The 80977-nt window shown below is 69.9% G+C and carries 75 protein-coding genes, 1 pseudogene and 1 riboswitch; of the genes and pseudogenes, 34 read left to right on the top strand and 42 right to left on the bottom strand.

Annotated features, from left to right (window positions below; translation table 11 throughout):
- The 3 genes from QSG27_RS03085 to glnK all read right to left on the bottom strand — a co-directional run.
- Nucleotides 1-739 (bottom strand): DNA translocase FtsK 4TM domain-containing protein (locus QSG27_RS03085; protein WP_306703680.1); only part of this gene is annotated, 739 nt, incomplete at its 3' end.
- Nucleotides 740-820: 81 nt separating this feature from the next.
- Nucleotides 821-2053, bottom strand: a complete 1233-nt coding sequence (locus QSG27_RS03080) for an aminotransferase class I/II-fold pyridoxal phosphate-dependent enzyme (RefSeq protein ID WP_306703679.1) — start codon at nucleotides 2051-2053, stop codon at nucleotides 821-823.
- Between the two features lie 324 nt (nucleotides 2054-2377).
- Complete coding sequence (gene glnK / locus QSG27_RS03075; RefSeq protein WP_035670687.1) at nucleotides 2378-2716, bottom strand: P-II family nitrogen regulator; 339 nt, start codon at nucleotides 2714-2716, stop codon at nucleotides 2378-2380.
- Nucleotides 2717-3034: 318 nt separating this feature from the next.
- Here glnK and QSG27_RS03070 point away from each other — a divergent pair, with 318 nt between their 5' ends.
- The gene (locus QSG27_RS03070; RefSeq protein WP_306703678.1) at nucleotides 3035-4285 is read left to right on the top strand and encodes a UbiH/UbiF/VisC/COQ6 family ubiquinone biosynthesis hydroxylase; all 1251 of its coding nucleotides are present in this window, start codon (nucleotides 3035-3037) and stop codon (nucleotides 4283-4285) included.
- 35 nt (nucleotides 4286-4320) lie between these two features.
- Here the strand turns inward: QSG27_RS03070 and thpR are convergent, their stop codons facing one another.
- From thpR to QSG27_RS03050, 4 genes are read right to left on the bottom strand one after another with little or no spacing between them, the layout of a single operon-like run.
- Complete coding sequence (thpR, locus tag QSG27_RS03065) at nucleotides 4321-4857, bottom strand: RNA 2',3'-cyclic phosphodiesterase (protein ID WP_306703677.1); 537 nt, start codon at nucleotides 4855-4857, stop codon at nucleotides 4321-4323.
- A 15-nt stretch (nucleotides 4858-4872) separates the two neighbouring features.
- The gene (locus QSG27_RS03060; protein WP_306703676.1) at nucleotides 4873-5916 is read right to left on the bottom strand and encodes an NADP(H)-dependent aldo-keto reductase; all 1044 of its coding nucleotides are present in this window, start codon (nucleotides 5914-5916) and stop codon (nucleotides 4873-4875) included.
- Nucleotides 5917-5928: 12 nt separating this feature from the next.
- On the bottom strand, nucleotides 5929-7104 hold the full coding sequence (locus tag QSG27_RS03055; protein ID WP_306703675.1) for an FIST signal transduction protein: 1176 nt from the start codon (nucleotides 7102-7104) through the stop codon (nucleotides 5929-5931).
- 6 nt (nucleotides 7105-7110) lie between these two features.
- A complete protein-coding gene (locus QSG27_RS03050; RefSeq protein ID WP_306703674.1) occupies nucleotides 7111-7824 on the bottom strand; it encodes an arylesterase in 714 nt (237 codons plus the stop codon).
- 4 nt (nucleotides 7825-7828) lie between these two features.
- On the opposite strand from QSG27_RS03050, the gene QSG27_RS03045 reads away from it, so the two are divergent.
- A complete protein-coding gene (locus QSG27_RS03045) occupies nucleotides 7829-8563 on the top strand; it encodes an ABC transporter ATP-binding protein (protein WP_306703673.1) in 735 nt (244 codons plus the stop codon).
- A gap of 65 nt (nucleotides 8564-8628) precedes the next feature.
- A complete protein-coding gene (locus QSG27_RS03040; RefSeq protein ID WP_306703672.1) occupies nucleotides 8629-11154 on the top strand; it encodes an ABC transporter permease in 2526 nt (841 codons plus the stop codon).
- A gap of 41 nt (nucleotides 11155-11195) precedes the next feature.
- On the opposite strand, the gene QSG27_RS03035 is transcribed toward QSG27_RS03040, so the two are convergent.
- The 3 genes from QSG27_RS03035 to dnaK form a co-directional block, all read right to left on the bottom strand.
- Nucleotides 11196-12323: a GGDEF domain-containing protein gene (locus QSG27_RS03035; RefSeq protein ID WP_306703671.1), complete on the bottom strand. Its 1128-nt coding sequence runs from the start codon at nucleotides 12321-12323 to the stop codon at nucleotides 11196-11198.
- A 293-nt stretch (nucleotides 12324-12616) separates the two neighbouring features.
- Nucleotides 12617-13762, bottom strand: a complete 1146-nt coding sequence (dnaJ, locus tag QSG27_RS03030) for a molecular chaperone DnaJ (protein ID WP_306703670.1) — start codon at nucleotides 13760-13762, stop codon at nucleotides 12617-12619.
- Nucleotides 13763-13923: 161 nt separating this feature from the next.
- On the bottom strand, nucleotides 13924-15993 hold the full coding sequence (dnaK, locus tag QSG27_RS03025; RefSeq protein WP_306703669.1) for a molecular chaperone DnaK: 2070 nt from the start codon (nucleotides 15991-15993) through the stop codon (nucleotides 13924-13926).
- A gap of 400 nt (nucleotides 15994-16393) precedes the next feature.
- Between dnaK and QSG27_RS03020 the strand changes: the two genes are divergently transcribed.
- Nucleotides 16394-16597 (top strand): hypothetical protein, encoded by a 204-nt coding sequence (locus tag QSG27_RS03020; protein ID WP_035670647.1) that lies wholly within the window; start codon nucleotides 16394-16396, stop codon nucleotides 16595-16597.
- Nucleotides 16598-16705: 108 nt separating this feature from the next.
- Here QSG27_RS03020 and QSG27_RS03015 read toward each other — a convergent pair whose 3' ends face one another.
- A complete protein-coding gene (locus tag QSG27_RS03015) occupies nucleotides 16706-17224 on the bottom strand; it encodes a hypothetical protein (protein ID WP_306703668.1) in 519 nt (172 codons plus the stop codon).
- 94 nt (nucleotides 17225-17318) lie between these two features.
- Between QSG27_RS03015 and QSG27_RS03010 the strand changes: the two genes are divergently transcribed.
- Nucleotides 17319-18200 (top strand): DUF1848 domain-containing protein, encoded by an 882-nt coding sequence (locus QSG27_RS03010; RefSeq protein ID WP_306703667.1) that lies wholly within the window; start codon nucleotides 17319-17321, stop codon nucleotides 18198-18200.
- A gap of 167 nt (nucleotides 18201-18367) precedes the next feature.
- Here the strand turns inward: QSG27_RS03010 and QSG27_RS03005 are convergent, their stop codons facing one another.
- From QSG27_RS03005 to hrcA, 3 genes are all read right to left on the bottom strand, one after another.
- Nucleotides 18368-18733, bottom strand: a complete 366-nt coding sequence (locus QSG27_RS03005) for a response regulator (protein WP_306703666.1) — start codon at nucleotides 18731-18733, stop codon at nucleotides 18368-18370.
- Nucleotides 18734-18990: 257 nt separating this feature from the next.
- Complete coding sequence (grpE, locus tag QSG27_RS03000; protein ID WP_407653173.1) at nucleotides 18991-19674, bottom strand: nucleotide exchange factor GrpE; 684 nt, start codon at nucleotides 19672-19674, stop codon at nucleotides 18991-18993.
- A gap of 7 nt (nucleotides 19675-19681) precedes the next feature.
- A complete protein-coding gene (gene hrcA, locus QSG27_RS02995; protein ID WP_145623246.1) occupies nucleotides 19682-20722 on the bottom strand; it encodes a heat-inducible transcriptional repressor HrcA in 1041 nt (346 codons plus the stop codon).
- Between the two features lie 175 nt (nucleotides 20723-20897).
- Here hrcA and rph point away from each other — a divergent pair, with 175 nt between their 5' ends.
- From rph to QSG27_RS02975, 4 genes are all read left to right on the top strand, one after another.
- Complete coding sequence (gene rph / locus QSG27_RS02990; RefSeq protein ID WP_306703664.1) at nucleotides 20898-21617, top strand: ribonuclease PH; 720 nt, start codon at nucleotides 20898-20900, stop codon at nucleotides 21615-21617.
- A 111-nt stretch (nucleotides 21618-21728) separates the two neighbouring features.
- Nucleotides 21729-22331, top strand: coding sequence for an RdgB/HAM1 family non-canonical purine NTP pyrophosphatase (gene rdgB / locus QSG27_RS02985; RefSeq protein WP_306703663.1), 603 nt, complete (start codon nucleotides 21729-21731; stop codon nucleotides 22329-22331).
- Complete coding sequence (gene hemW / locus QSG27_RS02980; RefSeq protein ID WP_306703662.1) at nucleotides 22328-23500, top strand: radical SAM family heme chaperone HemW; 1173 nt, start codon at nucleotides 22328-22330, stop codon at nucleotides 23498-23500. The genes rdgB and hemW overlap by 4 nt, the downstream gene beginning before the upstream one ends.
- A 49-nt stretch (nucleotides 23501-23549) precedes the next feature.
- Complete coding sequence (locus QSG27_RS02975) at nucleotides 23550-24056, top strand: dihydrofolate reductase (RefSeq protein WP_306703661.1); 507 nt, start codon at nucleotides 23550-23552, stop codon at nucleotides 24054-24056.
- Between the two features lie 30 nt (nucleotides 24057-24086).
- Here the strand turns inward: QSG27_RS02975 and gshB are convergent, their stop codons facing one another.
- The 4 genes from gshB to rsmI are packed head-to-tail and all read right to left on the bottom strand — an operon-like array spanning nucleotide 24087 to nucleotide 27263.
- Entirely contained in the window at nucleotides 24087-25043 is a 957-nt protein-coding gene (gene gshB, locus QSG27_RS02970; protein ID WP_306703660.1) for a glutathione synthase, read from the bottom strand.
- A gap of 46 nt (nucleotides 25044-25089) precedes the next feature.
- Nucleotides 25090-25923 carry a SirB1 family protein gene (locus QSG27_RS02965; protein WP_306703659.1) on the bottom strand — a complete coding sequence of 278 codons (834 nt, stop codon included), beginning with the start codon at nucleotides 25921-25923 and terminating at the stop codon, nucleotides 25090-25092.
- Between the two features lie 33 nt (nucleotides 25924-25956).
- On the bottom strand, nucleotides 25957-26325 hold the full coding sequence (locus QSG27_RS02960; RefSeq protein WP_306703658.1) for a YraN family protein: 369 nt from the start codon (nucleotides 26323-26325) through the stop codon (nucleotides 25957-25959).
- The gene (gene rsmI / locus QSG27_RS02955; protein WP_407653172.1) at nucleotides 26322-27263 is read right to left on the bottom strand and encodes a 16S rRNA (cytidine(1402)-2'-O)-methyltransferase; all 942 of its coding nucleotides are present in this window, start codon (nucleotides 27261-27263) and stop codon (nucleotides 26322-26324) included. The genes QSG27_RS02960 and rsmI overlap by 4 nt, the downstream gene beginning before the upstream one ends.
- 158 nt (nucleotides 27264-27421) lie before the next feature.
- On the opposite strand from rsmI, the gene QSG27_RS02950 reads away from it, so the two are divergent.
- Nucleotides 27422-28447 (top strand): penicillin-binding protein activator, encoded by a 1026-nt coding sequence (locus QSG27_RS02950; protein WP_306703656.1) that lies wholly within the window; start codon nucleotides 27422-27424, stop codon nucleotides 28445-28447.
- 115 nt (nucleotides 28448-28562) lie between these two features.
- On the opposite strand, the gene QSG27_RS02945 is transcribed toward QSG27_RS02950, so the two are convergent.
- Nucleotides 28563-29078 carry a phasin family protein gene (locus QSG27_RS02945; protein ID WP_306703655.1) on the bottom strand — a complete coding sequence of 172 codons (516 nt, stop codon included), beginning with the start codon at nucleotides 29076-29078 and terminating at the stop codon, nucleotides 28563-28565.
- Between the two features lie 75 nt (nucleotides 29079-29153).
- On the bottom strand, nucleotides 29154-30362 hold the full coding sequence (gene metZ, locus QSG27_RS02940; protein WP_306703654.1) for an O-succinylhomoserine sulfhydrylase: 1209 nt from the start codon (nucleotides 30360-30362) through the stop codon (nucleotides 29154-29156).
- A 77-nt stretch (nucleotides 30363-30439) separates the two neighbouring features.
- A riboswitch (SAM riboswitch) is annotated at nucleotides 30440-30519 on the bottom strand.
- Nucleotides 30520-30677: 158 nt separating this feature from the next.
- Here metZ and QSG27_RS02935 point away from each other — a divergent pair.
- Nucleotides 30678-31169: an STAS domain-containing protein gene (locus tag QSG27_RS02935; protein WP_306703653.1), complete on the top strand. Its 492-nt coding sequence runs from the start codon at nucleotides 30678-30680 to the stop codon at nucleotides 31167-31169.
- A gap of 75 nt (nucleotides 31170-31244) precedes the next feature.
- Nucleotides 31245-31427, top strand: a complete 183-nt coding sequence (locus QSG27_RS02930; RefSeq protein WP_306703652.1) for a hypothetical protein — start codon at nucleotides 31245-31247, stop codon at nucleotides 31425-31427.
- A gap of 369 nt (nucleotides 31428-31796) precedes the next feature.
- Here QSG27_RS02930 and mutS read toward each other — a convergent pair whose 3' ends face one another.
- On the bottom strand, nucleotides 31797-34433 hold the full coding sequence (mutS, locus tag QSG27_RS02925; protein WP_306703682.1) for a DNA mismatch repair protein MutS: 2637 nt from the start codon (nucleotides 34431-34433) through the stop codon (nucleotides 31797-31799).
- A 211-nt stretch (nucleotides 34434-34644) separates the two neighbouring features.
- Between mutS and QSG27_RS02920 the strand changes: the two genes are divergently transcribed.
- Complete coding sequence (locus QSG27_RS02920) at nucleotides 34645-35193, top strand: vWA domain-containing protein (protein ID WP_306703651.1); 549 nt, start codon at nucleotides 34645-34647, stop codon at nucleotides 35191-35193.
- A 16-nt stretch (nucleotides 35194-35209) separates the two neighbouring features.
- Here QSG27_RS02920 and QSG27_RS02915 read toward each other — a convergent pair whose 3' ends face one another.
- Nucleotides 35210-35530 (bottom strand): hypothetical protein, encoded by a 321-nt coding sequence (locus QSG27_RS02915; protein WP_306703650.1) that lies wholly within the window; start codon nucleotides 35528-35530, stop codon nucleotides 35210-35212.
- A gap of 224 nt (nucleotides 35531-35754) precedes the next feature.
- Here QSG27_RS02915 and QSG27_RS02910 point away from each other — a divergent pair, with 224 nt between their 5' ends.
- A complete protein-coding gene (locus QSG27_RS02910) occupies nucleotides 35755-38556 on the top strand; it encodes a [protein-PII] uridylyltransferase (protein ID WP_306703681.1) in 2802 nt (933 codons plus the stop codon).
- A 30-nt stretch (nucleotides 38557-38586) separates the two neighbouring features.
- Here QSG27_RS02910 and QSG27_RS02905 read toward each other — a convergent pair whose 3' ends face one another.
- A complete protein-coding gene (locus QSG27_RS02905; protein WP_306703649.1) occupies nucleotides 38587-39165 on the bottom strand; it encodes a phosphatase PAP2 family protein in 579 nt (192 codons plus the stop codon).
- A gap of 526 nt (nucleotides 39166-39691) precedes the next feature.
- On the opposite strand from QSG27_RS02905, the gene QSG27_RS02900 reads away from it, so the two are divergent.
- Nucleotides 39692-40624 carry a replication protein RepA gene (locus QSG27_RS02900; RefSeq protein ID WP_306703648.1) on the top strand — a complete coding sequence of 311 codons (933 nt, stop codon included), beginning with the start codon at nucleotides 39692-39694 and terminating at the stop codon, nucleotides 40622-40624.
- A 117-nt stretch (nucleotides 40625-40741) separates the two neighbouring features.
- On the opposite strand, the gene QSG27_RS02895 is transcribed toward QSG27_RS02900, so the two are convergent.
- The 3 genes from QSG27_RS02895 to QSG27_RS02885 form a co-directional block, all read right to left on the bottom strand.
- Entirely contained in the window at nucleotides 40742-41143 is a 402-nt protein-coding gene (locus QSG27_RS02895; RefSeq protein WP_306703647.1) for a hypothetical protein, read from the bottom strand.
- Nucleotides 41144-41379: 236 nt separating this feature from the next.
- Nucleotides 41380-42492: an ABC transporter substrate-binding protein gene (locus tag QSG27_RS02890; RefSeq protein ID WP_306703646.1), complete on the bottom strand. Its 1113-nt coding sequence runs from the start codon at nucleotides 42490-42492 to the stop codon at nucleotides 41380-41382.
- 181 nt (nucleotides 42493-42673) lie between these two features.
- Nucleotides 42674-45214, bottom strand: a complete 2541-nt coding sequence (locus QSG27_RS02885) for an ATP-binding protein (RefSeq protein WP_306703645.1) — start codon at nucleotides 45212-45214, stop codon at nucleotides 42674-42676.
- Nucleotides 45215-45396: 182 nt separating this feature from the next.
- Here QSG27_RS02885 and murJ point away from each other — a divergent pair, with 182 nt between their 5' ends.
- The 3 genes from murJ to QSG27_RS02870 all read left to right on the top strand — a co-directional run bounded on the left by murJ (nucleotide 45397) and on the right by QSG27_RS02870 (nucleotide 48685).
- A complete protein-coding gene (gene murJ / locus QSG27_RS02880; protein ID WP_306703644.1) occupies nucleotides 45397-46971 on the top strand; it encodes a murein biosynthesis integral membrane protein MurJ in 1575 nt (524 codons plus the stop codon).
- Between the two features lie 61 nt (nucleotides 46972-47032).
- Complete coding sequence (gene trpS, locus QSG27_RS02875; protein ID WP_306703643.1) at nucleotides 47033-48031, top strand: tryptophan--tRNA ligase; 999 nt, start codon at nucleotides 47033-47035, stop codon at nucleotides 48029-48031.
- Nucleotides 48032-48067: 36 nt separating this feature from the next.
- A complete protein-coding gene (locus QSG27_RS02870; protein WP_306703642.1) occupies nucleotides 48068-48685 on the top strand; it encodes a pyroglutamyl-peptidase I family protein in 618 nt (205 codons plus the stop codon).
- A gap of 4 nt (nucleotides 48686-48689) precedes the next feature.
- On the opposite strand, the gene QSG27_RS02865 is transcribed toward QSG27_RS02870, so the two are convergent.
- The 4 genes from QSG27_RS02865 to QSG27_RS02850 all read right to left on the bottom strand — a co-directional run bounded on the left by QSG27_RS02865 (nucleotide 48690) and on the right by QSG27_RS02850 (nucleotide 51051).
- The gene (locus QSG27_RS02865; RefSeq protein ID WP_306703641.1) at nucleotides 48690-49451 is read right to left on the bottom strand and encodes a YkgJ family cysteine cluster protein; all 762 of its coding nucleotides are present in this window, start codon (nucleotides 49449-49451) and stop codon (nucleotides 48690-48692) included.
- A gap of 22 nt (nucleotides 49452-49473) precedes the next feature.
- On the bottom strand, nucleotides 49474-49953 hold the full coding sequence (locus tag QSG27_RS02860; RefSeq protein ID WP_306703640.1) for a YchJ family protein: 480 nt from the start codon (nucleotides 49951-49953) through the stop codon (nucleotides 49474-49476).
- A gap of 110 nt (nucleotides 49954-50063) precedes the next feature.
- Nucleotides 50064-50462, bottom strand: coding sequence for a MarR family winged helix-turn-helix transcriptional regulator (locus QSG27_RS02855; RefSeq protein WP_306703639.1), 399 nt, complete (start codon nucleotides 50460-50462; stop codon nucleotides 50064-50066).
- Nucleotides 50463-50850: 388 nt separating this feature from the next.
- Complete coding sequence (locus QSG27_RS02850) at nucleotides 50851-51051, bottom strand: hypothetical protein (protein ID WP_306703638.1); 201 nt, start codon at nucleotides 51049-51051, stop codon at nucleotides 50851-50853.
- Between the two features lie 247 nt (nucleotides 51052-51298).
- On the opposite strand from QSG27_RS02850, the gene QSG27_RS02845 reads away from it, so the two are divergent.
- Entirely contained in the window at nucleotides 51299-52804 is a 1506-nt protein-coding gene (locus QSG27_RS02845) for an alpha/beta hydrolase (protein ID WP_306703637.1), read from the top strand.
- 126 nt (nucleotides 52805-52930) lie between these two features.
- Entirely contained in the window at nucleotides 52931-53692 is a 762-nt protein-coding gene (locus QSG27_RS02840; RefSeq protein WP_306703636.1) for a gamma-glutamyl-gamma-aminobutyrate hydrolase family protein, read from the top strand.
- A 78-nt stretch (nucleotides 53693-53770) separates the two neighbouring features.
- On the opposite strand, the gene QSG27_RS02835 is transcribed toward QSG27_RS02840, so the two are convergent.
- Complete coding sequence (locus QSG27_RS02835; protein ID WP_306703635.1) at nucleotides 53771-54277, bottom strand: MarR family winged helix-turn-helix transcriptional regulator; 507 nt, start codon at nucleotides 54275-54277, stop codon at nucleotides 53771-53773.
- A 387-nt stretch (nucleotides 54278-54664) separates the two neighbouring features.
- Between QSG27_RS02835 and QSG27_RS02830 the strand changes: the two genes are divergently transcribed.
- A complete protein-coding gene (locus QSG27_RS02830) occupies nucleotides 54665-55348 on the top strand; it encodes a fumarylacetoacetate hydrolase family protein (protein ID WP_306703634.1) in 684 nt (227 codons plus the stop codon).
- A gap of 15 nt (nucleotides 55349-55363) precedes the next feature.
- The gene (gene xth / locus QSG27_RS02825; protein WP_306703633.1) at nucleotides 55364-56158 is read left to right on the top strand and encodes an exodeoxyribonuclease III; all 795 of its coding nucleotides are present in this window, start codon (nucleotides 55364-55366) and stop codon (nucleotides 56156-56158) included.
- Between the two features lie 127 nt (nucleotides 56159-56285).
- On the opposite strand, the gene QSG27_RS02820 is transcribed toward xth, so the two are convergent.
- Genes QSG27_RS02820 through QSG27_RS02795 form a run of 6 tightly spaced genes read right to left on the bottom strand, consistent with a single transcriptional unit; the run spans nucleotide 56286 to nucleotide 61496 of the window.
- The gene (locus QSG27_RS02820) at nucleotides 56286-56870 is read right to left on the bottom strand and encodes a histidine phosphatase family protein (RefSeq protein ID WP_306703632.1); all 585 of its coding nucleotides are present in this window, start codon (nucleotides 56868-56870) and stop codon (nucleotides 56286-56288) included.
- Nucleotides 56867-57241, bottom strand: a complete 375-nt coding sequence (locus QSG27_RS02815) for a glycosyltransferase (RefSeq protein ID WP_306703631.1) — start codon at nucleotides 57239-57241, stop codon at nucleotides 56867-56869. The genes QSG27_RS02820 and QSG27_RS02815 overlap by 4 nt, the downstream gene beginning before the upstream one ends.
- Nucleotides 57181-57939: a glycosyltransferase family protein gene (locus QSG27_RS02810; protein WP_306703630.1), complete on the bottom strand. Its 759-nt coding sequence runs from the start codon at nucleotides 57937-57939 to the stop codon at nucleotides 57181-57183. Before QSG27_RS02810 ends, QSG27_RS02815 begins: the two co-directional genes overlap by 61 nt.
- A 31-nt stretch (nucleotides 57940-57970) precedes the next feature.
- The gene (locus QSG27_RS02805) at nucleotides 57971-58951 is read right to left on the bottom strand and encodes a sensor domain-containing diguanylate cyclase (RefSeq protein ID WP_306703629.1); all 981 of its coding nucleotides are present in this window, start codon (nucleotides 58949-58951) and stop codon (nucleotides 57971-57973) included.
- A gap of 41 nt (nucleotides 58952-58992) precedes the next feature.
- Nucleotides 58993-60267, bottom strand: a complete 1275-nt coding sequence (locus QSG27_RS02800; RefSeq protein WP_306703628.1) for a glycosyltransferase family 4 protein — start codon at nucleotides 60265-60267, stop codon at nucleotides 58993-58995.
- On the bottom strand, nucleotides 60264-61496 hold the full coding sequence (locus tag QSG27_RS02795) for a glycosyltransferase family protein (RefSeq protein WP_306703627.1): 1233 nt from the start codon (nucleotides 61494-61496) through the stop codon (nucleotides 60264-60266). The genes QSG27_RS02800 and QSG27_RS02795 overlap by 4 nt, the downstream gene beginning before the upstream one ends.
- A gap of 193 nt (nucleotides 61497-61689) precedes the next feature.
- Here QSG27_RS02795 and QSG27_RS02790 point away from each other — a divergent pair, with 193 nt between their 5' ends.
- The 9 genes from QSG27_RS02790 (at nucleotide 61690) to QSG27_RS02750 (ending at nucleotide 73540) form a co-directional block, all read left to right on the top strand.
- A complete protein-coding gene (locus tag QSG27_RS02790) occupies nucleotides 61690-64329 on the top strand; it encodes an ABC transporter ATP-binding protein (protein ID WP_306703626.1) in 2640 nt (879 codons plus the stop codon).
- A 28-nt stretch (nucleotides 64330-64357) separates the two neighbouring features.
- Entirely contained in the window at nucleotides 64358-64813 is a 456-nt protein-coding gene (locus QSG27_RS02785; protein ID WP_306703625.1) for a cyclic nucleotide-binding domain-containing protein, read from the top strand.
- Between the two features lie 20 nt (nucleotides 64814-64833).
- Nucleotides 64834-65979 (top strand): glycosyltransferase family protein, encoded by a 1146-nt coding sequence (locus QSG27_RS02780; RefSeq protein WP_306703624.1) that lies wholly within the window; start codon nucleotides 64834-64836, stop codon nucleotides 65977-65979.
- A gap of 210 nt (nucleotides 65980-66189) precedes the next feature.
- On the top strand, nucleotides 66190-66996 hold the full coding sequence (locus tag QSG27_RS02775; protein WP_306703623.1) for a polysaccharide deacetylase family protein: 807 nt from the start codon (nucleotides 66190-66192) through the stop codon (nucleotides 66994-66996).
- 3 nt (nucleotides 66997-66999) lie between these two features.
- Nucleotides 67000-67560 carry a hypothetical protein gene (locus tag QSG27_RS02770; protein ID WP_306703622.1) on the top strand — a complete coding sequence of 187 codons (561 nt, stop codon included), beginning with the start codon at nucleotides 67000-67002 and terminating at the stop codon, nucleotides 67558-67560.
- A complete protein-coding gene (locus QSG27_RS02765; RefSeq protein WP_306703621.1) occupies nucleotides 67557-69476 on the top strand; it encodes an ABC transporter ATP-binding protein in 1920 nt (639 codons plus the stop codon). Before QSG27_RS02770 ends, QSG27_RS02765 begins: the two co-directional genes overlap by 4 nt.
- Complete coding sequence (locus tag QSG27_RS02760; RefSeq protein WP_306703620.1) at nucleotides 69476-71371, top strand: ABC transporter substrate-binding protein; 1896 nt, start codon at nucleotides 69476-69478, stop codon at nucleotides 71369-71371. The genes QSG27_RS02765 and QSG27_RS02760 overlap by 1 nt, the downstream gene beginning before the upstream one ends.
- A gap of 4 nt (nucleotides 71372-71375) precedes the next feature.
- Entirely contained in the window at nucleotides 71376-72374 is a 999-nt protein-coding gene (locus QSG27_RS02755; RefSeq protein WP_306703619.1) for an ABC transporter permease, read from the top strand.
- Nucleotides 72371-73540 (top strand): ABC transporter permease, encoded by a 1170-nt coding sequence (locus QSG27_RS02750; RefSeq protein ID WP_306703618.1) that lies wholly within the window; start codon nucleotides 72371-72373, stop codon nucleotides 73538-73540. The genes QSG27_RS02755 and QSG27_RS02750 overlap by 4 nt, the downstream gene beginning before the upstream one ends.
- A gap of 3 nt (nucleotides 73541-73543) precedes the next feature.
- Here the strand turns inward: QSG27_RS02750 and QSG27_RS02745 are convergent, their stop codons facing one another.
- Together QSG27_RS02745 and QSG27_RS02740 are read right to left on the bottom strand one after the other, a co-directional pair.
- The gene (locus QSG27_RS02745) at nucleotides 73544-74323 is read right to left on the bottom strand and encodes a YcbK family protein (protein ID WP_306703617.1); all 780 of its coding nucleotides are present in this window, start codon (nucleotides 74321-74323) and stop codon (nucleotides 73544-73546) included.
- Between the two features lie 146 nt (nucleotides 74324-74469).
- A complete protein-coding gene (locus QSG27_RS02740) occupies nucleotides 74470-75345 on the bottom strand; it encodes an MBL fold metallo-hydrolase (RefSeq protein ID WP_306703616.1) in 876 nt (291 codons plus the stop codon).
- 267 nt (nucleotides 75346-75612) lie between these two features.
- Between QSG27_RS02740 and QSG27_RS02735 the strand changes: the two genes are divergently transcribed.
- On the top strand, nucleotides 75613-76347 hold the full coding sequence (locus QSG27_RS02735) for a hypothetical protein (RefSeq protein WP_306703615.1): 735 nt from the start codon (nucleotides 75613-75615) through the stop codon (nucleotides 76345-76347).
- 30 nt (nucleotides 76348-76377) lie between these two features.
- Here QSG27_RS02735 and QSG27_RS02730 read toward each other — a convergent pair whose 3' ends face one another.
- The 3 genes from QSG27_RS02730 to QSG27_RS02720 all read right to left on the bottom strand — a co-directional run bounded on the left by QSG27_RS02730 (nucleotide 76378) and on the right by QSG27_RS02720 (nucleotide 78961).
- Nucleotides 76378-77724, bottom strand: a complete 1347-nt coding sequence (locus tag QSG27_RS02730; RefSeq protein ID WP_306703614.1) for a PQQ-dependent sugar dehydrogenase — start codon at nucleotides 77722-77724, stop codon at nucleotides 76378-76380.
- Nucleotides 77724-78164 carry a DUF2231 domain-containing protein gene (locus tag QSG27_RS02725; protein ID WP_306703613.1) on the bottom strand — a complete coding sequence of 147 codons (441 nt, stop codon included), beginning with the start codon at nucleotides 78162-78164 and terminating at the stop codon, nucleotides 77724-77726. The genes QSG27_RS02730 and QSG27_RS02725 overlap by 1 nt, the downstream gene beginning before the upstream one ends.
- 107 nt (nucleotides 78165-78271) lie before the next feature.
- Nucleotides 78272-78961: a response regulator transcription factor gene (locus tag QSG27_RS02720; RefSeq protein ID WP_306703612.1), complete on the bottom strand. Its 690-nt coding sequence runs from the start codon at nucleotides 78959-78961 to the stop codon at nucleotides 78272-78274.
- A gap of 262 nt (nucleotides 78962-79223) precedes the next feature.
- Here QSG27_RS02720 and ribA point away from each other — a divergent pair, with 262 nt between their 5' ends.
- Together ribA and QSG27_RS02710 are read left to right on the top strand one after the other, a co-directional pair.
- The gene (gene ribA, locus QSG27_RS02715; RefSeq protein WP_306703611.1) at nucleotides 79224-80366 is read left to right on the top strand and encodes a GTP cyclohydrolase II; all 1143 of its coding nucleotides are present in this window, start codon (nucleotides 79224-79226) and stop codon (nucleotides 80364-80366) included.
- A 164-nt stretch (nucleotides 80367-80530) separates the two neighbouring features.
- Nucleotides 80531-80977 (top strand): annotated as a pseudogene (locus QSG27_RS02710) (hypothetical protein); the annotation flags it as partial.

The following is an 80977-nucleotide window of genomic DNA, read 5'->3' as shown; positions in this document are numbered from 1 at the left end:
GCAGCCCGCCGGTCTGGCGGGCGGCGTTGCGGGCGCCCTCGGCCCCCTTGTCGCGGCCGAACGACACGCTGGCCCGCGCCCCCCGCCCGAGGCGGGCGATGGCGGCGGCGGTCTCGCGCAGGCTGGCCGCCCATTCGCGGATCGACAGGCCCATGGCGACGAACAGGATCAACCCGCCGGCCACCCCCGCCACCGTGCCGACCGCCGGGTTGCCGGGGCCGCCGAACAGCAGCTTGCTGACGCCGTCCAGCAGCACGATGCCGAAGCTGCCGCCGGGGTGGCCGTTCAGCGGGTCCTCGCCCCCCATGCCCATCCCGGCCAGGAACATCGCCACCAGCAGCACGCCCCACACCGCCAGCACGCTGCGGAACAGCGGGTGGCGGACGCTCTTCTGGAGGCTGAGGCGCCAGCCCCACATCATCGGGACCAGAGCCAGCAGATAAGCCGCCCAGCCCAGCGACTGGATCAGGACGTCGGCCAGATAGGCGCCGAACCGGCCGAACAGGTTGTGGACATGGGCGCCGGTCGCCGGCACCGCGTTCCAGGAAGGGTCGGACGGGTTGTAGCTGCCCAGTATGACCATCAGGACCAGCCCGACCACGCCCAGCGCGAAGCCCGCCAGCTCGCGCGCCCGCGCCACCACGAAGGCGCGCGTGGCGGGCGAGAAGAAGGGCGGCTTCTCGGGCCGTCCTCCGGCGCTTTTGCCGCTTGCGCTGCGGGGACTTGCGGGTCGTGCCATGGGCAGAAGGTCCTCAGGAACGTGCTGTACCGGACCCGGCCTTTGGAAAACGGGCCGGGGCGATGGGATGGCCGAAGGCCCTTATCCCAGAATGCGGGCGATGGCGGCGCAGGCGTGGCCGACCGTCTCGGCGTCGTTCACCAGCGCGATGCGGATGAAGGGCGCGCCGGGATTCGCCTCGCCGGGGTTGCTGCGGGTCAGATAGGCGCCGGGCAGCACGCGGATGCCGCCCTCCGCCCACAGGCGGCGCGTCGCCTCCTCGCCGTCGCCGACGTCCAGCCACAGGAAAAAGCCGCCGTCCGGGCGGTAATAGCCGTAGCGCCCCTTCAGCGACGCCTCCGCCGCGTCGAACTTGGCGCGGTAGAGCGCGCGGTTCTCCTCGACATGCACCTCGTCCCGCCACAGCGCGGCGCTGGCCGCCAGCACCGGCAGCGGCATCCCGGCGTTGGAATAGCTGCGCAGGCGGGTGAAGCGGGACATCAGTTCCGGATCGCCGGCCACGAAGCCGGAGCGCAGCCCGGCGGCGCTCGACCGCTTGGACAGGGAATGGAAGACCAGGATGTTGGCCCAGGGCTTCCCCTCGTGGGCCAGCCCCGACGCGACCTGGAGCGCGCCGACCGGCGGCTTGTCCAGGTAGATTTCGGCGTAGCACTCGTCCACCGCCAGGATGAAGCCGTAGCGGCGCGCCAGCCCGATGGCCCGCTCCAGATAGGCGGCGTCCGCCGCCGCCCCCTGCGGGTTGGCCGGGGTGCAGAGATAGAACAGCGCCGTGCGCTCCAGCAGCTCCGGCGTCAGGGCGTCGAGGTCGGGCAGGAAGCCGGTTTCGCGCGTGGAGGGCAGGAACACCGGCTCCGCCCCGGCCAGCAGGGCCGCCCCCTCGTAAGGCGCGTAGAAGGGGTTGGGCATCAGCACCGCCGGCGGACGGCCCGCCTTGCTCTGCGGCACGGCCAGCAGGGCCAGCAGGAACAGCGCCTCGCGCGTGCCGGACACCGGCAGGACCGACTTCTCCGCGTCGAACAGCCCGTCCGGCAGGGCGTAACGGCGGGCCAGCCAGCCGCCCACCGCCTCGCGGAACTCCGGCGTGCCGCCGACCGGCGGGTATTTGCCCCACAGATGGGCGTTGGCGCGCAGCGTCTCGTCGATGATGGCCGGCGGCTGGTGCTGCGGCTCGCCCACCGACATCATGATCGGCTCGGCGTTGGTGCGCGGCGTCACCCCGGACAGCAGCGCGGCCAGCCGGGTGAAGGGATAGTCGGACAGCCGGTCGAGCCGGTCGTTGACGAGAGCGAAGGTGCCGAGGTCCGGGAGCGACATGCCGCCGAAGATCCTTTCCATGAGGACGGCCCGAAAAGGCCGGGCCGGCCCAAAAGGGCACGGCCCGATACGAAACGGAAACGATCCTACCGGCGGTGGAGTCCCGGCACAAGGGCACAAAACCGGACAAGGCCCGGTCAAGGGAAAGCAAACGCCGCCCGTTCCGGCGGCCTTGGCGCCGCGGCGGAAAGACTGGCGTCCCCGGCCTCAAGTCACCGGGCAGATCATCGGTGCCCCGCGGCAAGAAAAAGCGGACGAGCCTTCCCCCCGGGCGGGAGGGGCCGGGCCGTGACGCCCCGCCCTGTCCGCTTCGTCCAGCCCGTCTCAGAGAGCTTCGGTGTTGGTCTCGCCGGTGCGGATGCGCACGGCCTGGGCGATGTCCAGCACGAAGATCTTGCCGTCGCCGATGCGGCCGGTGTTGGCGGCCTTCTGGATCGCCTCGACCACCTGCTCGTACTGGTCGTCGGACACCGCGACCTCGACCTTCACCTTGGGCAGGAAGCTCACGGAATACTCGGCGCCGCGGTAGATCTCGGTCTGACCCTTCTGGCGTCCGAAGCCCTTCACCTCGCTCACCGTCAGGCCCTGAATCCCGAGCGACGTCAGCGCCTCGCGCACTTCGTCGAGCTTGAACGGCTTGATGATGGCCATAACCAGTTTCATGTGGCTTCCCCTTGGTATGCGTGTTTGCGGGCCCTTGCGGTCGCCCGGTCCCCCCTCGGCCGATCCCGCCTTGCCGGCGGGTTTTCCGAACGTGACTCGAGCGTGTTCGCCTCGACCGCAAAAATCAATGTCTTCAAAAATCGTGCCGGTTGCAGAATCGGCCCTTTTCGGTCTTTTCCGACTGTTTCGCCGTTCGATTGGGCAGCATGTGCCTATTAATTACGCAGACTGGGTGCCGCGACGTAGCGCCTCTGGACATCCGGACGAAGCGGAACGATTGTTCGTACCCGTCTACACTGATCGAAGGGCAGCGCCATCATGACCGAATCGGGCACCACCGCAGCGCAGGAGATCACGACCGAAGTCGTCGTGTTGGGCGGCGGACTGGCCGGGCTCAGCATGGCGGCGGCGCTGGCCACCGCGGGCGTTCCGGTCGTCTGCATCGACCGCGACAGCCCGGACCGGCACGCGGAGGACGGCTTCGACATCCGCACCACGGCGGTCGCCTACGCCTCGATGAAGGTGCTGGAGGGGGCGGGCGTGTGGAAGCACATGGAGCCCGACGCCGGCCCGATCCTGGACATCCGGGTGGCCGACCAGTTCTCGCCCCTGTTCGTCCATTACGACCACAAGGACCTGACCTGGGACGGCAAGAACCAGCCCTTCGGCTGGATTCTCGACAACAAGGATATGCGCCGCGCCCTGTTCGCCCGCGCGGCGGAACTGCCCGGCCTGCACCATCTGGCCCCGGCCCAGGCGGTGTCGATCGAGCGCAACCGCAGCGGCGCCACGGTGACGCTGGCCGACGGGCGGGTGGTCAAGGCGCGGCTGGTCGTCGGGGCCGACGGGCGCCGCTCGCTGGCGCGGGAGAGCGCGGGCATCAAGCTGCGCACCTGGGCTTACGACCAGACCGCCATCATCTGCACCATCCGCCATTCGGAGCCGCACAACGGCGTGGCGGTGGAGCATTTCCTGCCCAACGGCCCCTTCGCCGTGCTGCCGATGACGGAGAACCGTTCCTCCATCGTGTGGAGCGAGAAGCGGTCGCTGGTGGACATGTACCTGAAGCTGCCGGAGGACCAGTTCATCGACGAGCTGACCCGGCGGTCCGGCGGCTATCTGGGCGACATCGAGCTGCTGACCCGGCGCGACGCCTGGCCGCTGTCGGTGCTGCTGGCCGAGCGCTTCATCGCGGAGCGCGTGGCCCTGATCGGCGAGGCGGCCCACGCCATCCACCCCATCGCCGGGCAGGGGCTGAACCTGGGCCTGCGCGACGTGGCAGCGCTGGCCGAGGTGATCGTGGACGCCCACCGGCTGGGGCTGGACGTCGGCTCGCCGGAGGTGCTGGCCCGCTTCCAACGCTGGCGCCGCTTCGACACGGTGCTGCTGGCCGCGGTGTGCGATGGTCTGGTGCACCTGTTCTCCAACAACATCCCGCCGCTCAAGCTGGCCCGCGACGTCGGCATGGCCGTCGTCAACCGCCTGCCGCCGCTGAAGCGCTTCTTCATGCGGCACGCGATGGGCGTGGTCGGCGAGCTGCCGCGGATGATCAAGGGCGTGCCGCTGTAAGGCCCTGTTGCCCGACAAGAATCCGGAACCTTAGCTCACCCCAGCCCGTATTCCGACAGCGCCTCGTACACCGCGGCCCCCTTGCCCAGGTGGCTGCGGTAGAGCGTGAAGTGGTCCATCCGGATCGGCCCGGCGCGGAACAGCCCACGCTCCTCGACGAAGCGCCCGATCCGGTCCTTCGGCGCGTCCTTCAGCCGGGCGAGCGTGACGTGGGGGGAGAATTTGCGCTCTTCCGCCGGCAGGCCGCAACGGACCACCGCCGATTCGATCTTGGACTGGAGGTGCGACAGGGCCTCGCTGCGCTCCACGCCGGCCCAGAGGACGCGGGCGCTCCGGCCGCTGCCGAAGACGCCCACGCCGTCCAGAACCAGATTGAAGGCCGGGGCCGCGATCTGCGCCAGCGCCTCGTCGATCTCCGCCGCCTGATCCCCCGGCACCTCCCCGATGAAGCGGAGCGTCAGGTGGAGGTTGTCCGCGTCGGTCCAGCGGGCGCCGGGCACGCCGCCGCCCAGCCCCGCCAGCCGCTGGCGCACATCCTCCGGAAAATCGAGCGCGACGAAGAGACGAATCATAGGCTTACGAACCGGTTACGGGCAGGGGTCGGGGTAGCGGGCGTTCACCGCCTCAAGGTCGTTCCATACCTCGTCCGACAGCGTGACGTTCACCGCGGCGATGTTGGACTTCAGATCCTCCATGTTGGTGGCCCCGATCAGCGAAGACGTCACGAAGGGCTGCTGCAGGGTGAAGGCGATGGCCATCTGCGTCGGCGACAGGCCGTGGCGCCGGGCGACATCCAGATACTCCCGGGTGGCGAGGTCGGCGTTGACGGTGGCGTAGCGCGACTTGCGGTGATCCAGGGAGCGGCGGCTGCCGGCGGGCATGGCGCCGTCCAGATACTTTCCCGACAAGGTGCCGGCGGCCAGCGGCGAGTAGGCCAGAAGCCCCACATCCTCGCGGATCGACACCTCCGACAGCCCCTGCTCGAAGGTCCGGTTCAGCAGGTTGTAAGCGTTCTGGATCGAGGCGACGCGCGGCAGGCCCTTGTTCTCCGCCAGCTTCAGGAACTGCATCACGCCCCAGGGCGTCTCGTTGGACAGGCCGACATGGCGGACCTTGCCGGACTTCACCAGGTCATCCAGGACGGACAGCGTCTCCTCGATGGGGGTGCCGTCCTTCTCGGGCCGGTGGACGTAGTTGCGCGCGCCGAAGCGGTTGGTGGGGCGGTCGGGCCAATGGAGCTGGTACAGGTCGATGTAGTCGGTCTGCAGCCGGCGCAGGCTGGCCTCGACCGCCGCGAAGATGTTGGTGCGGTCCAGCCGCGCCTGACCGTTGCGCACCCAGGGGAAGCCGCCGTCGGCGAAGCCGATGACCTTGGACGCCAGGATCACCTGGTCGCGCTTGCCGGTCGCCTTGAACCAGGTGCCGATGACCTCCTCCGTACGTCCGTACGTGTCGGCGGTCGGGGGGATCGCGTACATCTCCGCGGTGTCCCAGAAATTCACACCCTCGCCGAGCGCGTAATCCATCTGGGCGTGGCCTTCGGCCTCGGTGTTCTGGCGGCCCCAGGTCATGGTGCCGAGGCCGATGGCGCTGACCGAAAGGCCGGTGCGGCCGAGCGGACGGTATTGCATTGGATATGACCCTCAAAGAAACAAGGTGAGCACGCCCGTGTATCCGTACAGGCGTGCGTTGGAAATCTCGCCGCTGGCGAAGAAACCGGCCAGCGGGATGTCGCCGAAGGTCTCGCGGATCAGCGCCAGCTCCTGGCTGCCTTCGCCGAACAGGCTGGGGCCGCGGGCGATGCAACTGACATAGATGGCGCCCTTCGGGGTGGTCTTCACGCGCTTCTTCAGGTTCGCCAGCATGCGGCGCATGTCGGCTTCGGCGCTCTGCTGGTCGCGGCGGGTGAACAGGATGGGCTGGCCGCTCTGCACATGGTGGGCGACGGCGATCCAGCCGGCGCGCGGGTCGATGGCGATCAGGTCGCGGACCAGATAGTCCGCCGTGTCGGTCCCGGCGATGGGCAGGCCGGCGAAGATGTAGCCGGACACCCGCTTCAGGTCGCGGGCCAGCAGCTCGCCGATGTCCTCCTTGAAGACCTCCAGCGCGGGGCGCCCGTCGATCTCCAGGACGACGTTGTCCTCCGCCGCGGTGATGGTGCGCACCGGGCCGATGGGCGTGCAGCCCTGGCTGAGGCCGGTGGCGACCGGAACCTGCGGGGCGAACAGCACGCCGGACACCCCGCCGTCCGCCACCGGCCCGCCGGTCATGGTGGCGGTGTTGCCGGGGATGGTGAATTGCGGGAACTCCGAGCGCGAGGCCGACAGGCCGCCGACCAGGAAAGCCCCCGTCGATTCCGCCAGCGAAACGACCAGCCCCGCCAGATCCTGGTGGCGCGGGTCGGCGTGGGCGAGCGCCAGCATGGCGCCGTGCTTGTCCAGCCAGCCGCCGGCCATGCGGCGCAGCGGCTCCATGTCGCCCGACACCACCGGGAACGGGCGGAAGCCGTCCGGCGGCAGGCGGGCCACCATCACGGCGATGCCCGGCTTGTCGAAGATTTCCTCGTCGTTGGCGCAGACGCCGATGCCGACGGTGCCCACCCAGTCGCGGATGCCGGTGACGCCGCGCAGCAGCGTGACCATGCTGGTCGCGTGCTCGGCCAGCGCGTCGGTGATGTAGAGGAAGCCGAGGTTGCAGCCCTCCACGGCCCCGAGCTCGTCCAGGCAGGACTTTACGACGGCGCCCCATTCGGTGCCGGTGGCCGAGGCGGCCTTGAAACAGGTGTCGGTGGTGGCGGTGTTGCCGGCCAGGGTCGCCATGGGTCTTCAGCCTCCGTTCTTGGCGATGCCGTCCAGAAGGCGGGCGACGTGGGGCGCGATGCGCTCCACGATCACCTTCACGCCGGCCGCGTTGGGGTGGATGCCGTCCGGCTGGTTCAGCGCGGCGTCCGCCGCCACGCCGTCCAGAAAGAACGGATAGAGCTGTACGTTGTACGTGCCGGCCAGATCCGGGTAGATGGCGTTGAAGCGTTCGCTGTACGCGCGCCCCAGGCTGGGCGATGCGTACATCCCGGCGAGGAGTACGGGCAGCTTCTCGCCGGTCAGCCGCTTCAGGATGGCGTCCAGGTTGGCGCGCGCCGCGGCGGGATCAAGCCCGCGCAGCATGTCGTTCGCCCCCAGTTCCACCAGCACGGCGTCCGGCCGGTCGGCCAGCGCCCAGTCGAGCCGCGACAACCCGCCCGCCGTGGTGTCGCCCGACACGCCGGCGTTGACGACGGTCACGCCGTAGCCCTTCGCCCGCAGCGCGGACTGCAACTGAACGGTGAAGGACTGCGCTTCGGGCAGGCCGTAGCCGGCGGTCAGGCTGTCGCCGAGCGCGAGCAGGGTGAAAGGCCCCTTCTCCGCAAGGGCAGGCGCCGTCACGCCCACACCCGCAAGGGCGGCGAGGGCGGCCAGCCCCGTCCTGACGAGGGCCATGTTGAAATGGCGGCGCACCATGCCATATGGCGAAAGGTTTTCCCGCCCGTTCCAGAGACGCATGCCAATGTCCCGACCCGATTCCGTTGCCTCTGCCATCGTCGATCTCGACGAGGTGCATCTGAGATTGGACAGCGCGGCCGGACCCGTCAACATCCTGAGAGGCTTGAGTCTCCGCATCCAGCCCGGCGAACGGGTCGGCGTGGTCGGCCCTTCGGGCTCCGGCAAATCGACCATGATGATGGTCATGGCCGGTCTGGAACGCCCGACGGGCGGGGCCGTGCGCGTCGCCGGACAGGATCTGGGACGGCTGGACGAAGACGGGCTTGCGCGCTTCCGCCGCGACCATGTGGGGATCGTCTTCCAGGCTTTCCACCTCGTGCCGACGATGACGGCGCTGGAGAACGTGGCCATCCCCCTGGAATTCGCCGGGGCCGCCGACGCCTTCGACCGCGCGCGGGACGGGCTGGAGGCGGTCGGGCTGGGCCACCGGCTGAGCCATTATCCGGGCCAGCTGTCCGGCGGCGAGCAGCAGCGCGTCGCGCTGGCGCGCGCTTTCGTCGCGGAGCCCTCGCTGCTTCTGGCCGACGAGCCGACCGGCAACCTGGACATCGGCACCGGCGCCACCATCGTGGAGCTGCTGTTCGACCTCGCCGAGCGGCGCGGCACGACGCTGGTTCTGATCACCCACGACCCGTCCCTGGCCGACCGCTGCGACCGGACCGTGAGGCTGATGGACGGGCGCATCGTGGACGACGGCCTCGCCGCCCGCGCCCAGCGCGTCCGCGTGGCGGGGGATTGAGCGTTCGGGGGCCCGACACGACCACACCCCACCCACACCCCCCACACACCCCGCCGGACGCACCCATGACCGACCTCGCCCTTGCCTTCCGTCTGGCCCGCCGCGAGCTGCGCGGAGGGCTGAAGGGGTTCCGCATCTTCCTTGCCTGTCTGACTTTGGGCGTTGCCGCCATCGCGGCGGTCAATTCCGTGTCCGGCGGCGTCCTGTCGGGTCTGCAGGCGGACGGGCGGGCCATCCTGGGCGGCGATGTCGCGCTGCGGCAGATCTACACACCCCCAACCGACGGACAGCGCGTCTATCTGGAGCAGGCCGGGCGCCTGTCGCAGTCGGTGGAGATGCGCGCCATGGCCCGCTCCGCCGACGACCAGCGGTCCACGCTGGTGGAGCTGAAGGCGGTGGACGGCGTCTACCCGCTCTACGGCACGGTGGCCCTGACGCCGGAGGGCGACCTGCACACGGCGCTCGCCAACCGCGACGGGCGCTGGGGCGCGCTGGTCGAGGACGGGCTGCTCGACCGGCTGGGGCTGAAGACCGGCGACACGCTGCGGCTGGGCGAAGGCGAATTCGCCGTCCGCGGCGTCCTGACGCGGGAGCCGGACCGCGCCTCCAACGGCGCCTTCTCGCTGGGGCCGCGGGTGATGGTCGGCCTGCCGGCGCTGGAGGGCACCGGCCTGCTCCAGCCCGGCAGCATCGTCTATTGGACCGCCAAGCTGGCCCTGCCGCCGGGCACCGACGTGGCGGCGTGGCAGGACCGGCTGCGCGAGCGCTTCCCCGATGCCGGCTGGCGGGTCCGCGACTTCACCAACGCCTCCCCGCAGATCGAGCGCTTCATCGACCGCATGACCCTGTTCCTGACGCTGGTCGGGCTGACCGCCCTGCTGGTCGGCGGGGTCGGGGTGGGCAACGCGGTGCGCAGCCATCTCGATTCGCGCGCCCGCACCATCGCCACGCTGAAATGCCTGGGCGCGCCGGGGGATCTGGTCTTCAAGGTCTATCTGCTGCAAATCCTGGCGCTGTCGGGGCTGGGCATCCTGCTGGGGCTGCTGCTGGGCGCGCTGGCGCCGCTGGGGCTGGGGTCGCTGCTCGATTCGGTGCTGCCGGTCCCCGTCCGGATCGGCGTCTATCCGGGCGCGCTGGCCCTGGCCGCGCTCTACGGGCTGCTGACCGCCCTGACCTTCTCGCTGTGGCCGCTGGGCCGCGCGCGGGAGGTGCCGGCGGCGGCGCAGTTCCGCGACGTGGTGGCGCCCGCCGGGGGACGCCCGCGGGCGGTCTATCTGGGGGCGATGGCGCTGACCGTCGCCGCGCTGGCCGGGCTGGCCGTCGCCACCGCCCACAACAAGATGTTCGCCGCCTGGTTCGTCGGCGGCTCCATCGCCACCTTCATCGCCTTCCGCATGGCGGCCTGGCTGGTGGTGCGCGGGGCCGCGGCGGCGGGACGCCCGCGCCGTCCGGGGCTGCGGCTGGCGCTCGCCAACCTGCACCGGCCCGGCAACCCGACCGGGGCGGTGGTGCTGTCGCTCGGCCTCGGCCTGACGGTGCTGGTCGCCATCGCGCTGATCGAGGGCAACTTCTCCCGCCGGGTCAACGAGACGATCCCCAAGGACGCGCCCAGCTTCTTCTTCGTGGACATCCAGCCCGACCAGTTCGAGCCGCTGAAGCGGATGGTCACCGCCCTGCCCGGCACCAGCGGGTTCGAGGCGGTGCCCAGCTTGCGCGGGCGGATCGAGACGGTGGACGGCCAGCCGGCGGAGAAGGCGCTGATCAACCCCGAGCAGTCCTGGGTGCTGTCCGGCGACCGCGGGGTGACCTATTCCGCCAAACTGCCCGAGCATTCGGAGATCGTCGCCGGCTCCTGGTGGCCGGAGGATTACAAGGGCGCGCCGCTGATCTCCATCCACCAGAATGTGGCGAGCGCCTTCGGCATCGGTCCCGGCGCGGTCATGGGCGTCAACATCCTGGGCCGCACCATCGAGGCGAAGGTCGCCAACGTGCGCGCCGCCGACTTCTCGACGCTGGCCATCAACTTCGCCCTGGTCTTCGCGCCCGGCACGCTGGAGCGCGCGCCGCAGACCTGGATCGCCACCATCCGCAGCACCCCGGCGGCGGAGCCGGAGGTGCAGCGCTCCGTCCTGCAACGCTTCCCCAACGTGACGCTGGTGCGGGTGAAGGACGCGCTGGACACGGTGGGCACCATGCTGGGCCACATCGGCACGGCGGTGCGCATCACCGCGGGCATCACGCTGGCCGCCGGCACGCTGGTGCTGGCCGGCGCCGTCGCCGCCGGGCACCGCCGCCGGGTCTACGACGCGGTGGTGCTGAAGGTGCTGGGCGCCACGCGGGCCGACGTGCTGAAGGCGTTCCTGCTGGAATACGGGCTTCTCGGCATCCTGACCGCGGCCATCGCCGGGGTCATCGGCACCGTCACGGCCTGGGCGGTGATGACCTTCCTGATGCGCTGGGACTGGACCTTCCTGCCGTCCGCTGTGCTGACCACCGCCCTGCTCAGCACCGCCATCACGCTGGCCTTCGGCTTCCTGGGGACGTGGCGGGCGCTCGGCCAGCCCTCCGCCCCGCTGCTGCGCAACGACTGAGGGCAACGACTGAGGGCAACGACTGGGAAAGGGAACCGGCGTCAGGCCGGTTCGGGGACGCGGTCGTCGGCGACGATCCGGTTCTTGCCGGTCTGCTTGGCGGCGTACATGCGCTGGTCGGCCAGATCGACCAGCTTTTCCCAGTCCGCCGGGCGGTCGTGGATGTATTCGGCCACGCCGATGCTGGCGGTCTGGGGAATCCCGTCCGGGCGCTTGCCGAACCCCCGCTCGTGCAGCCGCTCCACCGCGGTCAGGGCGCCCTCGCGGGGGGTGTTGGGCATGATGACCACGAACTCCTCCCCGCCCCAGCGCACCAGCACGTCGGACTGGCGCAGCATGGCGCGGATGGCCTCCGCCGCCCGCCCCAACTGCTTGTCGCCCTGGTCGTGGCCGAAGCGGTCGTTGATCGACTTGAAATTGTCCAGATCAAAGAAGACCACGGCCAGCGGGTGCTCCGACCGCTGGGCGTGCGCGAACTGGAGCCGCAGCAGCTCCTCGCCGATGCGGCGGGAGAAGGCGCCGGTCAGCCCGTCGTGCGACGCCTGATCGACCAGGGCCATCATGAAGTGCAACTGGCTCATCGCCGCCAGCGTCGCCACCACCATGATGAGCACCAGCAGCCACAGGGCGCCCAGATAGGAGGGGAAGGGGAAGACCAGCGAGCCGTAGACGCCGGCCAGCATATGGGCCAGCAGCATCGGCGTCGCGAAGGCCAGCCCCTCCATCGCGGTCAGCGGGAAGACGCTGAGCCCCGCCACCATCACGAAGGGCAGGAAGGCGTAGCCGGCGGCCACCGCGAGCGCGCTTCCCGCGATCATGTCCTCGTTCAGCATGGGGTGAGAGGCGAGGAAGAAGATCGTGGGCACCGCCAGCAGCAGGGCCAGCCCGCGCCACGCGCTGCCCATGTCGTCGCAGATCCGGTAGCCCAGCGCCAGCGCGCCGAAGGCGAAGCTGGAGACCAAACGCAGCCCGGCCAGATAGCCCCACAGCGGCCAGGGGAAGATGAAGACGTCGATGACGATCCACAGCGGCGTCAGCACGGCGAAGACCGCCGCGACCATCCGGACGCGGGAATGGATCAGCACGGCCCGGCGACGCTGGATGATCGGGGTGTGTCCACCCGGATGCATCAGGTCGCGCAGTTGCTCGAAGGAGAGATCGCCGCTCACCGCCTGGAATGCCCTCTCCGCGAACTGCCTGAGGAGGTTAAGCGCTTGTTGATACACGCGATGCCCCCCATCGGCAACGGCATTTGCTGTGATTTCCAAGGATACGTGCGTATGTGGCGCGGCCTGTGGCGCCTGCGCATTTGCATGCGAATTGTAGGGACATTCTTCCCGCAATCCGTCCCTGTCAACGCCGGATTGGTCATACCACTGGGGCAAAAGCACGCGGGACACATGAAAAAAGGCCCGGCGGCGGGCCGGGCCTTCTTCCTGCGGTCAAAGCGGATGGAAAACGCTCAGTCCTTCAGGTCCTCCCAAAGTTCCTTCACCTTGGCGAAGAAGCCTTCGGACTGCGGGTGGGAGCCTTCCTTGCCGGCGTTGTCGAACTCGCGCAGAAGCTCCTGCTGCTTCTTGGTGAGGTTGACCGGAGTCTCGACGACGGCCTGGATGTACATGTCGCCGCGCTGCTGGCTGCGCAGCACCGACATGCCCTTGCCCTTGATGCGGAACTGGTGGCCGGACTGGGTGCCGGGCGGGACCGTCACCTTGGTGCGGCTGCCCTCGATGGTCGGCACCTCCACCGTGCCGCCCAGCGCCGCGGTGGTCATGGGGATCGGCACCCGGCAGTGGATGTTGGCGCTATCGCGCTGGAAGATCGGGTGCGGCGCGATGGCCAGGAAGATGTAGAGGTCGCCCGGCGGCGCGCCGCGCAAGCCCGCCTCGCCCTCGCCGGCCAGACGGATGCGGGTGCCGTCCTCCACGCCCGCGGGGATGTTGACCTGAAGGGTCTTCTCCTTGCGCAGGCGCCCGGCGCCGCCGCAGCTTTTGCAGGGGTCCTTGATGACGCGGCCCTGGCCGTGGCAGGCCGGGCAGGTGCGTTCGATGGTGAAGAAGCCCTGCTGGGCGCGCACCTTGCCGTGGCCCTGGCAGGTCGGGCAGGTGACCGGCTGGGTCCCCGCCGCCGCGCCGGAGCCGTTGCAGCCGTCGCAGGCGACGGTGCTTGGGACGCGGACGTTGGCCGTGGTGCCCTTGAAGGCTTCCTCCAGCCCGATCTCCAGATTGTAGCGCAGGTCCTGGCCGCGGCCCGACGCGCCGCCGCCGCCACCACGGCGCCCGCCCATGAATTCCCCGAACATCTCGTCGAAGATGTCGGCGAATCCGCCGCCGCCGCCGAAATCGAAGCCGCCGAAGCCGCCGCCGGCCCCGCCGCGCCCGTTCTCGAAGGCACCGTGGCCGAAGCGGTCGTAGGCCGCGCGCTTCTGCTCGTCCTTCAGAACCTCGTAGGCTTCGCTGATTTCCTTGAACTTGTGCTCGGCGTCCTTGTCACCCTGGTTGCGGTCCGGGTGATACTGCATCGCCATCTTGCGGTACGCTTTTTTGATCTCGTCCGCGCTGGCGCCCTTCGCCACCCCGAGCAGCTCGTAATAGTCCTGTTTCGCCATGGGCCCCGACCGCCTTCACATACAATAGACCAAGCATATCTCCGGCCCGCCACCGCAGGAAGGATGACGGGCCGGACGATACTGCATGGCGCCGGGTTCTCCCGGCTGTGACACCGGAGGCAACGGGCGGCTGCCCAACGATTGCCTCCGGTTCCGAACGCTTACGCCGACTTCTTCTTGTCGTCGTCGACTTCCTCGAAGTCGGCATCGACCACGCCCGGCTCGTTCGGGGCGGCGCCCGCCGCACCGGCGGCACCGGCGCCGGGGGCCTCGCCCTGGCCGGCCTTGTACATGGCCTCGCCCAGCTTCATCGACACCTGGGCCAGCGCTTCGGTCTTCGCCTTCACGGCCTCCAGGTCGTCACCGCCCAGCACGGCCTTCAGCTCGGCGACGGCGGCCTCCGCGGCGGTCTTGTCGGCGGCGGGGATCTTGTCGCCGTTCTCCTTGATCGTCCGCTCGGTCGTGTGGATCAGCGCGTCCGCGTGGTTGCGGGCGTCCACCAGCTCGCGCCGCTTCTTGTCGTCGGCGGCGTGGGCCTCGGCGTCCTTCACCATCTTGTTGATGTCGGCGTCCGACAGGCCGCCCGACGCCTGGATGCGGATCTGCTGCTCCTTGCCGGTGGCCTTGTCCTTCGCCGTGACGCTGACGATGCCGTTGGCATCGATGTCGAAGGTCACCTCGACCTGCGGCACGCCGCGCGGGGCCGGCGGGATGCCGACGAGGTCGAACTGGCCGAGCAGCTTGTTGTCCGCGGCCATCTCGCGCTCGCCCTGGAAGACGCGGATGGTCACCGCGTTCTGGTTGTCCTCGGCGGTCGAGAAGGTCTGGGACTTCTTGGTCGGGATCGTGGTGTTGCGGTCGATCAGGCGGGTGAACACGCCGCCCAGCGTCTCGATGCCCAGCGACAGCGGGGTCACGTCGAGCAGCAGGACGTCCTTGACCTCGCCCTTCAGCACGCCGCCCTGGATGGCGGCGCCGATGGCGACCACCTCGTCCGGGTTCACGCCGCGGTGCGGTTCACGCCCGAAGAACTGCTTCACCGCCTCGATGACCTTGGGCATGCGGGTCATGCCGCCGACCAGGATCACCTCGTCGATCTCGTTGGCCTTCAGGCCGGCGTCGCGGAGCGCGGCCTTGCAGGGCTCGATCGTGCGCTGGACCAGCTCGTCCACCAGGGCTTCCAGCTTGGCGCGGGTCAGCTTGACGTTCAGGTGCTTCGGGCCGGACTGGTCGGCGGTGATGAAGGGCAGATTGACCTCGGTCTGCATGGCCGAGGACAGCTCGATCTTCGCCTTCTCCGCGGCTTCCTTCAGGCGCTGCAGGGCCAGACGGTCCTTGCGCAGGTCGATGCCCTGCTCCTTCTGGAACTCGTCGGCGAGGTAGTCGATGATGCGGGCGTCGAAGTCCTCACCGCCGAGGAAGGTGTCGCCGTTGGTCGACTTCACCTCGAACACGCCGTCGCCGATCTCCAGCACGGAGACGTCGAAGGTGCCGCCGCCCAGGTCGTACACGGCGATGGTGCCGGCGCCCTTCTTCTCCATGCCGTAGGCGAGCGCGGCCGCCGTCGGCTCGTTGATGATGCGCAGCACCTCAAGGCCGGCGATCTTGCCGGCGTCCTTGGTCGCCTGGCGCTGGCTGTCGTTGAAGTAGGCGGGGACGGTGATGACCGCCTGGGTCACCTTCTCGCCCAGATAGTTCTCCGCCGTCTCCTTCATCTTCTGCAGGATGAAGGCGCTGATCTGCGACGGGCTGTACTTCTTGCCGACGGCTTCCACCCAGGCGTCGCCGTTGTCGCCGGAGATGATCTTGTAGGGAACGAGGCCCTGGTCCTTCTTGGTCAGCGGATCGTCGTAGCGGCGGCCGATCAGACGCTTGATCGCGAAGAGGGTGTTCTCCGGGTTGGTCACCGCCTGACGCTTGGCCGGCTGGCCGACCAGACGCTCCGCGTTCTGCGCGAAGGCGACCATGGAGGGCGTGGTCCGCGTGCCTTCGGCGTTTTCGATCACCTTGGCGCTGGAGCCTTCCATGACAGCCACGCAGGAGTTCGTGGTGCCGAGGTCGATGCCAATGACTTTGCTCATGTTCAGCCTCTGTTGTTCGGCAGATGCGTGGCGGCCCGTATGGTCCGGCACCGCCGCGATCCCCTTGGGGTCGGTGGAACGGTTGGGTGGGATCACGTCTGTCGCCGGAGATATAGGCAGGTGCGTTTCGGGCTGCAACGCCCTGGTCATGCAGCCAACCGTCAAAAGGCCGAAAGGTGACGCGCACGCCGGGGCATATCGTCGCGCCCGCGGCTTCGCGCCGCAAGTGAATACCGGGGTATTCAAAAGCATAAGGCGTGCAAGGACGCCCCCTCACCCCACCAGGATGGCGGAAAGCGCTCTGTTACAGGACTTTAACACAAGCAAAACCCCCGCATTCCGGCCATGTTAACTTTTCATTAACAAGTAATGGTGTGCATTCATGCGCGCAATCAATTGCCGGTTGCCCTGTTTCTTTGTTGTCCCAAGATTCTAATAGTGGAGACACCAAGGAAATATGATATATCCATCGGTGGTAAGGGGGCCGCTCTTGTTCGCAGGCATGGCTTCCCGAAGCGGGACCGTGTGCAGTATTCCATGGGGGATCAAGATGATGGACGAACGGCGCGACATGGCTCTGGCCATCAAGTCCTGCCTCGACAGCCTTATGGACGACGCGACGAAGTGCGACCTGGACGATCTGGCGCGCTTCATCAGCCTGGCCGCCATGGCGGCGGAGGAGGCGGCCATGGCCTTCGATCCGAAGGCGGCGCAGTTGAAGGCCCTGATGTCCGGCGGCGCCGGTCACTGCTGACGGCCTCTTGCCGACGGGTTTGTCCGGTGCGGGAACACCGGACAAGAAAAAGCCGCCCTCGATGGGGCGGCTTTCCTGTTTCCGGGGCCTGTTTCCGGGGCCTGTAGCCTACAGGATTTCGGCGTCGCGGATGGCCCGGTCGAGAAGGGCCAGCGTGCCGGCGCAGGATTCGTCCCCGTCCATGACCATGGGCAGGCGGTAGCTGAACATGGCCGCCGCCGCCTTTCCGACCCGCTCCGCCCCGACCAGCCAGAGATAATGGGCGTCGGTCCGGCCATCCTCCTCCGTCACCATCACCGCCTGCGCCAGCACGCCGTCGTCGCCCCAGGGCTCCACGGTGCGGTCGCTGGCCCGCTGGTCGTCGGGGCGCACGAACCGCAGCGCCATCTCGCGCAGGACCGCCACGACGCCGTCCGGCCCGTCCTTCGGCGCCACCCGGTCGGTGACCAGCCGCAGCACGCCGCCCGCCGGCGCCGGCGGGTGGAAGGCCGCGACGGCGTGGCCCTCGTGCTCCTCCACGTCGGCGCGCCAGCCATCCGGCAGCCGGAACCGCACCAGCCCGTCCCATTCCACGCTGTGGCCCCCATCGTTGCCCACGCTGTTGTGGCCGTCCTGTCCACCCGTCACGGCATCCTCCCCCTCGTCCTGAACCGGCACTTTAGGCCGAAGCGTTTGCGAATCCAGCCTTGATCGCGGTCCGCCGAGCCACCATGGTCCGGCGATGATCGTTTCCGCCAGCTACAAGACGGACATTCCCGCCTTTTACGGGCGCTGGTTCCTCAACCGGCTGGAGGCCGGACACTGCCGCATGGTCAACCCCTACGGCGGCCAGACCCACCGCATCGGCCTGACCCGCGCGGAGGTGGACGGCTTCGTCTTCTGGACCAAGAATCTCGGCCCCTTCCTGCCGGCGCTGGACGAGGTGTCCGGGCGCGGCTTTCCCTTCGTGGTGCAGTACAGCGTCACCGGCCTGCCGGGTGCCCTGGAACGCTCCGTCCCCGAGGCGGACCGCGCGGTGGAGCACATGGCCCGGCTGCGCGGCCGCTGGGGGCCGCGCGCCGCCGTGTGGCGCTACGACCCCATCGTGACGGCAGACGCCACGCCGCCGTCCTGGCACCGCGAAACCTTCGCCCGGCTGGCCGGACGGCTGCGCGGCCTGACCGACGAGGCGGTGGTGTCCTTCCTCCAGCCCTACCGCAAGACGGCGCGCAACCTGGACGCCGCCGGTCTGCCCTGGCGCGATCCGGAGCCGGAGGAGAAGCGCGCCCTGCTGGCCGATCTGGCCGGCATCGCCGCGGAGCATGGCATGGCCCTGACGCTCTGCACCCAGCCGGAACTGGCCGGCGTTCCCGGCACGGCGCCGGCCCGCTGCGTGGACGCGCAACGCCTGTCCGACGTGGCCGGGCGACCGATCGGGGCGAGGAAGAAGGGCAACCGGCCCGGCTGCCTTTGCGCGGAAAGCCGGGACATCGGGGATTACGACACCTGCCCGCACGGCTGCGTCTATTGTTACGCCGTCGCCAGCCGCGCCACGGCGCAGCGGCGCTTTGCCGCCCACGATCCGGAGGGGGAGTTCCTGTTTCCGCGGGAACGGGCGGGGTGAATCACAAGGTGAATCACAAGGCATCACACGGATTGAGGAACGGATTTCACGGATTTTCCTGATGCGTGCCTCATTGCGGGCCGATCGGGGAACGACCACCCGGCAAGCTCAGAAAAAATCCGTGAAATCCGTGCGGAGTCTTGCCCGCCGTCTCAGCGGCTTCCCGGTTACGGGCAGACCTTCTTCACCGTCTCGACCAGCTTGTCCGGGTTGAAGGGCTTGACCAGCCAGCCGGTGGCCCCGGCCTCGCGGCCCGCGGTCTTCTTGGCGGGGTCCGCCTCGGTGGTCAGCAGCAGGACGGGGGTCGCGCGGTTCAGGGCGCTGCCGCGGATGGCGCGGGTCAGGGCCAGACCGTCCATGCCCGGCATGTTCAGATCGGTGATGATGCAGTCGAACTTCTGGCGGTTGACCTGGGCCAGACCGGCGGCGCCGTCCGCCGCTTCGGTGACGGCATAGCCGGCCTTCTGCAGCGTGAAGGCGACCATGTCGCGGATGGTCTTGGAGTCGTCGACGGTCAGAATGCTCTTGGGCACGGGTCCGGTTCCCTGAAAAAGCGGCAGCCTGAAACAGGCGGTTCGTTGTGCGCCGTGAAATTCCCCATTTCGAATAGGGGAACTGTCCGTTCGGCGCAAGTCCTTCGATATCTTAGGATCAACGGGCCGGTGCCGCCCATGGGAAAAGAACCGGGCGGATGGCCGGGGTGATAAAAGGCGGCGCGGCGAGCCATGCCGCCGCGCCGCCGCAAGACGTGCCGCTCAGGCGATGGACCGCCTGATCGCGGACCGAACGGTCAGGCTTTGGTATCGACGTGCTGGCCGCCCATTTCGTGAGGACCGGCCTTGGCGACGCCGACCATGGCTTCGCGCAGCAGGCGGCCATGGATGGTGTAGCCGGGCTGCAGCACCTGCACGACGGTGCCGGCGGGCTTGCCGGTGTTCTCGATCTCGAACATCACCTGATGGAAGTTCGGGTCGAACAGCTCGCCGGTCGGGTCGATCTTCTTGATGCCGGCGCGCTCGAAGGCGGCGAAAAGCTGGCGCTCCGTCGCCTCGACGCCGACGGCGAGGCCCTTCAGCCGCTCGTCGCCCTCGCGGCCCTCCGCCGGAACGGCCTCCAGCGCGCGGCGCAGGTTGTCGGCCACGGTCACCAGCTCCTTGGCGAAGCTGGACACGGCGAACTTGCTGGCGTCCTCGCGGTCGCGCTGGGCGCGGCGGCGGGTGTTCTCCACCTCCGCCATCTGACGCAGGAGTTGGTCCTTCAGGCTGGCGACCTCGGCCTCAAGCTGGGCCACGCGCTCCCCGGCACCGGCGGCGTCCGTGTCCTTGTCCTGGACGGCTTCGCTCTGTTCCACCTCGGCTTCGGCGGGCTTGTTCTGCTCTTCGCTCATGGCTCTCTCGTTGTCGTCTCGTGTGTCGTCTGAGTCTGATGGGGTCTGAGTCTGATGGGGTGGTCTGACGGATCGAAGCGTTGCCAAGCCGCCATCACCCGACAAGGCGGCTGATGACCTTGGCTGTATAATCCACAAGCGGGATGATGCGCGCATAATTGATGCGGGTCGGACCGATCACGCCGATGGCGCCGATCACCTGCTCGCGGCTGTTCTGGAACGGCGAGATGATCAGCGAACAGCCGGAATGGCCGAACAGCACATTTTCCGCCCCGATGAAGATCTGCACGCCGTCACCCTTCCCGGTGGCGTCGAGCAGGCGCAGCATGGTCTCCTTGGTCTCCAGCGCCTCGAACAGGGCGCGCACGCGCTCCAGGTCCGACAAGGCGGTGACGTCCTCCAGAAGCTTCGCCTGGCCGCGCACGATGAGCTGGCCGCTGTTCTGCCCGCTGCTGCCCGCCCAGGTGGCGAGGCCGGCGGAGACCACGCGCTGCGACAATTCGTCCAGCTCGGTCTTCTGGTCCTCGATCTCGCGCAGCACGGCCTGCCGCGCCTCGTCCAGCGTGCGGCCCACCAGCTTCGCGCTGAGGAAGTTGGACACCATCTGGAGCGTCGCGGCGGGCACCCCCACCGGCACCTCGATGACGCGGTTCTCGACCAGCCCGTCCTCGTTGACCAACACGACCAGCGCGCGGCCCGGGGCCAGCGAGACGAACTCGATGTGCTTCAGGGGCCGGTCGGTCTTCGGCGCCACCACCAGCCCGGCGCAGTGCGACAGGCCGGACAGCAGGGTGGACGCCTCGCCCAGCACGTCCTGCAGCGACCGCCCGGAGGAGGCGCATTTGGCCTCGATGGAGCCGCGCTCGTCCTCGCTCAGGCTGCCGATCTCCAGCAGGCCGTTGACGAACAGGCGCAGCCCCGCCTCGGTCGGGATGCGGCCCGCCGAGGTGTGGGGGGCGTAGAGCAGCCCCTGCTCCTCCAGGTCGGCCATGACGTTGCGGATGGTCGCGGGGGACAGGGCCATGCCGAGCCTGCGCGAGATGGTGCGCGAGCCCACCGGCTCGCCGGTCGCCACATAGGCGTCGACGATCAGCCGGAAGATCTCGCGGGACCGTTGGTTCAGCTCGGTGATCATGGCGGGGCGGGAACCGGGCACGAAGGTTGGGATAAGGTCGGGTTGCGGAAGCGGCGTCCCGAATTTAGGCAGGTGTCCCCGCCGAATCAACGTGCGCCCCGGTTGCGCGCTGGACGGCGGGGGCATCGGGCGCTAGCTTGCCCGCCGTTTTCAACAAAGCTGCGGATCATGCCCGATGCGTCCCTCCGGCCGCGCCCACGACCAGTTGCGCACCGTTTCCCTTGAGCCCCATTTCAGCAAGCACGCCGAGGGGTCCTGCCTGGTGCGTTTCGGCGACACGCACGTCCTGTGCACCGCCAGCGTGGACGAGGGCGTGCCGCGCTTCCTGAAGAACACGGGGCTCGGCTGGGTCACCGCCGAGTACGGCATGCTGCCGCGCTCCACCCACAGCCGCACCGACCGCGAGGCCGCCAAGGGCAAGCAGTCGGGCCGCACCCAGGAGATCCAGCGCCTGATCGGCCGCGCGCTGCGCGCCGTCACCGACCGCGCCGCCATGGGCGAGAAGCAGATCAAGATCGACTGCGACGTCCTCCAGGCCGACGGCGGCACCCGCACCGCGGCGATCACCGGCAGCTTCGTGGCGTTGCATCTGGCCTTCCAGCATCTGCTGTCGATCGGCGCCATCAAGACCATGCCGCTGACCGACCATGTGGCCGCCGTCTCCTGCGGCATCTACAAGAACGCCAGCGTGCTCGACCTCGACTACCCCGAGGATTCGACCGCCCAGGCCGACGCCAATTTCGTGCTGACCGGCCAGGGGGGCATCGTCGAAGTGCAGGGCACCGCCGAGGAGCGCCCCTTCACCGAGCCGCAGTTCATGGAGCTGCTGGCGCTCGCCCGCAAGGGCATCGACGAGCTGGTGGCCTTGCAGAAAGCGGCGATCGCGGTGAAGTAAGGGCGCGGTTTGCGCTTGCCCCCACCCTGACCCTCCCCTGCGACAGCGGGGGAGGGAGGAATCCGCGAAGCGGGAGGGTGGGGGCAAAGGTTTGAGACGGAAGGAACCCCCATGACCACCCTCCCCCGCCGCTTCACCGGCGGCACGCTGGTGATCGCCAGCCACAACAAGGGCAAGGTCCGCGAGATCGCGGAGCTGCTCGGCCCCTACGCCGCGTCCTTCGTGTCCGCGGGCGAGCTTGGACTGCCGGAGCCGGAGGAGACGGGGACGACCTTCGTCGCCAACGCCGAACTGAAGGCGCTGGCCGCCGCCGGGGCCGGCCATGTGGCGCTGGCCGACGACAGCGGGCTGGTGGTGCCGGCGCTGAACGGCGATCCCGGCATCTACTCCGCCCGCTGGGCCGGTCCCGCCAAGGACTTCCGGATGGCCATGGGCAAGGTGGAGGACGGCCTCAAGGACCAGGCCGACCGCAGCGCGTATTTCGTCTGCGCCCTGTCGCTCGCCTGGCCGGACGGCCATGTCGAGACGGTCGAGGGCCGCTGCACCGGCACGCTGGTCTGGCCGCCGCGCGGCGAACATGGTTTCGGTTACGATCCGATGTTTAAACCGGACGGCCACGACATCACATTCGGCGAGATGGACCCGGCTAAAAAGCATGAGATGAGCCACCGGGCCGACGCCTTCCGCCAGCTTGTGGAGCGATGCTTCAAATGACACCCGATCCCGGCTTCGGGATCTACATCCACTGGCCCTTCTGCAAGTCGAAGTGCCCCTACTGCGACTTCAACAGCCACGTCCGCGAGCGGATCGAGCACGACCGCTGGCGCGCCGCGCTGTTGCGGGAACTGGATCATTACGCAGACGCAACGTCCGGGCGTCGGGTCACCTCCGTCTTCTTCGGCGGCGGCACCCCGTCGCTGATGGAGCCGGCGACGGTCGGCGCCGTGCTGGAGCGCATCGCCGCCCGCTGGCCCATTGGAAGCGACAGGGGCGGCGATGACCTGGAAGTGTCTCTGGAGGCCAACCCGACCTCCGTGGAGGCGGACAAGTTCCGCGCCTTCCGCGCCGCCGGGGTGAACCGCCTGTCGATGGGCATCCAGGCGCTGGACGACACCGCGCTGAAGTTCCTGGGCCGCCAGCACAACGCGGCGGAGGCCACCGGCGCCATCGAACTGGCCGCGAAAACCTTCGACCGTTTCAGTTTCGATCTGATCTACGCCCGTCCCGGCCAATCCGTCGCGGCGTGGGAGGCGGAACTGACCCGCGCGCTGGACTACGCGGTCGGCCATCTGTCGGTCTACCAGTTGACCATCGAGGAGGGGACGGCCTTCTTCCCCCTGCACGCGCGGGGCGATCTGGTGCTGCCCGACGAGGATCTGGCCGGCGACCTGTACGAGGCGACGCAGAGCCTGCTCGACCGCGCCGGGCTGCCCGCCTACGAGATTTCCAACCACGCCCGCCCCGGCGAGGAGAGCCGCCACAACCTGACCTATTGGCGGTACGGCGATTATGTCGGAGTCGGTCCCGGCGCCCATGGCCGGCTGACGCTGGACGGCGAGAAGTTCGCCACCCGCGCCCACCGCGCCCCGGAAATCTGGCTGGAGCGGGTGGAGCGCGACGGCCACGGCGCCGCCACCCCCGAACCCGTCGCCCGCGAGGCCCGCGGGTCGGAACTTCTGATGATGGGGCTGCGCCTGCGCGAAGGGGTGTCCCGCGCCCGGCTGGCCGAGGAGACGGGCCGCGGCCTGGACGCGCTGGTCGATGCCGGGGCGCTGGACCGTCTGGTGAAGGGCGGTTTCCTGGAGGTGGACGAGGCCGCGATCCGCGCGACCCACGAGGGGCGGCAGCGGTTGAACGCCGTGCTGGCGGCCCTGCTGGCGTGAGAGTTGACGGTCTCGGCGCGAGGTCTTGTTTTTTGTCAGGGGGGCACGGATGCGGATCAGTCTGGTGGTGGCCGCCGCGCGCAACGGGGTGATCGGGCGGAACGGCACCCTGCCCTGGTCCCTGCCCGGCGACCTGACGCGCTTCAAGGAACTGACCTTGGGCAAGCCCATTTTGATGGGCCGCCGCACCTGGGACTCCCTGCCCCGCAAGCCCTTGCCGGGCCGCGACAATCTGGTGGTCAGCCGCAGCGTCCCGGCGGGGGAGCGGGACGGCGTGCGTTGGTTCGGCGGGATCGGCGCGGCGCTGGACTGGTGCCGGGCGCAGGGTGCGGCGGAAGCCTGCGTGATCGGCGGCGCCGACCTGTTCCGCGAGACGCTGCCGCTGGCCGACGCCATCCACCTGACCCGCGTGGAGCAGGAGGTGGAGGGCGACACGGTGATGCCGCCTCTGGGAGCCGAGTGGGTGGAAGCGGAACGCGGCCCGCTCCTCACCGAGAACGGGCTGCCCTACCGGTATGTGGACCTTGTGCGGCGCCCTGCCGGCGCTGGGATGTAGCCCCCTTTCCCGCTCCGGGAGAGGGAATTTTCAGTTCCCCTTGCTCTCGCGATGCCGGCGCTCGATGGCGTCCCACAGGGTGGCTTCCAGCGCCGAGCCGTCGAGGCGGTTGATCTCCTGGATGCCGGTGGGCGAGGTCACGTTGATCTCGGTCAGGTAATCGCCGATCACGTCGATGCCGACGAAGACCAGCCCCTTTTCCCGCAGCACCGGGCCGATGGCCTTGCAGATCTCCTGCTCGCGCGGGGTCAGCTCCGTCTTCTTCGCGCTGCCGCCGGCGTGGAAGTTGGCGCGGGCCTCGCCCTCCTGGGGCATGCGGCTGACGGCGCCGGCGGGCTCCCCGTCGATCAGGATGATGCGCTTGTCGCCCTGGCGGATGTCGGCCAAGTACTTCTGCACGATCACCGGCTCGCGGTAGAGCTGGGTGAACAGCTCCAGAAGCGAGCCCAGATTCTCGTCGTCCGGCTTCAGGTGGAAGACGCCGGCCCCGCCGTTGCCGAACAGCGGCTTGACGATGATGTCCTTGTGAAGCGCCCGGAATTCCAGCACGGCCTGCTTGTCGCTGGTGATCAGCGTCGGCGGCATCAGGTCGGGGAAATGGGTGACGAACAGCTTCTCCGGCGCGTTGCGCACCTCCGCCGGATCGTTCAGCACCAGCACCTTGGGCTGGATGTGCTCCAGCATGTGGGTGGCGGTGATGTAGGCCATGTCGAAGGGCGGGTCCTGGCGCATCAGCACCACGTCCATCGTGGACAGGTCCACGACCCGCGGCTCGCCCAGCGTGTAGTGGGCGCCCTTCTGCCGGACCACGGTCATCTCCCGCACGCGGGCGGTCAGGACGTTGCCGGTCAGGCTGAGGTCGCGCGGGTGGTAGTGGTAAAGTGTATGCCCGCGCTTCTGCGCTTCCAGCGCCATCATGAAGCTCGAGTCGGTGTCGATGTTGATGGACTCGATGGGGTCCATCTGGAAGGCGACGGCAAGGCTCATCCTGCGGATCTCCGAAACGGGCTTTGGGAAACGGGCTTTGGGTTGGTCAGTTCAGTCGGTTCTTGAGCTGCTGGATCAGCGCGGCGACCTGATGACGGTGCCGTTCGCTGCCGGTCAGCGTCAGGAAGGTTTCCAGCGCGGCGATGGCGGCGCCGACGTTGCCGGTATGGGCTTCCAGCAGGCCGGTCTCCCGCCACAGCGCCGCCTCGCCCGGCGCGAACAGCCGCATGGCCTCCAGCACCTCCAGCGCGCGGGGCACGTCGTGGGCGGAGAGGTGGCGCAGCTTGATGTTGTTCTGAAGCCGCAGCAGGACCTCGCGGTTGGACACCGGCTGGTAATGGCCGGGCTCCAGCTCCGCGGCGCTGCCGGCGGTGGCCTTCAGCAGGTCGCGCAGGTCCACGGCGGTGCGCACCTGCCCCTCGTTGAAGGGGTCGAGGATGGCGCGGGCGCCGTCGGCCTCCAGCCGCACCAGGAAATGGCCGGGGAAGTTCAGCCCCTGCATCGGCCAGCCCTGCGAGCGGGCGGCGTGCAGGAACAGGATGCCCAGCGCCACCGGCAGGCCGCGGCGGCGGTCGATCACGCGCAGCAGGTTGGCGTTCTGAAGGTCGTCGTAGGTGTCGTGATCCCCGGAATAGCCGTGCCGCTCCACGATGACCTCGTGCAGCCAGGCGATGCGGGCCTCCAGCCCGTCGGCCTCGGGCGAGACGCGCTCCGCCAGATCGTGGGCGATGTCGGCGAGGTGGCGGCGGTAATCGGCCAGAACGGCGCCCGGACTTTCCAGCACGCCCAGCGCCAGGGCGGCTTCGGCCAGATCGATGTCCTCGTCCGGCTGCAGCCCCACGCGGCGCAGGATCTCGCGGGCTTCGGCGCGGCTGGTCACGGGCGGCGTCCTTCCTCTGCTTCAGCCTTCGCGTCAGGCCCGCCACGCGTCCGGCACGTGGCGCGGCCAGGACCAAGGGGTAACGAGCATGACGTCGAAGCGCAAGACATAGCCCGCATACTGGGGGTTGGCCCCCAGATAGACGTGGGCGGCACGGGCGAGGCGGCCCCGCTGGCGGGCGTTGAGCGCCTCGTTCGCGGTGTCCCAGTCGCCGCGGGCCTTCACCTCGACGATGGCCAGAGTGTCGCCCCGCCGGGCCACGATGTCGATCTCCCCCATCGGGGTGCGCAGGCGGCTTTCCAGGATGCGGTAGCCCTTCAGCCGCAGCGCCAGCCGGCAGAGCTGCTCGGCGTAGCGGCCATAGCTCTCGGCCCGGCGGCGCAGCGCGTCCGGCGCGCTCATGGTTTCCCCTCCCGTGACAGCTCCAGCGCGCGGGCATAGACGGTGCGCTTGTTCTGGCCGGTGCGGGCGGCCACGTCGGCGGCGGCGTCGCGGACCGACAGGCGGGCCAGCGCGTCGCGCAGCAGGGCGTCCACGTCGGCCTCGGTCGGGGCCGCCTCCTCACCGGGCGGGCCGATCACCAGGACCACCTCGCCCTTCGGCGGGCCGGCCTCCGCGTAATGGGCGGCCAGCTCCGGCAGGGTGCCGCGCCGCACCTCCTCGTACAGCTTGGTCAGCTCCCGCGCCACCGCGGCCTCCCGCCCACCCAGGATGTCGGCGAGGTCGGCCAGCGACTCGGGCAGGCGCTGCGGCGACTCGAAGAAGACCAGCGTGGCCGGAACGCCCTTCAGTTCCCCGGCGGCGGCGCGCCGCGCGCTGCTCTTGTTGGGCAGGAAGCCGGCGAACAGGAAGCGGTCGGTCGGCAGGCCGGACAGCACCAGGGCGGCCAGCGGGGCGGAGGCGCCGGGCAGGGTGGTGACCTTCACCCCCTCCGCCACGCACTCCCGCACCAGCTTGTAGCCGGGGTCGGAAACCAGCGGCGTGCCGGCGTCGGTGACCAGCGCGATGGCCTCCCCCGCCTTCATGCGGCCGATCAGGACCGGGCGCATCTTCGCCGCGTTGTGTTCATGGTAGGAGACGAAGGGCGTGTGGATGCCGTGGATGCCCATCAGCTTCGCCGTCACCCGCGTGTCCTCGCAGGCGATGGCGTCGGCGCGGCGCAGCGTGTCGAGCGCGCGCAGCGTGATGTCGGCGGCGTTGCCGATGGGGGTGGCGACCACATAAAGGCCGGCGCCGAGTTTACTTGCGGCCTTCGGCTCGCTACCTTCAGCGTCACCAGAGACGCCGGGCCCGGAGACGGGCTCCGGCGCCGGACCGGATGTGGAGATCGTTGGTGGCACGCTTGACGACACCTTTCTCGCGCGCTTGGGGGCGGCAGGCTGCCGCCGCCCTGTTGGTCGTTGGCACGCTTTCGGCCTGCTCGACTGTAAAGGCCCCGGCGCCGCCGACTCAAGCGCCGCAAGCGCCGGTCAGCTCCGTTCCGGCGGCGCCGCAGACCATGAAGGTGGCGATTCTGCTGCCGCTGTCCGGCTCCAGCGCCGCCATCGGGCAGGCCATGCTGGAATCGGCGCAGATGGCGCTGTTCGATCTGGCCGGCGACCGGTTCGAGCTGCTGCCCCGCGACACCAAGGGCACGCCCTCCGGTGCCGCCGACGCGGCGCGGCAGGCCATCGCGGAAGGGGCGAGCCTGATCCTCGGCCCGCTGTTCGCCGCCGACGTGGCGGCGGTGAAGCCGGTCGCCCAGACCGCCGGCGTGGACGTGCTGGCCTTCACCAACGACTGGACCCAGGCCGGCAACGGCACCTATGTGCTGGGCTTCGTCCCCGCCGATCAGGTGAGCCGCGTGGTCGGCTTCGCCCGGTCGCGGGGTGCGACGCGCTACGTCGCTCTGGCCCCGCGCACCGCCTACGGCGACGCCGTGGTCAACGCGGTGCAGGCCGCCTCGCGCCAGTTCGGCGGTCAGGTGGCGCAGGTGGAGCGCTACGACCCGGCGGTGACCGACCTCGCCCAGCCGGCGCGGCAGGTGACCCAGGCCGGCGTGCAGCCGCAGGCGGTCATGCTGGCCGAAGGCGGGCCGCGCGCCCAGGGTCTGGCGGCGGCGCTGGCCGCCAACGGCCTGAACACCCAGCAGGTGAAGCTGCTCGGCACCGGCCTGTGGGATGAACCCGGCCTGGGCCAGGAACCCGCCCTGGCCGGCGCCTGGTTCGCCGCCCCGGCGCCGCAGGCCCGCGCCGACTTCGAGGCGCGCTTCGAGAAGACCTATGGGCGCAAGCCGCCGCGCATCGCCACCCTGTCCTACGACGCGACGGCCATCGCCGCGGTGCTGGCCAAGATGCCCGGCCCGGCGGGCCGCTTCGACCGCGCGGCGTTGAACAACCCCAACGGCTTCGAAGGCATCGACGGCCTGTTCCGCCTGCGCGCCGACGGCGTGGTGGAGCGCGGTCTGGCGGTGCTGGAGGTCACCCCCACCGGCCCCCGTGTGCTCGACCCCGCCCCGTCCAGTTTCGAACTGCTGGGGCAGTGACGGCAAAGTCCTGAGCTGTAAGGGGTTTTAACCACGAAGACACAAAGGGCACGAAGGATTTCACGAAGAACTTTGTGTCTTTGTGTCCTTCGTGCCTTTGTGGTGACTCGCGACCCTACCCGTGCTGCTTCGCCAGACGGCGGGCGTTGGCGCGGACGGTGCGGTAGGCCGGGGTCATGCCCGCGTGGGTCAGCGCCGTGACCGACTCCACCATGTAGAGCGCGGCGTGAATGCCGGCCTCCACCGACTCGGTGACGGTGCGGCGCTGCAACTCCACGAGATCGGCGGGCGTGCGGCACTGGCCGAGGCCGCTCACCATCACCATGGCGGCCTGAAGCTGGCCCTGCGCGAGGGTCATCCAGGCCTGCTGCATTTCCCCGATGCCCTTGGCGACGGCGTGGGTGGCCTCCACCATCGCCTCCACCTTCTCGGAGCCCATGCGGACGAATTCCGGGTTGGCGAGGTCGATGGGGTTGTTCAGGGCCGCCGCCATCATCGCGGTGCGGTAGCCGATGGTCTGCGCTGCCGCCACGCCCATCTCGCCGGTCTTGACGCCGGTCCGGGTCAGATCGCCCGCCACCGCCAGGATGCGTTGCGTCGGTTCGCCGTTGCCGGCCTTGCGTCTCGCCATTCCTTGCACCTCACCAAAAAACCGTGACCCGGACGCCAACGCTGCACTGCAGCATTTGGTTCCGGGTCCGAGTCTTTACAGGGAAGCGAGCGCGCGGTCGAGATCTTCCACGATGTCCTGGGCGTCCTCCAGCCCAACGGACAGGCGCAGCAGGTTCGGCGTGATGTTCGCCGCCGCCTTTTCCTCGGGCGTCAGCTTGGCGTGGGTGGTGGTGTCGGGGTGGGTGACGAGGCTCTTCGAGTCGCCCAGATTGTTGGAGATCATCACCATCCGAAGGTCGTTCAGGGCGGCGAACGCCTCCTGCTTGCCGCCTTTCAGGAAGATCGACAGCATGGTGCCGCCGCCGGTCATCTGGCTGCGGACGAGATCGTGCTGCGGGTGGCTGGGCAGGCCCGGATAGAGCACCCGCTCCACCTTCGCGTGGCCTTCCAGGAACTCCGCCACCGTCAGGGCGGACGCGCTCTGGGCCGACACGCGCAGCTCCAGCGTCTCCAGCCCCTTCAGCAGCAGCCAGGCGTTGAAGGGGGAGATGGTCGGTCCGGTGTGGCGCAAGTAGGGGTGGATCACCTCCGCCCCGTACTGCTTGTCGTTGGTCAGGATGATGCCGCCCAGACAGCGCCCCTGGCCGTCGATGTGCTTGGTCGCCGAATAGACGACGACGTCGGCGCCCATCTCGAACGGGCGCTGCAGCACCGGCGTGGCGAAGGCGTTGTCCACCACCACCTTGGCCCCGGCCTTGTGGGCCAGCTCGCTGACCGCGCGCAGGTCCACGACCTCCAGCCCCGGATTGCTGGGGGTTTCCAGGAAGACCGCCTTGGTGGGCTTGGACAGCGCCTCCTCCCACTGGGACAGGTCGGTGCCGTCGACGAAGACCGCCTCCACGCCGAAGCGGGCCGACAGCTCCTTGATGACCCAGTAGCAGGAAATGAACAGCGAGCGCGGCGCCACGATGCGGTCGCCGGTGCGCAGGTTCGACCACAGGGCGGCGTGCACCGCGGCCATGCCGCTGGTGGTGGCGTAGGCCCAGGCGGCACCCTCGTACTCGCACAGCCGGTCCTCGAACATCGCCGTGGTCGGGTTGCGGAAGCGCGAGTAGACGTGGCGGGCGCCGTCGTTGGCGAAGGCGTGCTCCGCCTCCTCCGCCGAGCCGTAGACGAAACCGGAGGTCTGGTAGAGCGCCTCGCAGGTCTCGTCGAAGGACGAGCGGCGGACGCCGCCATGGACCAGACGGGAGCGCGGGCGAAGCCCCGCGACGTTCGGATTGCGATGATCGGTGCGCGCCATGGCCGCTTGTGACTCCTCTGTCCGCCGGCGGGGCAGACCGGCCAAACAAAAAACGCCCCGACCGATCGGGTCGAGGCGCGGACGCGGCTCGGACCTTTTTAGCGGGTTGTTTTACGTGGCCCGCAAGCCGGTCGACCAAATCACCACGTGATCCCGCTTTTAGGACCGGTGCGCCGCGCCGTCAAGGGGCAAAGGAACCGTGACAAAAAGGCGCGGCCTGCGTCAACATCGCGCAGGAGCGGGCACGACGGCCCGCTTGCCCACCGGTGGCCCGCACCGGATCATGGCCCACGGGAGACAGGAAAGGGTGCAGCCGTGCAGTATCGCAAGGAGAACGAACGGCACTTCGCCCGTCTGGTGCTGACCGGGCGCTTCACCGGCCAGGACGCCGACCCCGTGCGTCAGGCCATCGCCGACGTGAAGGGCGGGCCGGAGCGCCGCCATCTCCTCGACCTGACGGGGCTGGACTTCATCGACAGCGCCGGCATCGGCATGATGCTGGTGATGAACGGAGAGGCCGCGTCGGCGGGCAAGGTCCTGTCGCTGCTGTGTGCGCCCGGCCATGTGGGGAAGGTCGTCGAGCTGACCCGCATCGGCATGATCATCCCCGTGTACGACACGGTGGCGGACTACATCGCCGCCAGCGTGCCCGAAGCGTTGCTGGCCGCCACCCATCCCTGCGCCCCCGGCGAGGACCCGATGGCCGTCGCCGCCCGCGCGCTGCACGCGGCCCCGATTCTTCCGGCCCCAAATCTTCCCCCAAATCTTCCATTGGGCGTCCCGGAACGGACCGGCGCTTCCGGATAGGCGGCTCGCAGCACGGAACCGCGCTTCCCATCTGTCATCCCGGACGAGTCCATTCCACGGTGGGGGAGGCACAGAATGGTTCATCTGCGCAGATCGCTGGAATCCGAAGCGTCCAAGGCCGCCGAGCGGGAAGGCCGGTCGCTCGACCAGTTCGTGAACGAGGCGGTGGAGGAAAAGCTGCGCCACGCGCAGCGCCACGTCACCCCCATCCACGACCGCGGCGCCCCGATGGAGGAAGACGCGGCGGAACGGGCTTGAGCCCGGCCATGGGATGGGATTGCAGCGGCTGTGGTTCGGCGCTATATTTCCCGCACCAGTGGTCAATAGACGACACCTCCGGTACCGCGCGCTTCGGACGGTTTGTATGGCCGAACGGGCGTGCACACGAAAAGAGGGGCGGCGTTGCCGCGCCGCCCCTCCGTCGTCTGGCTTACAGCACGGCGACGACCAGCGCGAGGATCGCGACGACCGTCTGTATGACCGTGCAGATCACCAGGACCTTACCAGGGGTCAATAAACACACCCCCTTCCCGCCGCTTGGATGACAGCGCCCATCCTCAGCGGGACGGGACGCTGCGGCGGCGGTTTTTCATACAATAGCGTGTGACGCTTCGCAAATATTCCCGTTTAACGCATCATGCCGCGCAGCCGGTACAACTCCTCCAGAGCCTGGCGCGGAGTCAGGCTGTCGGGGTCGATGGACTTCAACGCCTCCTCCACCCGTGACGGTTCCGGGGCGGCGGCGGGCGCCGCTGCGGGGGCCGGGCGCTTCAGCGCGGCGCTGAACAGCGGCAGATCCTCGGCCAGACGGTGGATGGCGGCGTTCTGGTCGCCCGATTCCAGGATGGTCAGCACCTCCTCCGCGCGGCCCACCACGGCGCCGGGCAGGCCCGCCAGCTTCGCCACATGGATGCCGTAGCTGCGGTCCGCCGCCCCCGCCGTCACCTCGTGCAGGAACACCACGTCGCCCTGCCATTCCTTGATGCGCATGGTGTGGCAGGACAGGCCCGGCAGCTTGCCGGCCAGCATGGTCAGCTCGTGGTAATGGGTGGCGAACAGCGCGCGGCAGCGATTGACGTCGTGCAGGTGCTCCACGCAGGCCCAGGCGATGGACAGGCCGTCGAAGGTCGCCGTGCCGCGCCCGATCTCGTCCAGGATGACCAGCGCGCGGTCGCCGGACTGGTTCAGGATGGCCGCGGTCTCGACCATCTCCACCATGAAGGTGGAACGTCCCCGCGCCAGATCGTCGGCGGCACCGACACGGCTGTAGAGCCGGTCCACCACCCCGATGTGCGCGCTGTCCGCCGGCACGAAACCGCCCATCTGGGCCAGCACGGCGATCAGCGCGTTCTGGCGCAGGAAGGTGGATTTACCCGCCATGTTCGGGCCGGTCAGCAGCCACAGCCGGTTGTCCGGAGCGAGGTCGCAGTCGTTGGCGACGAAGGGTCCCGCGTTGCCGGCGTCCAGCACCGCCTCCACCACCGGGTGCCGCCCGCCCTTGATCGAGAAGGCGAGGCTGCCGTCCACCACGGGCCGGTTGTAGCGCCGCTCCGCGGCCAGTTCGGCCAACGAGGTGGCGACGTCCAGCGCGGCCAGCGCGTGCGCCGCCTGGGCGATGACGTCGGCGCGGCTGGTCACCTCCTCCACGAGGTCGTTGAACAGCTCCAGCTCCACGGCCAGCGCCTTGTCGGCGGCTTCGGAGATGCGGCGCTCCAGGTCCGACAGCTCGACCGTGCCGAAGCGCACGGCGTTCGCCATGGTCTGGCGGTGCATGAAGACCTCGCGCCCCTTCTCGGACATCAGCTTGTCCGCGTGGGTCGCCGTCACCTCGATGTGGTAGCCGAGCACGTTGTTGTGCTTGATCTTCAGCGCCGGCACCCCGGCGATCCCGGCGTATTTGACCTGAAGCCCGGCGATCAGCCGCCGGCTCTCGTCGCGCAGCGTCACCAGCTCGTCCAGCGCGTAGGAATAGTCCCGCGCGATGAAGCCGCCGTCGCGGGCCAGCAGCGGCAGCTCCGGCGCCAGCGCCTGGGTCAGTTGCTGGACCAGCTCGCCGTGCTCGCCCAGCCCCTTCGCCACGGCGACCAGCCCGTCGGGCAGCGGGCCGCCGGGATGGCCGTTCAGCAGCAGGCGGATGGCCGAGGCCTGGACCAGCCCGTCGCGCACCGACGCCAGATCGCGCGGCCCGCCGCGCCCCAGCGTCAGGCGGGACAGGGCGCGCTCCAGGTCCGGGCAGCGGCGCAGCGTCTCGCGCAGGTCGGCGCGCAGCCGCTCCTCGTTCAACGCGAACTCCACCATGTCCAGCCGCTTGGCGATGGCGGCGGGGTTGGTCAGCGGGGCCGAGAGCTGGGCGGCCAGCAGCCGCGCCCCCGCCCCGGTCACCGTGCGGTCGATGGTGGCGAGCAGGCTGCCCCGCCGCTCCCCCGTCAGGGTGCGGGTCAGCTCCAGGTTGCGGCGGGTCGCCGCGTCGATCTCCATCACGGCACCGGGGCCGAGCCGGCGCGGCGGCGACAGGCGCGGCACGCGGCCCTTCTGGGTCAGCTCCACATAGGCGACCAGCGCGCCCGCCGCCGCGACCTCGGCGCGGGAGAATTGCCCGTAGGCGTCCAGCGTGCCGACGCCGTAGAGGGCGAGCAGCCGCTGCCGCCCGTTCTCGCTGTCGAAGCGCGGGGTCGGCTGCACGGTCAGGCGCGGCTTCCATTCCCCCCACAGCTCGTACAGGTCCGGGCTCTGGCACAGCTTCTCGGAGACCAGCACCTCCTGCGGGTCGAGGCGGCCGAGCGCCGCCCCCAGCCCGGCGCGCTCCACCGGCTGCACGACCAGCTCGCCGGTGGACAGCTCCAGCCAGGCGAGGCCGAGCCCGCCCGCCGCCTCCGCCACCGCGGCCAGCCAGTTGGAAGCGCGGGAATCGAGCAGGCTGTCCTCGGTCAGCGTTCCGGGGGTGACGATGCGGATGACGCCGCGCTTCACCACCGATTTGCTGCCGCGCTTCTTGGCCTCCGCCGGGTCCTCCATCTGCTCGCAGATGGCGACGCGGAAGCCCTGGCGGATCAGGCGCTGAAGGTAGGATTCATGGCTGTGGACCGGGACGCCGCACATGGGGATGTCCTCGCCCAGATGCTGGCCGCGCTTGGTCAGCGCGATGTCCAGCGCGCGGGCGGCGTTCACCGCGTCCTCGAAGAACATCTCGTAGAAGTCGCCCATCCGGTAGAACAACAGGCAGTCGGGATGGGCCTGCTTGATCTCCAGATACTGCGCCATCATCGGGGTGGCATCGGGCGGAATGATGGGGGGCGGGATGATGGCGGGCGGTATGGCGGCGGGCGCGTCGGACACGGGACTTCAACCGGTTGCGTTGTGGCGGGCAAAGGCAGGCGGGCACCCTAGCACGCCCGCTCTGGTGCCGCGATGACCGCTTCGCTAGACTGTTCGGTGCCCGTAGAACGTGCAAGCCGAAGCTGGGAAGGAGACCGCCGTGACGCAAGCGCCCGAGAACACCCCAGAGAACGCCGGTGGCCCGAACGCCAGCGGCCAGGACACCGTCGGCGAGGTGCGCGAGGTCGTCGCCCTGTTCAAGACCCGCGAGGCGTTCGACAAGGCTGTGGCCGCCCTTCTGGATGCCGGTTTCGACCGCGACGACCTGTCGGTGCTGGCCAGCCACACCTCGCTGGAGGCCGCGGACCAGCGCCCGCAGACCCCGACCGACGAGGCGCTGACCGGGCTGGTGGGCGAGATGAAATACGCCTTTCCCCTGACCACCGCCGGGCTTCTCGCCATCGTCGGCGGCCCGATCGCCGCCCCGCTGGCGGCCATCGTCGCCGCCGGGCTGGGCGGCGTCGCCATCAAGGATTACCTGGACGAGCTGACCAGCCACCCCGACACCGACGAGTTCAGCCGCGCGCTGGAGGCCGGAGGCGTCATCCTGTGGGTGCGCACCGCCGAGGTGGAGGACGAGGTGGAGGCCGCGGAGATCCTGGAACGCAACGGCGGCGCCAACATCCACCTGTCGGTGCGGGAAGAGTAAACCCCCAGGCAGCCGTTCAGGCGGCGCAGGCCCGCCATTCGCCTCCGCCGCCCACCACGGACAGGCCGCGCAGGCGGAACTGCGCCCGCACCACCACGGCCCAGCCCTTGCGGATCAGGGCGATCTTGTCGGCGTCGGTGGCCCGGGCGTCCGTCGCGGTGCCGCAGATCTCGAACAGAAGCGCGTCGCCGATGCAGCCGGGGCACAGGGCCAGCGCGTGCACCAGCCAGGCCATCAGTTCGGCGGGGGTGTGACGCGGAAGGCCCCGTTCCGCCAGGGTCAGGGCGTTGCCGAGATTCGCCAGTTCCCGCCGTACCGTTTCGGAATTCGGAATCATCGGTGGCCTCCCTCGCGCGTGTCTCACTGGCAACTCCCTACCCCTTTGGAATGGAGCGTGTCAGTGACGGCCGTCACAGCGGCGCTCCCGGCCGGATCATGCAGCAAACAGACGGCAGCCTCTTTCGGTCTGCCGCGTGCGAATTATCGTCTTTCCCGTTATAGTCGGAACGCCGCACGGTTCGTCGCACCCCTCGCATCCCTGGGAAGGCTCACGTTTTGCCGATGCTCTCCACCCGCGCCGCCTCCGCCGACGCCGCCGACCCTTCCGACGCCGGCGCCGCCAACATCCCCAACAAGCGCGCCATCCTGTCCCGGCGCAAGCTGGCGGAGGACCTGGAAACGCTGGTGACGGAGCATGGGACCGGCGACAAGCTGCGCCCCGCCCTGATCGCCCGGCTGCGCGGCGCGCTGAACGACGGGCGGGCGGAGGTGCGCGCCCGGTTCGAGGCCAAGGGATCGGGCGAGGACTGCGTGCGGCAGAACTGCTACCTCGCCGACGGGGTAGTGCGCTCGCTGGCCGACCTGACGGTCACCCACATCTTCCCCTCGCCCAACCCGACCTCCGGCGAGGTGTTCGACATCGTGGCCACCGGCGGCTATGGCCGGGGCGAGCTGGCGCCCTTCTCCGACATCGACCTGCTGTTCCTTCTGCCCTACAAGCGCACCCCGCGGGTGGAGCAGGTGGTGGAGTACATGCTCTACATCCTGTGGGACCTGGGGCTGAAGGTCGGCCATGCGGTGCGCAGCGTGGACGACTGCATCCGCCAGTCCAAGGCCGACGTCACCATCCGCACCGCCATCCTGGAGGCGCGCTACCTCTGGGGTCCGCGCAAGCTGTTCACCGAACTGCGCCGCCGCTTCGACCGCGAGGTGGTGGCCGGCACCGGGCCGGAGTTCGTCGAGGCCAAGCTGGCCGAGCGCGACAACCGCCACCAGAAGCTGGGCGACAGCCGTTACGTGCTGGAACCCAACCTGAAGGACGGCAAGGGCGGCCTGCGCGACCTGCAAACCCTGTTCTGGATCGCCAAGTACCTGTACCGGGTCGAGGACGTGGACGATCTGGTCGGCAAGAAGGTGCTTCTGCCGGAGGAGGCGCAGCGCTTCGCCAAGGCGCAGAACTTCCTGTGGACCGCGCGCTGCCACCTGCACTACCTGACCGGGCGCATGGAGGACCGGCTGACCTTCGACGTGCAGACGTCGATCGGCACCCGCATGGGCTACACCGACCACGCCGGGACCAAGGGCGTGGAACGCTTCATGAAGCACTACTTCCTGGTCGCCAAGGACGTGGGCGACCTGACCCGCATCTTCTGCGCGGCGCTGGAGGCGGAATCGAAGCGCCCGCCCAAGTTCAACATCCTGCGTCTGGCGGCGCTGGCCCGCCGCAAGGACGTGGACGGCTTCGTGGTGGACGGCGAGCGGCTGAACGTCCGCAACGACCGCCAGTTCAAGGACGAGCCGCTGGACATGATCCGGCTGTTCCACACCGCCCAGCAGAACGACATCGACATCCACCCCAACGCGCTGCGCGCCATCACGCGCTCGCTGTCGGTGGTGGGGCCGAAGCTGCGCGCGGACCCGGAGGCCAACCGGCTGTTCCTGGAGATCCTGACCGGCCAGAAGGACCCCGAGATCACGCTGCGCCGCATGAACGAGGCCGGGGTGCTGGCCCGCTTCATCCCCGACTTCGGGCGGGTGGTGGCGCAGATGCAGTACGACATGTACCACGTCTACACGGTGGACGAGCACACGCTGTTCGCGCTGGGCATCCTGCACAAGATCGGGACGGGCGAGCTGCTGAACGAGCTGCCGCTGTCGTCGGAGGTGATCCACAAGGTGGTGTCGCGGCGCGCGCTCTACGTCGCCGTGCTGCTGCACGACATCGCCAAGGGCCGCGGCGGCGACCATTCCGTGCTGGGCGCGCGGGTGGCGGAGAAGCTGTGCCCGCGGCTCGGCCTGACGGCGGAGGAGACGGAGACGGTCGCCTGGCTGGTGCGCTGGCACCTCGCCATGTCCTACACCGCCTTCAAGCGCGACCTGGAGGACGACAAGACGGTGCGGGACTTCGTGTCGCTCGTCCAGTCGCCGGAGCGGCTGCGCCTGCTGCTGGTGCTGACCGTGGCGGACATCCGGGCGGTCGGGCCGCAGCGCTGGAACAACTGGAAGGCCACGCTGCTGCGCGAGCTTTACAACCGGTCGGAGGAGGTGATGTCCGGCGGCCTGTCGGTCGAAGGGCGCGGGCGCCGCATCCAGGCCGCCCAGGCGGCGCTGCGGGCCGAGCTGACCGACTTCGACGACGCCGATTTCGAGCAGCACATCGCGCTGGGCTACCCGGCCTACTGGCTGGCCTTCGACGCCGAGACGCTGGGCCGGCAGGCCCGGCTGGTCCGCGAGGCGCTGCGCGACGAGCGCCCGCTGACCGTCAACACGCGCATCGACCGCGGGCGGGCGATCACCGAGGTGACGATCTTCGCCACCGACCACCACGGCCTGTTCTCCCGTCTGGCCGGGGCGCTGGCGGCGGCGGGGGCGGACATCGTGGACGCCCGCATCTTCACCATGACCAACGGCATGGCGCTGGACGTCTTCACCGTTCAGGATGCGGCGGGCGGCGGCGCCTTCGAGAGCGGCGACAAGCTCGCCAAGCTGTCGGTGATGATCGAGAAGGTGCTGTCCGGCCAGTTGAAGCCGCTGCACGAGCTGACCAAGCGCAAGGCCCCGCACGCCAGCCGCACCCGCGTCTTCCACGTGCCGCCGCGCGTGCTGATCGACAACAACGCCTCCACCACCCACACGGTGATCGAGGTGAACGGGCGCGACCGCCCCGGCCTGCTGTACGACCTGACCCGCGCGCTGACCAACCTGACCCTGCAAATCTCGTCGGCGAAGATCTCCACCTACGGCGAGAAGGCCATCGACGTCTTCTATGTGAAGGACGTTTTCGGCCTGAAGGTCACCCACGAGAGCAAGCTGGCCCAGATCCGCGAACGGCTGCTGCACGCTCTGGCCGATCCGGCGGGGTGACGACGGCTGTCCGGCCCCGGCCCCCCCGGTTCAGGACAGCCGATCTTCCACCCAGCCGTCGATCGCTTCGGCGGCCAACCCCGCCAGCACGCCCGTCGCCACGCCCGCCGCACAGTCGGACGCCCAGTGCCGTTCGGTGGCGAGGCTCGACCAGCCCACCGCCGCGGCGAAGCCCAGGCTGACCATGGTGGCCGGGGAAAGGCCGCGGTTCAGCCCGACCGCCGTGGTCAGCGCCGCCACGTTGATGGCGTGGCCGGACGGGAAGGAGGCGTGTTTGCCGTCGGCCTTGCCCCAGCGGCGGGGGTCGCGGCCCTGGTTCGGCCGGGCGCGGCAGACGACGCGCTTGATCCCCTTGCCGGCCACCGTCCCCAGCGCGATGGCCAGCAGCCCCTGCCGGGCGAGGCGCGACCAGCCCGGCTTCTCCCAGCCCAGCCCGGCGGCCCACAGCGCCCCCAGCGCCGGCATCAGCACCATGCGGGAGCTGGGCACCTGAAGCCCGTCGCGCAGGGCCGGCACCTCCGCGCCCAGGGCGACGGCCTTGCGGTGGGCGGTGCCGTCCAGTCCGTTCACGCCGTCCAGCACGCGGTCCGTGAAACGCTCGTCGCTCATGTCGCGGGTCTCCCGATGCAGGCCCCGTGATTGCGGGGGCCAAGCGTCAACAGCCGCGCTGCCGTTCCGTGCCCACACGGTCCCGCAAGGCAGGGGTGCCGCCTTGGCAATCGCCGACCGTTCACGCGATCAGCGCAATGCAACACTCGCGGAGTGCGGGGAGTCGGTGATTGCCAAAGAACAGCCGCCTTGGCAATCGCCGACCAACCCGCCAGAAATCCCCAAGACCGGACCATGAAATCCCGAGTCGCGCCTCGCCACCCCCACCCCGGCTTGGCAATCGCCGACCAGTACCCGAGTCGCCACGAGTCTGGGGCGAGTCTCCGATGATTCCCACAAGGTCCCTTGGCGAACGCCGACGAGTCTTCTGGCAATCGCCGACGCACCCCCGAGTCGTCCACAGGCAATCGCCGACCTAGCAAATAGACTCCAGCAATTAGGTCTCAATTAGCCTCGTCGGCGATCGCCAAATGGACTCTCCCGGCGCTGCATGTTCGACTGCGGGCAGGATGGACGGGGGGAACCTATGGGCGACGTGCACCAACTCATCATGACGCATGGCCGGCGCGAGGCGCGGAACCTCGTGGACCCGAAGCGCGCCAGCGTCGTGGATGTCGCGGCGGCGGTGCTGGAGGACGAGTCCAACGCCCTGGGCATCACCTATTCCGGATTCTGCCTGACCAGCCTGCCCCACCGCAAGCTGGCGCCGGACGCCGAATGGCGCCGCGACCAGGGCCGCGTCACCCTGCTGGTGGAGCCGGGCAAGGAGCGCAAGCGCGACGGCAGCCTGATGCCGGTCGGCGTGCCCTATGGCGCCAAGGCGCGGCTGATCCTGCTCTACCTCCAGACCCGCGCGATCCAGGACAACAGCCGCGAGATCGAGCTTGGCCGCTCGATGAACGACTGGCTGGACCGCATGGGCGTGTCGGCGGGCGGTTCCACCTACAAGGCGGTGCAGGAGCAGGCGACCCGCATCAACCTGTGCCGCCTGACCTTCTTCTGGGACAAGGACGGGGCGGAGGGCTTCGCCAAGGAGAACATCGTCAACGGCGGCATCCGCCTTCGCGACGACGACGGGCAGGGCACGCTGTGGCGCGAGACGGTGCAGCTTTCCGAAACCTTCTTCGCCGCCCTGAAGCGCTCCCCCGTGCCGATCTGGGAGCCGGCGATCCGCCACATCGGCGGCTGTTCCATGGCGATCGACGTCTATGTCTGGCTCGCCTACCGCCTGCATGTGCTGCGCGACCCGATTCCGGTGACCTGGAAGGCGCTCTTCACCCAGTTCGGCGGCGGCTACAAGGAGCTGAAGCATTTCAAGCCGGAGTTCCGGGTGGCTCTGGATCTGGCGCTGGCCGTCTACGAGGCGGCGCGGGTGGAGTTCTCCGACACGGGAGTCCTGCTCTACCCCTCGCCCCCGCCGATTCCGGAACGCAAGATCCTCCCCGCCACGCGCGGGTAGGTCGGCGATTGCCAAGCCGCCGGGCCCCGGAATCGGAGTCGGAATCGGAGTCGGCGATTGCCAACGGCCTGAAATCCCTCTCCCGAGACGGGAGAGGGATTTTGTGCCGACAGCCGGCTACCCCGCCTTGAAGGACTGAAGGTTGCCGCCTTCCCGCGTGTAGATCTGCATCGGGCGGCAGGTCTCGTCCATGGTGACGGTGAGCACCCCGGGCTTGTCCCGCGGATAGAGCCACACCTCGTACTGCGACACCCGCCCGCTCGGCCCGGTGCGCAATTCGCTGTAGACCGCGTCCCGGAACTGCCCCACCGGAATCCCTTCACCCGCCAGGACGGAGGCGACGGGGCGGTTGCAGGGTCCCCGCACCATGCCGTTCAGCGCCTCCACCGCTCCGGGAGCGGGTTCCGCGCTGCGCGGCGGCCCCAGGGAGGCGCAGGCGCCGAGGCCGAGCAGACCGGCGCACAGGGCAAGCCCGGCGGTCCTGCGGTTGCGCGAACGGCGTCCGGCGTGGCGATGCATCGCGGCCTCCCTGCCCTGTGGCGGTGTTGGTTGGCGGTGTTGGTTGGCGGTGTTCGTGACGGTGTGTGGTTACCCCAAGCGCAAACACCGGCGCGGGGAAAAAGGTTCACGCCACGACAGCACGCCCTTGGCAATCGCCGACCACGACGGCTCCGGCCCGCATAAAACCGGCCCGCATGAAAAAAGGCGGGGCGCAGCGGCCCCGCCTTTCCTCCTGCCGGACGGGCCGGACGGGATCAGTCCACCTGGACCTTCTCGCCGTTCTTCCAAGCCCAGAACACATAGCCCGGCTGCTTCAGGTCGCCCTTGTCGTCGAAGGCCAGCGAGCCGACCACCGTGTCGAAGGACGGGCCGGCGCGCAGCGCCTTCGCCACGTCGGCGGACTTGGCGCTGTTGGCCTTCTGCACGGCCTGGGCGTAGGTCTGCACCGCCGCGTAGGCGAACAGGGTGAAGCCGTCGGTGCGGATGTTCTTGGCCTGGAGGGCCTCCACCACCGGCTTGGCGGCGGGGTTGCGCTGCGGGTCGGGGGAGAAGGTGAACAGCGTGCCTTCCGCCGTCTCGCCCGCGATGTTCCAGTAGGACTGCGGCTGGATGCCGTCGGCGCCGATGATCTGCGGGCGGAACTGCTGGTCCGCCGACTGGCGGGCGATCAGCCCCAGTTCCTGGTCGTAGCCGCCGTAATACAGCACCTCCACCCCTTCGGACTTCAGCCGGGTGATGAGGGCGGAATAGTCCTTCTCGCCGGCGGTGATGCTGGTGAAGGCGGCCTCGGTGATGCCGGCGGCGTTCAGGCGGCGCTTCACGTCGTCGGCAAGGCCCTGACCGTAGGCCTGCTTGTCGTGGACGATGGCGACCTTCTTGCCCTTGTAGCGGTCGGCGATCAGCTTCGCCGCCACTTCGCCCTGCTGGTCGTCGCGGCCGCAGACGCGGAAGACGTTCTTCAGGCCGCGGTCGGTGAACTGCGGGCTGGTCGCGGTGGGGGAAATCATCACGATCCCCTCCTCGCCATAGACGTTGGAGGCGGCGATGGAGGCACCCGAACAGACGTGGCCGATCACCGCGGCGACGTTCTGGCCGACCAGCTTGTTGGCGGCGGCCACCGCCTGCTTGGCGTCGCAGGCGTCGTCGGCGATGGTCAGGACCAGCTTCTGGCCCAGCAGCCCGCCCTTGGCGTTGATGTCGGCCACGGCGGCCTCGACGCCCGCACGGGTCTGCTCGCCATAGGCGGCGGCGGCGCCGGTCATCGGCCCGGCCAGCGCGATGGTGATGTCGGCCTGGGCGCCCCCGGCCCACAGGCCGGTCCCCAAGGCAACGGCGGCGGCGGTCACAGCCAGCTTCGCGCGGATCATGGGTGGATTCCTCTCTCCGGGATCATGTTCTTTTTATCGAACGTTCTGGATCGGAGACCGCGGATGCCGCCTCCGAAACAGGCACACAAGCAAAGCGACGATGCCGGCGCAACGGTTAAACAGGCGTAGGCTGCCGCACGCCCGGCGCATGGCACGGCCTTCGGGATGGGAAAGGACCGGTTCAGTCGGCCAGTTCGCGCTGCGCGGGGTCGAGCGCCAGCGCATCCGGAGCCAGGGCCGGAGCCAGGGCCGGAGCCAGGGCCAGGGCGATGGCGCCGCGCAGGTCCTCGGCCATGACGGGTTTGTGCAGGATGCGGAACTTGCCGGCCTCCGCCTCCGCCAGACGGTCCGGCGCGGTGTCGCCGGTCACCAGGATGCCGGGGATCGGACGCTTCGACAGGCGCCGCACCTCGCGGATGGTTTCGGTCCCCGTGTGCCCCTCGCCCAGCCGGTAGTCGGCGACGACCACGTCCGGGTCGGGGTGGCGGCGCAGGATCTCCACCGCCTCGCCGAAGGTGGCGGCGGGAAACACCTCGTGCCCCCATTGCTGGATCATCGCGCACAGCCCCTCGCGGACGATGGGATCGTCCTCGACCACCAGCACGCGGGCGCCGGCGCGCATCCGCGCGGTGACGGGGAAGCCCGCCGGCGGGGTCCGGGCCGGGGCGGGCGGCTCGGCGAGCGGCACCTCCACCCGGAAGACCGACCCATGCCCCGGTTCGGAGCGCAGGCTGACCGGGTGGTTGAGCATGCAGGCGAGCCGGCGCACCACGGCGAGCCCGAGGCCGAGCCCCTGATCGCGGTCGCGGCCGGCGTTGCCGACCTGGACGAACTCCTGGAAAATGTCCTCCTGCCGGTCGGCGGGAATGCCGATGCCGGTGTCCCACACCTCGATCCGCAGCACCGCCCCGCGCCGCCGGCAGCCGACCAGGATGCGCCCGCGGCTGGTGTAGCGCAGCGCGTTCTCCACCAGATTTTGAAGGATGCGGCCCAGCAGCATCGGGTCGCTGTCCACATGGACCCCGCAGGGCACGATGTGCAGCAGAAGCCCCTTGCGCACCGCCACCGGGCGGCTGTTGGCGGCGATGCGGTCCAGAAGCTCCGTCACCGGGAAGACCTTGCGCGCCGGCTCCACCGCCCCGGCCTCCAGCCGCGACACGTCCAGCAGCCCGTCCAGAAGCATCTTCAGGGCGCCCAGCGCACGGTCCATGGTGGTCAGGATCTTGCGCATGGCGGGATCGGTGTTGCGGGTGGACAGCGCCTCCATCAGCAGCATCAGCGACTGCACGGGCTGGCGCAGGTCGTGGCTGGCCGCCGCCAGGAACTTCGACTTGGCGACGTTGGCCCGGTCCGCCTCCCGCCGCGCGTCGGCCAGCGCGGCCTGGGCGCTCTTGTGCTCCGTGATGTCGCGGACGGTGGCGATCACGCTGACCAGTTGCCCGCCGGGGCCGCGCACGGGCGAGGCGCGCAGTTCCAGCCAGACGTCCGCCGCGTCGTCCGCCGCTTCGCCACTCATCCCTTCACCCACCGCGGCGGCGGGCCGCCGGAATTCCACCAGCATGTCCCCGGCCTCGCCGTCGCCCCTGCACAGGGGGCCGATGACCGCGGGGTCCGCGATGGCGCCCTTCAGAACCTCCTCCACCGCGCGGCCGATGGAGGCGTCCTGCCCGATTCCCATCAGCCGGGCGAAAGCGGGGTTGGCATAGACCACCGGCGTACCCGGCCGGGTGGCGTCGGCGATCAGGATGCCGTCGCCGCTCCATTCCATGGCGCGGTTGCGGATGCGCAGCGCCCGGTCGCCGTGCCGGCGCCGCTGAAGCTCCACCAGGAAGGCGGTGGTGAACAGCAGGATCACCGCGGTGGTGACGGTGGCCCAGGCGATGGAGACGAAACGGTTCTGCCGCCACGCGCCGAACACCGTCTCCATCGACTCGCCGACCACCGTCACGAGGGGGTAGTCGGCGGAAGCGCGGAAGGCGTAGATGCGCTCCACCCCGTCCACCACGCTGGCGGCGCGCAGGTGGCGAACCGTCCCGCTCCCCGGCTCCGGCCACGCTTCGGCATTGCGGAAGTTGCGCCCGACCACCAGCTCCTGAAGGGCGTGGCGGGCCAGCAGGGGGCCGTCCGCACGGGCGATGGCGACCGAGCTGCCGCGCGGCAGGTCCAGCCGACCATAGAAGCGGGAGAAGGCCTCCGCCGGGATGTCGACCACGGCGACGCCGCGGAACCGCCCGTCCGACCCGTCCAGACGGCGCGACACCGGAATGAAGACGTCCGACGATTCCGGGCTGACGAAGGGCAGGCCGATGACGAAGCCCTTCTGGTTGCCCTTCCGGTGGGCGCCGGACTTGTGCCGGGCGAACTCCTCCCACTCCAGCACGGGATCGCGGGTGGTGGTCCGCCCCAAGCCCATGGACAGCCAGCCGTTCGCATCGTAAATCCGGATGGAGGCGGCCAGCCCTTCCTCGAACGACCGCCGGGTCGGAATCAGGAGGGGAATGTCCTTCTCGACATGGGACGCCAGATCGATCAGAAGGTCGTCCAGCCGGCGGAAGGTGGCGATGGCCTGTTCCTCGACCAGTTGCGCCATGGCCGCCGTGTGCTGGCGGGCCGTCTGGTCCAGGAACCGCTCTTCGCGGTCGATGCGGCTCAGCAGCGTCCACCACAGCGCCGCGATGGCCACGGCGACCGCGACGGCGGGGAGAATGAGACGGGCATCCACCCCCCGCGGAAAAGCGATCCATCGTCGCACTGCGGACCTCAAGCACTGCCTGAAAAGCATTATGCGCCAGCCACTCTCCCCCTTCAATGGACAAACCGGCGACCAATGATACAAAAAGTGGAGAATAATCAAACTTTTGCGGGTTTTCTGCGGGCGCCGGCGGCGGACGGGCCCACCGCCGGATGAGCTTCGCCCGCGCCATTGCCACCGTCGGCGGCCTGACCCTGCTGAGCCGGCTGGCCGGCTTCGCCCGCGACATCCTGACCGCGGCGGTGCTCGGCGCCGGGCCGGTGGCCGACGCCTTCTTCGTGGCGCTGAAGCTGCCGAACTTCTTCCGCCGCCTGTTCGCGGAGGGGGCCTTCAGCGTTGCCTTCGTGCCGCTCTTCGCGGCGGAGCTTCAGCGCAACGGGCGCGCCGCCGCCGTGGCCTTCGCCGAACAGGCGCTGGCCATCCTGCTGTCCGTGCTGTTGCCCTTCACCGCGCTGGCCATCCTGGCGATGCCCGGCCTGATGCACGTCCTGGCGCCGGGCTTCGCGGACGAGCCGGAGAAGTTCGCGCTGGCCGTGGACATGGCGCGGCTGACCTTTCCCTATCTGATGCTGGTGTCGCTGGTGGCGCTGCTGGGCGGGGTGCTGAACGCGCTGGACCGTTTCGGCCCCTTCGCCGCCGCCCCCATCGCCTTCAACCTGACCCTCATCGCCGCCCTGCTGACCGCCCCGCGTCTGGGGCTGGAGCCGGGGCGGGCCATGGCCGCGGCGGTGACCCTGTCGGGCGTGGTGCAACTGGTCTGGATGGGCTGGGCCTGCCGGGCCGCGGGGGTGACGCTGCGGCCGACCCTGCCGCGGATGACCGAGGGGATGCGCCGCCTGTTCCGGCTGGTCGGGCCGGGGGCGATCGGCGCCGGGGTCATGCAGATCAACCTGTTCCTGAACGTCGTCCTGGCCTCGCTTCTGCCGTCGGGGGCGGTGTCCTTCCTCTATTACGCCGACCGGCTGAACCAGATGCCGCTGGGCATCATCGGCATCGCCATCGGCACCGCCCTGCTGCCCGTGCTGGCCCGTTACGCCGCGGCGGGGGACGAGCGGATGGTGCGCCATTACCTCAGCCGCGCTTTGGAGTTCAGCCTGCTGCTGGGCCTGCCGGCGGCGGTGGCGCTGGCCGTCGCCGGGGCGCCCATCGTGTCGGTCCTGTTCGAGCGCGGCGCCTTCGGCCCGGCGGAGGCGCAGGCGACGGCCTGGGCGCTGGCCGCCTACGCCATCGGCATCCCGGCCCATGTGATCGTCAAGGCGCTGAACGCCGCCTTCTTCGCCCGGCAGGACACGGCGACCCCGGTGCGCGTCGCCGTGGTGGTGACCGCCGCCAACCTGGCGCTGGGCATCGCGCTGATGCCGGTGCTGGAGCATGTGGGGATCGCGCTGGCGACCGGACTGACCGCCTGGTTGAACCTCGCCCTGCTGGCCCGCGCGCTGCGCCGCCGCGGGCATCTGCATCTGGACGACCGGTTCCTGGGCCGCGCGCCGCGCATCGCCGCGGCGGCTCTGGGCATGGGGGCGGCGCTTCTGTTCGGCGCGGCGGTTCTGGAACCGTGGCTGGAGGCGGGATCGACGCCGGTCCGTTTCGGCGCGCTGGCCCTGCTGGTGGGGGGCGGCGTGGCGGTCTTCGCGGCGCTGGCGCAACTGACGGGCGCCACCGACCTTGCCGACGTGAAGGGCTTCCTGCGCAAGGACACCCCGGAATTGGAGCCGCCCGCGTCTTGACCCCGCCCGGTTCCGGCGCGATAACAGCCGCCTTCCAGAAGTTTCGAGCGAGAGACCTCCCGTGAACCGCATCTTCTCCGGCATGCAGCCGACCCGGCAGCTTCACCTCGGCAACTATCTGGGGGCACTGCGCAACTGGGTCGAGCTGCAGAACAGCTACGAGTGCATCTTCTGCGTCGTCGACCTGCACGCGCTGACCATCGACCAGGACGCGGAGGTCCTGCGCAACAACATCCGCGAGGTCACCGCGGCCTACATCGCCGCCGGCATCGACCCGGAGAAGAACATCCTCTTCAACCAGTCCTTCGTCCCCGCCCATTCGGAGCTGGCCTGGATCCTCTCCTGCCACACGCCGCTCGGCTGGCTGAACCGCATGACGCAGTTCAAGGAGAAGGCCGGCAAGCAGAAGGACATGGCCAACCTCGGCCTCTATTCCTACCCGGTGCTGATGGCCGCCGACATCCTGCTGTACAAGGCCACCCACGTCCCGGTGGGCGAGGACCAGAAGCAGCATCTGGAGCTGGCCCGCGACATCGCCGGCGCCTTCAACCGCCGCTACGACACCGAGTTCTTCCCGCTGCCCGAGCCGCAGATCCTGGGCGAGGCGACGCGCGTGATGAGCCTGCGCGACGGCACCAAGAAGATGAGCAAGTCGGACGAGTCCGAATATTCGCGCATCAACATGACCGACGACGCCGACACCATCGCGACGAAGATCCGCAAGGCCAAGACCGATCCGGAAGCGCTGCCCGACACCGTCGCCGACCTGGAGAAGCGTCCGGAGGCCGACAACCTCGTGACCATCTACGCCGCCCTGTCCGGCCAGACGCGCGAGCAGACGGTGCAGCAGTTCGCGGGCGCCCAGTTCTCGGGCTTCAAGGCGGCGCTGGTCGATCTGTCGGTCGCCAAGCTGGCCCCGATGACCACCCGCATGAAGGAGCTGCTGGACGACAAGGCGGAGATCGACCGCCTGCTGCGCCAGGGCGGCGAGCGCGCGGCGGCCATCGCCGAGGCGAACCTGAACGGCGTGAAGGACATCATCGGCCTTCTGCGTCCCTGACCCCCAGGACCAACCCTCCGACCGAAAGCGTGCGCCGTGACGGCTCCCATCCTGCTCACCGGGTTCCAGCCCTTCGGGGATCACGCCGTCAACCCGACGGCGCTCCTCATGGAGCGGCTGGCCGGCGAGCCGGGGGTCGTCACCGCGGTCCTGCCCGTCGAATACGACGCCTGCGGCGACGCCTTCGCCGCCCTGCTGGAGGAGCACCGGCCCGCCGCCGCCCTGTGCTTCGGGCTGGCCGCCGGGTCCGAATACATCAAGATCGAGCGGCTGGCCTGGAACCGCGACGAGAGCGAGCAGGCCGACAACGCGGGCGTGGTGCGCACCGATGACGCCATCGTGCCGGACGGGCCGACCGCCTACGGCTCCACCCTGCCGGTGCCCACGCTGGTCCGCGAACTGGCCATCGCCGGCCTGCCCGTGACCTTCAGCGACCATGCCGGCGGCTTCGTCTGCAACCACCTGTTCTACCGCGCCCGCCATGCGATCGAGACGGCGGATCTCGACATTCCCATGGGCTTCGTCCATCTGCCGCCCCTGCCGGAACAGCTGGCCGACCAGCCGGGCCGCTCCGGCCTGACGCTGGACCAGCAGGAACGGGCCGTGCGCACGCTGGTCGGGCTGCTGCGCCAGGGCCTGGGGATCGCGGCCTGATCCGTCAGGGGCGCTGCGCCAGACGCTCCATCTCCTTCGCCCAGCCCGCGTAGTTCTTGTGGAAATCCGCCAGCGCCGGATCGTTCCGGGTGCGCTCGGCCATGGCCTGCATCAGGGGGGCCTGGGCCGCCGCCAGTTCCCGCGCGTCCGCCCGCCGGGTCGCCGTCAGGAAGGACGACAGGCTGGTGACCAGCTTTCCCCCCGCCGGGGCCGCGGCCATCTTGGCCAGATCGTTGACGATCCACGGCATGTATTTCAGCACATAGTCGGCGTAGGTCCGCATGACCGGGGCCTGTTCCAGCAGGTCGGCGCGCTCGCGGTCGAAGTCCGTCCGGTCGAGGATGGCGTGGTTGCGGTAGACGACCGGCGCCTCCGCCGAGACGTCGCACTCCCAGCCCTTGCGGGGGACGAGCAGGTCGGCCTGGTCCTTCTCCTCGCGGTAGGGGTAGAAGGGCATGGCCCGGCAACGCGACGGCTTGTCGGCATGGATGCCGCAGAGATTGTCCGCCTGCAATTCCGGGCAGGGAAAATGGTTGGGCAGATAGGCGGTGGGCTGGATCAGCACCGCCACCGTCTTGCGGTTGGGCAGGCGCACGGCGGTGCCCAGCCGGGTCGTGAGGTCGTAGGATTTCGCGTTGGACCGCACCACCGTCCACACCAGCGCCAGCGGAAAGCGGACGGCGTGGGCCACCGCGTCCTTCAGGGTCAGCGGCAGCAGGCCGTGGCAGCATTTTCCGCAGGCGGTGCAGGCGAAGCGCGGTTCCATGGGCAGGGTTCCCGGTCCGGCCCTACCGCCCGCAGCAGGCCTTGAATTTCTTCCCCGAGCCGCAGGGGCAGGGCTCGTTGCGGCCCACCTTCACCACCCGGCGCGGCTCGCCCTTCGGGTTGACCTCGCCGGCGCTGTAGAGCCACCGGCCGTCCTCGCGGCGGAAGGACGCCCGCTCGTGGTGGCGCATGTCCTGGCCGTCGCGGCGGAAGTGGATCAGGAACTCCACCGTGCCCTGGTCGCCCTCCTCCGCGACGCGCAGCACGTCCAGCCGCTGCCAGTCGCACTCCTCGGCGACCCGCTCCGCCTCGGCGCGGTTGAAGTCCTCGCGGATCTCCGGCGCGTGGGTGCGCTCCACATGGTCGAGGTCGTGGCGGACGAAGGCGGTGTAGCGCGACCGCATCAGCGCCTCCGCGGTCGGGGCCGGCGCGCCGGCCAGGATCGGGCCGCAGCACGACTCGAAGGGAAGGCCGGAACAGCAGGGGCAGGCGGAAGAGGTCATGGCGCGGGTCCGTCGGTGTGTCCGGGGGTGGTGTGGCAGGACAGGCCACCCCGGTCAAGCGCCGCTGACGGACAGGGCGATCAGGCCGAACGCCATCAGGCCGAACGCCATCAGGCCGAACGGGCGCGGCGCGGTTCGGACGGGGTGTGGACCCCTGGGTTCGAGGCAGGGCTCACGATGGCGCGCAGTTCGTCGAGGAACGCGCGGCCGGTGTCGGTGAGCGTGACGATCTTGCGGCGGCGTTCGCGCGGATCTTCCTGGGCCTGGACGAGGTCGAGCCCGGCCTTCCCGAAGCTGTGCCAGCGGCTGAGCGCGGCCACGTTGCGCGACGCGGAGGATTGGGCGATGCCCAGGCGTTCCGCAAGCTCGCCGATGGAAATCCCTTCGTTCTGCGCGATCGTCATGAAGGACAGCGCATACTGAATCGGCAGGTCGGGATCGAGCTTGCGAAACGCCTCCAGCACATGGACGACGGTGGTCACCTCGTCAGGGCGAACGTGGGCCGGCATCAGCGACCCTCCCGGAGCGAGGCCCCCATCGGGCCGGTGTGTAGATGATGTTCAGGCGTCCAAGCCATATCACGAATTCCCCGTTATCCCGCCGGGCGTCGAAAAAACGATCCGGAGAGGCCCAGTGGGCGTGCTCAACGAAGACAGAACGGCCGCAAAATCCCAAAAAGACACACATGGCTTCCTCTCGATATCCGGAATTCACGTTCGAACGCTCTGCCCAGGGCGGTGGGTTGAAGAAGGGAGCCGGTAGCTCGCATCGCCGGATGGATGGACCAATCGCCATGTCGGCGATTCGGGGTGGTGGGTACGATGGCTTTCATCGTGGTCTCCGTAGGTTGAAAAAGGTCGCGGTCCCAGCGGGAGCCGCAGGATCGGGTATCGCCTGTCAGCGATACGCTTGCAACGTCAAAAATGACCGGGCATCCGAAAGGTTCCGCTCCCGGATGTGTTGAACCGGAAGGAAACCCGCTTCGGTTCCGTCCAGCCCGATATCGCGCCGCAGGTGGCCGCTCAGCGTCTCCGCCACGGCGTCCCCGCCTTCGGCATCCAGCCACCGCCGCAGCAGGGCGTTCCACAAGGTCTGCATGGCTCCTCTCCTTTTTGCAGAGAAGAAACAAATCCGCTATCGGATGTTTTCCGTCAAGACCGGCGCAAGACCGTGTCGCCTTGGACCGCCCACTGTGGCCCATCCGCCACGGCTGTGGGTCCGGAACCCGCCGTCTTGCCCTGGACAAGCCCGCCCCGCTGGGTCAAAGAGAATGCATCGAAGGTGGTGGGGCCGTCGCCCGCCCGGTTTCCGCCCGCCTTTCCGCTGCTGAGGACGAACGACCCGCGTGACGAGACGCGCCCATCATCGGTGGTTCGGCCCCCTTGCCGCCGCCCTGCTGGCGATGACGCTGGCCCCGCAGCCGGCGCAGGCGGACCCTCGCTTCGTGCCCGGCCCCTGCTGGTTCTCCGTGCCGGAGGGAGAGGCCGCGCTGTGCGGAACCGTCGGTGTGCCCGACCGGCGCGACCGTCCCGCGACGCGGGCCTTCCGCCTGCCGGTCGTCGTCCTGCTGTCCACCGCCAAGCAGCCGTCCCCCGATCCGGTCCTGTTCCTGGAGGGCGGCCCCGGCGCCTCCCCCTTCGGCAGCGGCGAGGCGGTGGAGGAGCGGATGGAGGTCTGGTGGTCCCTGACCGCCGGGTTCCGCCGGACCCGCAACGTGGTGCTGTTCGACCCGCGCGGCGCCGGACGGGCGGAGCCGGACACCGACTGCCCGGAGTTGGACGTGCTGGGCGCCTCGCCCCGCCCGCGCCCGGTGTCGCGGGACCGCCGCGCCACCCTGGAGCGCACGGCCATCGCCGCCTGCCGCGACCGCTTCACCGCCAACGGGCTGGACGGCGCCATGTTCACCACCCCCACCGCCGCCGACGACGCCATGGACGTCGCCGCCGCGCTGGGGGCGCCGCGGGTCAACCTGTTCGCCGTGTCCTACGGCACGCGGGTGGCGCTGGAGATCCTGCGGCGCCACGGCGGGCGGGTGCGCGCGGCGGTGCTCGATTCCATCTACCCGCCCGACGTGAACGCGACGGAGGAGGCGCCCTGGCTGGTCCACCGGGCCTTCCGGCGGCTGTTCGACGACTGCGCGGCCAACCGCGCCTGCCGCGCCGCCTATCCGGACCTGGAACGCCATCTTCTGGAACTGGTGGAGCGGCTGGGCAAGGCCCCGTTGGACGTTCCCGCCGGCGACCCGGGGATGCCGCGCTGGCTGCGGCTGGACAGCGCCGCCGTCCTGTCGGCCCTGCTGGAAACCATGGCCGAGGGCGAGAGCATCCCCCGCCTGCCCGCCCTGATCGAGCGGGCGTGGCGCGGGCGGTACGACCGCCTGTCCGACTGGGTGCCCGCCCCTTGGCTGGGCGACCCCGACTCGGCGGAGGGCATGGCCTTCTCCATCGAATGCCGCGAGACGGTGAACCCCGCCGACCCGCTGCGGCTGGCCGACGGCGCGCGCCGCTTCGCCCCCTATGGCGCCGTCACCGCCGACGACCCCGGGCGGCGCGTCTGCGCCCAATGGCCCGCCGCCGCCCAGGAGGCGTTCGAGCGGCTGCCGGTGGCCAGCCCGGTGCCGGTGCTGCTGCTGTCCGGCGCCTACGACCCGCTGACCCCGCCGGAATGGGCGGAGCGCGCCGCGGCGACCCTGCCGAGAAGCCGGCATCTGGTCTTCCGCAGCGCCGGCCATCTGGTCACCGCGTCGGACGACTGCGCCGTCGCCGCCGCCACCCAGTTCGTGGAGTCGGAAAGCCTGCCCGCCAACGCCTGCCCCGCGGCATCCAAGCCGCCGGGCTTCCAGCCGCCCTGAAGGCGCCCGGAAACCGCCTCGGCCTCCGGTGCGGCGGGCTGGTGCGGGACGCAGCCGGGGCGCATAATCGGGCATCCCCCACTTTCCGGACCGGGCCGGCGGTCCTGCCTTCGGGAGTGCATCTCCATGGTTCGCAAACCGCTGATCGGCGTTCCCGCCTGCACCCGCATGATGGGCGAGCATCCCTTCCACGTCGTCGGCGACAAGTACGTCCGCGCGGTGTCGGACGGGGCCGGCGGCATGCCGCTGCTGATCCCGGCGCTGGGGACGGCGCTGGACATGGACGACGTGGCCGGCCAGCTCGACGGGCTGCTGATCACCGGAAGCCCGTCGAACGTCGAGCCCCACCGCTACGGCGGGTCGCCCAGCGAGCCGGGCACCCTGCACGACCCGGAGCGCGACGACACCACCCTGCCGCTGATCCGCGCCGCGCTGGAGATGGGCGTGCCGCTGCTGGGCATCTGCCGCGGCTTCCAGGAGCTGAACGTGGCGCTGGGCGGCACGCTGCACCAGCGGGTGCACGAGGTGCCGGGCTATGCCAACCACCGGGAAGACAAGCAGGCGCCGCTGACCGTGCAGTACGGGCCGGCGCACAGCGTCCGCCTGACCCCGGGCGGCGTGCTGGAGGGGCTGGCCGGCGGTGCGGCGGAGGTCACCGTCAATTCCCTGCACGGGCAGGGGATCGACCGGCTGGCCGATGGGCTGGCGGTGGAGGCGATGGCGGAGGACGGGCTGGTCGAGGCGGTCCGGGTGGCGGGGGCGCCGGCCTTCGCGCTGGCCGTGCAGTGGCACCCGGAATGGCGGTTCTGGGAGAACCCGCTGTCGGCGGCGATCCTGCGCGCCTTCGGAAGCGCCGCCGCCGATCGGGCACGGCGGCGCCATTCCTGAAAGTTCGTTTCAGGACAATAGATTAAGTCAACAGTCGGCGGGTCCCGCGTGCCCAGGAAACGGGCACGCCCCCTATCTTCAGCCGGCCCGCGAGATGCGGCGCAGGAAGTCGATGAGCTGCGCCTGCTCTTCCGCCGAGAGATCCTTGACCATGGCCTTGTCGTGGGCCTGGATGCGCGGGATCAGCTCGTCCAGCAGCTTCTCCCCTTCCGGGGACAGGCGGAGCGCGTAGGAGCGGCGGTCGTTGGGCGAGGGCGCCCGGATGACCAGACCGCGCGACTCGAGCCGGTCGATGACCGCGACCATGGTCGAACGGTCGATGCCCACCGCCGAGCCCAGATCGGACTGCGACAGGCCCTCGTTCTCCTTGATCATGATCAGCACGCCGAATTGGCCCGGCGTCATGTCGTGGGGCGCCACGGCGTTTTGGAAGCTCTGGAAAACGGCCACCTGCGCCTTGCGCAGATTGTAGCCGACCAGCTCCGGCAAGGGGCCGAGAGCCATCTTTCCGGTCTTGCTGGGACGCTGGCGGGTGCGCCGGTCCGCGGGGGTGGGACGGTCGATGTCGGTCAACGTGAAAGCCATCGTTTATTGACTTGTCTATTGGTCGTGTAAAATGCAGGCAGGTGCCGCTTTTGTCAGCAAGAACCATACAATCCGCCTCATTTGCATAGCACCCATTCCCGTTACGCATTGGTTCCGCCGGAATGCGGCTCCACCTCTACCTTACGAAGTGACCGTGCTCCTGACATCCCGGCCCCCCCGGAAACAGGCATGCCGGCGCGGTTGCCCGCCGACGGTTCGTTCCCCTGCCGCAGGTGGGCTCCAACAATGGAGCTTCCGACGCCCGGTCCCCCCCAGGCCGGGCGTCACCGTGCAAGAGCCCCGGCCCCACGGCTGGGGCTTTTTTCTGGTGCTCTTTCCGGTAGGGTGGATGCCCGAACCGCACCCCATCCGAAAGAAAGGCGCGCCATGGCCTACGCCATTCCCCTGTGGCCCCAGCCCACCGTTCCGGTCGCCGGCGGCGATCCGTTCCCGGTCCGCCGCATCTACTGCGTCGGCCGCAACTACGCCGCCCACGCGCGCGAGATGGGCGCCGATCCGGACCGCGAGCCGCCGTTCTTCTTCATGAAGCCCGCCGACGCCATCGTCGCCGACGGCACCGCCATCCCCTACCCGCCCCGGACCGCCAACCTGCACCACGAGATCGAGCTGGTCGTCGCCATCGGCACCGGCGGGCGCGACATCCCGGTGGAAAGCGCGCTGGACCATGTCTACGGCTATGCCGTGGGGCTGGACATGACCCGCCGCGACCTGCAGAACGCGGCCAAGAAGGAAGGCAAGCCCTGGGACATGGGCAAGGGCTTCGACCGCTCCGCCCCCTGCGGCACGCTGCGCCGCGCCGCCGACATCGGCCATCCGGACAAAGGCGCGGTGACGCTGTCCGTCAACGGGGAACCGCGCCAGAAGGGCGACCTGTCGGACCTGATCTGGTCGGTGTCCGAAACGATCTCCTACCTGTCGGGGCTGGTGGAGCTTCAGCCGGGCGACCTGATCTACACCGGCACGCCGGAGGGCGTCGGCCCGGTGGTTGCCGGGGACCGTCTGGAAGGCGCCGTCGAGGGCGTCGGCACCATCGCCGTCACCATCGCCTGACGCCGGAATCGCGGGATGCGCATCGCCACCTGGAACATCAACTCCGTCCGCATGCGGATGGACCTGCTGCTGCGCCTCATCGACGAGGCGCAGCCGGACGTCGTCTGCCTTCAGGAAACCAAGGTCGTGGACGCGGATTTCCCCATGGCCCCGCTGGCCGAGAAGGGATACGCCCACGCCCACGTCCACGGGATGAAGAGCTACAACGGCGTCGCCATCCTGTCGAAGCTGCCCTTCGCGTCGCGCGACGTGCAGCATTGGTGCGGCAAGCAGGACTGCCGCCACGTCTTCGCCGAACTGCCGGGCGGCATCGAGCTGCACAGCGTCTACATCCCGGCGGGCGGAGACATTCCGGATCCGGAACAGAATGAAAAGTTCGCCCACAAGCTTCAGTTCGTAGACGAAATGACCGAGTGGTGGACGACCCGGCGCAGCCCGGACCGCCGCATGGTCATGGTGGGCGACCTGAACATCGCGCCGCTGGAGAACGACGTCTGGAGCCACAAGGAGCTTCTGAAGATCGTTTCCCACACCCCGGTGGAGGTGGCGAAGCTGACGGCGATGCAGGCGTCCATCGGCTGGGTGGACGCGGTGCGCCACTTCGTTCCGCCCACGGAAAAGCTCTACACCTGGTGGAGCTACCGCGCGAAGGACTGGGCGGCCTCGGACCGGGGCCGGCGACTGGACCACATCTGGGTCACCCCGCCGCTGAAGGACGCGCTGACCGGCCACCGCATCCTGCGCGAGGCCCGCGGCTGGGAGCCGAAGCCGTCCGACCATGTTCCTGTGATGGTGGATCTCGACGTGTGATGGGCGAGGTTCTGCAAAGGGGGCTCTATTTACCACGAAGACACAAAGACACTAAGGTTTTCACAAAGCGATTATAATTTCTCTTCGTGATGTTCTTTGTGTCTTCGTGTCTTTGTGGCGCCCACTTTCACACCGCGACCAGGGATACATTCATCGCAACCACCACCGGTGTCCCGTCCTCCGCGATCCGGAAGCGATGGGCGCAGCCGTCGATCAGGCGATGGGCGGGCTTGCCGACCATGTCCCAGCCGGTGGCCAGCGCGTAGAGCGCGCGCATCACCCCGTTGTGGGCCACCGCCCCGGTCGCTACGCCCCGCGCGCCCACTTCCGCCAGCCAGGGCATCAACCGCCGCTGCACGTCGCGCGGGCTTTCCCCGCCCGGCGCCCGGAAGTCGAGGCCGAGCCGCTCGCGGTCCGCGGTCAGGGCGCCGCTGGCCCGCAACTCTTCCAGCAGGCGGCCTTCCCAGTCGCCCCAGCCCATCTCTACCAGACGGGGTTCCGGCGCGGGGTCGAGACCGAGGAGCAAAGCCGTCTCCCAGGCCCGCCGCTTCGGGCTGGCGACCCAGCGGTAGCCCAGCGCGTCCGGCGGCAGCCTCCAGGTGGCGACTCGGGCGCGGCCCTCGTCGGACAGCGGCTCGTCGATGCCGCCCTGGAGACGGTGCGCGGCGTTCCAGGCGGTCGGCCCGTGGCGCAGGATGATGAGGTCGGTCATGGGCTCCCTTTCCGCGCGGCCCGCCGGACCACCGCGTCCAGCGCCTCCACCGCGCCGGACAGATCATGCTCCGCCGCGGCGGTGCGGCGCGCGGCCTCGCCGAAGCGGCGGCGCATCTCATGGTCGCCGAGCAGCCTGGCGACCGCGGCGGCGAAGGCGTCCGCGTCGCCCACCGGCGGCAACAGGCCGGTCACCCCGTCCCGCACCACGTCCGGCACCCCCCCGGTGCGCCCGGCCACGACCGGCAACCCGGCGGCCTGGGCCTCCAGCAGGGCCATGCCGTAGGCTTCGTTGACCGCCGGCCAGACCATCAGATCCGCGGCGGCGCAAAGCGCGGCGAGGTCCGCCGAATCCTGCTGGCCGAGGAACAAAACTCCCTCCCCCGCAACGCGGGGGAGGGAGAGAGGGCCTGCGCCAAAATCTCGTAGGAGCGTTCCTTGTCGCCGCTGCGCATCATGCCGACCGCCAGCAGCCACGGAACGTCCGGGTTCAACCCATGGCGTTCCGCCAGCACCGCCCGGTGCCGGGGGCGCTCCGCCGCCGCCATGGCGAAAGGCCGGGTGTCGAGGAAGGGCCGCAGCCGCACCAGCCGGTCGGGCGACCCGAGCAGCGGCAGCACCCCGTCCGCGTCGTGACCCGCCAGATTGACCACGGCGGCGGCCTGCCGGATCGCCGCCTCCGCGGCGCGGTGACCGGCGGCGAAAGGCCCGCCGGCGCGCTTGGCCGCGAAGGACGCCTCCGCCGCCACATAGGGGATGCCGAAACGGCGGCTGACCGCCGGTCCGATCCAGTCCGGCGCCTTGTGATACAGGTGGTAGGTGAACCACAGGTCCGGCGGATCGTCCCGCCAGCGCGCCGTCAGGCGGTCGGCGCAGCGGGCGCCCAGCGCGGCCAGACGCTCCGCCCGGCCCGGACGGCGCCCGTCGTCCCAGCTCCGCAGCGTGCAGGCCAGCGTCACCTCGTGCCCGGCACCCGCCAGCGCCGCCATCAGCAGCCGGGCCATGCGCCGGTCGCCCGAGGGCACCGGGTGGGTGGGGGATTTCAGCGGCGCGTAGAAGGCGATGCGCATGCCGGCCCCGGCGGCAGGAAGGAAAAAAGCCTCAGAAGGGGGTCGGTTCCAGCGCGCAGATGACGCGGTTCCGCCCGGCGGCCTTGGCGCGGTACAGCGCCTCGTCCGCGCTGGACAGCATGGCGTCCACCCCGCGCGTTCCGGCGGCACAGCAGGCCACGCCGATCGACACGGTGAAGCGCACGGTCTCCGCCCCCGCCGGAACGGCCAGCTCCGCGGTGCGGCGGCGGATGCGCTCCGCCACCATCCGCGCCCCGGCGACGTCGGTCTCGGGCAGCAGGATGGCGAACTCCTCCCCGCCCGTGCGGCCCAGCAAATCGTTCTCCCGCAGCAGACCGCGGCAGGCCGCGGTGAAGGCCCGCAGCGCCTCGTCCCCCACCGCATGGCCGTGGGTGTCGTTGATGCTCTTGAAATGGTCGATGTCGAGCATCAGCAGGCTGGCCGGGCGGCCATAGCGGCGGACGCGGGCCAGTTCCTGCTCCGCCGCCTCGACGAAATGGCGGCGGTTGGACGTGCCGGTCAGCGAGTCGGTGATCGAGAGCTGGCGCAGCCGCTCCTCCGACTCCTTCAGCGCCGTCACGTCGGTGATCAGGACGTAGATGACCGGAAGCCCTTCCCAGGGCAGGGGCGACATGCTGACCTGAACGCAGGTCCGCCGCCCGTCCGTGGACACCATCACCCCGTCCTTCGACCGCACCAGCTCCCGCCCGCGCAGACAGCTCAGGAAGGCGTCGCGCTGGTCCTCGATGCCGGACTCCTCCACGAAGTCGAGGAAGTGGCGCCCGACCAGGGCGTCGCCGCTCTGGCCCAGGATGCGCACGGCCTCCTGGTTGGCGAAGACGATTCCCATCTCCTGATGGATCAGCAGCCCGGCGGGCAGCAGGTCGAGCAGGTCGCCCAGCTTGCTGCGCGTCACCGACAGCTCGTGGCTGGTCGCCACGGCGTCGGTGTCGTCGTCGAAATCGATAAAGGAGAGGATTTCCGGATCGGAAGAGGCGGACAGGGTCGACATGACGTCGCGAGAGTGGAGCAAAGCCGCACTCTATCCCGTTGTCAGCCGCCGTGCAATGCACAGCATCCCCCAAATGGCACAAGCCGCGTTTGGCTATTTTCGGTTGTGAAACGATCGTGCAGCCGATCGATTCCCGAGTCGCTGCCGAAGTCCCGCCGCACCCGCAAGGCCCCCGCCGCACCCAGCGCCGCGCGGCGGGCGGGATCGCCGATCAACGCTTCCAGAGCGGCGGAAAGGTCGGCGGGGTCGTCCGGTTCCACCAGCGTGCCGGTGGCTCCATCCTCTATCAGCTCCGCCACCGCCGCGGCCCGGGTGGACAGGCAGGCCAGCCCCTGGCTCTGCGCCTCCATCAGCACGTTGGGCAGCCCGTCGCGGTCGCCGTCGCGCGCCGTGCGGCAGGGCAGGACGAACAGGTCGGCGCGGCGGTACTGGGCGATCACCGCATCCTGGGCCTTCGCCCCCTGCCAGTCGATCCGCCCGTCCAGCCCCAGCGCCGCCGCCTGCGCCTTCAGCGCGGCCAGCCGGTCGCCGCCGCCGATGTGGGTCCAGCGCCAATGCAGCCCGGCGGGCAGCCGGGCCAGCGCGTCCAGCAGCAGGTCGAACCCCTTCTTCTCCACCGCCCGCCCGACCGAGAGCAGCCGCACGGGATCGGCGGGGTCGGCGCCGTCGCGCGCCGGCCGGGCCTCCGGCGCGGCGGGAAAGCGGCTGAAGTCCAGCCCGTGGTAGAGCAGCTCCACCCGCTCCGGCTCCGCCGCGAGGCCGCGCAGGCGGGCGAGGCCGAGCGCCGTGCAGGTGACGCCCCAGCGCGCCTCCGCCAGCTTCTCCCGCAGGTCCCACTCCGGGGAGGTCCAGATGTCCTTGGCGTGGGCGGAAAAGCTCCAGGGCAGGCCGGTCAGCAACGCCGCGTAGCGCGCCACGCTGGCCGGGGTGTGCAGGAAATGGCTGTGCAGCCACGTCACGTCCGCCGGAAGCTCCGCCGCCAGCACGCAAGCCTGCCCGAAGCGGCGGACGCGGTTGCGGCTGGGGTCGCGCCGCAGGTCGGCCATCCAGGCGCCCAGGGCCGTCCGCCAGCCGGGCCGGCGCCGCGCCGCGGCCAGCGCGCGCAGCAGGCGGGCCGGCTCGCCATGCAGATATTCGGGCAGGTGGACGACCGGGGCGGTCACCCGGCGGTTCAGCTCGTGCACCGCCTTGTCGGTCGGTTGACGCAGGCTGACGATGACTTGACGCAAGCCCCGCCGCTCCAGCCCCAGAACCTCCTGCGCGATGAAGGTCTCGGACAGGCGGGGCCAGCCCTTGACGATGACGGCGACGGTCACGCCATGCCCCCGGCGGCCAATTGGCGTTCGGGAAGGCCGGGCGCGGACGACGGCTCCGGCAGGTAGCGGGCCGACAGGCGGTTGACGCTCTCCAGCCCGCCCAGCAGGCCCGGCACCACGACGGAGGAGGGCGGCGCCTGCCAGGGCAGCCGGCGCAGCGCCGCCGCCATGGCCGCGGCGTCGCGCACCCCGTCGTCCATCAGGACGGAAACCAGACCCAGCTCCTGCGCGCGGGCGGCGCGGATGGTCTGCTCGCGCCGCGGCACCTCGCGCGGGACGATCAGCGCCTTCTTGTCGAAGGACAGGATCTCGCAGAAGGTGTTGTAGCCGCCCATGGCGACCACCCCGACCGCGCCCTGCATCAGCCGCTCGATCCGCGCCTCGAAGGCGGTGGCCTCGACGTTCGGCAGCGCCTCGGCACGGGCCAGGAACTCGGCCTGGAGGTCCGGCTGCATGAAGGGACCGAACACCAGGACGGCGCGGTAGGGAATGCCAGGATCGCTCTCGTAGGCGCGCAGCACCCAGTCCACCAGCGCCTCCCCGTCGCCGCCGCCGCCGGGGGTGACCAGGATGTAGGGCTCGTCCGGCAGGCCGGGACCGTGGGGGACCGCCGAGGGCACGGTGCGGTGCAGGTAGCCAGTGTAGACCATCCTGTCGCGCACCGACCGGGGCACCTCGATGCCCTCCAGCGGGTCGCAGATCTGCGGCAGGCCGTAGACCCAGATCTCGTCGTACAGGCTTTCCAGCGCCGGCAGCACCTTCTTGCGCTCCCACTCCGGGGCGAGCAGGGCCGGCTCGTCCATCACGTCGCGCAGGCCCAGCACCAGCGGCACGCCGCGGCCCTTCAGAAGCTCCAGCGTCTCCCGCACCTCGCCGCGCAGGCCCAGCGGTTCCTTGTCCACGATGAACAGGTCGGGCTGGTAGATCTCCGCCGTGTGGCGGATCAGCGAGGCCCGCATGGCCAGGATCTCGTCGATGTCCAGATGCAGGTTCAGCGCCGTGTATTCCCCGTTGCGCAGCTTGATGACGCCGGGGATGCGCACGAAGTCCACCCGCGTGCGGAAGTCGAAGCTGCCGACGATGGGCGAACCCGACAGGATCAGCACCGACAGGTTGCTGTAGCGCTCCACCAGCGCATGCGCGATGGCCCGGCAGCGGCGGAGATGGCCGAGGCCGAACGTATCGTGGCTGTAGATGAGCACGCGGCCCGAGGTCGGACGTTCGCTCATGGACTTCCCACCTCTCCCGATTGGCCTCTTGTGTCCGGCCACGGCTTGGCCGATCAACGGATGCGCGTCATACCGCCGTCGCGATTGCGGCAGACCGCGTATAGGCGAACCATATCCTCAGCGGCAGAGCGGCAGTGGGGGTAAGGTGTCTGCCTGCTCCCCGCACCGGCGTCCCCTTGCGTAGAATGGCGCTATGGAATCCAGCATTTTCCGATTCATCCTTCGGCACAGCGTCCGTCAGCAGATCGTGCTGACCCTGATGACCCTGGCGTCCTTTCCGTTCCTCTACGCCTCGCTCGACCTGCCGAAGCGGATCGTCAACGAGGCGATCGCCGGGAAGAAGCTGCCCGAGTCCTTTCTCGGCTTCCATCTCGACCAGGTCAGCTACCTGTTCGTCCTATGCGGGCTGTTCCTGACTTTGGTGCTGGTCAACGGCGGCTTCAAGTACGTCATCAACACCTACAAGGGGCGGCTGGGCGAACGGATGCTGCGCCGCCTGCGGTACGAGCTTTACGTGCGCGTCCTGCGCTTTCCCCTGCCCCGGTTCCGCAAGATGTCTCCGGGGGAGATCATCCCGATGATCACGGCGGAGGTGGAACCGCTGGGCGGCTTCATCGGCGACGCCATCGCCATCCCGGTGTTCCAGGGCGGCACCCTTCTGGTCTACATCGCCTTCATCTTCATCCAGGACCCGGTGCTGGGAGCGGCGGCGGTGTCGCTGTACCCGTTCCAAGGCTGGCTCATTCCGCGGCTGCAACGCAAGGTCAATCAGCTCGGCAAACAGCGCGTACGTGCCATGCGCCAGATCGCCGACCGCATCGGCGAGACGGTGTCCGGCATCCAGGAGGTCCACACCCACGACACCGCGTCCTGGCATCTGGCCGATCTCAGCCACCGCCTGGGCGACGTGTACCGCATCCGTTTCGAGATTTACCAACGAAAGTTTTTTGTCAAATTCTTGAACAATTTCATAAACCAGTTGACGCCCTTCTTCTTCTATTCCATCGGCGGTTACCTGGTGATCCATGGCCAGCTCTCCTTCGGCGCGCTGGTCGCGGTGCTGGCCGCCTACAAGGACTTGGCCGCACCCTGGAAGGAACTTCTCGACTGGTACCAGCAGAAGGAGGACAACCGGATCAAGTACGAGCAGGTGGTGGAGCAGTTCCACGTCCCCGACCTGCTGGCCGAACGCCTGCTGCGCGAGGAGGAGGACGTGCCGTTCACCGGCGCCCTGGCCTTCCGCAACGTCGGATTTGGGGAGGACGGCGGGTCGGCGATCCTGGAGGGGGTGACCTGCGACATCCCGCTGGACGGCCACACCGCGCTGATCGGCGTCGGCTCCGGACGGGACGAGCTGGCGCAGCTCGCCGCGCGGGTGCTTCTGCCGTCGTCGGGCCAGATCCGGCTGGGCGAGCGCGACTATGCGGAGCTGCCGGAGAGCGTGACCGGGCGCCGCGCCGCCTATGTCGGGGCCACCCCCTACCTGTTCGCCGCCTCGCTGTACGACAATCTCGTCTACGGGCTGCGCCACCGCCCCCTGCGCGAGAACGGCGAGAGCGGTGAGGCGGCGGCGCGGCGCAAGGACCGGCAGACCGAGTCGATCCTGTCCGGCAACGCCACCGACGACGTGCACGCCGACTGGATCGACTACGCCGCCGCCGGCTGCGACGGGCCGGAGGATCTGAAGGCCCGCATCCTGCGCGTGGTGACGATGGTGTCGCTGCAGGACGACGTGTACGGGATGGGGCTGAACCGCACCGTCGATCCGGAGCAGCGCCCCGAGGTGGCCGCCCGCGTGCTGGAAGCGCGGGAGGCCATGCGCGCGATGATGATGAACAACCCGGATCTGGGGCGGCTGGTGGAGCGCTTCGACCCCGACCGCTACGCCGCGAACGCCACGCTGGCCGAGAACCTGCTGTTCGGCACGCCGGTCGGCCCCATATTCCAGACGGACGCGCTGGCTTCCAACCCCTACATGCTGCATGTGCTGGACAAGGTGGGGCTGACCGGCACCATCCTGGAGACCGGCCACAAGGTGGCGGAGACCATGGTGGAGCTGTTCGCCGGCCTGCCGCCCGGCCACGAGTTCTTCGAACGCTTCTCCTTCATCGGCTTCGCGGAGCTGCCGGACTATCAGGCCATCCTGGCGCGCACCGCGAAGGAGGGGCTGGGCGCGCTGCGGCCCGAGGAGCGGACCCGGCTGATGACCCTGCCCTTCAAGCTGATCGGCGCCCGCCACCGCCTGGGCCTGATGACGCCCGAGCTGGAAAGGAAGCTGCTGGAGGCGCGGCACCTCTTCGCCCGCGACCTGCCGGAAGACCTGAAGCACGCCGTCGCCTTCTTCGACCCGGCGGCCTACAACGCGGCGGCCAGCATCCAGGACAACATCCTGTTCGGGAGGATGGTCTACGGGCAGGCGCAGGTGCAATCCAAGGTGGGCCGCATCGTGGCGGAGCTGGTGGACCAGCTTCACCTGCGCGACACCATCGTGGAGGTCGGGCTGGACCATCCCGTGGGGGTGGCCGGGTCGCGCCTGTCCGCCGCGCAGCGCCAGAAGGCGGCGCTGGCCCGCGCCCTGCTGAAGCGCCCCGACCTTCTGGTGCTGAGCGAGGCGACCAGCGGCCTGGACACCAGCAGCCAGACCAAGGTCCACGCCGCGATCCTCGGCGAACGCAAAGGGTGTGGTCTTGTGTGGGTTCTGCACCGCGCCGGCTTGGCACGGGCGTTCGAGCGAGTCATTGTTATGAAGGATGGGCGAATCGCCGAGCATGGCCGCTTCGACGAGTTGAACAAGCCCGGCACCTTGTTGCACGAGTTGGTGTCCGCCGAGTGAAGCCGGCGGCGTTGAGGAGGCAGACGGCATGAGCATCGCCGAAGAAGTCAATTGCCTGCGCAGGATTCCCCTGTTCGCCAACATCGACACTTCCAAGCTCAAGCTTCTGGCCTTCACCAGCGAGCGGCTGAGCTTCCGGGCGGGCGACGTCCTGTTCCAGCAGGACGAGATGGGCACCTGCGCCTACATCCTGCTGCGCGGGGAGGCCGAGGTGGTCGTGACCGGCCCCGGCGGGCCGCTGGCCGTCGCGACCCTGGGGTCCAACGAGATCGTCGGCGAGATCGCCATCCTGTGCGACGTGCCGCGCACCGCCACCGTCCGCGCCCGCACCGACCTGGAAACGCTGTGCGTGCCCAAGGATCATTTCCTTCAGATGATCGCCGACTTCCCGCAGATGGGGCTGGAGATCATGCGCTCCCTGGCCCACCGTCTGGAGCAGACGACCATGCGCCTGCGCGAGGTGCTGGCCGCCCAGGCGACCTGAACCGCCCGGTCCGAACGGCCATGCGCGTCCTCTTCCACGTCCAGCATCTGCTGGGCATCGGGCACGACCGGCGCGCCGCGCTGATCGCCCGCGGGCTGGCCGGGACCGGCGCGGCGGTGACGGTGCTGCGCGGCGGGCATCCGGTGCCGGGGATCGGCTACGGCCCGGCGGCGGAGATCGTCCAGCTTCCCCCCGCCCGCGCCGCCGACGGCACCTTCAAGACCCTGCTGGACGAAAACGGCCGGCCCATCGACGACGCCTGGCGCGCCCGGCGCCGCGCGGCGGTTCTGGACACCGTCGCGCGGGTGCGGCCCGACGTCCTGCTGGTCGAGTCCTTCCCCTTCGGGCGCCGCGCCTTCCGGTTCGAGCTTCTGCCCCTGCTGGAGGCCGCGAAGGCCGCCGGGGCGGTCACCGCCTGTTCGGTGCGCGACATCCTGGTGACCAAGGCGAGGCCGGAGCGGCTGGACGAAACCGTTTCGGTGGTGGAACGGCTGTTCGACCATGTGCTGGTCCACGGCGATCCCGGCCTGATCCCCTTCGGGGCGACCTTTCCCGCGGCGGAACGGATCGCCGACCGCATCCGCTACACCGGCTACGTCGCCGCCCCGCCGCAACCGGCGGGGGAGGACAGGGCGGACGGGACGGACGAGGTGATCGTGTCGGTGGGCGGCGGGGCGGTCGGCCTGCCGCTGCTGCGGGCGGCGCTGGCCCTGCGTGCGTCAACCGGCCCCGGACTTGACACACCTTGGCGCCTGCTGGCCGGGCCGGACGTGCCGGAGGAGGCGTTCCGCACGCTCGCCGCCGAGGCCCCGCCCGGCGTGCTGGTCGAACGGGCGCGGCCGGACTTCCCCGCCCTGCTCCGCCGCTGCCGCCTGTCGATCAGCCAGGCCGGCTACAACACGGTGCTGGACGTGCTTCAGGCCGGTTGCCGGGCGGTGCTGGTCCCCTTCGCCGCCGGCAGCGAGACGGAGCAGGCCATTCGGGCCCGCCTGCTGGAGGAGCGGGGCCGGCTGGCCGTGGTCGAGGAAGCCACCCTGACGCCGCGGACGCTGGCCGAGGGTGTGGCGCGGGCGCTCGCCCTGCCCCCGCCGCCCGCCGTCGCCCTCCGGCTGGACGGTGCCGCCACCACCGCCCGCCTGCTGCGGGACGCGGTGGCCAACCGCTGACCAAACAGCCGCTAAACCAATCGAGACGCTTGGATTTTCCCGGTGCGGGGGCCATGCTGGCCTTGGCCATCTGCGTTCGCTGCCCTTTTAACCCTCTCCCCTCCGGGGAGAGGGGAGGGTGAGGGGGTTGCGCAAGGCGGAACGTCCGGCAACAGCACACCCCCCTCACCCCAACCCTCCCCCCGGAGGGGAGAGGGAACAGAACAGGCGATGACCGTGACCGCAACCGCCCCTTCCGACAGCCCGCCGCGCGCCGGTTGGGACGCGCTGGATGCCGAACTGGACGCCTGGGCCGCCGCCGGGCGCACCGCCAGCTTCTGGTGGCGCGACGACGACGCCGTCGAGCCGACTCCGGAACTGGCCCGGATGATCGCCCTGTCCGGAGAAACCGGCGCGCCGCTGGCCCTGGCCGTCATTCCGGCACACGCAAAGGATTCCCTCGCCCCGGCGTTGGACACGGCCCCCGCCGTCGCGGTGCTTCAGCACGGCTGGTCGCACAGGGACCACGCCGTTCCCCCCGCCAAGAAGGCGGAGCTGGGAGCCGACCGGCCCGCCGCCGCCGTGCTGGCCGAACTGGCGGAGGGATGGAGAGTGCTGGACCGCCTCTTCGGGCCGCGCGCCCTGCCCGTTCTGGTGCCGCCCTGGAACCGCATCGCGCCGGGCGTGACGGCTGGGCTGCCCGATGCGGGCTTCACCGGCTTGTCGGTTTTCGGGCCGAAATGTGTGTCAACCGTCAACATGATGTGTGTCAATACGCACATCGACCCGGTGGCCTGGAAGGACGGCAAGCGTTTCCTGGGCGAGCCCGAGTCGCTGGGCATGGCGGTCGCCCATCTGCGCGCCCGCCGGCTGGGTCAAGCGGACGAAGGCGAGCCCACCGGCCTGCTGACTCATCATTTGGTGATGGACGGCGAAACCTGGGCCTTCACCGCGCGTTTCCTGACCGTGACCCGCCGCCATCCGGCGGCCCGCTGGCCGGGCGCCGACGCCCTGTTCGTTGCCGAAGGAGCCCGCTGAGACATGGCCGAGTTGCCCATGGCCCGACCCTCCACCGTGGAGACGCCGCCGATGCCCGCGGAGATGCGCTACCCCGCCGGGGCGCTGGCCGGCGATTACGCGCGGGCGGGGGCGGGGCTGGCCTTGACGGTTCTGCCGCTGGCCCTCCTGCCCGTCACCCCCTGGATCGCCGTGCCGCTGGGCGCCTGCGCGGTGCTGTTCGCCGTCTTCGCGGCGCGCACCGCGCAGCGCCAGATGACCCGCCTGACCATGGACGGCGACGGGCTTCGCGCGGACGGGCCGCTGGGCGCCGCGATCCGCTGGGACAAGCTGTCGGACCTGCGGCTGCGCTACTACGCGACGCGGCGGGGGCGCGACGACGGCTGGATGCAGGCGGCGCTGGCCGGCGGCGGGAAGACCATCCGCTTCGACAGCAACCTGGAGGGCTTCGACGCGGTGATCGAACGGGCCTCCGACGCCGCCGGACGCAACGGCGTGGCGCTGAGCCCGGTGACGGTGGACAACCTGATCGCGCTGGGCATCGAGCCGCCGGACGACCCCAACGAAGAGGCTTCGGCATCATGAGCCGCGCGCTGCTCCGGGTGGAGGACCTGAAGGTCGATTTCCATGTCCCGGGCGGCGTGGTCCATGCGGTGCGCGGCGTCTCCTTCCGGGTGCGGGCGGGGTCCACCGTCGCCCTGGTCGGGGAGTCGGGGTCCGGCAAGTCGGTGGCGGCGCAGTCGATCCTGCGCATCCTGCCCCGCAACGCCGCCATCACCGGCGGGCGCATCCTGTTCGACGATGGGACGGTCAATGGCGGGGCGGTGAACGACGGCGCCCTCGACATCGCCGGGCTGAAGGCCGACGGCAAGGCGATGCAGGCGCTGCGCGGGGGCAGCATCTCGATCATCTTCCAGGAGCCGATGACCTCCCTGTCGCCGCTGCACACGGTGGGCGATCAGGTGGGCGAGGCGGTGCGGCTGCACCAGCGGGTGACCGCCCGGCAGGCCCGTTCGCTGGCCGAGGACATGCTGCGCCGGGTGCGCTTCCCCGACCCGAAGCGGGCGCTGGACACCTACCCGTTCGAGCTGTCGGGCGGGCTGCGCCAGCGCGCGATGATCGCCATGGCCCTGGTCTGCCGCCCCGCCCTGCTGATCGCCGACGAGCCGACGACCGCCCTGGACGTCACCATCCAGGCGCAGATCCTGAAGCTGATCAAGGATCTCCAGACCGATCTCGGGATGGCCGTGCTGCTGATCACCCACGACCTGGGGGTGGTCGCCAACCTCGCCGAGGAGGTGGTGGTGATGCACCGCGGGCGGGTCCTGGAATCCGGCACGCGCGAGGACATCTTCGCCGACCCCCGCCACCCCTATCTGAAGGCCCTGCTGCGCGCCGTTCCGCGCTTCCACATGGCGCCGGGCGAGCGGCTGGTGCCGATCCGCTCCATCTCGATCGGGGGCGCGTCGGAAGGCGGCAGCCTGCTGGAGAGGGACCACGAGCCCTGGCCGCCCGGCGCCGACGCGGCGGGGCCGCTGCTGGCGGTGGAAGGGGTGCGCAAGCGCTACGGCGCGCGCCGGTCCGGCTGGTTCGGCGCCAGGGCCGGGACCGGCACGCTGGCGGTGGACGACGTCAGCTTCGCCATCGCGCGGGGCGAATGCGTCGGGCTGGTCGGCGAATCGGGCTGCGGCAAGACCACCCTGTCGAAGATCCTGATGCGCGCCCTGACGCCGGACGAGGGCAGCGTCCGCTTCAACGACCATGGCCGGATCGTCGATGTGCTGGGCCTTCAGGGCGATGCGCTGACCGCCTTCCGCCGCAAGGTGCAGTTCGTCTTCCAGGACCCCTACGGCTCGCTGAACCCGCGCATGACGGTCTTCGACATCGTTGCCGAACCGCTGGTCATCCACGGCATCGGCGACGAGGCGGAGCGCGCCGCGCGGGTGAAGGAGCTGATGGGGCTGGTCGGGCTGGACGCGCGGCATCTGCGCCGCTACCCGCACAGCTTCTCCGGCGGCCAGCGCCAGCGCATCGGCATCGCCCGCGCGCTGGCGCTCGGACCCGAGCTTCTTCTGCTGGACGAGCCGGTGTCGGCGCTCGACGTGTCGATCCAGGCGCAGGTGCTGAACCTGCTGAAGGATCTGAAGGAACGGCTGGGGCTGACCTTCCTGTTCGTCAGCCACAATCTGGCCGTGGTGGATTACATGGCCGACCGCATCCTGGTCATGTGCCGCGGGCGGATCGTCGAGTCGGCCCCGCGGGAGGCTTTGTTCCGCAACCCGGTCCACCCCTACACCCGCGCCCTTCTGGCCGCCGTGCCGGAGCCGGACCCCAGCCACCCGCTGTCGCTGACCGACCTGGAGGAAGGCCGCGCCTCCGATCCTGCGCGCTGGCCGGCGCCCTTCACCATCGACGAGGGCCACCAGCCCCATCTGGTCGATCTGGGCGGCGGCCATTGCGTGCGCGCCGACGCCTCCATCCGCGTGCGGGAGGTGGCGTGATGAGGGGAACCCGCCCTGCCCTGCTGCTGCTCGCCCTCCTCGGCCTCAGCGCCTTCGACGCGGTCGAGACGCCGATGCTGGAGAACGCGGTCGGCTCCGGCTCCCTGCCGCCGGTGGAGCGGCGGCTGCCGCTCACCCCCCTGGTCGAGGCGATGGACCGGCCCTGGCAGGCGCCGGGACGGCACGGCGGCGACCTGCGCCTGCTGATGGCGCGGACCAAGGACACGCGGCTGATCTACGTCTACAGCTACGCCCGGCTGGTCGCGCTGACCCCGAACCTGCGCATCGTGCCGGACATCCTGGAGCGGGTGGACGTGGAGGACGGGCGCGTCTTCACCTTCACGCTGCGCCGCGGCCACCGCTGGTCGGACGGCCATCCCTTCACGGCGGAGGATTTCCGCTACTGGTGGGAGGACATGGCGGGCAACCCCAAGCGCTACCCCGGCGGGCCGCCGCCGGAAATGCTGGTGGGCGGGGAGGCGCCGAAGTTCGAGGTGCTGGACGCGGCGGCGGTGCGCTATTCCTGGACCCGCCCCAACCCCTTCTTCCTGCCGATGCTGGCCGGGGCCAAACCGGTGGAGATCTACGCCCCCGCCCATTACCTGCGGCGCTTCCACCCCCGCTTCACCGACCCGCTGGAGCTGAAGCAGCGGGTGGAGGAGGAGCGGCAGAAAAGCTGGCAGCAGCTTCACAACCGCAAGGACAATCTGACCGAGTTCGACAACCCCGACCTGCCCACCCTTCAGCCCTGGGTGCCGACGACCGCTCCGCCCGCGGAACGTTTCATTTTCGTAAGGAACCCGTATTTTCACCGCGTTGACCCGGCGGGGCGGCAGTTGCCCTACATCGACCGGCTCATCATGACGGTGGCCGACGCCAAGATCGTCCCGGCCAAGACTGGGGCGGGCGAGAGCGACCTCCAGGCGCGCTACCTGCGGTTCGACAACTACACCTTCCTGAAGCAGGGGGCGAAGCGCAACGATTACCGGGTCACGCTGTGGCGCACCGGCATCGGGGCGCAGATGGCGCTGTTCCCCAACCTGACCTGCAACGACCCGGTGTGGCGCGCGTTGAACCGCGACGTGCGCTACCGCCGCGCCCTGTCGCTGGCCATCGACCGGGAGGAGATGAACCAGGTCATCTATTACGGCCTCGCCATTCCCAGCAACAACACGCTGCTGGAGGTCTCGCCCCTGTGGGTGCCGGCCTACCGCGACCGCTGGGCGCAGTTCGACCTGCGGCAGGCGAACCGGCTGCTCGACGAGATCGGCCTGACCAAGCGCGACGTCAACGGCGTGCGCCTGCTGCCCGACGGGCGCCCGCTGGAGATCGTGGTGGAGACCGCCGGGGAGAGCACGGAGGAGGCCGATGCGCTGGAGCTGATCACCGACGGCTGGCGGCGCATCGGGGCGCGGCTCTACATCCGCTCCTCGCAGCTCGACGTGTTCCGCAACCGCATCTTCGCGGGCGACACCTGCATGTCCATCGCACGCGGGCTGGACAACGCCATCGCCACCGCGGACATGAGCCCCGCCGAGCTGGTGCCCGTCGATCAGGCCAAGTACCAGTGGCCGAAATGGGGCCAGTTCTACCAGACCATGGGCAAGGACGGCGAACGCCCCGACCTGCCGGAAGGGCGGGAGCTTCTGGACGCCTTCCGCGCCTGGCGCGACGCGCCGGACGAGGCCGGGCGGGCGGCGGCCTGGACGCGCATCCTGACGCTCAACGCCGATCAGGTCTTCACCATCGGCACGGTGGCCGGGGTGCCGCAGCCGGTGGTGGCGCGCCGCACCCTGCGCAACGTGCCGGAGGAGGGCCTGTTCAACTACGACCCCGGCGCGCATTTCGGGCTGTACCGGCCCGACGGCTTCTGGTTCGACGACGGGAAGGGGTGAGGCCATGCTGGGCTACGTGATCCGCCGCATCCTGATCATGATCCCGACGCTTCTGGCGATCAGCGTCATCACCTTCGTCATCATCCAGCTTCCGCCCGGCGACTATCTGACCACGCTGGTCAACGAGATGCAGAGCCGGGGCGAGGGCATGGACCAGGGCCGTCTGGCCATGCTGCGCGAATCCTACGGGCTCGACCGCCCGATGCACGAGCAGTACGCGCTGTGGCTGGCCGGGATGCTGCGCGGCGACTTCGGCTATTCCTTCGAATACAACATGCCGGTGTCCGACGTGGTGGGCGACCGGCTGTGGCTGACCGCCATCGTCTCCGGCGCCACCATCGTCTTCATCTGGGTGGTGTCCTTTCCCATCGGCATCTATTCGGCGACCCGGCAGTACAGCCTGGGGGACTACGCCCTGACCTTCCTGGGCTTCCTGGGGCTGGCGACGCCCAGCTTCCTGCTGGCGCTGGTGATGCTGTACTTCGCCAACGTGTGGTTCGGCACCTCCATCGGCGGGCTGATGGACCCGCGCTACCTCGGCCAGCCGTGGAGCTGGGGCAAGGCGATGAGCGTGCTGGAGCATCTGTGGATTCCGGTGATCGTCATCGGCACCGCCGGCACCGCCGCGATGATCCGCCGCCTGCGCGCCAACCTGCTGGACGAGCTGCACAAGCCCTACGTCGTGACCGCGCGGGCCAAGGGCCTGCCGCCGGGCCGGGCGCTGGTGAAATACCCGCTGCGGGTGGCGCTGAACCCCTTCGTGTCCGACATCGGGAACCTGCTGCCGCAGATCGTGTCCGGCGCCGCCGTGGTGTCGGTGGTGATGTCGCTGCCGACCACGGGGCCGATGCTGCTCCAGGCGCTGCGCAGCCAGGACATGTATCTGGCCGGGTCCTTCCTGATGTTCCTGGCGGTGCTGACGGTGATCGGGGTCTTCCTGTCGGATCTGGCGCTGGCGGCACTCGACCCGCGCATCCGCCTCGGCGGGGGGGCCAGCCGATGAGCGCCTCCCTGCCCCACACCCCCCTGCCCCACACCGTCGATACGGCTCCCTGGAACCCGGACGAGATCGAGCATCTGTCGCCGGAGCAGGAGCGCTTCACCACCGCCTCGCAATGGCGGATGGTCTGGTGGAAGCTGCGGCGGCACCGGCTGGCGGTGGTGTCGGGGATCGTGCTGCTTCTCCTCTACGCCTCCACTTTGGTCAGCGAGGTTCTGGCCCCCTACGCGGTGGACAGCCGCAACTCCCATTTCATCCACGCCCCGCCGCAGGCCCTGCACCTGTTCCACGAGGGGCAATTCGTCGGCCCCTTCGTCTACGGCTACACCTACCGGCTGGACATGGAGATCCTGAAGCGGGAGTACACGCCCGACCCGGCGAAGGTGCAGCCGATCCGCTTCCTCTGCCGCGGCGACCGCTACGCGTTCTGGGGGCTGGTGGAGAGCGACTGGCACCTCGCCTGCCCGGCGGAGGGCGGGACGCTGTTCCTGCTGGGCACCGACCGGCTGGGCCGGGACATGCTGTCGCGGATGATCTACGGGACGCGCATCTCGCTGACCATCGGGCTGATCGGCGTCGCGGTCAGCTTCGTGCTGGGGATCGTCATCGGCGGCATCGCCGGCTATTACGGCGGCTGGGTGGACAACCTGATCCAGCGGCTGATCGAGATCATCCGCTCCTTCCCGGAACTGCCGCTGTGGATGGCCCTGTCCGCAGCATTGCCCGTGACCTGGAACCCGATCTTCATCTATTTCGGGATCACGGTGATCCTGGGCCTTCTGGAATGGACGGGCCTCGCCCGCGCCGTGCGGTCCAAGCTGCTAGCCCTGCGCGAGGAGGACTTCACCACCGCCGCCCAGTTGATGGGCGCCCGCCCGGCCCGCATCATCGGGCGCCACCTGCTGCCCAGCTTCATGAGCCACCTGATCGCCTCGGCGACGCTGGCCATCCCCGGGATGATCCTGGGCGAGACGGCGCTGAGCTTCCTCGGCCTGGGCCTGCGCCCGCCGATCACCAGCTGGGGGGTGCTGCTGACCGAAGCGCAGAACATCAACGTGGTGGCGCTGTACCCCTGGCTGATGCTGCCGGTGGTGCCGGTGATCGTCACCGTGCTGAGTTTCAACTTCCTCGGCGACGGCCTGCGGGACGCCGCCGATCCCTACCGGTAGCGATCAGGGCTTCTTCTTCGCCGCCGGTTCCGGCTGCTCCTTGAGGGAGGCCAGCACCATACGGACGCGGGCGAGGTCGGCGTCGTTGCCCTTTGCGGGAGCGGCCTTGGCCGGGGTGGTGCGCTTCGGAGGCTCCGCCGCGGCGACCTCGGTCCGGGGAGCGGCGGGTTTGGCCGGAACGGGCTTGGCCGGAGTCGCCCTGGCCTCCAGGATGCGGGGGTCGCCGCCCTTCGGGGTCCAGGTGCGGACCGGGCCGGTGTCCACATGGACGTGGCCGGTGTGGACGTAGAGGGCGTAGCCGCCGCGTTGCAGGGCCGCGGCCTCGTCGGCGAGGCGGCGGGGCGGGACGCCGGGGATGTGGATGTCGGCGGCCTGGCCGCGCAGGTGGTAGCTGTTCTCCGCCACGTTCGGGTTGCTGCGGGCCAGCGCGACGTTCGTCAGCGGGGAGCGGTAGCCGGACGTGATGTGGACCGGCGTGTCGGGGCCGGCGCCGCAGCGCTCCCGCAAATCGGCCAGAAGCTCCACCAGGGCGGGATCGATGGGCACCGTCTCGCCGGTGCGGCGGTCGCGGAACAGGGTGGCGATGCGGTCCAGGGCCTGCGGGTCGTAGCCGTCCGGGCGGCGGTAGGTGACGCTGACCGTCTCGCCGCTGGCGGGATGGTGAAGGACGATCGACCGCGGGCCGCCGTCCAGCGACCCCTGGGGATTCGGAGTGGATGCGCAGCCGGCGAGCGTTCCGCCGGCGAGCAGGCCCAGCAACGATAAGCGCAGAAGATGCCGCATGCTCCTCCCCAGAGTTCTCTCTGCGGTTGCAAGCGGCTTTCATACCATAATTGTCACACGATCCGGCAGTGACAACAGGCCACGGGACGCGAACGGAGCCTTGGCCGTGTCCTCCGCGCATCACTGTCCGATGGCGTAGGTCTTGCTCAGAGGGGCAGCGCCATGCCTTCGCGGGCGACCAGCGTGCCGGGGCGCCGGGCCTCGGCGGCGGTGGCGATGACGTCCAGATCGGCGTCGGTGCGCCGGGGGTCATGGTGGAAGATGACCGCGCGCTTCACCCCCGCCTCGTCGGCGATGCGCAGGCATTCCTCCCAGGTCGAATGGCCCCAGCCGGCGCGGGCGGCGTATTCGGCGTCGGTGTAGGTGCAGTCGTAGATCAGCAGGTCGCTGCCGCGCACCAGATCCATCACCGCCGGGTCGCGCCCCTCGGCGGGGTGTTCGGTGTCGGTGACGTAGCACAGGCTGCGCCCGGCGAACTCCACCCGGTAGCCGGTGGCGCCGTCCGGATGGTTCAGCGGGGCGGTGCGCACGGTGACTCCCGGCTTCACCGCCAGGGTCTCGCCGCTGACGAAATCGTGAAAGGTGCAGTCGGCCCGGAAGACCTCCACCGGAACCGGGAACAGCGGCGCCGACATCATGCATTGCAGGACGGAGCGCATCGTCCGCTCCCGCTCCAGATGCCCGGCCCGGATCCGCACGGTGCTGGCCGGATCGAAGGCCGGCGCGAAGAAGGGCAGGCCGCAGATGTGGTCCAGGTGGCTGTGGGTCAGCAGCAGATCGGCGTCCACCGGGCCGCCCTGGCGCATCAGCGCCTCGCCCAGCGGACGCAGGCCGGTGCCGGCGTCGAGGACCAGCAGGGCGTCCCCGCAGCGCACCTCGACGCAGGGGGTGTTGCCGCCGTAGCGGACCGTGTCCGGCCCCGGGGAGGCGATGCTGCCGCGCACGCCCCAGAAGCGGACGGTGAAGGCCGGCGGGGTGTCGGGCGCGCCGGAGCCGGCGTCGGAAACGGTTTGTGCCGTCATGGTACCGACAATTTGGCGGTAGGACCTCTGCGAGTCGAGTGAAAAGGTTGCTTCACGGGACAGCCCGCCGGAGCGTCGGAAGGCCGATCCGGCCCCCCTTCGGCCTCGGCGGATCGGATGCCGGGATAGGGCAGGGGCAGGGCAGGGGTAGGAGGAAAAGGCGTGCTCCACCCCCGAGATGTGGAGATGCCCAATCCAATAAGATGTGGTAGCTTGCGCCCGTTCGCCCCTAGACGCGATGAATCGCCTCCGGACCCGACCCCTCGGATGGACCCAGACAAACTCGCCAAAGTCCTCGCCATGGCCGAGTCGGAGCATCAGGGCGAGGCCCAATCCGCACTCCGCGCCGCGCGCATCATGCTGTCGAGGGCCGGCCTGTCGTTCCGCGATCTGGCCCGCGGCGCCCGTCCGCTGGCCACCGCGCCGGAGCCGTCACCCGCCGCCGCCAGCGCCGCTCCGCCCGACCGGCCCCCGCCGCCCGACCAGCTCGTCCAGGGGCTGCGCCGGCAGGTGCGCGACCTGGAGCTGGAGGTCGCCGGGCTGAAGCGGCAGCTTGAAAAGAGCAACGGCGACATGGAACGCCAGCGGGAGGAGGCCGACCGTTGGCGCAGCCTCGCCCGCGAAACCGCGGAAAAGCTGTGGGATCTCGGCAAGGCGCTGGAGCGCAAGCACAGCCGCCACACCAGCGCCGACAAGCGCCGCGCCGTCCTCGACCTGCTGCAGGACCCCGGCAGCGCCCTGCTGGCCGATCACGAAATCGCGCGGAGGGTCGGCACCTCGGCCAAGCTGGTCGCCCACTGGCGCCGCCGGCTGGCCATCGTCGGGCGGAAAATCCGGCTGCTGCCGGTGGTGCCGCGCGGGCGCGGCCTGTGGGGCGGCGGGCGGCAGAACGGTCTGGCCCACAGCGGGCCGGCGCTGGAAGGCAAGCGCCAGCGCTGGATGGGCTGTCCGGTGGCCGTCACCATCTCGGGCCGCACCGGACCGCAGGCCCGGCGGCCCTGAAGCGCGGCTCCCCCGTTCCGGAACGGGGGATCAGTTCCCGTCGGTCGTCGCGCTGCCCATATCCGAAGGCGCGTCCGCCGTGGGCGAGCGGTCCGCCACCGCGACCCGCCAGACCGTGTTCGACAGGTCGTCGGCGACGATCAGGGCGCCCTTCGGATCGACCGTGACGCCGACCGGGCGGCCATAGGTCTTGCCGTCCTCCCCCATGAACCCCGTCACCACATCGACCGGCGGACCGGCGGGGGCGCCGTCGCGGAAGGGGACGAAGATCACCCGGTAACCGCTGGGCACGCTGCGGTTCCAACTGCCGTGCTCGCCGACGAACACCCCTTCGGCGAACCGCTCGCCCATCGCCGGCGAGGAGAAGGCCACGCCGAGGGCCGCGACGTGCGAGCCCAGGCTGTAATCCGGCTTGATCGCCGCGGCGACCCTTTCCGGATCCTGCGGCTGGACGCGCGGGTCCAGGGTTTGGCCCCAATAGCTGTAGGGCCAGCCGTAGAAGCCGCCCTCACGGACCGAGGTCAGGTAATCGGGGACGAGGTTGGGGCCAAGCTCGTCGCGCTCGTTCACCACCGCCCACAGCGTTCCCGACCCCGGCTGGATGGCCAGAGCCGTGGGGTTGCGCAGCCCCGTGGCGTAGGGCCGGTGCGCGCCCGTCCGGGCATCCACTTCCCACACCATCGCCCGGTCGGCCTCGGCGGCCATCCCGCGCTCCGTGATGTTGCTGTTGGAGCCGATGCCGACGTAAAGGAAACGCCCGTCCGGGCTGGCGGCCAGCGACTTCGTCCAGTGATGGTTGATGTGGGACGGCAGGCCGGTGACCTTTTCCGGCGGCCCCTCGGCGCGGGTCTGCCCGTCGCGGTAGGGGAAGCGCACCAGCGCGTCCTGGTTCGCGACGTAGAGCTGGCCGTTCACCAGGGCCATCCCATAAGGCGCGTTGAGATTGTCGGCGAAGACGGTGCGTTCCTCGTAGGTGCCGTCGCCGTCGGCATCGCGCAGCAGCGTCAGGCGGTTGCCGCTCTGGACCGAGGTCGTTCCCCTGGCCTTGATGACTCCGGCGATGACGTCCTTGGGCCGCAGCGCCGGGGCTCCGCCGCCGCGCCCTTCGGCGACCAGGATGTCGCCGTTGGGAAGGACGAGCGTCTGGCGCGGGATGCCCAGATCGGTGGCGATGGCGGTGACGGTGAAGCCCTCCGGCACGGTCGGGCGGCGGTCGCCCCAGGACGCGGGGGCGGCGATCTTCATGCTGGGGAGCAGCCCGTGCTGCTGTTCGGGCAGTTGCGGGTTGGCGCCGTATTCCGGCGGCGACGGGTTGTCGTCGCAGGCGGCCAGCAGGGCGGCGAGCGCGGCGGCGGCCAGCAGGCTGGAGCGGTTCATCACATCTCTCCCAGGCGCATCTCTCCCAGGCGGAAGCTGGAGAAGCCGGACCACGTCGCCAGGGCGGCGGCCAGGGTGACGAGCACCGACAGGATCAGGCCGTCCGGCATGGTTCCCCAGGCGTCCCGCGCGTGCACGAAGGCGTTGACGAGGCCGAGCGCGAAGGTGACCAGCAACAGCACGAAACAGACGACCGCCCGTGCCCGGCGGCGCCCGGCGCGGAACAGGTCGATGAAGGCCCAGAGAAGCGCGACCCCGGTGAAGACCATGCCGCCCGCGATCAGCCAGGCGGCGAAGTTGCTCCACTGGATCTCGTAGCTCCTGGAATAGGCGATGTCGCTGAGCAGACCGCCCAGGAACAGCGGAAGGGCGGCGGCGAGCAGCACCGCGTGCAAGGGATGGATGGCCCTTGCCGGTCGGTGATCGACGATGGCAACCAAGACGTCATCTCCTTGCCCAACGGGAGTCCGTGCCGAGGCAAGCCCGGAACACAGTGTTCTCAATGGGTAAGGCAGGAGGATGGTTCCGGGTGGCCGCAACCCGGGGGTCAGGGCACCAGCCGGTACCCGCCGGGCTCCGTCACCAGGATTTCCGCGTTGGACGGGTCGCGCTCGATCTTCTGGCGCAGGCGGTAGACGTGGGTTTCCAGCGTGTGGGTGGTGACCCCGGCGTTGTAGCCCCACACCTCGCCCAGCAGCGTTTCCCGCCCGATCACCGCGCCGCCGGCCCGGTACAGGTATTTCAGGATCGCCGTTTCCTTCTCGGTCAGGCGGATCTTGCGGTTGCCGCCGTCCGCCAGGAGCAGCTTGGCCGCCGGGCGGAAGCTGTAGGGGCCGATGGCGAAGACGGCGTCCTCGCTCTGCTCGTAGACGCGGAGCTGGGCGCGCAGCCGGGCCAGCAGGACCCCCATGCGGAAGGGCTTGGTCACATAATCGCTGGCCCCGGAATCGAGCCCCAGGATGGTGTCCGCGTCGGAGGCCGCCGCGGTCAGCATGATCACCGGGCAGCGCACCCCCTCGCGCCGCAGCAGGCGGCACAGGTCGCGCCCGTCCATGTCCGGCAGCCCGACGTCGAGCAGGATGGCGGAGAAGCCGCCGTCCCGCGCCGCGGCCAGCGCCGACGCGCCGTCCCCGGCCTCCACCGTCTCGACGTCCTCCAGAAGCTGGAGCTGCTCGGCGAGGGACTGACGGAGGGCGATGTCGTCGTCGATCAGAAGGATGCGTTTCGCAGGCGTCATGCGGGGGCGTTCACCGGTGGCTCCGGGCGCGGAACTTATCATGGCCCGCGCGGGATTGCCCTAGCCTTATCGGACGGGCCCGCGCCATCGTTGCAGGGACGGCAACGGTGTGGCGCGCGGGATTTGCTGGACAGGGGTGCGCCACCTGCGCTTTGCTTCCGGCGCTCTCCGACCCATGTCGGAATCTTCGGAATCTTTCGCCCCACGGGGCGCATCACGCGAAGCCTCCGTTATGTACGCCGACGCACCGTCCGAGTCCGCAATGCCCGACGCCACCCCGCTCGAAGCCGCCATGCCCATGGACGAAGCCGCCATGCGCGCCGTGGACCGGGCGCTGGCCGCCATGCGCCGGGGCGAGGCCGTCGCCATCGAAACCGCCGACGGCAGCGTCGGCGCCGCGGTGTCGGTGGAATCCGTGGCGATCGACGCGGTCCAGCGGCTGATGCAGTTGACCGGCGCCTCGCCGGTGCTGGCGGTCACCCGCCGCCGGGCCATGGTGCTGAAGCTGATGGAGGAGGGAACGGGCGTCGTCGCCCTGTCACTCCCCCGCTGCCTGACCGCCGACGAGGCCCACGCGCTGGCCGATCCCGAGCACCGCCCGGATGGCAACATGCCGGACGGCCTGACCGCCACGGCCATGGACCCCGGTTCGCGCGAGACCGCGGCGGTGGACCTCGCCCGGCTGGCGCGCCTGCTGCCGGCGGCCATCGTCGCCCCGGCCCCCGGCCACGCGGGGAGTGCGGCGGCGTGGGCGGCGGAGCACGACCTGCTGCTGGTCCGCGCCCGCGACATCGCCGATTACCGGGTCCATGTGGTGCGCACGCTGCGCCGGGTGGCGGAGGCGCGCGTCCCGCTGTCCGGCGCCGAGAACACCAGCATCGCCGCCTTCCGCCCCATCGACGGCGGACCGGAGCATCTGGCGATCATCGTCGGCAACCCGGTGGAGGGCGAACCGGTGCTGGCCCGCCTGCATTCCGAATGCTTCACCGGCGACCTTCTGGGCAGTTTGCGTTGCGACTGCGGCCAGCAGCTCCGCGGCGCCATCGCGGAGATCGCGCGGCACGGCAGCGGGGTGCTGCTCTATCTGGCGCAGGAGGGGCGGGGGATCGGCCTCGTCAACAAGCTGCGCGCCTACCGCATCCAGGACCGCGGCTTCGACACGGTGGACGCCAACGAGATTCTGGGCTTCGAGGCGGACGAGCGGGTCTATCTGCCGGCGGCGGAAATGCTGCGGCAGTTGGGCTTCAACGCCGTGCGGCTGATGACCAACAACCCGGAAAAGCTGCGCCAGCTCGCCCGCTGCGGGATCGAGGTGGTGGAGCGCGTCCCCCACATCTTCCCGGCCAACGGCCACAACGAAGGCTACCTGCGCACCAAGGCGGAGCGCAGCGGCCATATGTTCTGAGATTCGATTCTCCGGGAGGCAGGAAACGCCTCCTGCCCGGCAGCTCTTGCCGGGTCGCGGGCGGGATTCAGGCCGGGAAGCGCCCGAAAGGCCGGATTTCAGCCCGCAAAACTGGCACGCCGGTTGCTTAGGTTGGGGCTGGACACCGCGACGGGAGACCGCCCATGGCCATCGACGCCACCACCATCGACGCCACAGCCGCTTCGCGGCCGGTGCAGCGCGAGCGGTCGCCCGGCCTGGCGGTCATGGAAAGCCGGGACAGCCCCGACCGGTACGAGGCCGAAGCCGAGATGTCCTTCGGCGATTTCCTGGACATCATCAACCCGCTTCAGCACATCCCCGTCGTCAGCAGCATCTACCGCGAGATCACCGGCGACACGATCAAGCCCTCGTCCAAGGTCATCGGCGGCATCCTGTTCGGCGGCCCCCTGGGCGGCATGGCGTCCATCGCCAACGCGGTGGTGGAGGAAGCCCAGGGCAAGGACATCGGCGGGCAGATCATGGCGTCGCTCGGCTTCGACGGCGGCGGCACCGGCCAGCCCCCCGCCGGGTCCTCCGGAACCTCCGCGGTCGCGGCACTGCCGGACCGCGCCGCCGGAAGCTCGGCGCCG

It is taken from the genome of Azospirillum isscasi, assembly GCF_030849505.1.
GTDB lineage: Bacteria > Pseudomonadota > Alphaproteobacteria > Azospirillales > Azospirillaceae > Azospirillum > Azospirillum isscasi.
Note: the sequence above shows the minus strand (reverse complement) of the source record. Positions and strands in the feature narration are given on the sequence as shown.

Bases quoted from the DNA above. Each gene is read 5' to 3' on its own strand.
- QSG27_RS03080 (WP_306703679.1), bottom strand. From the start codon at position 2,053: ATGTCGCTCCCGGACCTCGGCACCTTCGCTCTCGTCAACGACCGGCTC.
- glnK (WP_035670687.1), bottom strand. From the start codon at position 2,716: ATGAAACTGGTTATGGCCATCATCAAGCCGTTCAAGCTCGACGAAGTG.
- QSG27_RS03070 (WP_306703678.1), top strand. From the start codon at position 3,035: ATGACCGAATCGGGCACCACCGCAGCGCAGGAGATCACGACCGAAGTC.
- thpR (WP_306703677.1), bottom strand. From the start codon at position 4,857: ATGATTCGTCTCTTCGTCGCGCTCGATTTTCCGGAGGATGTGCGCCAG.
- QSG27_RS03060 (WP_306703676.1), bottom strand. From the start codon at position 5,916: ATGCAATACCGTCCGCTCGGCCGCACCGGCCTTTCGGTCAGCGCCATC.
- QSG27_RS03055 (WP_306703675.1), bottom strand. From the start codon at position 7,104: ATGGCGACCCTGGCCGGCAACACCGCCACCACCGACACCTGTTTCAAG.
- QSG27_RS03050 (WP_306703674.1), bottom strand. From the start codon at position 7,824: ATGCGTCTCTGGAACGGGCGGGAAAACCTTTCGCCATATGGCATGGTG.
- QSG27_RS03045 (WP_306703673.1), top strand. From the start codon at position 7,829: ATGTCCCGACCCGATTCCGTTGCCTCTGCCATCGTCGATCTCGACGAG.
- QSG27_RS03040 (WP_306703672.1), top strand. From the start codon at position 8,629: ATGACCGACCTCGCCCTTGCCTTCCGTCTGGCCCGCCGCGAGCTGCGC.
- dnaJ (WP_306703670.1), bottom strand. From the start codon at position 13,762: ATGGCGAAACAGGACTATTACGAGCTGCTCGGGGTGGCGAAGGGCGCC.
- dnaK (WP_306703669.1), bottom strand. From the start codon at position 15,993: ATGACCAGGGCGTTGCAGCCCGAAACGCACCTGCCTATATCTCCGGCG.
- QSG27_RS03020 (WP_035670647.1), top strand. From the start codon at position 16,394: ATGATGGACGAACGGCGCGACATGGCTCTGGCCATCAAGTCCTGCCTC.
- QSG27_RS03010 (WP_306703667.1), top strand. From the start codon at position 17,319: ATGATCGTTTCCGCCAGCTACAAGACGGACATTCCCGCCTTTTACGGG.
- hrcA (WP_145623246.1), bottom strand. From the start codon at position 20,722: ATGATCACCGAGCTGAACCAACGGTCCCGCGAGATCTTCCGGCTGATC.
- rph (WP_306703664.1), top strand. From the start codon at position 20,898: ATGCGTCCCTCCGGCCGCGCCCACGACCAGTTGCGCACCGTTTCCCTT.
- rdgB (WP_306703663.1), top strand. From the start codon at position 21,729: ATGACCACCCTCCCCCGCCGCTTCACCGGCGGCACGCTGGTGATCGCC.
- hemW (WP_306703662.1), top strand. From the start codon at position 22,328: ATGACACCCGATCCCGGCTTCGGGATCTACATCCACTGGCCCTTCTGC.
- QSG27_RS02975 (WP_306703661.1), top strand. From the start codon at position 23,550: ATGCGGATCAGTCTGGTGGTGGCCGCCGCGCGCAACGGGGTGATCGGG.
- gshB (WP_306703660.1), bottom strand. From the start codon at position 25,043: ATGAGCCTTGCCGTCGCCTTCCAGATGGACCCCATCGAGTCCATCAAC.
- QSG27_RS02960 (WP_306703658.1), bottom strand. From the start codon at position 26,325: ATGAGCGCGCCGGACGCGCTGCGCCGCCGGGCCGAGAGCTATGGCCGC.
- QSG27_RS02950 (WP_306703656.1), top strand. From the start codon at position 27,422: ATGAAGGTGGCGATTCTGCTGCCGCTGTCCGGCTCCAGCGCCGCCATC.
- QSG27_RS02945 (WP_306703655.1), bottom strand. From the start codon at position 29,078: ATGGCGAGACGCAAGGCCGGCAACGGCGAACCGACGCAACGCATCCTG.
- metZ (WP_306703654.1), bottom strand. From the start codon at position 30,362: ATGGCGCGCACCGATCATCGCAATCCGAACGTCGCGGGGCTTCGCCCG.
- QSG27_RS02930 (WP_306703652.1), top strand. From the start codon at position 31,245: ATGGTTCATCTGCGCAGATCGCTGGAATCCGAAGCGTCCAAGGCCGCC.
- mutS (WP_306703682.1), bottom strand. From the start codon at position 34,433: ATGATGGCGCAGTATCTGGAGATCAAGCAGGCCCATCCCGACTGCCTG.
- QSG27_RS02915 (WP_306703650.1), bottom strand. From the start codon at position 35,530: ATGATTCCGAATTCCGAAACGGTACGGCGGGAACTGGCGAATCTCGGC.
- QSG27_RS02910 (WP_306703681.1), top strand. From the start codon at position 35,755: ATGCTCTCCACCCGCGCCGCCTCCGCCGACGCCGCCGACCCTTCCGAC.
- QSG27_RS02905 (WP_306703649.1), bottom strand. From the start codon at position 39,165: ATGAGCGACGAGCGTTTCACGGACCGCGTGCTGGACGGCGTGAACGGA.
- QSG27_RS02900 (WP_306703648.1), top strand. From the start codon at position 39,692: ATGGGCGACGTGCACCAACTCATCATGACGCATGGCCGGCGCGAGGCG.
- QSG27_RS02895 (WP_306703647.1), bottom strand. From the start codon at position 41,143: ATGCATCGCCACGCCGGACGCCGTTCGCGCAACCGCAGGACCGCCGGG.
- QSG27_RS02890 (WP_306703646.1), bottom strand. From the start codon at position 42,492: ATGATCCGCGCGAAGCTGGCTGTGACCGCCGCCGCCGTTGCCTTGGGG.
- murJ (WP_306703644.1), top strand. From the start codon at position 45,397: ATGAGCTTCGCCCGCGCCATTGCCACCGTCGGCGGCCTGACCCTGCTG.
- QSG27_RS02865 (WP_306703641.1), bottom strand. From the start codon at position 49,451: ATGGAACCGCGCTTCGCCTGCACCGCCTGCGGAAAATGCTGCCACGGC.
- QSG27_RS02860 (WP_306703640.1), bottom strand. From the start codon at position 49,953: ATGACCTCTTCCGCCTGCCCCTGCTGTTCCGGCCTTCCCTTCGAGTCG.
- QSG27_RS02855 (WP_306703639.1), bottom strand. From the start codon at position 50,462: ATGCCGGCCCACGTTCGCCCTGACGAGGTGACCACCGTCGTCCATGTG.
- QSG27_RS02850 (WP_306703638.1), bottom strand. From the start codon at position 51,051: ATGCAGACCTTGTGGAACGCCCTGCTGCGGCGGTGGCTGGATGCCGAA.
- QSG27_RS02840 (WP_306703636.1), top strand. From the start codon at position 52,931: ATGGTTCGCAAACCGCTGATCGGCGTTCCCGCCTGCACCCGCATGATG.
- QSG27_RS02835 (WP_306703635.1), bottom strand. From the start codon at position 54,277: ATGGCTTTCACGTTGACCGACATCGACCGTCCCACCCCCGCGGACCGG.
- QSG27_RS02830 (WP_306703634.1), top strand. From the start codon at position 54,665: ATGGCCTACGCCATTCCCCTGTGGCCCCAGCCCACCGTTCCGGTCGCC.
- xth (WP_306703633.1), top strand. From the start codon at position 55,364: ATGCGCATCGCCACCTGGAACATCAACTCCGTCCGCATGCGGATGGAC.
- QSG27_RS02820 (WP_306703632.1), bottom strand. From the start codon at position 56,870: ATGACCGACCTCATCATCCTGCGCCACGGGCCGACCGCCTGGAACGCC.
- QSG27_RS02810 (WP_306703630.1), bottom strand. From the start codon at position 57,939: ATGCGCATCGCCTTCTACGCGCCGCTGAAATCCCCCACCCACCCGGTG.
- QSG27_RS02805 (WP_306703629.1), bottom strand. From the start codon at position 58,951: ATGTCGACCCTGTCCGCCTCTTCCGATCCGGAAATCCTCTCCTTTATC.
- QSG27_RS02795 (WP_306703627.1), bottom strand. From the start codon at position 61,496: ATGAGCGAACGTCCGACCTCGGGCCGCGTGCTCATCTACAGCCACGAT.
- QSG27_RS02790 (WP_306703626.1), top strand. From the start codon at position 61,690: ATGGAATCCAGCATTTTCCGATTCATCCTTCGGCACAGCGTCCGTCAG.
- QSG27_RS02785 (WP_306703625.1), top strand. From the start codon at position 64,358: ATGAGCATCGCCGAAGAAGTCAATTGCCTGCGCAGGATTCCCCTGTTC.
- QSG27_RS02780 (WP_306703624.1), top strand. From the start codon at position 64,834: ATGCGCGTCCTCTTCCACGTCCAGCATCTGCTGGGCATCGGGCACGAC.
- QSG27_RS02775 (WP_306703623.1), top strand. From the start codon at position 66,190: ATGACCGTGACCGCAACCGCCCCTTCCGACAGCCCGCCGCGCGCCGGT.
- QSG27_RS02770 (WP_306703622.1), top strand. From the start codon at position 67,000: ATGGCCGAGTTGCCCATGGCCCGACCCTCCACCGTGGAGACGCCGCCG.
- QSG27_RS02765 (WP_306703621.1), top strand. From the start codon at position 67,557: ATGAGCCGCGCGCTGCTCCGGGTGGAGGACCTGAAGGTCGATTTCCAT.
- QSG27_RS02760 (WP_306703620.1), top strand. From the start codon at position 69,476: ATGAGGGGAACCCGCCCTGCCCTGCTGCTGCTCGCCCTCCTCGGCCTC.
- QSG27_RS02755 (WP_306703619.1), top strand. From the start codon at position 71,376: ATGCTGGGCTACGTGATCCGCCGCATCCTGATCATGATCCCGACGCTT.
- QSG27_RS02750 (WP_306703618.1), top strand. From the start codon at position 72,371: ATGAGCGCCTCCCTGCCCCACACCCCCCTGCCCCACACCGTCGATACG.
- QSG27_RS02745 (WP_306703617.1), bottom strand. From the start codon at position 74,323: ATGCGGCATCTTCTGCGCTTATCGTTGCTGGGCCTGCTCGCCGGCGGA.
- QSG27_RS02740 (WP_306703616.1), bottom strand. From the start codon at position 75,345: ATGACGGCACAAACCGTTTCCGACGCCGGCTCCGGCGCGCCCGACACC.
- QSG27_RS02735 (WP_306703615.1), top strand. From the start codon at position 75,613: ATGGACCCAGACAAACTCGCCAAAGTCCTCGCCATGGCCGAGTCGGAG.
- QSG27_RS02730 (WP_306703614.1), bottom strand. From the start codon at position 77,724: ATGAACCGCTCCAGCCTGCTGGCCGCCGCCGCGCTCGCCGCCCTGCTG.
- QSG27_RS02720 (WP_306703612.1), bottom strand. From the start codon at position 78,961: ATGACGCCTGCGAAACGCATCCTTCTGATCGACGACGACATCGCCCTC.
- ribA (WP_306703611.1), top strand. From the start codon at position 79,224: ATGCCCGACGCCACCCCGCTCGAAGCCGCCATGCCCATGGACGAAGCC.